Below are 115,343 nucleotides of genomic sequence, written 5' to 3'. Positions count from 1 at the left end.
CCCTCGCGGCCGGCGAAGCCGCCGACGACGCCACGCTCGCGGACCTCGAGTTCGCCTGGCGTGCCGTCCGGGCGGCCAAGTCGAACGCGATCCTGCTCGCCCACGACGGCGCCGCCGTCGGCATCGGCATGGGACAGGTCAACCGCGTGGACTCCTGCCGCCTGTCCGTCGAGCGGGCGAACACGCTCGCCGACGGCGAGTCAGGACCGGTCGAGCGGGCCCGTGGCGCCGTGGCGGCCTCCGACGCGTTCTTCCCCTTCGCCGACGGGCTGCAGGTGCTGCTCGACGCCGGGGTGCGCGCCGTCGTCCAGCCCGGCGGGTCGATCCGTGACGAGGAGGTCGTCGCGGCCGCGCAAGCAGCCGGCGTGACGATGTACCTCACCGGGACGCGCCACTTCGCGCACTGAGCTCGCTGGAGCTGATGGTCGGGCTGTCCCTGCCGCTCCGGGTCAGCCCTCGGGCAGGTCGCGCCAGCGGACGTCCGGGTCCGCCGCGCGGTCGAGGTCGACCTCGACCGCGCGGGGCCGGCCGAGCAGCCGCCGCAGGCCCCCGACGTCGCGCGGGGAGTCGGCGACCACGGCCGCCCGCAGCCCGCGCCGTGGCCCTGCGCCCGGCGCGAGGTACAGCGCGGCCCAGCCGGCCGCCAGGGGACGCACGACGACGTCCTCGTCGCCGTGCCGGACCCCGAAGAACGCGAGGTCGTGCCCGAGCTGCTGGGAGAAGACGTAGGGCGCGGCGGGCCGCGGGGCGTCGGACCGTCCCAGCATGTCCAGCACGGTGGCCTCGGGATCCGTCAGCGCGCTGCTCCAGTGCCCGCCAGGGACGGTCCCGAACACCGGGTGCGGGCGGGCGGCGCAGTCGCCGACGGCCCACACCCGCTGCCGGATCTCCTCCGGGGCGTCCGCGGCCCAACGGCCCGCGGCGTCCACCGGCACGCGACCGTCCGCCGTGAGGTCGAACGGCAGCCACGCCGTCGCGGGTCGGGCGCCGACGGCGGCCAGGACGGTGTCGGCGTCGAGGCGGCCCTCGGCCGTGGTCACCCCGGCGTCGTCCACGTCCAGCACCGGCGTCGCGAGGCGCAGGTCGACACCGGCCTCGGCGTACCACGGCACGGTCCGTGCGCCGACGTCGCCGAGCTGGCGCTCCAGCGGGGCGGCGGCCGCCTCGACGACGGTCACGTCGACTCCCTGGGCCGCGGCCACCCCCGCGACCTCGGCCCCCACCCAGCCGGCGCCGACGACGACGAGCCGGCTGCCGGGCCGCAGGCGCTCGCGCAGCCGCTCCGCGTCCGCGGCCGAGTGCAGGGTCACGGCGTCCGGCCAGGGCGAGACGGCCCGCGAGCCGACGGCGAGGACCACCGCGTCGGCGGTCACGTCCCCGCCGTCCGTGGCGACCCGCGCGCCGTCGACCCCGACGTCGAGCCCGGTCGCGCGAGCGGCGAGGCGGGCGTCGGCGAGCTGTGTCACGTCGGTGTCGATCTCGCCGGCGAGCCAGGCCGGCTCGGGACGCGAGAAGAGCTCCTTGGACAGCGGCGGGCGGTCGTACGGCGGGACACCCTCGTCACCGAGCAGGGTGACCGGTCCGTCGAACCCGTGCGCGCGCAGGGCCGCGACGGTTCGTGCACCGGCGAGGCCGGCGCCGACCACGACGACGGAACGAGGGGCGGGGGAGGCGGTGGACGGCACGGGCCCACGCTAACGCGGGCCGGCGCGGGCGCCGTGGCAGGTAGGCTCGAAGCGTGGTCCCTGATGCCGACGCCCGCGCGCAGCCGCACTGGCACGCCGTCGAAGCCGCCCCGCACGATCGGTCGCGACCGGTGCGCAGCCCGCTGCCGGCGATCCTCGTCGTCCTGGCCGGCATCGTCCTCGCCGTGGTCCTGGGGATGACGGTCGGCGCACGGCTCGGCGCGCTCACGATCGCCGCGACCCTCGCCGTGGCCGGGGCCTGGCGGGCGGTGTCGCCCTCGGGACCCGTCGGCCTGGCCATCCGCAGCCGCAGCTTCGACGTCTTCCTGTGCTGGTGCACGGCGGGCGTGACGGGCGTGCTGGCGCTGACCGCTCCCGGGGTCTGACCGGCTCGTGGGCTGAGAACTAGGCCTTCGTGGGCTGAGAACAAGGCCGGGGACGAAGCCCGGCGCACGGTCGCGTTCACGGGCGCTGGGCGCCCTGCACTTCGCGTCTGACGACCGTGCGCCGGGCTTCGTCCCCGGCCTCTCGTGTCGGTTCAGGGGCGGGTCGGGGGCTCCGGCTCGCCCTTGGTGTCATCGGTGTCGGTAGCCGTGTCGGTGTCGGTGGCCGCCTCGTCGGCGGCGGCCGGCTCCTCGATGGTGGTGTCCTCGGCGACCGGCTGCGCGTCGTCGTCCGCCACGACCTCCGTCTCCTCGACGACCTCGGTCTCCTCGACCGTGACCGGGACGGTCTCCCCGTCGGCCGGGTAGGTCGCCGTGCCCGGCTGCTCGTCCCAGCCGTCGGCCGGGGTGAGCGCGGGCAGCGGGGCGAACGCCCGGGCGAAGAGCGCGGCGATCGCCGCGCCCACCAACGGGGCGACGAGGAACAGCCACAGCTGGTCGAAGCCTCCGCTCGCCTCCCAGGCATCGGGAGACACCACCGAGGCGAGCGAGCGGGCCGGGTTGAACGAGGTGTTCGTGACAGGCCACGAGATGATGTGCAGCGCTGCGAGGGTCAGCCCGATCACCACGGGCGCGTAGGCGACCTTGGCGCGGACGTTCGTCACGGCGAGGATGACGCCCACGAACACCACGGCGATGAGGACCTCGACGATCGCGGCGGACGCGAGGTCGAACGTCGACTGTCCCTGGGTGAGCGTGAACAGCGGCGAGTGGTCGTCGAAGCCGTTGGCCGTGGCCGCCAGGACCTCGCCCTTCGACGCCGAGCCGATCAGCGCCGGGAACGAGTCGGGAATGATCAGCAGCAGGAGCGCGCCGCAGGCCGCGGCGCCGACGAGCTGCGCGACCCAGTAGGGCGCGAGGTCGACCCAGCTGGAGCGGCCCGCGAGCGTGAGCCCGAATGTCACCGCCGGGTTGAAGTGGCCGCCCGAGATGTGCCCGAGCCCGGCGATCACCGCGATGAGGGCGATGCCGCCGGCGAGAGCCACCGGGATGATCTGGCCACCGTTGAGGGCGTTGAACGTCGCCGTGCCGACGATGCCGAGCACGAGGACGAAGGTGCCGAAAGCCTCGACGCACATCCGTGTGAAGAGTCCTGGCACCGGCGTCGCCTCGACGCGGGTGTCTGTCGCGGTTGCCTGGGACATGGAGGTCCTTTGCTGGTCGTCAGTGGGGTCTCGTCGCGCCGTCGGACCGACGCGGCGGCGATGCTGGCACCGCAACCTGTGAGCCACCTGTGTCCAGGGTCACGGTCGCGGTCCCCGGGGGCACGCTACCGCCTGGGCCGATGCTCGCGCCCGCGACCGCACCGCTGGGGGTGACGGAGCGGACCGCGTGCGCCAGAGTAGGGGCCATGACGACACCTGTGAACGTGACTGTGACCGGTGCCGCCGGTCAGATCGGCTACGCCCTGCTCTTCCGGATCGCGTCGGGTGCGATGCTCGGGCCGGACGTCCCGGTCCGGCTCCGGCTCCTGGAGATCCCGCAGGCCGTGCGGGCCGCCGAGGGCACCGCGATGGAGCTCGACGACTGCGCCTTCCCGCTGCTGGCCGGCATCGACATCCACGACGACCCCGCCCAGGGGTTCGCCGGCACGAACGTCGCGCTCCTGGTGGGTGCGCGCCCGCGGGGACCGGGCATGGAGCGTGCCGACCTCCTGGAGGCCAACGGCGGCATCTTCGGGCCGCAGGGCGAGGCGATCAACGCGGGCGCCGCCGACGACGTCCGCGTCCTGGTGGTCGGCAACCCGGCGAACACCAACGCGCTCATCGCGGCGGCGCACGCCCCGGACGTCCCGGCCGAGCGGTTCACCGCGATGACGCGGCTGGACCACAACCGTGCGCTCTCCCAGGTCGCGGCCAAGGCGGGCGTGCCCGTCGCGGACGTGCGGCGGCTCACCATCTGGGGCAACCACTCCGCGACGCAGTACCCCGACCTGTTCCACGCGGACGTCGCCGGCAGCCCCGGCAGCACGCTGACGGCCGACACCGGCTGGCTGACCGACGACTTCATCCCGACGGTCGCCAAGCGCGGCGCGGCGATCATCGACGCCCGTGGCGCGTCGTCGGCGGCCTCGGCGGCCAACGCCGCGATCGAGCACACGCGCGACTGGGTCCTGGGGACGCCGGACGGCGACTGGACGAGCGCCGGCGTGGTGTCGAACGGCGAGTACGGCGTGCCCGAAGGGCTCGTCTGCTCGTTCCCCGTGACGTCGTCGGGCGGTGACTGGCAGATCGTGGAAGGGCTGGACGTCGACCCGTTCTCGCGCGAGCGGATCGACGCGAGCGTCGCGGAGCTGGTCGCGGAGCGGGACGCGGTGCGCACCCTCGGGCTGGTCTGAGCGCGGGGACCGCGCCAGGGAAAAGTGTCGAGTTCGGTCGTCGACCGTCCTAGTCTCGAGAAGTGATCGACACCGCCACCGCAGCACCGCCTACCCCGGACGTTCCGCCCCGGGGCGAGGACCCTGCGCGCCGCCTCGACTGGCGGCGGCTGCGCAGCCCGGTGTCGGCGGTGGCGGTCGTCGCGCTGACGCTGGGGGCCGTCGGCACCGCCGTCGGGACGGTGGTGGCCGGCGATCTTGCCGCCTCGCCCGAGGCGACGGGAGTCCTGCTGCTCGCCCTGTGCCTGGTGGGCGGTGCGCTGCTCGACGCCGCGGGCCAGGTCGCGTGGGCCGGCGTGGTCGACCGCGCCGAGGGCCGCCTGCGCGGCGACCTGCTGAGCGCCGCCCTGCACCAACCGATCGAGGTGCTCGGCGAGCAGGCGGTGGGCGAGATCCTCGACCGGGTCGACGACGACACGCACGCCGTCGGCGCGCTGGCCCGCCGCCAGCTGTGGAGCATGGGTCGCACCGTGGTCGGGGTGGTGCCGATCTGGGTGGTGGCCGGTGTCACCTGGTGGCCCGCCTGGTACCTCTTCCCGCTGCTCGCCGTGGGCACGTGGTGGACGGTGCGGTCGCTGCTGGGCGAGATCGCGCGTCGCAAGGTGGTCGAGGAGCGGGCCTGGACGGACAACGCCGCGGTGCTGGAGGAGGGTGTCGCGGCGCGCGACGACCTGCGCACCTCCGGCGGGCAGGCGTTCGCGCTGCGGCGCCTGGCTGAGATGTCTGCCGTCGTACACCGGGCGTTGCTGAACGTGGTGCGGGTGGAGACCCGGATGATGGCCCGGGTCGGGGTGCTGCTGCACGCGCTGCTCGCCGGCGTCGTCGTGGCCGGCGTGGCCCTCGCCGTCTCCGGCGACATGTCCGTCGAGCGGCTGGTGACCCTGTTCCTCGTCACCTCGTTGTTCGTCGGGCAGATCGATCGGCTCGCGCAGCATCTTCCCGATCTCCAGGAAGGGCTCGGCGCAGTGGTGCGCATCCGCCAGCTCTTGGACACCGAGCCCGAGCCGGTCGGCGGGCTCCCGTTGCCGGAGCGGCCGCTGGAGATCGAGGTGCGAGACCTGGACTTCACCTACGCCGAGGGGACGTTCGCGCTGGCGGGTGTGTCGCTGTCGGTGCCGGCGGGGCAGACCGTGGCGTTCGTCGGTCGGACCGGGTCGGGCAAGACGACGCTCGCCTCGCTGCTGTCCCGCGCCGTCGAACCGCCGCCCGGGACGCTGTTCCTCGGGGGCGTGGACGTCCGCGACGCCGACCTGCAGCAGCTCCGTGCCGGCGTGGGGGTCGTCACCCAGCGCACCGAGATCGTCGCCGGGACGCTGGCGCAGAACGTCGCGCTGTTCGCCGACGTGCCGCGCCGCGACATCGAGGAGGCGGTGGTCGAGCTGGGCCTGGCCGACTGGGTGGCGGGGCTGCCCGACGGACTCGACACGCTGCTCGGCCCGGGTGGGACGTCGCTCTCCGCCGGGGAGGAGCAGCTCGTGGCGTTCGCGCGGCTCCTCGTGCGGGACGTCCGCGTGGTCGTGCTCGACGAGGCGACCGCCAGGATGGACCCGCACACCGAGGCGCGGGTGGTCGCCGCGTCCGACCGGCTCCTGACGGGGCGGACCGGCGTCGTCGTCGCGCACCGGCTCGGCACCGTGCAGCGCGCCGAGCGCGTGGTGGTGCTGGACCACGGGCGCGTCGTCCAGCAGGGGCCGCGGGCGGAGCTGGCCCGTCAGGACGGCGCGTTCCGCGACCTGCTCGCGGCGAGCAGCACGGACGGGCACGACGGGCACGACGTGTGGGGTCCGTCCGACGCGGCGGCCGCGGTCGTCGCCGTGCCGGACGGGCCGGCCGGGGACGACGGCGTCGCACCGGCGGGGATCGGAGCGCGGCGGCGGACAGGCCCGCCGCCGGTCCGGGAGGACCCCGGTCACGGGCCGAGCCTGACCCGCAGCGTCCTGCGCGCCCTGGTCACCAGACCGCGGTGGGGTGCCGCTGGCGCGGGGCTGTTCCTGCTGACCAGCCTGTTCGCCGCCCAGGGCGCGCTGGCGGGGTTCCTGTGGGGTCGTGCGGTCGAGAGCCTGGCAGACGGCGGCGTGCCGCTGGCCCTGACGGCCGGTCTCGTGGCGATGCTGATCGTGGCGCCGCTGTGCCTGGCGCTCGCGGTGCGGCTGTACCCGTCGTGGTGGATCGAGCTGCTCCTGCGGGTGCGCGTGGGCGTGCTCGTGGGCCAGACGCGCCAGCAGCGGCTGCGACGGACCCCGGCGGGGGAGGTCGTGGCCCGTGCACTCGACGCCGACCGGTTCGTGCTCTACGTCGACCGGTGGGTCGACCTGCTCAACGGGTTCGTCGTCGTGCTCGTCACGTGGTTGGTGAGCGGCGAGCCGCTGGCGGGGCTGGTGCTGCTGGCGGTGATGGGGGTGACGGCGGTCAGCGCACTGGCCGGCCGGCCGGTCGCGGGCCGGACCGCCACCCGTTCCGCGGAGGCCCGGGCCGGGTTCGGGCGTGCCCTCGTCTCGGCGCTGGACGCGGCGCGCACGGTGAAGCTCGCGGCCCGGACCCCGGACGTCCACCGACACCTGCGCCAGGTGGACGCAGGCCGGGTGGGGGCCGCGATCCGGGAGCACCGGGTGCAGGCGGTGCTGGACGGCATCCCGACGGTGATGGTGCAGGTGGGCGTGGTCGCGGCCTGGGCGCTGCTGCTCGCCGGGACCTGGAACCTGGCGACGACCCTGCTGGTCACGGCCGCGGTCGGTGGGTTCGCCTACTTCGGGGTCGTGGCCGGGGCCGTGATCACCGAGGCGCCGGGCACGCGGAACTGGCTGCGTGCGACGTCGTCGTTCGCGGCGGGTGCGGACCTCACGAGGCTCCCGGCCGGGGTCGACCTCTGGACGGGGTCGGCGCCGGCTCCCGAGCCGACTCCCGTGCCGGCGCCGACCGGTCCCGCGCGGTTCGAGCGGCTCGAGCTGCAGGCCGTCGAAGCGGTGCACGACGACGGCACGATCGGGGTCACCGACGTCCGGCTCGAGGTGCGGCGCGGCGAGCTGGTGCTGCTGCTCGGCCAGGTCGGGTCGGGCAAGTCGAGCCTGCTGTCCGCGCTCGCGGGCCTCATGGCGCACCGCGGCACCATCACCTGGAACGGTGCGCCGGTGACGGATCCGGAGACCTTCCTCCGGCCGGGTCGGGTGGCGCACGTCGCCCAGGTGCCGCGGGTGCTGTCCGGGACGTTCGCCGAGAACGTCCGCCTGGACCACGACCGGAGGGTGGCGCGCCCGTTGGAGGCGGCGCGGATGAGCACCGACATCGCGGACGCGGGCGGTCCCGACTCGCGGGTGGGCCACCGCGGGGTGCGGCTCTCGGGCGGGCAGGTGCAGCGGCTGGCTCTCTCGCGGGCGCTGGCGACGGACGCGGAGGTCCTCCTCGCGGACGACGTGTCGAGCGCGCTGGACGCGGCCACGGAGATCGAGCTCTGGGAGTCGCTGCGGGAGCGGGGGACCACGGTGGTCGGGTCCACCTCGAAGCGGGCGGCGCTGGCGCGGGCCGATCGCGTCGTCGTCCTCGTCGAGGGTCGGGTGGCCGCCGTCGGGCCGTGGCGCGCCTTGGCATCGCGGTGGTCGCACCTGGCAGGGTGACAAGGCGCAAACCCACCGACCACACCTCTGCACTCTGGGAGCGGCACATGACGAGCGAGCGATATGCACCAAGCCCATGGAACCGAACTGCGGTCCCGGTCGGAGCAGCAATGTTCCTCGTGGCCGAGATCGCCGTCTACGCAGTTTTCATGGCGCCGCAGATGTCGCTGGCCCTGGTGTCCGTATGGTTCCTGGTGGCATTCGTCGTGCAGTTCTGGGGGACCCGCTCCGACCGTGTCATCGCCCTCTCGGCACTTGCGTTGATGTCCCTCGTCGTCCTGGTGCTGCCCCTCATGCACTGAGCCTTCCGCAACGGACGGGGTCCGGGATGGGCAGATCTTGGCCGTTGCTGCAAGGTTGCAGCAACGGTACAGTCACGTCAGGTCGCGATCCCGCGCGCCCGGTCGACGAAGGAGTCCTCCATGGTCCGTGCCATCCGCCCACCCCTCAGACGGCGCGGGGTCGCCGCCCTCGCGGCGCTCGCCGTGACTCTCCCCGGCCTCGCCCTGGTGCCCACCGCCGCGGCTGCCGACGAGGAGCGCACCGCGACGCTCGTCGGTGATCTCCAGACAGAGCTCGGTTGCGCCGAGGACTGGGACCCGACCTGCGAGGCGACCACCCTGGAACCCGCCGGCGACGGCACGTTCACCGCCGAGCACGACCTGCCGGCCGGCATCTACGAGTACAAGGTCGCCCTCGACGGCACCTGGGACGAGGCGTACGGGCGCGAGGGCACCGACGCGAACGCGCCGCTCGTCCTCGGCGGCGACGCCCGCGTCCGGATCACCTACGACGACGCCACCCACCGCACCGCGCTCACCCCGCTCGGGCTGGCGGGGGAGTACGACGACGCCGCGGACGCCGCGCTCGTGGTCCCGCCCGTGCGGCAGGCCGGGTCCGACGAGCGGTTCTACTTCGTCATGACCGACCGGTTCGCCAACGGCGACGCCTCCAACGACACGGGCGGTATCGAGGGCGGTGCCCTCGAGCACGGGTTCGACCCGACCGACAAGGGGTTCTACCAGGGCGGAGACCTCGCCGGTCTGCACGAGAACCTCGACTACATCGAAGGGCTGGGCACGACGGCGATCTGGCTGACGCCGTCGTTCCTCAACCGGCCCGTGCAGGGCACCGGCGACGACGTGAGCGCCGGGTACCACGGGTACTGGATCACCGACTTCACGCAGATCGACCCGCACCTGGGCACCAACGCCGAGCTCGAGGCGCTCATCGCCGACGCCCACGAGCGCGGGATCAAGGTCTACTTCGACATCATCACCAACCACACGGCCGACGTCATCGACTACGCCGAGGGCGAGTACTCCTACGTGGAGCAGGCTGACGCGCCGTACCGCGACGCCGCGGGCGACGTGTTCGACCCGGCCGACTTCGCGGGCTCCGGCGACTTCCCCGAGCTCGACCCGGCGACGTCGTTCCCGTACACCCCCGTGATCGCGCCGGAGGACGCGGACGTCAAGGTCCCGGCCTGGCTGAACGACCCGTCGCTCTACCACAACCGCGGCAACTCGACCTGGACGGGGGAGTCGGTCACCTACGGCGACTTCGACGGCCTCGACGACCTGATGACCGAGCACCCCACCGTGGTCGACGGGTTCGTCGAGGTGTATCAGGACTGGATCGACCTGGGCATCGACGGCTTCCGCATCGACACGGTCAAGCACGTGAACCCGGAGTTCTGGGAGACCTGGTCCGCCGAGGTCATGGACTACGCCCACGCGCAGGGCAACGACGAGTTCTTCATGTTCGGCGAGGTGTACGACGCCGACGCGGCCAAGACCTCCCCCTACGTCCGGGACACCGACATGAGCTCGGTGCTCGACTTCGCCTTCCAGGCGTCCGCCACCAGCTACGCGAGCGGCAACAGCGCACGAGGCCTGGCGAGCCTGTTCGCGAGCGACGACCGGTACACGACGCCGGACACGTCCGCGGCCGCGCTGCCGACGTTTCTCGGCAACCACGACATGGGACGCGTCGGGTTCATGCTGGCGAGCACCGACGACCCGCTCGCCCGTGACCAGCTCGCCCACGAGCTGATGTACCTCACCCGCGGCCAGCCGGTCGTCTACTACGGCGACGAGCAGGGCTTCGCCGGCAGCGGCGGCGACAAGGACGCCCGCCAGACGCTGTTCGCCACGCAGGTCGAGGAGTACGCGGACCAGCCGCTGGTGACGGGTGAGACCGCCGGCAGCCAGGACCGCTACGACACCGACGCTCCGCTGTACGCGCACATCGCGGACCTGGCGGCGCTGCGCGAGGCGCACCCCGCGTTGTCGCAGGGCGCGCAGATCGAGCGGCACGTGTCGGACGGCGCGGGGATCTATGCGTTCAGCCGCGTCGACCGCGAGGAGAAGGTCGAGCACCTCGTCGCGCTCAACAACACGTCCGAGGAGCGCGACGCCACCTTCACGACGCTGACCCCGGGCGCGGGCTACGAGGTGCTCCACGGCGACGGTGAAGCCGTGACGGCCGACGCCGAAGGCACCGTGACGTTGAGCGTCCCGGCGACCTCCGCCGTCGTCCTGCGGGCCGACCGGACCGTGGGCGCCGAGACGGACGGCAGCATCGCCGTGGACCTGCCCGCCCCTGGGGCCGCGGTGAGCGGCACCGCGCCGGTCGCGGCGGAGATCGACGACGCCTGGGCCGAGACCGGCTTCGCCTGGCGCGAGGTCGGCACGGACGCCTGGCAGCCGCTCGGCACGGCCGAGGACACCACACCGCGGGTCTTCCACGACGTCGCGGAGGTGCCCGAAGGCACGCTGGTCGAGTACCGCGCGGTGACTGTCGACGCCGACGGCGACCGCGCCGCCGCCTCCACGTTCGCCTCCGTGGGCGTGGACGTCTCCGGAGTCGTCGGCGACGCCGAGCCGGAGCCCGAGGTGGACATGGTCACGGTGCCGGGCAGCCACAACAGCGAGATGGGCTGCGCCGGCGACTGGACGCCCGACTGCGAGGGCGCCCGCCTCACCGAGCGTGCCGACGGCGTCTGGGAGGGCACGTTCGACCTGCCGGCCGGTGAGTACGAGTACAAGGTGGCCCTCAACGGCTCCTGGGACGTCAACTACGGCACCGGTGGCGTACATGACGGCGGCAACGCGATGTACACGCATGACGGCGGCGAGGTCACCTTCTACTGGGACCCGGTCGGCAAGGACTTCTCCTCGACCGCGCAAGGCCCGATCGTCACGCTGCCCGGCTCCTACCAGGACCAGGTCTGCCCGGACGCCTGGGACCCGGCCTGCCTCGCCACCTGGCTCAAGGACCCGGACGGCGACGGCGTGCACACCTGGTCCACCGACGAGCTCGCCGGTGGTGCCTACGAGGCGAAGGTGGCCCACGGCCTGAGCTGGGCGGAGAACTACGGCATCGGGGGAGAGCCCGACGGGGCGAACTACTCGTTCAGCGTCGGTGGCGGCGAGACGGTCGAGTTCTCCTACGACCTCGCGACCCACGAGCTGACGATCGGCGTGGATGACCCGCCGCTCGCCGGGACCGGTCAGCAGGCCGCGCACTGGGTGCGTGAGTCGCTGCTCCTCGCCCCCGGCGACCTGGGCGCGGGCGAGGAGTGGACCCTCTGGGCCTCGCCTGCCGGCGGCCTCCAGGTCGCGGACGGCGGAGTCACCGGCCCGGACGGCGACCTGCCCGACGGCGCGGCGTCCTACCCGCTCGACCCCGGCGGTGCCGTGCCGGACGACGTCGCCGCGGACTTCCCGGCGCTGGCGGGCCACGCGACGCTCGTGCCGACGTCGGACGGTGATCCCCTGGGCCGCGAGTCGATCGAGGCGCTGCTGACCGGCCAGCTGCTCGTGACCCGCTCCGACGGAGACGTGCTCACGGCCGCGACCGGCGTCCAGCTCCCCGGTGTGCTGGACGACTTGTACGCCGAGGCCGCCGAGGATCGTACGTTCGGCGCCGTCGTGCACCCGAACCGCAAGTGGGCGTCGTTCGCGGTGTGGGCGCCGACGGCCCAGGACGTCGACCTCCTCGTCTGGCCGGAGGGTCGCGAGCCGGACGCCGAGCCCGACCGGTTCGAGACGGAGCGCAGGCCGGACGGGTCGTGGACCCTGGACGGCAAGCGGGAGGACAAGAAGTACCCGTGGGTCGGCGCCCGCTACCGGTACGCGGTGACCGTCTACGTCCCCGGGACCGGTCAGGTGGAGACCAACGTGGTGACCGACCCGTACGCGGTGGCGCTCACCCGCGACTCGACGCACTCCGTCGTGGTGGGCCTCGAGGACAAGCGCTGGCAGCCGAAGGTCTGGCGCACCACCGACCAGCCCGTCGTCGAGCGGCCCGTGGACCAGATGATCTACGAGCTGCACGTGCGGGACTTCTCGATCGCGGACGACACCGTCCCCGAGGACGTCCGGGGCACCTACCTGGCGTTCGCCGAGGGGGACTCGGACGGCATGGCGCACCTGCGCGAGCTGGCGGACGCCGGGATGACCACGGTGCACCTGCTGCCCACGTTCGACATCGCCACGATCCCCGAGGACCGGGCGGACCAGAAGGCGACCGGAGACCTGTCCGCGTTCGCGCCGGACTCCGACGAGCAGCAGGCCGCGGTGGCCGAGGTCCAGGGCAGCGACGCCTTCAACTGGGGGTACGACCCCTACCACTTCACGACCCCGGAGGGCTCGTACGCCGTGGACGCCGACGGCGGCGCACGGGTCGCCGAGTTCCGCACGATGGTGGGTTCGCTGCACGCGTCCGGGCTCCAGGTGGTCCTGGACCAGGTGTTCAACCACACGGCGGCCAGCGGTCAGGACGCGAAGAGCGTGCTGGACCGCGTGGTGCCCGGCTACTACCACCGGCTCGACCCGACGACGGGCGCGGTCGAGACCAGCACGTGCTGCCAGAACGTCGCCACGGAGCACGCGATGGCCCAGAAGCTGATGGTGGACTCCGTGGTCACCTGGGCCCGCGACTACAAGGTCGACGGGTTCCGGTTCGACCTCATGGGCCACCACTCGCGCGAGAACATGCTCGCCGTGCGGGAGGCGCTGGACGAGCTGACGCCCGCCGAGGACGGCGTCGACGGGTCGGCGGTGTACCTCTACGGCGAGGGCTGGAACTTCGGCGAGGTCGCCGACGGGGCGCTGTTCGAGCAGGCCACGCAGGGCAACCTCGGTGGAACGGGCATCGGCACGTTCAGCGACCGGCTGCGCGACGCCGTGCACGGCGGCTCACCCGTGGACGGGGCATCGACGTTCACCCAGGGGTTCGGCACCGGGCTGTTCACCGACCCGAACGGCCGGGAGGCGCGCACGGGGGAGCCGGGCACGGTCAACGACGGCGGTGACGACGAGCGCGACGACCTCGGCCACCAGACCGACCTCGTGCGGCTCGGCCTCGCCGGGAACCTGCGCGACTTCACGTTCCGGACGTCCGACGGCGAGACCACCCGGGGCGCGGACCTCGACTACCGCGGCTCACCGGCCGGATACGCCGACTCCCCGGAGGAGGTGGTGACCTACGTGGACGCGCACGACAACGAGACCCTCTTCGACCTGCTGACGCTCAAGCTGCCGCAAGCGACCTCGATGGACGACCGGGTGCGCATGAACACCGTGTCCCTCGCCACGGCCGCGCTGTCCCAGACACCCTCGTTCTGGCACGCGGGCACGGATCTGCTGCGCTCGAAGTCCCTGGACCGCAACTCCTACGACTCGGGGGACTGGTTCAACGCGATCGACTGGTCTGGCCAGGACAACGGGTTCGCCCGGGGTCTGCCGATGGCCGCGGACAACGCGGAGAAGTGGCCGCTCATGGCTCCGCTGCTGGCGGACCCGGCGCTCAAGCCCGCGCCGGAGGACATCGCCGGGGCGTCCGAGCGCGCCCGCGAGCTGCTCGAGCTGCGCGGGTCCACGGACCTGTTCCGCCTCGGTACCGCGGACCTGATCGAGGACAAGGTGTCGTTCCCGGCTTCCGGTCCGGACGCCGCCCCGGGAGTGATCGCGATGTCGATCGACGACACGGCGGGCGGCGTCGACGTCGACCCGGCGCTGGACGGGGTGCTGACCGTGCTCAACGCCTCGCCGGAGCCCGCGACGGTGACGCTCGACGAGCTCGCCGGGCGCGACTACGCGCTGTCGCCGGTCCAGCGCGACGGTGGTGACGACGTCGTCCGGGAGACCGGCTGGGACGCGCCCTCCGGCACGGTCACCGTGCCGGCACGGACGGTCGCCGTGCTGGTGGAGCGGCAGAACTGAGACAGGTTCACCCGGTCCCTGCCTTGACTTCGCGAGGCGAAGTCAAGGCAGGGACCCTTAGGGGTTAATGTCCGAACTGTCGCTCTGTTGGTCGTGATCAGATCGTGATGCCCCAGCGTTGACTTCAAGTCTCGAAGACAGGAAAGTTGTGTCCGGCCTCCTTCTGGAGGCTGCGGTCCGGCCCCGACGGGGCACCGGTGGTGAAGGTCGCCGCCGGAGGACCCTCGACGACGAGAAGGAGCGCGAGGATGCGACTCGGCAAGAAGATGGGCGTGGTCGCCGCAGGTGCGGCGCTGGCGCTCACCCTGACCGCATGCGGTGGCGAGGGTGCCGGTTCCGGCACCGAAGAGGCCGCAGGCGACGGTGACGAGAACGTCAAGGTCGGCGTGGCCATGCCCACCCAGACCTACGAGCGCTGGATCCAGGACGGCGGCAACGTCGAGGCCGGGCTCGAGGAGCTCGGCTACCAGGTGGATCTGCAGTTCGCCAACGACGACATCCCGACCCAGACCCAGCAGATCGACTCGATGATCACCGAGGGCGTCGACGTCCTCATCATCGCGTCCATCGACGGGACGGCACTGACCAGCCAGCTCGAGGCCGCGGCGGCGGAGAACATCCCCGTCATCGCCTACGACCGCCTCATCCGGGACAGCGAGAACGTGGACTTCTACACCACGTTCGACAACTTCGCCGTGGGTGTCGCCCAGGCGAACGCCCTGCTGCGTGGCGTCGGCTACCTCGACGAGAACGACGAGCCGACCGGTGAGGAGGGCCCGTTCAACGTCGAGCTCTTCGCCGGTTCCCCGGACGACAACAACGCGCACTTCTTCTTCGACGGTGCGATGTCCATCCTGCAGCCGCTGCTCGACGACGGCACCGTCGTCGTCCCCTCGGGTCAGGTGAACTTCGACCAGATCAGCACCCAGCGGTGGGAGCTGGAGACCGCCCAGAGCCGGATGGAGGACCTGCTGACCTCCACGTACACCGGCAGCGACGAGGAGCTGGACGGCGTGCTGGCCCCGGCGGACGTGCTCTCGCGGGGCATCATCAACGCCCTGCAGGGTGCGGGCATGGGCCCGACCCTCGAGGAGGGCCTGCCGGTCGTCACCGGGCAGGACGCCGAGATCGCCAACGTCGCACTGATCGACCAGGGCGTGCAGTCCTCGACCATCTTCAAGGACACGCGCCTGCTCGCCGAGCAGGCCGTCGCCGCGGCGCAGTCCTTCGTCGAGGGTGAGGACCCCGAGGCGAACGACACCGAGACGTACGACAACGGCGTCAAGGTCGTGCCGTCGTACCTGCTCGAGGTCGAGACGGTCTTCGCCGAGGACATCGCGCCGATCCTCGTCGACTCCGGCTACTACACCGCCGAAGAGGTCGAGTCGGGCCAGGCCGCGGAGTGATCCGTCGGTCCTGACCGAACTCATCGCGGGCAGGCCCGCCCGTCGTGCGCTCCGGCCACGGCGGGCGGGCCGCCCCGGGTCCGCCGTCGGCTCCCGCCGCGGCCGCTACCCCCCACCGAAGGAGGGACGAGAGCGCAGATGAGCACCATTCTGGAGATGCGCTCCATCACCAAGGAGTTCCCTGGCGTCAAGGCGTTGTCCGACGTCAGCCTCACCGTCGAGCAGGGCGAGATCCATGCGATCTGCGGTGAGAACGGTGCCGGCAAGTCGACGCTGATGAAGGTGCTGTCGGGCGTGTACCCCCACGGCACCTACGACGGCGAGATCGTCTTCGACGGCGCCACGGCGGAGTTCGGGTCGATCTCGGACTCCGAGCAGCGAGGCATCGTCATCATCCACCAGGAGCTCGCGCTGGTGCCGTACCTGTCCGTCGCCGAGAACATCTTCCTCGGCAACGAGATGCGCGGCCGCTTCGGGCTCATCGACTGGAACGACGCGAACCACCGGGCGGCGACGCTCATGGAGCGGGTCGGCCTGCGCGAGAACCCCACCACGCCCATCGGCCAGCTCGGCGTGGGCAAGCAGCAGCTCATCGAGATCGCCAAGGCGCTCTCGAAGGAGGTGCGCCTGCTCATCCTGGACGAGCCGACCGCCGCGCTGAACGACACCGACTCCGAGCATCTGCTCGAGCTGCTGCGGGCGCTGCGGGACCAGGGCATCACCTGCATCATCATCTCGCACAAGCTCAACGAGATCGAGGAGATCGCCGACCGCACCACCATCATCCGGGACGGTCAGACGATCGAGACGATCGACATGACCGAGGAGAGCGCGACCCAGGACCGCATCATCCGCGGCATGGTAGGTCGCGACCTCGAGCACCGGTACCCGGAGCGCGAGAGCGTGCCCGGGGAGGAGGTGCTGCGCGTCGAGAACTGGAACGTCGACCACCCCACCCAGGCCGGACGGCAGATCATCTACGACGCGTCGTTCCACGTCCGCGCCGGCGAGGTCATCGGCATCGCGGGCCTCATGGGCGCGGGCCGCACCGAGCTGGCGATGAGCCTCTTCGGGCGCTCCTACGGCCGCAACATCCGCGGCAAGATCTACAAGGACGGCAAGGAGATCCAGGTGCGGACGGTCGCCGAGGCGATCGAGCACCACATCGCCTACGCCACCGAGGACCGCAAGCAGTACGGCCTCAACCTCATCGACGACGTCCGGCACAACATCTCCGCGGCGGGCCTGCGTCAGCTCGCTCCCGGCGGCTGGATCAACGGCAACGAGGAGCTGCGCATCGCCGAGGAGTACCGGACCTCGATGAACGTCAAGACTCCGAACGTCCTCGTCGACGTCGGCACGCTCTCGGGCGGCAACCAGCAGAAGGTCGTGCTGTCCAAGTGGCTGTACACCGACCCGGACGTGCTGATCCTCGACGAGCCCACCCGTGGCATCGACGTCGGTGCCAAGTACGAGATCTACACGATCATCAACAAGATGGTCGCGGCGGGGAAGGCGGTCGTCGTCATCTCCTCCGAGCTGCCCGAGCTGCTCGGCATCTGCGACCGCGTGTACGCCCTCGCCTTCGGTCGCATGACCGGTGAACTTCCCGTCGCCGACGCGACGCAGGAACGCCTCATGGAGCTCATGACCCTCGAGCGCGACCAGCCCCTGCCCACGAACGGAACTGCCTCATGAACGCCATCGCCTCGGTCCGGGACGCCCTGACCCGGAACATGCGCCAGAGCGGCATCCTCATCGCCTTCGTCGCGATCGTGGTGCTGTTCGCCGCGCTGCACCCCAGCTTCCTGTCGCCGACCAACCTGACGAACCTGATCCTGCAGTACTCCTACATCCTGATCCTGGCGATCGGGATGGTGATGATCATCATCGCCGGGCAGATCGACCTGTCCGTCGGCTCGGTGGTCGCCCTGACCGGAGCCGTCTCCGCCGTCGTCGTCGTCCGCGAGGGCATGCCGTGGTGGGCCGGTGTGCTCGCCGCGCTGGTCGTCGGCCTGCTCGTCGGCATCTGGCAGGGCTTCTGGGTCGCGTACGTCGGCATCCCCGGCTTCATCGTCACCCTGGCAGGCATGCTGCTCTTCCGCGGCCTGACGTTCCTCGTGCTGGACAACCGGTCGCTGTCGCCGTTCGGCGGCACCTACTACGAGGTCGCCAACGGGTTCCTCAACGGACTGCTGGGCGGCTACGGGTTCGACGTCTTCACGCTCGTGATCTTCGGGATCGCCGTCGTCGGCTACGGTGTGTCGCAGTGGCGCTCGCGCCAGGGCAAGGTCGCCTACCAGCAGTCGGTCGAGTCCCTGCCGCTGTTCGCGCTCAAGATCCTCGTGGTCGCCGCGGTGGTCATGTGGTTCGGCTACCAGCTCGCCTCCTCGCGCGGCCTGCCGGTCGTGCTGATCATCCTCGCCGTGCTGATCATCGCCTACACGCTGGTCACCCAGAAGTCCGTCTTCGGTCGGCACATCTACGCCGTCGGCGGCAACCGCCACGCGGCCGAACTGTCGGGTGTGGCGGTGCGCAAGATCAACTTCTGGATCTTCGTGAACATGGGCTTCCTGGCCTCCATCGCCGGCGTCGTCTTCTCCTCGCGGATGAACAGCGCCCAGCCCGGCGCGGGCAACATGTTCGAGCTCGACGCGATCGCCGCCTGCTTCATCGGTGGCGCCTCCACGACCGGTGGTGTGGGCCGTGTCGGCGGCGCCATGATCGGTGGTCTGATCATGGCCGTCATGTCCAACGGCATGCAGCTGATGGGTGTGCCGCAGTCGATGCAGCAGGTCATCAAGGGCCTGGTGCTTCTGCTGGCGGTCGCCTTCGACATCTGGAACAAGAAGCGCGCCTCCGTGGCCCGCTGAACCGGATGACGGCCGCGGACGGGCGGGTGGGTCCTCCCACCCGCCCGTCCGGCTTCCCCATTCGCTCCGGATCGTGAAGGGACGGCACCCGATGGCGGGATCTCAGTCGTCGCTGCGCGAGGCAAACCGCGCCCGCGTCGCGGACGCGGTGAAGAGGCACGGTGGCCTCACCCAGGTCGAGCTCGCCGGCGCGACGGGGCTCTCGGCGGCGACGGTCTCGGCGATCGTCAAGGACCTCGTGGCGGCCGAGATCGCCGAGGTCCGCAGCACCGTCCGCTCGGGGCGCAGGGCGCAGCTGGTGACCCTCGCTCACCGTGTCGGGCTGGTGGCGGGCGTCGTCGTCGGCTACCGGCACCTGCGGGTCGCCCTCGCCGACGTCTCGCACGAGGTGCTCGCCGAGCAGATCCTGCCCCTGCCGGCCGACCATCGCTCGGACACCAGCCTGGACCGCGTCGCGCTGCTCGTCGTGGACCTGGTGGAGCGGGTCGGCGCGGACCTGGGCGAGCTGCTCGGCATCGGCGTGGGGCTGCCCGCCCCGGTGAACCCCGCCACCGGCATGGTCGGCCTGCGCGGCGTGCTGCGGGGCTGGGACTCCGTCCAGATCGCCCAGGTCCTGGAGAAGCGGCTCGCGCGCCCCGTCTTCGTGGACAACGACGCCAACCTCGGGGCGCTGGCCGAGTCGACGCTCGGTGCCGGGCGTGAGCTGCGTGACCTCCTCTACGTCAACGTCTCGCAGGGCGTGGGTGCGGGCCTCGTGGTGAACGGCCGGGTCCACCGCGGTGCGGACGGCACCGCCGGAGAGATCGGTCACGTGCAGGTCGACCCTGCCGGCCGGATCTGCGCCTGCGGCAGCCGAGGCTGCCTCGAGACCGTCGTCGGCGGCCCGGCCCTGCTGGAGCCGCTGTATGCCAGCTACGGGCATCTCACGTTGCGAGACGTCGTCCGGCTGACCAAGGACGACGACCCGGGCTGCCGGGAGATCGTGGCCGACGCCGGCGCGACCGTCGGCGGTGTCGTCGCGGCGCTCGCCACCGGCCTGGGGCCGCAGCGCGTCGTCGTCGGCGGGGACCTGGCCGAGACGGGCGAGGTGTTCCTCGCCCCGCTGCGCGAGGCCCTGCGACGACGCACGGTGCTGAGCCGGTCAGGTGGTCCCGACGTGGTGCCGGCCGCGCTAGGGTTGCGTGCCGAGCTCCAGGGTGCGATCGCGCTCGCCCTGGAGAGCACCGACCTGTTCGAGCGACCCGACAGCACCGACGACGAGGGAGCGGGACGATGACGCCGCCGACCGACGGCACGCGCCGGCGCTCGCCCCTGCTCGCGCTGCGTGAGGTGAGCAAGAACTTCGGTGCCGTCGAGGCGCTCGTGGGCATCGACCTCGAGGTGTACTCCCACGAGGTCGTCGCCCTGGTCGGTGACAACGGCGCAGGCAAGTCGACGCTCGCCAAGGTCGTGGCGGGTGTGCTCACACCGGACGCGGGCCAGGTCGAGATCGAGGGGAGGCCGGTGACGATCCACTCGCCCTCTGCCGCCAACGCCCTCGGTGTGGCCAGCGTCTTCCAGGACCTCGCGGTGTGCGAGAACCTCGACGTCACGGCCAACGTATTCCTCGGACAGGAGATCCGTGGCCGGGCCGGCATGCTCCGTGACGGGCAGATGGAGGTCGACACACGCCGCCTCCTGGAGCACCTGACGGTTCGCATCCCGTCGGTGCGCACACCGTTGCGCAGCCTCTCCGCGGGGCAGCGCCAGGCAGTGGCCATCGCGCGGACGCTGATCGGCGAGCCGCGTATCGTCGTGCTCGACGAGCCGACGGCGGCGCTCTCCGTGGCGCAGACGGCCGAGGTGCTCACGCACATCGAGCGACTGCGGGAGATGGGGCTCGGGGTGATCCTCATCAGCCACAATCTCAACGACGTCCGGGCCGTCTCGGACCGCATCGAGGTGATGCGGCACGGGCGCAACAACGGGTCGTTCCCCGCCTCCGCGAGCCACGAGTCCATCCTGGCCGCGATCACCGGGGCTGCCTGACCGATCGATGTGATCAACGCACGCCGCACGGCGTGCGATCGAGACACGGAGTCCGCACGTGGTACGGCGGACTGAAACGGAGGAACGCGATGAATCGACGACTGGCAGCGGGCGCTGCCGTCGTGGGGACGGCCGCTGCGCTCGTCCTGTCGGGTTGCGGGGCCGACGAGGAGGAGGCCCCCAGCGGGGCGGGCACGATCGGTGTGGCGATGCCGACCGAGACGTCCGAGCGCTGGATCTCTGACGGCCAGACGCTCGCGGCCGGGCTCGAGGAGGCGGGCTACGACGTGGACCTGCGATACGCGGGCGACGACACCGCCGGCTTCAAGCAGGCCGACCAGGTGCAGGCGATGATCGACGGCGGTGCCGAGCTGCTGATCATCGCGGCCGTCGACGGCGCCGGTCTGGGTGACCAGCTCAAGGCTGCCGCGGCGCAGGACATCCCGGTCATCGCGTACGACCGGCTGCTTCTCGAGAGCGACGGCGTCGACCACTACGTCACGTTCGACAACTACGCCGTCGGCGTCGCCCAGGCCACGTCGCTGCTGCAGGGCATCGGCGTCGTCGACGACGACGGCGAGCCCACCGGTGACGAGGGCCCGTACAACATCGAGCTGTTCGCCGGTTCGCTCGACGACAACAACGCGCACATGTTCTGGGAAGGCGCGATGGACACGCTCGCGCCGTACCTCGAGGACGGCGTCGTCAAGGTGCCGTCGGGCCAGACCGAGATCGTCGCGGCCGAGACGTGGCGCTGGTCCAAGGACCTGGCCCAGGACCGGATGGAGAGCCTGCTCGCGCAGTTCTACGCCGACGGCACCGAGCTGGACGGGGTCCTCTCGCCGTACGACGGCGTCTCGCGGGGTGCCATCACCGCGCTCGCGCTGGACGGTCTGGGCCCGAAGATCGCCGACGGGATGCCCGTCGTGACCGGTCAGGACGCGGAGGCCGCCTCGGTCAAGCTCATCCGCGAGAAGATGCAGTACTCCACGGTGTTCAAGGACACGCGTCTGCTGGCCGATGCCGCGGTCGCGGCCGCGCTCGCCTACCTGGAGGGCGGGGAGCCCGAGGTCAACGACACCGAGACGTACGACAACGGGGTGAAGATGGTGCCGACCTACCTGCTCGGCGTCTCGACCGTCAACCGCGGTGACATCGACGAGGTCCTGGTGGACAGCGGCTACTACACCGACGACGAGATCACCGTCGGCTGACGCCCGGACCCGTCGGCGTCAGTGGAAGACGACCGTGCGGTGGCCGTCGAGCAGCACGCGGTGCTCGGCGTGCCACCGCACGGCGCGGGCGAGGGTGCGTCGCTCGACGTCCTCGCCGAGCGCGACGAGGTCGGTGACGGCCCGAGAGTGGTCGACCCGCTCGACGTCCTGCTCGATGATCGGGCCCTCGTCGAGGTCGCCCGTCACGTAGTGCGACGTGGCGCCGATCAGCTTCACGCCCCGCTCGTGCGCCTGCGCGTAGGGCCGTGCACCCTTGAACGACGGCAGGAACGAGTGGTGGATGTTGATGACCTGCCCGGACAGGTCACGGCACAGCTGGTCCGACAGGATCTGCATGTACCGGGCCAGCACCACGAGCTCGACGTCGAGCTCGTCGACGAGCTGCCGCAGCCGGTCCTCGGCCGCGGCCTTGGTGTCCTGGGTGACGGGCACGTGGTGGAACGGCTTGCCGTAGAACGCCGCGATGTCCTCCAGGTCGCGGTGGTTGCCCACCACCCCGACGACCTCGATCGGCATGCCCTGGTCCCGCTCGCGGTAGAGCAGGTCGACCAGGCAGTGGGCGGCGCGGGACACCATGACGAGCGTCCGCACGGGGCGACCCACGACGTCGAGGGTCCAGGTCATCTCGAAGCCTGCCGCGACGTCGGACATCGCGGCCTCCAGCTCCTCGCGCGAGGCGTGCGACTCGACCTGGACGCGCATGAAGAAGGTGCCGGACCCGGGGTTGCCGAATTGCTGCGACTCGGTGATGTTCCCGTCGTGCGCGGCGAGCATCCCGCTCACGGCGTGCACGATGCCGGGGCGGTCCGGGCAGGACATCGTCAGGACCCACTCGGTGGGGCGGCCCGGGCGCGAGCCGGTGGTCGTCGGAGGGGTCGGCTGTGTCGTCACGCACGCCATTGTCGCCCACGGTCTGCCACGATGGGGCCATGAGCGACACGACCGCCGTCCCGGACGGCGCCGCGGGCGGCACCGCAGCACCCGACAAGTCCACCCGGATCGCCCTGGTCGCCGACGACCAGGCCGGCGAGCTGCTGACGCTGCGGCGTGCGGCGTTCGTCTCCGAGGCGCAGCTGTACGACGACCCGCACATCCCGCCGCTGACGCAGACGCTCACGGAGCTGCGCGAGGACATGGCGCGCGAGGACATCGTGACGATCGGCGCGTGGGAGGGCCACCGGCTCGTCGGGTCGATCCGCGTCGAGGTGGAGGGCCCGAAGGCGACGCTGGGCCGGCTGGCGGTGGCCCCGGACCAGCAGGGCAAGGGCCTGGGCACCACGCTGATGTTCGCGATCCTCAACTACCTGCCCGAGCAGGTCACCGAGATCTGGGCGTTCACCGGCAAGGACTCCAAGCACAACCTCGCGCTGTACACCAAGCACGGCTACGAGGCGCAGTACGACGAGGCCGCCGGTCAGCTCACCATGACCTACCTGCGGCGGGTGCTGCACGCGGTCGACGCGCAGCAGGTGGACGAGGACGCCGCGGGTTCCTCCGCCGACCGCCCGTGACCGGCCAGGAGGCGCGCCGGGCCAGGCGTCCGTCGATGGCGGACGTCGCGGCCGTCGCCCACGTATCGCACCAGACCGTCTCGCGGGTCCTCAACGGTCACCCGAGCGTCCGCGGTGAGACGCGCGAACGGGTGCAGGCCGCGATCGAGCAGCTCGGCTACCGGCGCAACAGTGCGGCACGTGCTCTGGTGACGTCCCGCTCGGCCACGCTGGGCGTGGTGACGACGGGCTCTGCGCTCTTCGGGCCGACGAGCACGCTCATCGCCGTGGAGGAGGCGGCGCGGGACAAGGGCTACTTCGTGTCGGTCGCGACGTTGCGCGCGTACGACACGACGTCGATGCACGAGGCGCTCGAGCACTTCATGGCTCAGGGGGTGGACGGCATCGTCGTCATCGCGCCGCACGACGACGTGGCCGCGGCGGTCGAGTCGTTCCGCGCACCGGTGCCGGTGGTGGTCGTGGCGGCCCTCGAGGAGACGACGGCGGGGCGCGAGCCGGGAGGTCCGGCGTCGGCCACGATGTCGGCGGCGGTGGACCAGCGTGCGGGCGCCCGGGCGGCGACGGAGCACCTGCTCGGCCTGGGCCACGCCGACGTGGTGCACGTCGCGGGACCGCAGGACTGGTTCGACGCGCGCGAGCGTGCCGCGGGCTGGCGCGAGGCGCTGGAGGCGCACGGGGTCGAGGCGACCCGGCCGCGGACCTGCTCGTGGTCGGCCGAGGACGGCTATCGCGCGGGCCAGGCCCTGGCGGAGGCGGTCGTGGCGGGGGAGGGCCCGACGGCGGTGCTCGCGGGGAACGACCAGCTCGCCCTGGGGATCCTACGGGCGCTGTGGGAGCGCAACCTCGGCGTGCCGGACGACGTCTCGGTGGTCGGGTTCGACGACATGGCGGGCGCCGCCTACTTCGTGCCGCCGCTCACCACGGTGCGCCAGCCGTTCGCCGCGCTCGGTGCCCGGTGCGTCGCGATGGTGCTCGCGTCGCTGGCCGGCGACGAGGTGGCCGTGGAGCGGATCCAGCCGGAGCTCGTGGTGCGCTCGTCCACGGCGCCCCCTCGGTGAGCGCGCGGCCCAGGCCTGCCGCGTGCGGCTTGGAGCTCGCGCCATGTGAGCGCTAACATCATGCTGACCCGAACCAAGGAGTGAACACGGCGATGACGCTGCAGGACCAGGCGACCGTGCGGGACGCCATCACAGCCGGGCGGACGACGCTCGGGATCGAGCTCGGCTCGACGAACATCAAGGCCTGTCTCGTCGGCCCGGACCACGTGCCGGTCGCCGCCGGGAACCACGCCTGGGAGAACGAGTTCGTCGACGGCGTGTGGACGTACTCGCTCGACGCGGTGCACGCCGGGCTGCAGGGCGCCTACGCGGCGCTCGTGGCCGACGTCGAGGAACGCTACGGCGTCCGGCCCACCACCTACGCCGGGCTCGGGGTCTCCGCGATGATGCACGGCTACCTGCCGTTCGACGCCGCCGGCGACCTGCTCGTGCCGTTCCGCACCTGGCGCAACACCAGCACCGGACCTGCCGCCGCCGAGCTCTCCGAGCTGTTCGGCCACAACGTCCCGCTGCGGTGGTCGATCGCCCACCTCTACCAGGCGATCCTCGACGACGAGCCCCACGTGCCGCAGATCGCCTCGTTCACCACCCTGGCCGGCCACGTGCATCGGGCCCTGACCGGCCGGCACGTGCTCGGCGTCGGCGACGCGTCCGGCATGTTCCCCATCGACCCCGCCACGCGGGACTACGACCAGCGGATGCTGGGCCAGTTCCGGCACCTGGTCGCCGCCAAGCGCCCCGGGTTGCAGGTCGAGGGTCTCCTGCCCGCGGTGCTGCCCGCGGGAGCGGACGCCGGGCGGCTCACCCCCGAGGGCGCCGCGCTGCTCGACCCGACCGGCACCCTCGAGCCCGGGATCCTGCTCTGCCCGCCCGAGGGCGACGCCGGGACGGGCATGGTCGCCACGAACGCGGTGGCTCCGCGCACCGGCAACATCAGCGCCGGTACCTCCGTCTTCGCGATGGTCGTCCTCGAGGAGCCGCTCACGAGCGTGCACCACGAGCTCGACCTGGTCACCACCCCCGCCGGTGACCTCGTCGCGATGGTGCACTGCAACAACGGTGCCAGCGAGCTCGACGCCTGGGCCGGGATGTTCGGCGAGCTCGCCGCCGCGCTCGGGCACGACGGCGGTGCCGACGAGGTCTTCGGCGCCCTCTTCCGGGCGGCTCTCGACGGTGAGCCCGACGGCGGCGGTCTGCTCGCGTACAACTACCTCGCCGGGGAGCCGATCACGGGCCTCGACGAGGGCCGGCCACTCGTCGTCCGGACGCCCGGCAGCCGCCTCACGCTCGCGAACTTCATGCGGGCGCAGATCTACGGCGCGTTCGGCACGCTGGCGCTCGGGATGCGCGTGCTGCACGGCGAGGGCGTCGCCATCGACACGATGTTCGCCCACGGCGGCGTGTTCCGGACCGAGGGCGTGGCGCAGCGGCTGCTCGCCGCCGCCGTCGGCGCACCCGTCGCCGTCGGCCGCACGGCGGGGGAGGGCGGCGCCTGGGGCATCGCCGTCCTGGCGGCCTACGCGCGCGCGGCCACCGACGCCGGGGACGGCGCGGAGTCCCTCGCCGACTACCTCGGCACGCGGGTCTTCGCCGACGCCGAGCTGGAGGTCGCCGAGCCCGACGCCGACGACCTGGCCGGATTCGCCACCTACCTGGAGCGGTACACCGCCGGCCTCGCGGTCGAGCGTGCCGCCACCGAGGCGCTGTAGCGCCGTCCCGACCGAACGGAGAACGATCCCGATGCCGATCACCGAGGTGCCCGACCACCTGCGGGCCGCCGTCGACGCCGCCAAGGAGAAGGTCGCGGCGCTGCACGCCGAGCTGCCTCGCTGGGAGCTCGTCGTGTGGACCGCCGGCAACGTCTCCGAGCGGGTGCGCAACCCGTCCGGAGGTGCCGGGGGCGCCGACGACCTCCTCGTCATCAAGCCCTCCGGGCTGTCCTACGACGACATCACGCCGGACGCGATGGTGGTGTGCGACCTGGAGGGCGCGCTGGTCGAGGGCGAGCGTGCGCCGTCGTCGGACACCGCCGCCCACGCCTACGTCTACCAGCACATGCCCGAGGTGGGCGGCGTGGTGCACACGCACTCCACGTACGCGACGGCGTGGGCGGCGCGCGGCGAGGAGATCCCGTGCGTGCTGACGATGATGGCCGACGAGTTCGGCGGCCCCGTCCCCGTGGGCCCGTTCGCGATCATCGGTGACGACTCGATCGGCCGCGGCATCGTTGAGACGCTGCGGGGCTCCCGCTCGAAGGCCGTACTCATGCAGAACCACGGCCCGTTCACCATCGGGTCCGATGCCAAGGCGGCCGTCAAGGCCGCCGTGCTGTGCGAGGAGGTCGCCCGCGCGGTGCACGTCGCCCGCCAGCTCGGCGAGCCGCTGCCGATCGCGCAGGAGCACGTCGACTCGCTGTACGACCGCTACCAGAACGTCTACGGCCAGCGCTGACCCGATGCGGGCCGACGTCGGCCCTCGTCCGACCCTCTGAAAGGAAGCACATGAGCAAGCCCTACGGCGACCGCGAGGTCTGGTTCCTCACCGGCAGCCAGGACCTGTACGGACCCGAGACCCTGGAGCAGGTCGCGCAGCAGTCCCGCGAGGTCGCCGAGGCGCTGGACGCCTCCGGGGACGTCCCGGCGAAGATCGTCTGGAAGCCCGTCCTGAAGGACTCGGCCTCGATCCGTCGCGCCATGCTCGACGCCAACAGCGACGACGGCGTCCTCGGCGTCATCACCTGGATGCACACCTTCAGCCCTGCGAAGATGTGGATCGCCGGGCTCGACGCGCTGCGCAAGCCGCTGCTGCACCTGCACACGCAGGCGAACGTCGAGCTGCCCTGGTCCGAGATCGACATGGACTTCATGAACCTCAACCAGGCCGCGCACGGCGACCGCGAGTACGGGTACATGCTGTCCCGGCTCGGCGTCGCGCGGACCACCGTGGTGGGGCACGTCTCGAACCCGGCCGTCCAGCGTCGCGTCGGCACCTGGGTCCGCGGTGCCGCCGGATGGGCCGCCACGCACGAGCTCACGCTCGTCCGGTTCGGCGACAACATGCGCAACGTCGCCGTCACCGAGGGTGACAAGACGGAGGCCGAGCTGACGTTCGGCGTCTCGGTCAACACGTGGGGCGTCAACGAGCTCGTCTCCGCCGTCGAGGAGGTCTCGGACGAGGCTGTCGACGCGCTGGTGGCGGAGTACGCCGAGCTCTACGACGTGGCGCCGGAGCTGCGCGCGGACGGTGACCGGCACGATTCGCTGCGGTACGCGGCGCGCCAGGAGATCGCCATGGAGGCGTTCCTCGTCGAGCGCGGCGCCAAGGCCTTCACCACGAACTTCGAGGACCTCGGCGACCTGCGCCAGCTCCCCGGGATCGCGGTGCAGCGCCTCATGAGCAAGGGGTACGGCTTCGGCGCGGAGGGCGACTGGAAGACGGCCGTGCTGGTCCGCGCCGCGAAGGTCATGGGCGAGGGCCTGCCCGGTGGCGCCTCTCTCATGGAGGACTACACGTACGACCTCACGCCGGGGAACGAGCTCATCCTCGGCGCGCACATGCTCGAGATCTGCCCCTCCCTGACGACGTCGAAGCCCCGCGTGGAGATCCACCCGCTCGGCATCGGCGGCAAGGAGGACCCCGTGCGCATGGTCTTCGACGCGGACGCGACCTCGGACGCCGTCGTCGTCTCGCTGGCCGACATGCGGGACCGGTTCCGCCTCACCGCGAACGTGGTCGACGTCGTGCCGCCCACCGCGGAGCTGCCGAACCTGCCCGTGGCCCGTGCCGTGTGGAAGCCGCGTCCGGACTTCGCGACGTCGGCCGAGGCCTGGCTGACCGCCGGCGGGGCGCACCACACGGTGATGTCGACCGCGGCCGGCATCGAGGCCTTCGAGGTGTTCGCCCAGATCGCCGGCACCGAGCTGCTGGTGATCGACGAGTCGACCACGCGGCGCGGGTTCACCGACCAGGTGCGCTGGAACCAGGTGTACTACAAGCTCGCCCAGGGCCTCTGACCCCACCCCCTGAACCCCCTCGCGCTGTGGGTGCACGACACGCCGCCGAGCCCGATGGCTCGGCGGCGTGTCGTGCACCCACAGCGCGAGGGGGTGGGCCGGCGACGAGCCGTCGGACGCCGGCGGTATCCTGTGTTCGCCGCACCGCGCCGCGCGTCGGCCGTCCGGCGGAACCCGATGGAGGCCTGCATGGCGAGTCCCGGTGTCGACAAGCCGAACATCCGGCAGGTCGCGCAGCTCGCCGGCGTGTCGCACATGACCGTGTCCCGGGTCCTCAACGACCACCCGAACATCCGGGAGGCCACCCGGCGGCGCGTCGAGGAGGCCATCGAAGAGCTCGGCTACCGCCCGAGCCTGACGGCTCGTGCCCTCGCCACCCAGCGCAGCCGCCGCATCGGCGTCCTCGTGGAGAGCGCGATGACGTTCGGGCCGACCAGCACGCTGTACGCCGTCGAGTCCGCCGCCCGCGCCTCCGGCTACGAGGTCAGCTCGGTGCTCCTGCGCGCCGGCGAAGAGATCAGCCCGCAGGAGGCCGTCGACCACCTGATCGCGCTGGGCATCGAGGCGCTGTGCGTCGTCGCGCCGAGATCGTCGTCGATCGCCGCGCTGCGCCGCATCGCCGTCGGGGTGCCCGTGCTCGTGGTCAAGCCTGACAAGGACCCGACGTTCCTCACGGTGACGGTCGACCAGCAGGCCGGGACGACGCTCGCCGTCGACCATCTCGTCTCGCTCGGGCACCGCGACATCCTGCACCTGGCCGGCCCGCTCGACTGGCTCGACGCCCGGACGCGCGAACGCGCCTTCCGCGCCCGGGCGAGGTCGTGGGGCCTGCGCGAACGCCCGATCGTCGTCGGCGACTGGACGGCGGACTTCGCGTACGACTTCGCCCGGGGGATCCGTGAGCTGCCCGAGTACACGGCCGTGTTCGTCGCGAACGACGACATGGCCGTCGGGTTCGTGCACGGGCTCCACGAGCGGGGCTTCTCCGTGCCCGACGACGTCAGCGTGGTCGGCTTCGACGACATCCCGCTGGCGCGGCACGTCATCCCGCCGCTGACCACCGTGCGGCAGAACTTCGACGCGCTCGGCGTCTCCGTCGTCGACGTCCTGCGGGCCGCGATCGAGGAGCGCGAGATCCCGGACGTGACGCGGACCCCCGCCGAGATCGTCGTGCGCGCCTCGAGCGCCGCACCGAGGAAGGTCGACTGATGGCGGCCCGGGAGACGCGTCCGGAGGCGACGGCACGGCCCGTGGTCGAGATGCGCGGGATCACCGTGGAGTACTCGGGCGTGCGGGTGCTCGACGGCGCCGACCTGACGCTGCGTCCCGGCGAGGTGCACGCGCTGATGGGGGAGAACGGCGCCGGCAAGTCCACGCTCATCGGCGCGCTGACGGGCACCGTGCCGCTCCTGGCAGGCACCGTGCGGGTCGACGGCGAGGCCAGCACTCCCACGAGCGTCGCCCGGAGCCGGGCGGAGGGCATCGCGACCGTCTTCCAGGAGTCGCACCTGAGCCCGCACCTGTCCGTGGCCGAGAACATCATGATCGGCCACGAGGTGCGGGGCCGGTTCGGCATCCGCTGGGCGCGGAGCCGGGAGCGGGCCTCGGCGGCGCTCGCCGCCCTGGGGATCGACGACGTCGACCCGCGGGCACCCCTGGACTCGCTGTCACCCGCGACCAAGCAGCTCGTCGCGGTCGCCCGCGCGATCGTCCTGGAGCCGCGGGTGCTCGTGCTCGACGAGCCGACGTCGAGCCTGGACGAGGCGGAGGCCTCCCAGCTCCTCGGTGTGGTCCGGCGGCTGCGGGACCAGGGCGTCGCGGTGCTGTTCGTGTCCCACTTCCTGGAGCAGGTCCTCGAGGTCAGCGACCGGCTGACCGTGCTCCGGGGCGGTCGGGTGGTGGCGGAGTACGTCACGGCCGAGGTGGACCGGGCCGAGCTGATCTCGAAGATGCTCGGTGAGGACATCGACGCGTTGCAGGCCCTGCACTCGCAGCGGCTGGAGCACCACTACGCCCGGTCGTCGAACCAGGTGACGCTGCGGGCGGCGTCGATCGGCCGCCGGGGCACGCTCGAGCCCACCGACGTCGACCTGGCGCGGGGCGAGGTCGTCGGCTTCGCGGGGCTGCGGGGCTCGGGCCGCACCGAGCTCGCCCGCCTCATGGGTGGTGTCGAGCGGCCGGACCGGGGCGAGCTCTGGCTGGACGGCGACCGGGTGCACCTGCGGGGTCCGGCGTCCGCGCTGCGGCACCGGATCGCCGTGTCGAGCGAGAACCTGCGCCACGACGGCATCATCGCGGGCCTGACGGTGCGGGAGAACATCGTGCTGGCCCTGCAGGCGCTGCGCGGCTGGACCCGGCCGTTGTCCCGGCCCGAGCAGGACGCCGTGGTGGACGTCTACCTCGACGCGCTCAACCTGTCCCACGAGGACCTGGACCGGCCGGCCGGCGAGCTGTCCGGCGGGACGCAGCAGAAGGTGATGCTCGCGCGGCTCCTGGCCACGCGGCCGCACGTGCTGATCCTCGACGAGCCGACGCGTGGCATCGACATCGCCGCCAAGCTCGACATCCAGCGTCGGGTGGCGCGGCTGGCCGGCGAGGGGGTCGCCGTCGTCTTCATCTCCTCCCAGCTCGAGGAGGTGGTGCGCCTGAGCGACCGGATCGTGGTCCTGAAGGACCGGGAGAAGATCGGCGAGCTGAGCAACGGGCCGGGCGTCACGGTGGACACGATCGTCGAGATGATCGCGGCCGAGCTGGACGGGCAGCTCGACGGGCCGGAGCTCGACGACGAGGACTGAGCCGGTCCGTGCTGCCGGCCCGTGCCGCCGGTCCTCGCGTGCGGGTCCGTGCATGCTCGCTCGTCCGGGCGGTGACGTTACGAGATCGTGACGTCCAATTGTGGACACGTCGTTGTGACCGGTCACATCTAGCACTATGTTAGCGGTCACAAAGCAAGTGTGCCGGAGGGTCGGAGCTGACCCACGGCCGGTGGACCGGCCGTCCGGCGTCTCGAGGAGGAGAGCAGACATGGCACGGAAGATGTGGATGCGCGGCACGATCGCCGCGGTCTCGGCAGCGGCGATGCTGGCGCTCGGCGCCTGCAGCAGCGAACCGGCCTCGGAGGAGTCCGGCGGCAGCGAGAGCGCCGAGGGGTCCGGCGGCGACGAGCTGATCTCGATCGGGTTCTCCCAGGTGGGTGCCGAGTCCGGGTGGCGCGCCGCCAACACCCAGTCCATCCAGGACACCCTCACCGAGGAGAACGGGTTCGACCTCAGCTTCTCCGACGCCCAGCAGAAGCAGGAGAACCAGATCCAGGCCCTGCGCTCGTACATCCAGCAGGGCGTCGACGTGCTCGCGTTCTCGCCGGTGGTCGAGACCGGCTGGGACGCCGTGCTCGAGGAGGCCAAGACGGCCGGCATCCCCGTGATCCTCACCGACCGCGCCGTCGACAGCGAGGACGAGACCCTCTACGAGTCCTTCATCGGCTCGGACTTCGTCCTGGAGGGCGAGATGGCCGGCGAGTGGGCCGTCGAGCAGTACGACGGCGAGGGGTACAAGATGGTCGAGCTGCAGGGCACGACAGGTTCTGCGCCCGCCATCGACCGCAAGGAGGGCTTCGGCACCGCCATCGAGGGCAGCGACATCGAGGTGATCGACTCCCAGACCGGCAACTTCACCCGCACCGAGGGCAAGCAGGTCATGGAGGGCTTCCTGCAGAAGTACGACGACATCGACCTCGTGTTCGCCCACAACGACGACATGGGCCTGGGCGCCATCGAGGCCATCGAGGCGGCCGGCATGACACCCGGCGAGGACATCAAGATCATCACGATCGACGCCGTCAAGGACGGCATGCAGGCCCTCGCCGATGGCAAGATCAACTACATCGTCGAGTGCAACCCGCTGCTGGGGCCGGACCTGGCCGAGGTCGCGCAGAAGGTCGTCGCCGGCGAGGAGGTCGAGAAGCGCATCGTCGTCGAGGACCTGGCCTTCGACCAGGAGGCGGCCGTCGAGGCCCTGCCGGACCGCCAGTACTGATCGACACGCCCCGGGACGCACCCGCGTCCCGGGGCATCGACCCGCGGCAGGGGCGCCGGCCCGGCCCCCTGCCGCGACCCACGGAAGGTCAACGATGACGAGCTCTCCGAGCGCGGACCGGCCGGTCGTCGAGATGTCCGGGATCTCCATCGAGTTCCCGGGCGTCAAGGCGCTCGACCAGGTCGACTTCAGGCTCTTCCCCGGTGAGGTGCACGCCCTGATGGGTGAGAACGGCGCCGGGAAGTCCACCCTCATCAAGGCGCTCACCGGCGTCTACGGCATCGACGCCGGACGCATCGTCGTCGACGGCGCCGAGCACCGCTTCTCCGGACCGGGCGAGGCCCAGGACGCCGGGATCGCCACGGTGTACCAGGAGGTCAACCTCTGCGAGAACCTCACCGTCGCGGAGAACATCATGCTCGGGCACGAGCCCCGGCGGCTGGGCGCGATCGACTGGCGCGCCGCCCGCCGTGCCGCGGCCGAGCACCTGGCCACGATGGGCCTGGACATCGACCCCGCGTCCTCGCTCGGGTCGCACTCCATCGCGATCCAGCAGCTCGTGGCGATCAGCCGCGCCATGGTCGTCGACGCCAAGGTCCTCATCCTCGACGAGCCGACGTCGAGCCTCGACGCCGACGAGGTCGCCCAGCTCTTCGCCGTCGTGCGGCGCCTGCGGGACCAGGGCGTCGCGGTGCTGTTCGTGTCGCACTTCATCGAGCAGGTCTACGAGATCTCCGACCGCATGACGGTGCTGCGCAACGGGCAGCGGGTCGGCGAGTACCGGACCGACGAGCTCGACCGGCTCGAGCTCGTCTCCACCATGATCGGCCGGTCGATGGACGTGCTGGAGGACCTCCAGGTCTCGACCGAGCACGCCGTCGACGTCGAGCAGGGCGCCACGCCCTACCTGTCGGCGGTCGGGCTGGGCCGCAAGGGCGACGTCCGGCCGTTCGACCTCGACGTCTACGCGGGCGAGGTCGTGGGTCTGGCCGGACTGCTCGGCTCGGGGCGCACGGAGGTGGCCCGGCTGCTGTCGGGTGCCGACCGTGCCGACAGCGGGACCACCCGGATCAAGGACGTCCCCACGCGCCTGCGCAACCCGCGTGCCGCGATCTCCCAGGGCATCGCGTTCTCCTCGGAGGACCGCAAGTCCGAGGGTGTCGTCGGCGACCTGACCGTGCGGGAGAACATCGTGCTCGGGCTCCAGGCGGGCCGCGGCTGGATGCGCCGCCTGCCCCGCCGGCAGGTCGACGAGATCGTCGAGAAGTACATGGCGGCGCTCAACGTGCGGCCCGCGAACCCCGACGCGCTGCTGCGCAACCTGTCGGGCGGCAACCAGCAGAAGGTGCTGCTCGCGCGCTGGCTCGCGACGGCCCCCGAGCTGCTGATCCTCGACGAGCCGACCCGCGGCATCGACGTCGGGGCCAAGGCCGAGATCCAGAAGCTCGTCGCCGAGCTCGCCTCGCAGGGCATGGCCGTCGTCTTCATCTCCGCCGAGCTGGAGGAGGTCCTGCGCCTCAGCCACCGCATCGGCGTCATGCGGGACCGGCGCAAGGTCGCCGAGATCGTCAACTCCGAGGACGTCGGCGTCGACGACGTCGTCGAACTCATCGCGAGCGGAGGAGAGCACTGATGCCTGCCACGACGGGATCACACACCCGCCCCGCCGGCCCGACCGGGCTGCGCAACCTCACCCACCACACGCTGTTCTGGCCGGTCGTCGCGCTGGTCGCGCTGCTGGTGGCCAACACGATCTTCAGCCCGGACTTCCTGTCCGTGTCGATCCTCGACGGCCACCTGTTCGGCGCACCGATCGACATCCTGCGCAACTCCGCCCCGCTGCTGCTGGTGTCGTTGGGGATGACGCTCGTCATCGCGACCCGGGGCATCGACCTCTCGGTGGGGGCCGTCGTCGCCATCGCCGGTGCGCTGTCGCTGAGCTTCATCGCCACGGCGCCCGACCCCGGGGCCGTGTCGACCGTGATCATCGCCATCGCGATCGCCCTGGGGCTGTGCCTGGTGCTCGGCATCTGGAACGGCTTCCTCGTCTCGGTCGTCGGCATCCAGCCGATCATCGCGACGCTGATCCTCATGACCGCCGGTCGCGGCGTGGCGATGCTCATCACCGAGGGGCAGATCACCACCGTCACCAGCGCACCGTTCAAGACGCTCGGTGCGGGCTTCTGGCTCGGGCTGCCCGCCGCGGCGCTGATCGCCTACGGCGTCTACCTGATCGTCGCGCTCATCACGCGGCGCTCGGCGCTGGGCATGCTGGTCGAGGCGGTCGGGATCAACCCGTCGGCGAGCCGGCTGGCGGGGGTGCGGGCGCGCACCATCGTCTGGACGGTGTTCGCGCTGTCCGGGCTGTTCTCCGGGCTCGCGGGTCTGATCCTCGCCTCGAACGTCATGGCGGCGGACGCCAACAACGCCGGCCTGTTCATCGAGCTCGACGCGATACTCGCCGTCGTCATCGGCGGGACGTCCCTGCAGGGCGGCAAGTTCTCGTTGTCGGGCACGCTCGTGGGCGTGCTGATCATCACCACGCTGACGCTGACCGTGACGATCGTGGGGATCTCCCCGCTGGTCACCCCGCTGTTCAAGGCGCTGGTGGTGATCGCGGTGACCCTGCTGCAGTCGCCGCGGGTCCGTGACAAGCTCGCCGCGCGCGCCCGCCAGCGCGCGGCCCGGCCCGAGGAGGTGGCCGCCTGATGGCGACGACGACGCCCCAGCACACGGTGGAGGGCTCCGGGCCGGGAGCCCCGCGGCCCGGCGGCTCCGGACCGGCCCGCATCGCGCGGCGCCTGCGCATCGACCGGCGCTACCTGCCCGTGGTCGGCACGTTCGTGGTGCTCGCCCTGATCCTCGCGATCGGCGGCGTGCGGTACGACAACTTCCTCTCGGTCGGCGTGCTGGCGAACCTGTTCATCAACAACTCGTTCCTCATCGTGCTCGCCGTCGGCATGACGTTCGTGATCCTCACCGGCGGCATCGACCTGTCGGTGGGTGCGGTGCTGGCGCTGTCGGCGGTGAGCGCCGCGTACCTCATCGACGCCGGGGTGCCGGTGGCGGTGGTGCTGCCGGCCGTGGTGCTCATCGGGTCGATCATCGGTCTGCTGATCGGGCTGATGGTCCATGTGTTCGAGGTTCAACCGTTTATCGCCACGCTGGCCGGCATGTTCTTCGCGCGCGGACTGTGCTTCGTCATCGCCCCGGAGTCGATCCCGATCACGGACGAGACGTTCGTGGCGATCGCGGGCTGGGACACCTGGATCGCCGGCCAGTGGCGCATGACGACGAGCGTGATCGTCGCGCTGGTCGTCATCGGGATCGCCTTCTACCTGCTGCACTTCACCCAGTTCGGCCGCACGGTCTACGCGATCGGCGGCAGCGAGCAGTCGGCGCGGCTGATGGGTCTGCCGGTGGCCCGCACCAAGGTGCTCGTCTACGTGATCTCCGGGACGTGCGCCGGCCTCGGGGGCCTGCTGTTCGCGATGTACTCCCGCTCGGGGTACTCGCTGACGGGCGTGGCGATGGAGCTCGACGCGATCGCGGCGGTCGTCATCGGCGGCACCCTCCTGACCGGGGGGACCGGGTTCGTGCTCGGTTCAGTGCTGGGTGTGCTCGTGCTGGGCCTGATCCAGACGATCATCACCTACGAGGGCACGCTCAGCTCCTGGTGGACCAAGATCTTCATCGGCGTGCTGCTGCTGGTCTTCGTGGTGCTCCAGCGGGTGCTCAGCCTGCGCAAGACCTGACCGACGTCCCGTCCCGCCGCCCGTGCGGCGGGACGGGTGCCAGTCCGGACGACCCAGGGAGGTGCCAGACACCAAGATGTGAGCGCTAACAAAGATGTTGGCGCACGGGGCCAAGCACGTTCCAGCTTTGCTCAACGACGAGAAGGAGAAGTGACCGTGAGATCGACGACGACGTCCCGGAGGCTCGGCACGACGCTGCTCGGCGGACTGTGCGTGACCGCACTGACGGCCGGGCTCGCCACGGCCGCTGGTACGGAACCGGCGGAGGACGACCTCGGCCTGACGACGACGGACAACGGAGACGGCACGTACGGCATCCCGCTGCTGAACAGCGACGTGCCGGACGTGAGCGTGACACGCGTCCCGGCCGCCGAGAACGACGAGGGCCGCGACGTCTACTACATGGTCAGCACGACGATGCATCTGAGTCCCGGTGCACCGATCATGAAGTCCTACGACCTCGTCAACTGGGAGATCGTCAACTACGTCTACGACCGCCTGGGGGTCGACGACGTCTCGTCCCTGCGCAACGGGCAGAACGGGTACGGACACGGCCAGTGGGCGTCCTCGCTGCGCTACCACGACGGTCGGTTCTACGTCGTCTTCAACACGAACAATCTGGGTGGCGCCTACCTCTACAGCACCGACGACATCGACGACGGCAGCTGGGACCGGGTCGCCCTCGGTCGGGCACTGCACGACCCGTCGCTCTTCTTCGACGACGCCGACGGCGGGACGCCCTACATCTTCCACGGTTCCGGGGGCACCAGCGCTGTGCGGCTGTCGGACGACCTGACGCAGATCGTCGAGGAGTACCCCGACATCATCCGCGCGAGCGACCACGCCGACGAACCGTTCGCCGGAGGGCTGTTCGAGGGCGCCCAGGTCCACTACATCGACGGCGAGTACTACATCGCGATCATCACCTGGCCGCCCGGCCAGGGGCGCCAGGAGGTGATGTTCCGTTCGGAGCACCTGCTCGGACGCTACGCCACCCCCGACGGCAGCGACCCGTACGAGGCGCGCCGGGTGCTCGACTCCGACGGTTTCGCCCAGGGCGGCCTGGTCGAGGTCCCGGACGGCGACGGGGGCTACGAGTGGTGGGGCATGTTCTTCCGGGACACCTACCCGCTCGGACGCATCCCGGCACTCATCCCGGCCACCTGGCAGGACGGTTGGCCCACCTTCGGAGCCGAAGGCGTCGTGCAGGTCGGCGACGTCTTCGACAAGCCGATCACGCTGTCGCCGCAGGAGCTGCGCCGCGAGCGCCTCAAGAGCATCGTCGCCTCGGACGACTTCGCCAACGACGCCGAGCACCATGCCTTCAGCGACACGGTCTGGCAGATCCCGGACGCACCCTCGTACGACGAGGGCCTGCTCGGCATCGAGCTCGTCGAGAATCCGGGCTTCGAGGACGCCACGACGGAGCCGTGGGCGGCGCAGTACGGCGCCACGCTCACCCGCGAGACCGCGTCCCCGGCGTCGGGCAGCGCCGCGTTGGGCGTCGGTGACCGGACGCTCAACGGGTCCGGCCCGTACCAGCAGCTCGACGGCACGATCCAGGCGGGCATCACCTACGACCTCTCGGCGCGGGTCCGGTTCGACGCCGGGCCCGACAGCATGCGTTTCCACCTGGTCGGGGACTGGGGCGACGGGGTGGAGGTGCTCGTGGCCGACGACGTTCCGCGGGGGGAGTGGGCCACGGTTCAGGGCACCGCCACCATCCCGAGCGACGCCGACGTGAGCACCGTCAAGATCGCGGTCGAGACACCGTGGGGCAACCCGCAGCCGGAGACGTCGGCGGTCTCGTACCTCCTGGACGACGTCTCGGTCGTCGGCCGGCAGCCGGATCTCGAGCACGCCACGGCCGACGAGGTCTCCTACAACGGTTCGGACCTCGACCTCGCCTGGCAGTGGAACCACAACCCGGACAACCGCTACTGGACGCTCACCGACCGGGAGGGGTGGCTCCGGCTGACCAACGGTCATGTGGTCACCGGCCAGGCCGAGTACACCAAGGCTCCCGGCCGCGACCTGACGTACCTCGAGGAGGCGCGCAACGTCTTGGGCCAGCGTACGTTCGGACCGACGTCGTCGGCGGAGACCCGGATGGACGTCTCCGGGATGCATGACGGCGACGTCGCCGGACTGGCGGTCTACGGGCGCAGCTTCGCCTATGCCGCCGTCCAGCAGGTCGACGGCGAGCGCACGCTCGGACTCGTCACACGGCTCCAGCCGTTCGATGAGGAGATCGACCGCGACGAGGTCGAGTCCTTCGTCCCCGGCACGACGGTGGACCTCGGCGACAGCACCGACGTCCACCTCAAGGCGGACGCCGACTTCGCCGCCACGCCGGGCCAGCTGTGGGTGCAGTACTCCGCGAGTCTCGACGGGCAGAACTGGCAGCCGCTCGGTCCTGCGCAGGGTCCCCTGGTCATGGACTGGAGCCTGTCGCACTTCATGGGCTACCGGTTCGGTCTCTTCAACTACGCCACGGAGCGCACCGGTGGAGTCGTCGACTTCGACCACTTCCTGCTCAGCAGCACGCTGGGCTCCGAGGTCGACCGCTCGAGCCTGGACGCGCTGGTCGAGGAAGCCACCGCACTCGACGAGGAGGACTACACCCCGAAGTCGTGGGCACGGCTCTCCGACGCTCTCGACACGGCACGGTCCACCACGGCACCGTCCACGCAGAACCAGGTCGACGCGCCCGCGCGGGAGCTTGCCGTGGCCGTGGCTGCACTCGTGCCGCGGGTTGCTGAACTCTTCGAGGTGACGCCGGTGCGTCCGACCTGGGTCGATGAGTGTGGTCCGGGCAATGTCACGGGTGCGCCGTTGCCGGTCGTCGAGGGGGTGGAGTATGTCGAGACGAGGAAGAACGACGGTGGGGTGCAGGTCGTGGCCACTCCGGTGGAGGGGTACGTCCTGAGCGACAAGCCGTCGTCGACGAAGAACCCGGAGTCGTGGACGTGGACGAAGGGTGACTCGGGTGAGGAGTGCCCGCCGGAGTATCCGGTGTGGGACGCCTCGGCGGTGTACTCCGCGGGGGACCGGGTGACGTTCGACGGCGCGGTGTTCGAGGCGACGTGGTGGACGCGGGGCGACGAGCCGGGGGCGAACGTCTACGGCTCGTGGCAGGAGATCGCCGAGACCGCCGAGGGTGTCGCGGTGTGGACACCGTCGCGGATCTTCACCGCGGGTGACGTCGTCGTCCACGACGGCGAGAACTACACGGCGCGCTGGTGGACCCGGAATCAGGAGCCGGCGTGGTCCGCGTGGGGCCCGTGGGAGGCGACCACCGACTGACCTCAAGACGCCGTGCGAAGGCGATCGGCCGTTGCCTCACGAGTGGGTGGAGCTGACCTCTTCTCCACGGTGCTGCGGCGATCACGTGGACGGCATCGTCCGTGCACGGTCTCGCCGGAGCGTTGCAGAAACCAGGAACGAACTCAAGGAGGAGCAGATGGTATTGCACAGACCGAGGCGGGGACGCCTTCGCGCGACCGCGGCCGGAGTCGCGACGGCCGCGCTACTGAGTGCAGCGTTCGTCAGCACACCGTCTTTCGCTGCGGACGAGGAGCTCGTCGCCAATGGCGGGTTCGAGGACGGGACGACGGGTTGGTTCGTCAACGACGGCAACTCGACAGACTCGGCCGTGCTGGCCACGACCGCCGACGCCCACTCCGGCGCCGCCGCGGCGCTCACGACCGATCGGGCCACCACCGGTTCGGGCCCGCTGCAGGACCTGAGCGGGGTCGTGCAGGCAGGTGAGACGTACGAGCTCAGCGCGCGCATCAAGTACGACGACGCGGCGTCGCCCGCCACGAAGCAGTTCTTCGCCACCATGCACTACGGCGGGTCCACGTACGAGAACCTTGTGGACACGGTTGCGACGAACGGCGAGTGGGCCACGCTCGAGGGGTCGTTCACGATCCCCGAGACGCAGGACGTCACCACGGCCCGGCTGTTCTTCGAGACGCCATGGACGGCGGACCCGGCGGCCGACCCGGCCACCCATCTCATGGACTTCGTCCTCGACGACGTGTCCCTCGTGGGGGCCGAACCCCCTCCGCCGCCGTCGACGACGATCGAGGTGGTCGGCAAGAAGCCCGGTGAGCACAACCCGCTCATCTCGCACAAGTTCGGCGCCGACGCCTTTGGGTTCGTCGACGACGGCCGGGTCTACCTGTACCTGACGAACGACACCCAGGGCTATGCGCCCGACCCGGAGACCGGCATCTCGCCGGGAATCAACTACGGCGACATCAACCAGCTGACCGTGATCTCGTCGGAGGACCTGGTCAACTGGACCGACCACGGTGAGATCCAGGTCGCCGGTCCGGACGGCATCGCTCCGTTCACCAACAACTCCTGGGCCCCGGGCATGGCGAAGAAGGTTGTCGACGGCGAGGAGAAGTACTTCCTCTACTACGCCAACGGCGGCGGCTCCAGCAACGTCATCACGGGTGATTCGCCCCTGGGCCCCTGGACGAGCGACCGTGACAGTCTGCTCATCGGCGGGTCCACGCCCGGTGCCGAGGACGTCGCCTGGAAGTTCGACCCGGCGCCGTTCGTCGATGTCGACGGCACGCCGTACCTGTACTTCGGCGGCGGCCCGCCGCCGGCGGACATGCCAGACGCGGAGAAGTACAACAACCCGAAGAACCTCCGGGTCATCGGTCTCGGTGACGACATGGTTTCCACCGAGGGCACGGCCGAAGTCGTCGACGCTCCGGTGGCCTTCGAGGCGGCGCACGTGTTCGAGCGCGACGGGCTCTACTACCTGACGTACTCATCGCACTTCGGCGGACCGGACTTCGGAGGCTCGCAGACACCCGAGCCGGGGTACCCCGGCGGAGGTCAGATCGGCTACATGATCTCCGACGACCCGACGGTGTTCCCCAAGGAGACCTACGAGGGCGTGCTGTTCCCGAACCAGTCCGAGTTCTTCGGCGCCGGTACCGGTGGCAACAACCACCAGTCGGTCTTCGAGCTGGACGGTTCGTACTACATGACCTACCACGCGCCGACGCTGAACAAGCGGATCAACGGCAGCACGACCCAGGGGTACCGCAGCCCGCACATCCAGGAGCTGTCTTTCAACGAGGACGGGACAATCCAGCAGGTGGTGGGCGACTATGCCGGTGCGGAGCAGGTCAAGGACTTCGACCCGTATCGTGTCGTCGAGGCCGAGACCTTCGGGTGGCAGCAGGGACTGGCGACGGTGGAGATCACGGACGCCTCCGCCGAGTTCGGTGCCGGCGCGCCCAACCTGATGGTCGAGGACATCGACGACGGCGACTGGTCGGCCCTGTCGTCGGTCGACTTCGGTGAGAACGGGGCCGCGCAGATCGGGGCCCGGGTCCGACCGCTCGTCCAGGGCGCGAAGATCGAGGTCCGCCTCGACTCGCAGGACGGCCCGCTCGTCGGGACCGTCGCAGTGGACGGGACCGTGGGGGAGTGGAGCGAGGTCAGCGCCACACTCGACGGTGCTGTCGGCGTGCACGACGTCTACCTGAGCTACCACGGCCCCACCGGTGAAGACCTGTTCGAGGCCGACTGGTGGGAGTTCGCCCAGGCCGAGGACGAGCTGGTCGAGGTGACGCCGGAGCGTCCGACCTGGACGGACGAGTGTGGTCCGGGGAACGTCACGGGTGCTCCGTTGCCGGTCGTCGAGGGTGTGGAGTACGTCGAGACCCGTAAGAACGACGGTGGGGTGAAGGTGGTGGCGACTCCGCTGGAGGGTTACGTCCTGAGCGACAAGCCGTCGTCGACGAAGAACCCGGAGTCGTGGACGTGGACGAAGGGTGACTCGGGTGAGGAGTGCCCGCCGGAGTTCCCGGTGTGGGACGCGGAGTCGGTGTACACCGCGGGTGACCGGGTGTCGTTCGAGGGGTCGGTGTTCGAGGCGACGTGGTGGACCGGGGGCGACGAGCCGGGGGCGAACGTCTACGGCTCGTGGCAGGAGATCGCGGAGACCTCCGAGGGTGTCGCGGTGTGGACGCCGTCGCGGATCTTCACCGCGGGTGACGTCGTCGTCCACGACGGCGAGACCTACACGGCGAGGTGGTGGACCCGGAACCAGGAGCCGGCGTCGTCCGCGTGGGGTCCGTGGGAGGTGACCGGCTGACGGCCTGACCCTTTTCTTCATCGAGCGTGCCGGCTTTTTCCTCATCCGACCCGGATGAGGAAAAAGCCGGCACGCTCGATGCGTTGCTGGGTCAGGAGCGGCGCGTCACCCGCAGCTCACCGGTCCAGCCGGGACCTGTCCCGACCCGGTCGGCCGCGAGCCGGCCGGTCCGCGCGAACTCCGCCCAGGCGGCCCGCAGGTCGCGGCCTGCCTCGACGAGCGTCCGGGCCCCCGCCGGTCCGATGACCGGTGCTTCGGCCCACCGGTCGGGGTTCGGGAACAGCAGGCCGAGCTCGACGGCGTGCGTGGCGCCCATCGGGGCGTCGACCGGGCGGGTCGTGAGCTCGGCGGCGACGACGGCGGCACCGGCGTCGGCCATGTCCTTCGCGAAGGCCTTGCACCCCGTGCGGAACAGCGTGTCGGTGACCTTCCGGCACACGAACCACGCCAGCAGCCTGCCGACGACGGGCTTGTCGCGCAGCGCCCTGCCCCGGGGGTCGAGCTGGACGAACGTCTCGCCCTCCTGGGAGGTCCAGGTCACCATCAGCTCCAGCCCCGGTGCCCGGCGACGCCACGTCGCGAGGAACTCCTCCTCGGACGGCATTGGAGCCCGGCCGTACTCGGGGGCGAACGGCATGCCGGCCCGGTCGTTCATCCCGGCCACGGCGGCCATGGCGCGCTGCTGGGCCGCGAGCACGTCGTCGACCGTGCCCGTCGGGTCGAGCGGTCCCGCGGCCTCGACGAGACCGGCGTGGACCTCGGCGCGGCCCCCGCGGACTCCCAGCGGCGGACTCTGCAGGATCGCGCGGCTGAACAGGCCGTCCGCGCCGTCGGCGCCGAGCAGGTGTGCGATGGCGTCGGCGCCGGCCGACTGTCCGACGAGCGTCACCTGGTCGGGGTCGCCGCCGAAGGCGTGCACGTGGTCGCGCACCCAGCGCAGCGCCGCCAGCAGGTCGAGCAGCCCGAGGTTCGCCGGGCGGCCGGCCTCGACCGCCGCGGCGACGTCGTCCGAGCCGCCGTCGGAGAAGAACCCGAGCGCGCCGAGCCGATACGTCACGTTGACCACGAGGACCCCGTGCTCGCGCACGAGCACGATCGGGTCGTAGCCGGCCAGGTCGCCCGCGCCCGAGACGTAGGCGCCCCCGTGGACCCAGACGAGGACCGGCAGCGCACCGTCGGTCTCGGCCGGACGGGTGATGCTGAGCCGGAGGCAGTCCTCGGTGGGTTCGACGTCGCGCAGCTGCGGCCCGTACACCTGGTCTGCCGGGCTGGGTGGTTGGGGGCAGGCGTAGCGGACATGCTGGAGCGGTGCCGACTCCGCGGGGTCCGGCGCGACCGGTGACGGTGCCGCGAAGCGGTCGGCACGGGCGTAACGGATGTTGCGCACCCGGACGACGTCGCCGTCGCGCAGGGCGTGGAAAGTGCCGAGCGGGGTCTCGACGCGGGTGGGGTCGCCGGCCGGGCCGGCGTCGGTCTGGGTGGTGGACCGTTCGGTCATCGGCGTCCTCCTCGACGGCGTGCGGACAGCGTAGCGAACCGACCGGGCGGTTTGTCGCGCGCTCCGGGTGAACTCCGGACGCCGGCGAGGTTCCCGGGCGGACGTCCTGGTCACGATCCGCTTCCGATCACCGCGAAGCGTTGACTTCTGCGGTGAACGCCTGGTGATATGTGGCCTGATCACCATATTTCGGAGGAAGACGTGATTCAGCAGGACGTGCCGGCGACGACAGCGGGCGACGCCCCACCGAAACCCCGCTACCGCGGCCGGCACCTTCCCATGGTGGCCGTCGTCGTGGCGGCGTTCATCGCGACCGCACTGGCCTACAGCGGCATGGTGCTGTTCGGCCTCGAGGTGGCGCACATGTCGCCGCTCGAGGCGTACGCGCTGGCAGGGTTCCTCGAGGTCAGCCTCGTGGCGGTGGCCCTGATGGCGCGCAACGCCGCGCTGGAGGGACGTCCCTACGGCGTCCTCCTGACGCTGACGTGGATCCTGTCCGGGACGTCGGGCGTGTTCGCGGCGTTGCACGAGATCGCCGTGCCGACCGAGAGCACCCCGTACATGGTGGTCTTCCGGTTCGTCCCCCCGCTGGTCGCCGCCCTGATGTGGCACCTGGCGCTCGTCGGCGAGCGGCACCTGGTCACCGGCCACACGCTCGACGAGCGGCGGCGTGAGCACCGCGTGCACCAGTACGTGACCGCGCTCGAGAGCTGGCGTGACGCCCGCCTCGACAGCACGGGCAACGCGCGCGGCATGCGCAAGGTGCGCCGGGCGCACCTCAAGCAGCGGGCGGCCCGCGACGGCGCCCTGAAGCTGCTGACGGTGGAGGACTTCGAGCGGCGCATGCAGGTGTGGGTCGATCGTCTGGAGGCCGCCGAGCGACACGGGAACCGGCTGGACACGATCGGTGCAAGCTCGATCAAGCGGGGGACGAGCAAGGGGATCTCGCCCGAGGCGGTGGCTGCGGCCGCGGCCCCGGCGCGTACCGCTCCGAGCCTGGGGGCCACCGCGGCCGACGCGGCCATCGTTGCGGAGGCGGCCAGCGCGGTCCGGGGCGCCCCGGAGCGGTCGGAGTCGCCGCAGGCGCCGGCAGCACCCGCGGCGGACCGGCTGCCCGTCCGGCCCTCGCGCGGTGGCGCGTCCGGCGCCGCGGCCCCGACGACCTCCGGCACCCGCGCCCCGGCTGCTGCGGTCGAGGCGACGCAGGAGGACGCTGAGGATGAGCCCTTCGTGGACGCGTTCGGTGCCGCGCTGCTGGCCGAGCGTGCGGTCGAGGAGGCCGCGACGTCGGCCCCGGAGGCGCCGCGCCGGCCGCTCCTGGAGCCGCGGACCGAGACGGGGCACACGCGCCGGGTCGAGGTGTTCGACCTGTACCGCGGCCGTCAGCAGGCCGAGGCGGCTGCTGCGCAGGAGGCTCCGGCCTGGCACTCCGTGCCGGAGGCGCCCGAGGCGGCGGCCGTCGGCGACGTGGCCGGTAACGGCGAGCGGGAGCCCGCCGGCGCCGAGGAGACCGTCGAGGAGGACGTCGCGCGGACGCTCGCCGCGGAAGCACCCACCGTCGAGGAGGGTGCGGGCGACGCGCGCGAGGGCGACGAGACCCCTGCCGAGGCTCCGACGTCGGACCGCGACCGCCGGATCGTCGAGCTCGCGCGCGAGGGGATGACGCAGCGGGAGATTGCTGAGGAGGTCTCCGCCTCGCGCTCGACGGTGAGCCGCGTCGTGCGCCGGTACGAGGACCAGAAGCCGCGCGGCGACCGGGACGAGGACCTGGCGCTGGCCCCGGCCTGAGCCCACCTTCCGGCGTGAAGCCTGACGAGATCGACCCTCCCGGTCCGGGATCGACGCACCGTACGTCGATCCCGGACCGGGAGGGTCGATCTCGTGTTGGCGACGCCGTCAGGACCGGGCGAACGTCCCGGCGAAGGCCGTCCACGACTCCGGGGCGAGGCGCAGCGTCGTCGTCCCGGCCGCGGAGCCGATGACGGCGTCGTCGACGTCGAGCGTCGACCAGCAGGCCTGGGCCACCTTCGCGGCGTGCTCGGGACCGTGCTCGGCCGGCTCGTGGTCGGCGACCATCCGGTGCCCCTCGGTGAGCGTCAGCGCCGCCCCGACGTGCGCGAGGTCGACCTCGACGGTCCGGTCGGTGCGGTTGGTGAGGAAGAGGCCGAGCGAGCCGTCGTCGGCCACCGTCGCTGCGGCGGTCACCGTCGGGGCGTCGCCGTGCCGTGACGTCGTGTACGTCGGTGCGTCGACGCGGACGTCGAGGGCCGTGCCCCGGGCGAGGCGCGCCGTCGTCGCGAAGGGGTAGAACGTGGGCTGGCGCCAGGCCTCGCCGCCGGGCTCGGTCATGATCGGCGCGATCACGTTGACGAGCTGGGCGAGCGCGGCGACGGGGACGCGGTCGGCGTGGTTGAGCAGGGTCACGAGCAGGTCGCCGACGACGACGGCGTCGAGCGCCGAGTACACGTCCTCGATGATGCGCGGGGCGTCGCGCTGGATCGGCAGGTTCGTCTCGCCGGGGAAGCGTGTCTCGAGGTACCAGACGTTCCACTCGTCGAACGAGATGGTGATCTTCTTCTCGGAGCGCCGCTCCGCCCCGACGGCGTCGGCGGAGGCGACCACGCGGTCGATGAACCGGTCCATGGCGGTCCCGGAGGCGAGGAACGAGCCGCGGTCGCCGTCGTGCTCCTCGTAGTAGGCGTGCATGGAGACGTGGTCGACCAGGTCGTAGGTGTACGACAGGACGGTGCGCTCCCACTCGCCGAAGGTCGGCATCTGCATGGACGACGACCCGCACACGACCAGTTCGATCGAGGGGTCGACGAGCTTCATGGCCTTGCCGGCCTCGGCGGCGAGCTTGCCGTACTCGTGGGCGTCCTTGTGGCCGATCTGCCACGGTCCGTCCATCTCGTTGCCGAGGCACCAGAGCCTGACCCCGTAGGGCTCGGTCCGGCCGTTGGCGATGCGCAGGTCGGCCCAGCGGGTGCCGGCCTCGCCGTTGCAGTACTCGACGAGGGCCGCGGCGGCGTCGACGCCGCGCGTACCGAGGTTGACGGCCATCATGGGCTCGATGCCCTCACGCTCGGCCCACTGCAGGAACTCGTCGGTGCCCACGAGGTTCGGCTCGACCGTGCGCCAGGCCAGGTCGAGGAACGGCTTGCGTTCGGCGACGGGACCGACGCCGTCCTCCCAGACGTAGTTCGAGACGAAGTTGCCGCCGGGGTAGCGCACCATCGACACGCCCAGCTCACGGGTGAGGTCGGCGACGTCGCGCCGGAACCCGTGCTCGTCGGCGGCGGTGTGCCCGGGCTCGTAGATGCCGGTGTACACCGCGCGGCCGAGGTGCTCGACGAACGAGCCGAACAGGCGGCGGTCGACGGTGCCGCGGCGGAAGTCGGGGTGGAGGGTGATGCGGGCGTCAGCCATGGTTCTCGGTGTTCCTCTGCGGACGGAGCGGGATGTACCGCCATCGGTTACAACGATGTAGAGTGAACCACGACGCGCACGTCCGGCACCAGTCGGCCCGCCCGTGTCCTACGCTGTGTGCGTCGATCAGGAGGAGAGTCACGTGGCAGTGACCATGCACGATGTCGCGGTCCGTGCCGGGGTGTCGATCAAGACGGTCTCGAACGTCGTCAACGGCTACCCGCACATCCGGCCCGAGACGCGCCGTCGAGTCGAGGAAGCGATCGACACGCTCGGCTACCGCCTCAACACGACTGCGCGCAACCTGCGCACCCGTCGCACCGACATGATCACGCTCGCCGTGCCGGAGCTGTCCCTGCCCTACTTCGCCGAGCTGGCCGACCGGGTCATCCGCGCCGCGGAGGAGCAGTCGCTCACCGTGCTCATCGAGCAGACGGGCGGGTCCCGCGAGCGCGAGGTGGACGTCCTGACGGGCAAGCGGCGCCAGCTCACGGACGGTCTCATCTTCTCGCCGCTGGAGCTCTCCCAGGCGGACGTCGGACTGTTCGACGTCGACTTCCCGCTCGTGATCCTCGGTGAGCGGGTGTTCGACGCCCCGGCCGACCACGTCACCATGAACAACGTCGCGGCGGCCCGGGCGGCCACCGTGCACCTCGCCGCCCTGGGCCACCGGCGGATCGCCGTGGTCGGTGCGCACGAGGGGGAGGAGCTCGGCTCCGCGGCGCTGCGCACCGAGGGGTACAAGCAGGGGCTCGCCGAGGCGGGCCTGCCCTTCGACCCGGCCCTGGTCGGCGAGGCCGGGCTCTGGCACCGGTCGACCGGCTCGGAGACGATGGGCCGGATGCTCGACGCAGGGGTCCACGTCGACGCGGTCTTCGCGCTCAACGACGCGATGGCGCTCGGTGCCCTGCACGCCCTGCACGCGCGCGACCTCGACGTCCCACGCGACGTCGCGCTCATCGGCTTCGACGACGTCGACGACGTGCGCTACTCGGTGCCCACGATCAGCTCGGTCGACCCGGGCAGCGCGCAGATCGCCCGCACCGCCGTCGACCTGCTCGTGGAACAGATCGCCGGTCCGTCCGACCGGGCCTACCGCCGGGTGGTGCCCACCTCGCGGCTCGTCGGACGGGAGTCCACGGGCGACGTGGCCGAGGGGGCACCCGAGCGGATCGTGGCCGAGCTCGACGGCGGCGTCGAGACGATCGCGACGGACGCTCTCGGCCGCACGGCCTAGCGCCCCGGCGACCGGCTCGCGACGACCGGGGACGTCACACCGCGGGCTCGCCGGACCCGGCGCGGAACGTGTCACGCCGCAGCGCCGCCGCGGTCTCGCGCAGACCGTCGAGCGCGGCGGAGCCCGTGTGCGCCGGCCACGCGAGGACGGTCGTCACCACAGGGGCGTCGGTCACCGGAACCGCGGCGTGCTCCGGCCACTGCCACGCCCGGCTGGAGGCGGGGATGACCAGGAGCGTCCGCCCCAGCGCCACCAGCTGCGCGAGCTGTGCCTGCGACCGCACCTCCGGACCGGGCCCGTCGGGGTAGGTGCCGTCCAGCCGCGGCCACCGTGCCATCGGCAGGTCCGGGACGTCCACGACGTCGGACATGGTCACCCGGTGCCGGGCGGCGAGGGGATGGGCAACGGGCACGATCGCCACCTGACCCTCCGTCAGCAGGTCCTGAGTGTCGAGTCCCGCGAGATCGTCGACCGGGCGGTGCATCAGCGCCACGTCGGCCGCCCCCCGTCGAAGGATCCCCGCCTGCTCGCCCAGCTCGCAGAGCTCGACGCGCACCGGCACGGCGTCCCGCGAGCGCCCGTGCGCGTCGAGCAGGGCCTGCAGCAGCGCGTGGGAGGCCCCCGCCTTGGTCACGAGCGTGATCGTCGGCGCGGGGTCCGCGGCGCGCCGGGTACGCCGCGCCGCCGCCTCGACGGCGGACAGCGCCAGTCGTGCCTCCCGGTGCAGCACCTCGCCGGCCTCCGTGAGTGCGACGCCCCGCCGGTCCCGGTCGAAGAGCCGGACCCCGAGCCGCCGCTCCAGCTGCCGGACCGCCCGTGACAGCGGAGGCTGGGCGATCCCCAGCCGCTCGGCCGCCCGCCCGAAGTGCAGGAGGTCGGCGACCGCCGTGAAGTAGCGCAGCTCGCGCGTCTCGATGCCGTCCACGACCCGAGCATAGGCACTCATACCTGGCGGGTATCACCGCGGACCCGATCGGTCTTGGACGGGACCCACCGGCACCCCGCAGCATCGATCGCATGACCGAGAAGAAGACCGCGCTCGTCACGGGCGCGAACAAGGGAATCGGGTTCGCCGTCGCCGGAGGCCTCGGTGCCGAGGGATTCCGCGTCGCCGTCGGCGCGCGGGACGACGCGCGACGGGAGACCGCCGTCGCGAAGCTGCGTGCGGACGGGGCCGACGCGTTCGGCGTCGCGCTCGACGTCACCTCCGCCGAGAGCGTCGACGCCGCGGCACGGGCGATCGAGGCCGAGGCGGGACGGCTGGACGTCCTCGTCAACAACGCCGGGATCGCCGGGCGGTACGACGACGGGGCCCAGGACCCGACGACGCTCGACCTGGAGGTGCTGCGCACCGTGCTGGACACGAACGTCCTCGGTGTCGTGCGCGTGACCAACGCGATGCTGCCCCTGCTCGACAGGTCCGGTTCGCCGCGGATCGTCAACATGTCCAGCGACATGGGCTCGCTGGAGCTGCACACGGGGCCGATCCTGACGGCGTACGCGTCGTCGAAGACGATGCTCAACGCCCTGACGGTCCAGTACGCACGCCGGCTGGCCGGCACGAAGATCGTCGTCAACGCCGCCTGCCCCGGCTACGTCGCGACCGACTTCACCGGCCACGACGGCCCGCGCACGCCCGAGCAGGGCGCCAGGGTCGCGATCCGGCTGGCCACCCTGCCGGACGACGGTCCCCGCGGCGGGTTCTTCAACGAGGCCGGCCCCGTCCCCTGGTGACGCAGGGACGGGCCGTCGTCAGGCCCCGAGGTCGACGTCGAGCCGCTCCAGCCGCTCGGTAACGAGGCGGCCGGTGGCCCAGAGGGCGAAGGACGTGCCCAGCAGCACGGCGACGACCGGCAGGAACGTCCAGGCGATCCACACCACGAGCAGCACCACGAGCACGGCGGCGCTCGTGGCGGGCCCCAGCAGCGGCGCGAGCAGCAGGAAACGCCAGGTCTCCCCGAACGGCCGCTCGTAGCGCAGCACCACCCGGGGCCAGTAAGCGAGCACGACGGCGGTCCAGACCAGCACGAGCACCAGCCCGCCGAGCAGCACGGCGCGCACCGGCCCGGTCATCAGCGTGATCGCCGCCCCGTCGAACCACAGCAGGGCGGCGACCACCCACAGCGGCGCGAACAGGACGTTGGCACGCCGGAAGCCCGACCGCCACGTGCGCCAGAAGGTGCGCCACGGCGTCGGTTCGTGGGTCATCCGGCTCGTGACGGCGCTCGCGGCGTGCAGCGCCGGCCCGGCCCCGAGCAGGACACCACCCGCCAGCGTCCCGAGCAGGACCATGACGTTGACCTCGACGAGCAGCGTCACCCAGCGCAGCGCGAGCATGACGCCGCCGGCCCAGCCGGGCACCTCCGCGTCGGCGACCTGCGCACGTGCCTGCGCGCGCGCGTCGTCGACGGGGCGGTGTCCCGGGGAGGGGCGGTCCGAGGTCACGGGGTTCCTTCGTCGAGGCGGGTGCCGAGCACCACCCGGCCCGCGTCGTCGAGCGCGGTGAGGACCAGGGCGGAGCGCCGGCGGACGGCGTCCCACCCAGGATGCACGACGGCGGAGACCTGCGTGCTGTCGTCGGCCCGCCACGCGAAGCGGCCCCGGCCGAGGGCCCGGACCTCGTGGCGCTCGCCCAGCGGTCGCACGGTGCCGTGCTGGACGCCGACGGGGTCGGTGCCGGGCTCGAGCACCTCCCAGCTCCCGGCGAGCACCGCCGGGTCGGCCGGCCAGCGGGACTGGTCGTCCGTCTCGCGGCGGGCGCCCGCCCACGGCTGCGGGCTGACCAGGGGCCAGCCGTCGTGCGTCCAGACCAGGCGCCGCACCTGCAGGCGGTGCTCGCCGGGGGCGTCGGCGTCGCGGACGTGGTGGACGAACGTCTGGCGGGTGCCGCCGTCCGGCAGGGGCTCGGTGAGGACCGAGCCGTGGCCGGGCGCGAGGATGCCGGGGCCGCCCGCCAGACGGTGCCCGGCCAGCACCGGGACGCCGACGGACCACGGTGCGGCGTCCACGTCGGTCATCGCCCGGCCGGTCCGGTCGCGGAACGGGCCCTCGACGGCCGGGCCGACGGCGGCACGGACGTGGTAGCTGGAGGCGAGCGAGTCGTACGAGACCAGCAGCGCCCACCCGCCTCCGGGACGGGGCAGCACGAACGCGCCCTCGACGGCGCCGTTGTCGGCGTGTGGCGACCGGCGGGCCACGAGCGTCCCCGGCCGGTCGGTGAGCCGGCCGGGCACCGCGGATCCCGCCGCCTCCGCGGCGACCAGTCCTGTGCCGGGGTCGATCGGCAGCACGTGGATCCCGCCGAAGAACGACCCGTACACGAGCCACTGCCGCGAGCCGTCGGTGACGACGTTCGCGTCGATGGCGTTGGGGTGCCCGGTGCCCGCCGGTGGGGCGTGGTGCCGGGAGGCGACGACGATCCCGACGTCCTGCCAGGGCCCGGCGGGGTGCGGCGCGGTCGCCAGCCCGATGGCGGAGCGGCGCGAGCCGAAGGACGACGCCGAGTAGTACATGCGCCAGCCGTCCCCGGACGGCGCCCGCACCACGTCGGGTGCCCACAGCCCTTCCGCGCCCGCCCAGTCCGCGGCGGGGGCAGGGACGCCGTCGAGCGCCCAGCCGTGGAACGTCCAGTCCACGAGGTCGTCGGAGCGGCGGACCTGTACACCGGCGCGGATCGGACCGTCGTAGCGGGCGTCGGTGGAGAAGCACCAGTAGGTGCCGTCGTCGTCCCGGACGATCGTGGGGTCGTGGACGTGCTGCCCGCCCCAGGAGGCGGTGACGGCCGGGCCGTCGGCCGTGCGGAGCTCGGTCATGTCAGCCCTTGGAACCCGTCAGCGCGATCGACTCGATGATCTGGCGCTGGAACACCAGGAACACCGCGAGGATCGGCAGGAGCGCCACGAACGAGGCCGCCATGATGAGCGGGTAGTCGCGTTGCGTCGCGTACTGGACGTTCATGTTCGCGATGACGACCTGGAGGGTCTGCTTCTCCGGCGTGTTCAGGTACAGGATCGGTGCGAGGTAGTCGTTCCAGACCACCATGAACCAGAGGATGAACTGTGCGGCCACGGCCGGGCGGATGATGGGCATGATCATCCGCCAGAAGATCTGCCAGTAGGACGCCCCGTCGATCTTCGCGGCCTCGACCAACGAGTTCGGCACGCTCTCGAGGTACTGCCGCAGGAAGAAGATCATGACGATGTTCCCGAAGATCGCGGGGACGATCAGCGGCAGGAGCGTGTCGACCCAGCCGATCTTCGCGAACATGACGAACTGCGGGATCATGATCGTCGGGAACGGGATCATGATGCCGGTCAGCAGGCCGATGAAGATCGCGTTGCGGTAGGGCAGGCGCATCTTCGCCAGCGAGAACGCCGCCAGCGAGCACGTGAACGTGCCGATGATCGTCACGGTGAACGCGACGATGGCCGAGTTCTTGAACCCGGACAGCACGAGGGAGTCCTGCCACATGCGCACGTAGGTGTCCCACTGCAGGACCTCGGGGATCCACACGGGGGGCAGGGCGAAGACCTCGACCTGGGTCTTCAGGGAGGTCGTGACCATCCACAGCAGCGGGGCGATCATGAAGGCCGCGCCGGCCGCCAGGATGATCCAGACGATGACGTCGGTGATGCGGGAGCGCGCGGTGCGGCTCAGCTGGTTCTTGTCCTTCGAGGTGCTCATGTCTGCTCCTGACCTCAGTCGATGACGAAGCTGCTGCGCTTGTTCAGCCGGAACTGGATGAGCGTGATGATGAAGATGAGGATCCCCAGCACGATCGCCATGGCGGTGGCGTAGCCCATCTGCTGGTACTGGAAGGCCTGGCGCCAGATGTGGTAGACGGCCGACGCCGTCGAGTACTCGGGCCCGCCGCCCGGGGTCATGATCTGGATCTCGGTGAAGATCATGGCGCCCTGGATGATGTTGGTGACCACCAGGAAGAAGGTCACCGGCTGGACCATCGGCAGGGTGATGGTGCGGAACCGCTGCCAGGCTCCCGCGCCGTCGAGCTCGGCCGCCTCGTACAGCGACCGGGGCACGGACTGGATGGCTGCCAGGTAGAGCAGCATCGAGTACCCGAGCCCCTTCCAGACGGCCATCATGATGATCGCGGGCTTGGACCAGGTGGCGTCGGCCAGCCAGTTCGGCCCCTCGATCCCGAAGAACCCGAGGAACTGGTTCACCAGGCCGAAGTCGCCGTTGTACGCCCACTGCCACAGGATCGCGATGGCGGCGAGGGAGGAGATCACGGGGATGTAGTAGATGGTGCGGAAGGCCGTGAGCCCCACGAGCTTGCGGTTCATCGCGATGGCGAGCGCCAGGGACAGCGCCAGGCCGATCGGGATGCCGATCATGTAGAAGAACGTGTTGAACAGCGAGAGCTGGAACCGCTCGTCGCCGAGCAGGGCGACGTAGTTGTCCAGCCCGATGAACCGCATCGGACCGAGCCCGTTCCACCGGGTGAACGACGCGTAGAGCGCGAAGAGCACCGGGTAGAGGATGAAGAGCAGGTAGCCGAGCACCGGGATCGCCACGAACAGCAGCGCCCACTTCTTCTCGCTGCGGTGCAGCCGCGACGACCCGTCGCTCAACGGGGGTTTCTTGCGGTTCGCGGCCTGCTGCCGCGCGGCCGCGGGCAGACTGGTGGGGGCCGGTGTCGTGGCGGAGGTCATCGCAGACTCCTTCGTCCAGGGGTGCGGAGACGGGGGCGCGAGCGGCCGAGCGCCGCTCGCGCCCCCGGGATGGATCGGTGTCAGCCGTCGTTCTGCTCGGCCGCCATCTCGGCCTGGGCGTTCGACTCGTCGAGGAGCGCCTGCATCTGCGGCTGGACCTCGGCGAGGTACTCCGCTGCCGGCTTGTCGCCGTCGACCACGGGCTGGATGTTGACCCAGAGCTCGTCGTACCAGGCGGCGCCGTAGGTGAAGGCGGCGGGCATGGCGCGGCCGTAGTCCTCGGCGATGTCCAGGAACTCCTGGCGGTTGGCCGGGACCGCGTCCTCCTCCGCGGCCCACTCCTGGGCGGTGTCGATCCGGTTCGGGATCTGGATGTTGGCGTCGATGAGGGTCTGCTGGGCCTCCTCGTCCGTGGACAGGTAGGTCACCAGCTCGACGGCCTCTGCGGGCATGTCGGTCGTCTGGGAGACCCCGATGCCGAGGGAGCCGACCCACGCGGCGGTCTCACCGGTCTGGCCGACGGGCCAGGGCATGAGGTCGTACTCGAAGTCGAGCTCGTTGTAGACGCTCATGTCCCACGGGCCGACGGGGAAGAACCCGATCTCGCCGGCCATGAAGCGCTGGTACGTGTCGAGCGTCTGCGCCTGCTCCGGGTCCGGCGTGACGCCGTGCTCCGTGGTGAGGTCGGTGAAGAACTGCAGGGCCTCGGCGAACTCCGGCGTGTCGACCGTGACCTCGGTCTTGTCCTCGTTGGTCCAGTCACCGCCGTTGCTCCAGACGAACGACTGCAGGTTCCACTCGACGTTGAGGCCGGTGCCCCACTGGTCGGTCTCGCCGTCGCCGTCGGTGTCCTGGGTCAGCTCCTCGAGGATCGGCAGCCACTCGTCGAAGGTGAGGGGCTCGTCGACGTCCGGCAGGTCGATGCCGGCCTCCTCGAGCATCGTCTTGTTGTAGCCCATGGCGAACGGGCCGATGTCCTTCGGCAGCCCGTAGAGGCGTCCTTCCGGAGTGCCCTGGAGCGTCCCGTCGTAGCGGTAGGAGTTGACGCCGTAGTCCCAGATGTTGTCGAGGTCCACGTCGAGCTCGGCCACCTGGTCGGTGATGTCCATGAGGACCCCGGAGCTGACGTAGGACTGCAGGTTGGCCTGCTCGATGTAGAACACGTCCGGGACGGTGTTGCCGGCGATCGCCGCCTGCAGCTTGGTGGCGTACTGGTCGACGTCGGTGACGATGACCTCGACCTCGACACCGGTATTCTCGGTGAACCGGTCGATCGCGGCCTGGTACGCGGCCTTCTCGTCGTCGCCGCCTCGGAACATGAAGGTGAGGCCGTCGCTCGACTCGCCGCCGCCGGTGCTGCACGCAGCGGTGCCGGCGACGATGAGCCCGGCGACGACGCCGGCGGTCAGGCGTGACTTCTTCATCACGGGGTCCTCTCGTAGAGCCTAGACGCGGCACGGGGCTGGTCCTGTGAGTGCGGCTCCCGATCCGCTTTACATCGATGGAGAGCCACCGACGGAAGCAACATTTGCACGCGCCACGTGGGTCGGTCAAGTGGCTCCGGTCACGGATGTACAACGATGAAGAAGCAAGTGCCCGAACCCGTTGACCGGCAGGCGCCAGGCAGGGATAGTTCTGGCCTGCCACGACGTCCCGGCCGAGAGGATCCACCATGCCGAGCAACCCCCCGCGGACACGTCCACCCATGGGCTGGAACTCCTGGGACTGCTTCGGCACCACGGTCACCGAGGAGGAGGTCCTGGCGAACGCGCGGTACCTGGCGACGCACATGGCGCACGCCGGCTGGGACACCGTCGTCGTCGACATCCAATGGTACGAGCCCACGGCGCGTGCCGGCGGGTACAACGACGACGCCCCGCTGCGCTTCGACACGCGCGGGTTCCTGCAGCCCGCGACCGAACGCTTCCCGTCCGCCGTCGACGGCGCCGGGTTCCGGCCCCTCGCCGACGCCGTCCACGACCTCGGGCTGCGGTTCGGCATCCACCTGATGCGCGGGATCGCCCGCCGGGCCGTCGCCGCCGACCTGCCCGTGCCCGGCACGCCGTACACCACCCGCGACATCGCGGACACGACCAGCACCTGCCCCTGGAACGGGGACAGCTACGGGCTGGACCACACCCACCCGGGGGCCCAGGTCTGGCTCGACGCGATGATCGACCACGTCGTCGGGTGGGGCGTCGACTACCTCAAGGTCGACGACATGCTGGCGCCCTACCACGCGGACGCCGTCGAGGCCCTCGCCACCGCCGTCCGCCGCGCGGGCCGGAACCACGACCGCCACGTCACGATCTCGCTGTCGCCCGGCACCGACCTCTCGCTCGCCCACCTCGACCACCTGCGCGCGCACGCCGACGCCTGGCGGGTCTCCGACGACCTGTGGGACCGGTGGGAGGACGTCGAGGCCCAGCTCGGCCGCATGGCCCGCTGGGCGCCGCACTCGGGACCTGACGGCTGGGCCGACGCCGACATGCTCCCGCTGGGCCGCATCGGCCTGCGCGCCGAACGGGGCGAGCCCCGGGACTCGGCCCTGACCACCGACGAACGGCGCACCCTGCTCACGCTGTGGTGCCTCGCCCGCTCGCCGCTCATGGTCGGCGGCGACCTGCCGTCGACGGACCCCGGCACCGTCGCCGACCTCACGCACCTCGGGGTGCTCGAGGTGGCGGGCCGCTCGACCGGCGGCCGCGAGCTGCTGCGCGAGCAGGACACCGTCGTCTGGGGCGCCGCCACCGACGACGCCACGACCCGCTGGGCCGCCGTGTTCAACACCGCAGCCACGCCGCGCCGCATCCGGGTGCCGGCCGCAGCGGCCGCGCTGCCCGGGACGCCCACCACGCTCACCGACGTGTGGACGGGCGGACAGGTGCGCACCGAGCCCGCGACCGCCGCCACCGGGCACGACACCGTGATCGCCGTCGACGTGCCCGCCCACGGCGTCCGGCTCCTGCGGGACGACCGGTGAGGAACCCCTTGACCCGCGCCCGCACGATCGCCCTGGTCGCCGCCCTGGTTGCCGCCGTCGCCGCCGTCGCGCTGGCCGTCCTGCGGCCCTGGGAGCCCGCGCCGGAGCCGCTCGCACTGACCGGGGACCTGCGGACCCACGACCCGGCGCTGGTGGTGGGCGACGACGGCGACCCCTGGTTCGTCTACTCCACCGGCGATCCCGGACGCGGCCTCGGGGCGCCCATGGTGCACCGCTCCGACGACGGCGGGTCCACGTGGGAGCGGGTCGGCCCGGCCTGGTCGAGCGCCGACGACCCGCAGTGGGTGCGCGAGACGATCGACGGCGTCGAGCACTACTGGGCCCCCGAGCTGGTCGAGCGCGACGGCACCTGGTACCTCTACTACTCGGCCTCCACGTTCGGGTCGAACACGTCGGCGATCGGGCTGGCCACCAGCCCGACCCTCGACCCGGCCGACCCCGACTACGGCTGGACCCACGAGGGCGCCGTGTGGCGCTCGCAGGCGGGTGAGACGAGCTACAACGCGATCGACCCCGGGGTCGTCGAGGACACCGACGGCAGCCCGTGGCTCTTCTTCGGCTCGTTCTGGGGCGGGATCCAGATGGTTCCGCTGGAGTGGCCGTCCGGCATGCCGGCCGACGGTGCCGAACCGACCATGGTCGCCACCCGCTCCGGTGTGCCGGAGAACCAGATCGAGGCGCCGTACGTCGTCGAGCGCGACGGCTGGTACTACCTGTTCGTCTCCTGGGGCAAGTGCTGCTCCGGCGTCGACTCGACCTACTCGATCCACGTGGGCCGTGCGCAGGACGTCACCGGGCCGTACCTCGACGCCGAGGGCAAGGACATGGCGCTGGGCGGCGGCACCCTGGTGCTCGGTACCGAGGGCCCGATGATCGGGCCCGGCGGGCAGTCGCTCTCGCAGGGTCGGCTCGCGTACCACTTCTACGACGGCGACGACGGCGGCGCGTTCCGCCTGGCGATCCAGGACCTGGCCTGGGAGGACGGCTGGCCGGTGGCGACCACCGAGGTGCCGGAGCCCTGAGCGGTCGGCCTGAAGCCGGCCGCTGCCGGCTGCTCCCCGACAGGACGATCGGCTAGGATCGCCACGTCGCGACTGGCGTACAGGTGGATCACCACCGGGGAGCGACGCGCTGTGCTGACGACGGGTCGGTCGCCTGGGCCCGGTCGGTAACGACAACCCGTGCAACCGCCGACACAGCAGGAGACGCCGCCATGAGCGCACCCGACCCCACGTTCGACGCCCCACTGTCCGAGGTGGACCCGGAGATCGCCGCCGTCCTCGACGGCGAGCTGGCCCGCCAGCGCGACACCCTCGAGATGATCGCGTCGGAGAACTTCGTGCCGCGCGCCGTCCTCCAGGCCCAGGGCTCGGTCCTGACCAACAAGTACGCCGAGGGATACCCGGGCCGCCGCTACTACGGCGGCTGCGAGCAGGTCGACATCGCGGAGAACCTCGCGATCGCCCGCGCCAAGGAGCTGTTCGGCGCCGAGTACGCCAACGTCCAGCCGCACTCCGGTGCGCAGGCCAACGCCGCCGTGCTGCACGCGCTGATCAACCCGGGCGACAAGATCCTCGGCCTCGAGCTGGCCCACGGCGGTCACCTCACGCACGGCATGAAGATCAACTTCTCCGGCAAGCTGTACGACGTCGCCGGGTACGGCGTCGACCCGGAGTCGCACCGGATCGAGATGGACGAGGTCCGCAGGCGCGCCCTGGAGCACCGCCCGGACGTCATCATCGCCGGCTGGTCCGCCTACCCCCGCCAGCTCGACTTCCCCGCGTTCCGGGAGATCGCGGACGAGGTCGGCGCCAAGCTCTGGGTGGACATGGCGCACTTCGCCGGCCTGGTCGCCGCCGGGCTCCACCTCTCCCCGGTGCCGCACGCCGACGTCGTCTCCTCCACGGTGCACAAGACGATCGGTGGACCGCGCTCCGGCTTCATCCTGGCGAAGGAGGAGTACGCGAAGAAGCTGAACTCCGCCGTCTTCCCCGGCCAGCAGGGCGGCCCGCTCATGCACGTCATCGCGGGCAAGGCCGTGGCGTTCAAGCTGGCGGCGTCGGACGCCTTCACGGAGCGCCAGGAGCGCACCCTGCGCGGCGCCCGCATCATCGCGGACCGCCTCTCGCAGGCGGACGTCGCGGGGACCGGCGTCTCCGTGCTCACCGGTGGCACGGACGTCCACCTGGCACTGGTGGACCTGCGGCACTCGGCGATGGACGGCCAGCAGGCGGAGGACCTCCTGCACTCCGTCGGCATCACCGTCAACCGCAACGCCGTCCCGTTCGACCCGCGCCCGCCGCGCGTCACCTCCGGCCTGCGCATCGGCACCCCGGCGCTCGCCACCCGCGGCTTCGGCGACGAGGAGTTCACCGAGGTCGCGGACATCATCGCGGTCGCCCTGCGCGACGGCGAGGGTGCGGACACCGCGGCCCTGTCGGCCCGCGTCGCGCAGCTCACCGCCGACTTCCCGCTGTACCCGGAGCTGCAGCAGTGACCGCCCGGATGCTGCCGGGCGGGCCGGTCGCCGAGGCCGTGTTCGCCGACCTCGCCCCGCGGATCGAGGCGCTCGTCGCCGCCGGTCACCGGCCAGGTCTCGGCACGATCCTCGTGGGCGACGACTCCGCGAGCGCCGGCTACATCCGCATGAAGATGGACAAGGCGACCGAGCTCGGTTTCAGCTCGCCGCACATCTATCTGCCGCAGGACGCCGCGCAGGCGGACGTCCTGGCGGCGGTGCGGGAGATGAACGACGCCGACGACGTCGACTCCGTGCTGATCCAGCACCCGACGCCCCCGCAGATCGACTTCGACGCGGCGCTGCTGGCGCTCGACCCGGACAAGGACGTCGACGCGCTCCACCCCGTGAACATGGGGCGTCTCGCCCTGGGCATGCCGGGTCCCGTGCCCGCCACGCCGGCGGGGATCGAGACGCTGCTCGCCCACTACGAGATCCCGGTGGCCGGGCGCGAGGTCTGCATCCTCGGGCGCGGCACGACGCTCGGGCGGCCGCTGGCGCTGCTGCTCTCGCAGAAGCGTCCGACGGCGAACGCCGCCGTCACCGTGGTCCACACCGGGGTGCCGGACTGGCCGGAGTACACCAAGCGTGCCGACATCGTCATCGCGGCAGCCGGTGTCCCGGGCATCCTGCAGCCGGAGCACCTGACGCCGGGCGTGACGGTCGTCGGTGGCGGCGTCCGGTACGAGGGTCGCAAGCTGCTGCCGGACGTGGACGAGTCCTGCGAGGAGGTCGCCGGCGCGATCACGCCGCGGATCGGCGGCGTCGGTCCGACGACGATCGCGATGCTGTTCCGCAGCGCGGTCGAGGCTGCGGAGCGCACGGTCGGCTGACCGCCCCGGCGTCGGCCGTGCCGCACGGCCGACGCCGCCGCCCCGACCTTGCGATGATGACGGGATGACCGTGACGCGCGAGGACCGCTGGACCGCTGACCCGGGCGAGCTGCTCCGGGTCGGGCCGGGCTTCCGCCTGGCCGACGTCGACCCGGACACCACACCTGGCTACGACGGACGCAAGAAGCACGGCCGCGCCGACCTGCGCGCGGGGACCGACCAGCTGGCCGACCTGCAGGAGCGCCTCTACGCCCAGAGCAGGCAGGACCCGGCCGCTCCGTCGGTGCTGCTCGTCCTCCAGGCGATGGACTCCGCGGGCAAGGGTGGGATCGTCCGCCACGTCATCGGAGCCACCGACCCGCAGGGGATCCAGCTCAAGGCGTTCAAGAAGCCGACGCCGGAGGAGCTGGGGCACGACTTCCTGTGGCGGGTGGAGAAGGAGGTCCCCGAAGCGGGGTTCATCGGCGTGTTCGACCGCTCGCACTACGAGGACGTCCTCATCGGTGCCGTGCGCGGGCTCGCGCCGTCCGCGGAGATCGAGCGCCGCTACGGTGCGATCGACGACTTCGAGCGGCGGCTGACGGACTCGGGGACGAGGGTCGTCAAGGTCATGCTCCACATCTCCTCCGAGGAGCAGAAGGCGCGCCTCATGGAGCGGCTCGACCGGCCCGACAAGCACTGGAAGTACAACCCGGGGGACGTGGACGAGCGCCAGCTCTGGCCGCGCTACATGGAGGCGTTCCAGACGGTGTTCGACCGCACCTCGACCGAGCGCGCCCCCTGGTACGTCGTGCCGGCGAACGCGAAGTGGTACGCGAGGCTCGCCGTCCAGGCGCTGCTGCTGGGGGGCCTGGAGGACATCGACCCGCAGTGGCCCACGGCCACCTACGACGTGGCGGCGGAGAAGCGGCGGCTCGCTGCGACCTGACGGCCGATGAGTTCGCCAGGTGCGCGGCGTCGTACCTCTCAGGACCCCCGACCGGGGGAGTGGAGGGAGGCAACGACATGGTCACGGTGCGACCCCATCTGTGGTTCGCCGACAACGACGCGCACGAGGCCGCGGCGTTCTACGCCGAGCACGTCCCCGGCTCCAGGGTCGGCAACGTGCTCACGGCGTCCGAGGGGATCCCCGGCGTCGTGGCGGGCGAACCGTTCATCGTCGAGTTCACGGTCTGCGGCGTCGACGTCGTCGGCCTCAACGCCGGGCCCGACCTCCGGCTCGACGAGGCCTTCAGCCTCTACCTGCTCTGCGACGGGCAGGACGAGGTCGACCACTACTGGAACCTGTTCACGGCCGACGGCGGCAGACCGGGCCCGTGCGGGTGGTGCACCGACCGCTTCGGCGTGAGCTGGCAGGTCGTCCCGAAGCAGCTCGAGGAGCTCTGCGGCGACTACTCCACCGCGGCGAACCAGCGGGCGATGCAGGCGATGCTGACGATGTCCAAGATCGACGTCGCCGCGCTGGAGGCCGCCCACGCGGGTGAGTGACGTCCCGGACGGGTGAGCTGCGCCGCTGACGGTCGTCGGTGGCGTGTGGTGGGATTGCCCGCGTGCTGACCATCGCGACCGCCAACGTCAACGGGATCCGTGCCGCCTTCCGCCGCGGCATGCACGACTGGATCTCCCGCCGCTCGCCCGACGTCCTGCTGCTGCAGGAGGTCCGGGCCCCCGACGCGCTCGTGCGCGACTACCTCGACGGCTGGCACGTCGCCCACCTGCCGTCCGAGCTCAAGGGGCGGGCCGGCGTCGCCGTCGCGTCACGCCTCCCGATCGCCGCGGTGCGCGGCGGGCTCGCGCTGCCCGACGGCGGCACGGAGCCCGACGTCGACACCGGGCGCTGGCTGGAGGCGGACCTGACGCTACCCGGCGGCGCGCCGCTCACCGTGGTCTCGGCCTACCTGCACTCGGGGTCGACGAACCCCGGCCAGGAGCACACGATGGTCGCCAAGTACGCCCACCTGGACCGGGTATCGGCGCGGCTTGCCGATCTCGCCTCCGGCGCGGCCCCGGCCCTCGTGGCGGGCGACCTGAACATCGCCCACCGGGAGGTCGACCTCGCGAACTTCAAGGGCAACCGCAAGAGTGCCGGCTTCCTGCCCGAGGAGCGCGCCTACGTCGACCGCTGGCTCGACGGCGGCTGGACCGACCTCGGCCGCGCCCACGGCGGTGACGGGCCGGGTCCGTACACGTGGTGGACCTGGCGCGGGCAGGCGTTCACCAACGACCGCGGCTGGCGGATCGACTACCAGCTCGCGAACCGCCGGCTCGCCGACCAGGCGGTCAAGGTCGAGGTGGACAGGGCGCCGTCGTACGAGGAGCGGTGGAGCGACCACTCGGCGGTGGTGGCGAGCTACGCCCTCCCGCTGTGACAGGCACGTCCGCTGTGACCGGGACGAGATGAACCTGTGATGCACGGAACCGTGCCTGTTCATCTTCTGTTCACCTGGGGTCAGGCGTGAGGTCACTCTGGCCTGGTTCTCTCGGAGAGTGATGACGAGCAGCGGTCGCCGCCGGGGCGATCACCTCACCTCCACGGGAGACTCCATGACCGACGTCCTGCCGCAGGCGTCCGTGACCTCCGCCGCTCCGGCCGAGGTCGACCAGCGCGAGTCCCGGCTGGTCAGCCCGTTCGAGCGGCTCGGCCTGTCCGGCCGCGCGCTGCGCACCGCCAACTGGCTGGGCATCGTCGTCGGCGTCTACGTCCTCATCACTGCCGTGGAGCTGATCGGCTCCGGTTTCAAGGTGGCGACGGGCGACTCCGCCGAGTCGCTGTTCGCGTTCGCGTCGAACCCGTTCGTCGCGCTGATGGTCGGCGTCCTGTTCACCGCGGCCACGCAGTCGAGCTCGACGACCACCTCGGTGACCGTCGGCCTCGTGGCCGGCGGCCTGCCGATGAGCATCGCGATCCCGATGCTCATGGGTGCCAACATCGGCACGACCCTGACCAACACGCTGGTCAGCCTGGGCATGGTGCGCGACCGGGAGACCTTCCGCCGCGCGTTCTCCGCCGCGACAGTGCACGACTTCTTCAACCTGATCGCCGTCGCCATCTTCCTCCCGCTGGAGCTCGCGTTCGGCTTCCTCCAGAAGTCGTCCGCCTGGCTCGCGGACGCGGCCTCCGGGTCCGACGGCGGCATCGTCGCCACGCTGTTCGGCGCGCTCGGGACCGTCGTGGACGCCGTCACCGAGCCGCTCGCGGACCTGCTCGGCTGGTCCACCTCGTTCCTCCCCGGTGCCTGGCACGGCGTCGCGATGATCGTCCTCGGCATCGGCCTGATCCTTGCGGTCATCAACTGGCTCGGCAAGCTGCTCAAGGTGCTCATGGTCGGCCGCGCGGCCGAGGTGCTGCACGCCTCCGTGGGTCGCGGTCCGCTGACCGGTATCGCCAGCGGCGCCGCGATGACCGTGATGGTCCAGTCCTCCTCGACCACGACCAGCCTGATGATCCCGCTCGCCGGGTCCGGCACCTTCTCGCTCAAGCAGATCTACCCGTTCACCGTGGGCGCCAACATCGGGACCACGGTCACCGCCCTGATCGCGGCCTTCGCGTTCACCGGGGCGGAGGGCACGCTCGCCCTGCAGGCCGCGTTCGTGCACGTGCTGTTCAACGTGTTCGCGGCGCTGGTGGTCTTCGGTCTGCCGCTGCTGCGCCAGCTCCCGCTGCGCGGCGCGACGTGGCTCGGTAATGTCGCCGCCACCAACAAGGTGTGGGCCGCGGCCTGGGTGCTCGGAGTGTTCGTGGGCATCCCGCTGGCACTCATCGGCATCACCACGATGCTGTGAGCCCGCACGGACGGGCAGGTGACCCCATGACCACGGGCAGGCCGGAGGACGCGGCCGCCGTCGAGCGCGAGCTCGAGCGGATCGTCGCCGAGGCAGAGGCCAAGCTGGCCGAGGTGCGCCGCGAGCTGGCCGAGCGGCGCCGGCAGGACGCGCAGCACGCTGAGATCGACCGGCTCGAGGAGCACCTCGGCAACGCCACCGTGCGGTGGGAAGAGGTGCGCTCGTTCTTCGACGACGTGCTGGCCCAGCTCCGCCGCGGCGAGGACCGCGACGACCCGTCGGGATGATCCGCTGAGGCGCCGACGACGGCGCCGACGATCAGCGCGCGGGGTCCGACGGCGGTGCGAGCAGGAATCCGGGCGCTGCGAGCCCGGCCTCGTCGAACGCCGTCTGGACGGCCGCGGTGACGCCGTCGACGTCCGCGGCGCGGACCAGGGCGATGGCTGACCCGCCGAACCCCCCGCCGGTCATCCGCGCACCGAGCGCTCCGGCGCCGAGCGCCGCCTCGACCACCAGGTCGAGCTCGTGTGCGGAGACCTCGTAGTCGTCCCGCAGCGAGGCGTGCGAGGCGTTCATGAGCGGGCCGACCTCGGTGGCCCGTCCGGCGCGCACCAGGTTCGCGAACTCGGCGGTGCGCGCGATCTCGGTGACCACGTGCCGGACCCGGCGGCGCAGGACCTCGGCGTCCTCGGTGCCGCCGAGCTTGTCCAGGGCGACGTCGAGCTCGTCGGGCGCGATCTCGCGCAACGAGGCGACCCCAAGGATGTCCGCGGCCTGCTCGCACGCGGCCCGGCGCTGGGCGTACTGCCCGTCGACGAGCGCGTGCTCGGCCCGGGTGTCCACCACGAGCAGCGTCAGCCCGGCCGCGGCCAGGTCGAAGGGCACCCGCTCGGCGGACTCGAGCGCGGTGAGGCCGGGCCGGCAGTCCAGGAGCAGGGCGTGCCCGGCGGAGCAGCGGAGCGACGCCGCCTGGTCCATGCCGCCGGTCGGCGCGCCCGCGATCTCGTTCTCGGCCCGGACGCACGCCGTCACCAGCTCTGCCCGGCCGGCGTCGTCGGCCGCCAGACCCAGCGAGTGGACCGCGTCGAGCGCGACCGCGACCGCGCACTCCAGCGCGGCCGACGAGGACAGGCCCGCGCCGAACGGCACGCACGAGTCGACGACGGCGTCGAACCCGGAGACCTCGTGACCCGCGGCGCGCAGCGCCCAGGCGACGCCGGCCACGTACGCCCCCCAGCCGTGGGTGACCCCGGGGGTGACCTCGTCGAGCGCCGTCTCCCACCGCTCGTCGGGAGCCTGGGCCGAGGCGAGGCGCACGAGGCCGTCGGTCCGCGACCGCAGCGCCACGTAGGTGCGGTGGGGGAGCGCCACGGGCAGGGCCAGCCCGGCGTTGTAGTCGGTGTGCTCCCCGATCAGGTTCACGCGCCCCGGGGCGGACCACACGCCGTCCGGCGCGCCGTCGTCCCCGAAAGCCTCGGTGAACAGGGTGCGGACACGGGCGGCGCCGTCGTCGGCGGACCAGGAATCGAGCCACTGGGGAGACGTCATGGCCCCCAGTATCACCGATCCGGCGCTTCCTCCGGGACGGCTGCTCAGCCCTGCCCGTGGCCGGCCGAGCCGACGGGCGTCACGCCGAGCTGCCTGCCCGCCAGGCCGCGCGCCCGGCCGGAGAGGAGCCGCGCGACGTCGCGCAGCACCTGCGCGCCGGGGGAGTCGGGATCGGTGAGCACCACGGGGGTGCCGTCGTCGCCGCCCTCGCGGACGGGCACGTCCAGCGGGACCTGCCCGAGGAGCGGGACCTCCGTGCCCACGGTCTCCGTGAGGCTCCGGGCGACGCGCTCCCCGCCACCGGAACCGAAGATCTCCAGGCGGGAGCCGTCGGGCTGCGCGAGCCACGACATGTTCTCCACGACGCCCACCACGCCCTGGGACGTCTGGGTCGCGATCGACCCGGCCCGTTCGGCCACCTCGGCGGCGGCCACCTGCGGTGTGGTGACCACGAGGATCTCGCTGCCGGGCAGGAGCTGCGCCACCGAGATGGCGATGTCCCCGGTGCCGGGGGGCAGGTCGAGCAGCAGCACGTCCAGGTCGCCCCAGAACACGTCGGCGAGGAACTGCTCCAGGGCCCGGTGCAGCATCGGCCCGCGCCACACGACCGGCTGGCCGGCAGGCACGAACATGCCGATCGAGACGACCTTGACGCCGTGCGCGATCGGCGGCAGGAGCATCGAGTCGACGCGGGTGGGCTGTCGGTCGACGCCCAGCATGCGGGGGATCGAGAAGCCGTAGATGTCGGCGTCGAGCACGCCCACGCTGAGGCCGTCGGCGGCCATGGCCGCCGCCAGGTTCGCGGTCACCGACGACTTGCCGACGCCGCCCTTGCCGGACGCGACGGCGAAGACCTTCGTCAGCGAGCCCGCCTGCGCGAACGGGATGATCGGGTCGCCGGCACCGCCACGGAGCTGGGACCGCAGGGACTTGCGCTGCTCGGGCGTCATGACGCCGAGCTCGACGTCGACGGAGCCGACGCCCTCGACCCGCTCGGTCGCGGCGGTCACGTCGCGCACCAGGGTCGACTTCATGGGGCACCCGGCGATGGTGAGGTCCACGCCCACGGTGACGTGCGCGCCGTCCGGTCCGTCGCCGTCGGCCGCGGCCGGGGCGCTGACGGCGACCGAGCGGATCATGTTCAGCTCGGTGAGCGGGCGGCGGATCTCGGGATCGACGACGGCGGACAGCGCGTCACGGACGCGAGCCTCGAGGTCGGCGGTGGGTGAAGCCATGCTCCGATCCTACGGGCGCCGCGACTCGTGTAGCCGTCCCGCCGTCGTGTGCGGGATACTGGCCGGATGAGCATGAGCCGTCAGTCCGTCGTGCCCCGCGTGCCGACCCTGCCCAAGGGGGAGGAGATCGCCGCCTACGACTCCTACCTGGAGGCGCAGAAGGCGGTCGACTACCTGTCGGACGAGAAGTTCGCCGTCCAGCACGTGACGATCGTGGGCACCGACCTGCGCATGGTCGAGCGCGTCACCGGGCGGCTCACCTACGGGCGGGTGGCGCTCGCCGGCGCGCTGTCCGGTGCATGGTTCGGGTTCTTCGTGGGCCTGCTGCTCACCCTGTTCGCCGGCGGCGCGACCAGCGTGCTCTTCGTGGCCCTGGGCCTCGGTGCCGGGTTCGGGCTGATGTTCTCCGTGCTCTCCTACGCGTTCACCGGAGGCCGGCGAGACTTCACGTCGCAGTCGCAGATCGTCGCCTCGACCTATGCCATCCTCTGCGCGCCCGAGCAGGCCGGCGAGGCGCGGCGGATGCTCGCCGACTCGCCCAGCGGCCTCGGCAAGCAGCGCACGCCGGAGCGTCCCGCAGCACCGGCCACGCCCTCCGCGCCCGACCCCCGGTGGACCATGCCCGACGGCGCCCCGCGCTACGGGGCGATGCGACCGGGCGGGTCGCAGGGTGGTGCGGGAGGTGCTGGCGGCGAGGGGCCTTCGCACCCGCAGCCGCCCGCCACGGGGCCGGAGCTGCCCGAGGACCCGTCACGCACGGGCCCGACGCCGCCGTCCGGGTCTGCCACGGCCGCTCCGGAGTCCACGGTGGACCCGGACGACCCGTACGCCCCCCCGCGCGACCGCTGACCAGCACAGCACTGCGTCTTCTCTGCCTGCCCCCTCACTTCCTGCCGAAGGGATTCGGCCGCACGGGTGTCAGCCGCGCAGGCGCGCCATCCAGGCCTCGACGTCCTCCGGGCGGCGGGGGAGCGCCGCGGACAGGTTCTCGTTGCCGTCAGCGGTGACGAGCACGTCGTCCTCGATGCGCACCCCGATCCCGCGGTACTCCTCAGGGACGGCGAGGTCGTCGGCCTTGAAGTAGAGGCCCGGTTCGATGGTGAAGACCATGCCCGGCTCGAGCACACCGTTGAGGTACATCTCGCGGCGGGCCTGCGCGCAGTCGTGCACGTCCAGGCCGAGGTGGTGCGACGTGCCGTGCACCATCCAGCGGCGGTGCTGCTGGCCCTCCGGGGTCAACGCCTCCTCGGCCGGGACGGGCAGCAGTCCCCACTCCTCGAGCCGCGCCGCGATGACCTCCATGGCGGCCGCGTGCACGTCACGGAACTTCGCCCCCGGCTTGGCGACGGCGAACGCGGCGTCCGCGGCGTCGAGGACGGCGGTGTAGATGCGCCGCTGGACCTCGGTGAACTCGCCGTCGACCGGCAGGGTGCGGGTCACGTCGGCCGTGTAGAGCTCGTCGACCTCGACCCCGCCGTCGAGCAGGACCATGTCCCCGGACCGGACCACGCCGTCGTTGGTGATCCAGTGCAGCGTGGTGGCGTGCTCGCCGGCGGCCGCGATGGTCTCGTAGCCCACGGTGTTGCCCTCGAGGCGAGCGTGGGCGTCGAACGTGGTCTCGATGACCCGCTCCCCACGGCGGTGCTCGACGGCGCGCGGCAGCGCGAGCACCACGGCCTCGAAGCCTTCGACGGTGTGGCCGACGGCGGCTCGCATGAGCTCGATCTCGAGCTCGTCCTTGACGAGGCGCAGCTCGGAGGCGGCCTCGGCGAGCGTCTCGTCCGACGCGTCCTCCTCGGTGCCCGCCTCGGTGCGGATCGCCTCGATCAGTGCCGCGATCTCCTCGTCGGCCTCGGTGATCACGAGGACCTGCACACCGTCCGCGCCGACGTCCTTGGCGAGCGCCTCGCGCAGCTCGTCCACGTGCCGCGCCTCGATGCCCGTCAGCGTGGTGACGTCGTCGAGGCTCGGCCGGGCGCCGACCCAGAACTCGCCGTAGCGGGCGTCGGCGTAGAACTCCTCGGTGTTGCGCGGGGCCAGCGGACGCACGTACAGCACCGCGTGGTGGTTCGACCCGTCGCCGTCCGCGCCCGGGTCGCCCTCGCCCTGCGCCACCGGGTGCAGCACCAGCACGGCGTCGGGCTCCTGGTCGGTGCCCAGCCCGGTGAGGTGGGCGAACGCCGAGTGGGGCCGGAACCGGTAGTCGGTGTCGTTGGAGCGCTGCTTGAGAGGACCGGCGGGGAGCACGAGGCGGGTGCCGGGGAAGCGCGCGGACAGCTTCGCGCGCCGTTCGGCGGTGAAGGGCACCGCGCGGCCCGGCGTCACGCCGAGGTCCGGTCGCGGACCCCACTGCGAGGTGATGAAGTCCTTGAACGCGCGGGAGTCGGGACGGTGGGAACGGTTGCTCCCGCGGCCCTCGACGGCGTCGTCGCTGGTCTGGTCGACCGGGGTGGTGTCGCTCATGCGGTCCAGTCTCCCACCTGCCGCACGGCGGGTCGACGGCGCACCGCAGGTCGAGGCGCGGTCACCGGCGGGCGAACTCGTCGAGCGCCCGGGAGAGGGTGTGGTTGAACGCCGCGGGTGCCTCGGTGTTGACGTCGTGCCCGGCGTCGGGCACCACGACGAGCGCGCCGCGGGCGGCGGCGGCCAGGTGTCGGGACTCCTCGAGACGCATGCGGTCACGGGCGCCGTTGACGAGCCAGACGGGCGCCCGGATCGCGCGCAGGTTCGCCACGGAGGACCGGCCGGCGAGCCCTGTGAGCGCGTCCGTCACGACGTCCCAGCCGGGCCGGTACGCCTCGTCCACCACGCCGCCCGGCGCTCCGGTGTGGACGGCGGGCACGTCCGTGCCGCCGGGGCGGCTGCGGACCCACCCGAGCGGAGCGCGCCAGGTGCGAAGAGCAGCCCGCCGGGCCGCCGTCGTCCCCGAGACGGCGAGCCGGGCGGCGTCGCGGAAGAGGGCCACCGGCTTGCCCCGGGGATCGGCCGTGCAGGCCGCGGCGACGACCCCGGCGAGGGGTGGAGCGTCGCCGTCGGGCGCGGCACGGGTGCGGCGCGCGGCCCACGCGAGCGACGTGTAGCCGCCGAGGGACAGGCCGACGACGACGACGGGGGTGCCGGGGCGGAACGAGCTCGCCGCGCCGTCGATCACCTCGAACGCCCGCCCCATGGAGAAGCGTTCGGCGCGGCGCGCGCCGTGGGCGGGCAGGTCGACGGCCACCGCCTCGTGGCCGGCGCGCCGCACATGGTCCACCTGGGAGCTCCAGATCGCCGACGACGTCCGCATCCCGTGGACGAACACGACGCCCGGGCGCGCAGCCGTGGACCGCCCGTCCTGGGGGCGGGCGTCGTGCCGTGCCGGATCGGTGTGCTGGTCCATCCTTCCGATGGTCGCGCGTGGTCGAGGACCGCTGGCGGACGGCCGCGTCAGGCCCCGTGGAGACGTTGTGAGCATCGCCGTCCGTACACTTGCCGGGTGATCGACCTCCACACACACTCGCGCGCGTCAGACGGCACGGACACGCCGCGTCAGGTCCTGGAGGCCGCCGCCGCTGCCGGCCTGGCGGTCGTGGCGCTCACCGACCACGACACCACCAGCGGCTGGGCCGAGGCGGCCGCGGCGGTGGCGAGCACGGGCGTCGCCCTGGTGCGCGGCACGGAGATCTCCACGCGGAGCGCGACGCCCGACGGCGGCATCAGCGTCCACCTGCTCGCCTACCTGCACGACCCCGCGCACCCGGCCCTCGTGACCGAGCTGACCCGCACCCGCGACGACCGGCTGATGCGGGCGCGTCGGATGACCGACCGGCTGGCCGAGGACTTCCCGGTGACCTGGCAGGACGTCGTCGCCCAGACGCACGACGGCGCCACGGTGGGGCGTCCGCACCTCGCGGACGCGCTCGTGGCGGCGGGTGTCGTGGCCGACCGCGACGAGGCGTTCGCGACCATGCTGCACCCGGGCGCCCCGTACTACGTGCCCCACTACGCCCCGGACACCGCGGACGCCGTCCGGGCGGTCCTCGCCGCGGGCGGGGTGCCGGTCATGGCCCATCCGCGGGCCGGGAAGCGGGGCCGCGTGGTGGACGAGGAGACGCTGGCGGCGCTCGCGGACGCAGGCCTCGCCGGGCTGGAGGTGGACCACCGCGACCACGACGAGGCGGACCGCGCCCGCCTGCGGGAGATCGCCGCCGAGCTGGGCCTGCTGACCACCGGGTCCAGCGACTACCACGGTGGTGGCAAGCTCAACCGGATCGGCGAGAACACGACGGATCCCGCGGTGCTGGCGGAGATCGAGCGACGGGGCGGGCTGGAGGTGCTGCGGCCGTGAGCCAGGTGATCGACCTGACGCTGTTCACGCAGGCGTTCGTGACGCTCTGGGTGATCATGGACCCGCCCGGCACCATCCCGGTCTTCCTGGCGCTCACCTCGACGATGGGCGCCAAGCAGCGCAGCCGCGCGGCGCTGCAGGCCGTCGCCGTGGCGTTCGGCGTCATCGTGGTCTTCGCGCTGTTCGGCCAGCAGCTCCTGCAGTACATGGGGATCTCGCTGGCGGCGCTGCAGGCCTCCGGGGGTCTGCTGCTCCTCATCGTCGCGATGCAGCTCCTGACCGGGAAGTTCGACTCCGGCGACGCGACGGCCGCGACGCCGGGCGCGAACGTGGCGCTGGTGCCGCTCGGCACGCCGCTCCTGGCCGGCCCCGGCGCCATCGTGGCGACCATGGTGTTCGTCCAGCAGGCGCGCACGGAGGACGAGGGCGTGCCGGCGATCGTGGCGCTCTCGGTGGCCATCGTGCTGGTGCACGTCAGCCTCTACCTGGCGATGCGCTTCGCCGACGTGCTGCACCGCGTCCTGCGGGACTCCGGGGTCACGCTCATCACGCGGATCGCCGGCATCCTGCTCGCGGCGATCGCCGTGCAGCAGATCGCCGACGCGGTCTTCGCGTTCGTGCGCACGGGGTAGGCGGGGCGGACCGGGTTGGCGAGGCGCTCAGACGTCGCGCGGTTCGAGGGTGACGTGGACCGGGGCGTCCGGCTCCAGGCCCTCGGCCCGGCGGACGGCCTGCTTCATGGGCAGCACGTAGCCGTTCTCCTCCGAGGAGGGGAACACCGACGTGCTCCAGGTGGTGCCGCCCACCGTGACGCGCACCCGGATCGAGCCGAACCCCCGGGGTGGGAGCGGCAGGTCGGCCAGGGCGTCCGACTCGTCGGGCGGCACGGTGACGAACCACCATGCGTCGTCCTGCCGGGCCTTCCACTGCCACAGGGGCGCGGTGAAGGTGAGCTGCATGCTCGCAGGCTAGGGGACGGCACCGACAGCACACAGGTGGGGCCCGCGATCTTGCGAGATCGCCGGCCCCACCTGTCGTGCCGGTTCAGTCCTGCTGGCCCTCGCCCGAGCCGCCGCTGGGGTTGCGACGACGACGCCGACGACGGCGCTGGCCCTCGCCGGAGCCCTCGCCGGCAGGCTTGTCGTCGGGCCGCGTGCCGCCGTCGGACCCCCGGTTCTCGGACCGTTGACCGCCCGAGCGCCGGTTCTCGCCGGTGCGAGGGCCGCGGCCCTGGCCGCCACGGCCGCCGTCGCGCCCGCCGTCGCGCCCGCCGTCGCGCCCGCCACGCCCGCCACGACCGCCACGACCGCCACGACCGCCGTCGCGGTCTCCGGCGGTGCGCTTGCCGGTCTCGCCGAGGTCCTCGAGCTCCTCCGCGTCGAGGCCGCCGAGCCTCTGGGCGCCCTTCGGCAGACGGCCCTTGGTGCCCTCAGGGATGCCGAGTTCGCTGAACAGGTGCGGCGAGGACGAGTAGGTCTCCACCGGCTCGGGGTGACCGAGGTCGAGCGTGCGGTCGATCATCTGCCAGCGGGGGACGTCGTCCCAGTCGACGAACGTGATCGCGGTGCCCTTGTTGCCCGCGCGGCCGGTGCGTCCGATGCGGTGCAGGTAGGTGCGCTCGTCCTCGGGGCACTGGTAGTTGACGACGTGCGTCACGTCGGTGACGTCGATGCCGCGGGCCGCGACGTCGGTCGCCACCAGCACGTCGATGTTGCCGTGCCGCAGCGCGCGCAGGGCCTGCTCGCGGGCGCCCTGGCCGAGGTCGCCGTGGATGGCGCCGGCGGCGAAACCGCGGGTGCGCAGCTCGTCGGAGACCTTCGCGGCGGTGCGCTTGGTGCGGGCGAACACGATCGTGCGGCCGCGGCCCTCCGCCTGCAGGATGCGGGCCAGGACCTCGACCTTGTCCAGGGCGTGGGCGCGGTAGACCACCTGGCGGGTGTTCTTGACGGTGGCGCCCTCGTCGTCCGGGTCGGCCGCGCGGATGTGCGTCGGCTGCGACATGTAGCGACGGGCCATGGACACGACCGGGCCGGGCATGGTGGCCGAGAAGAGCATCGTGTGGCGCACGGCGGGGGTGCGGGACAGGATCTTCTCGACGTCGGGCAGGAACCCGAGGTCGAGCATCTCGTCCGCCTCGTCGAGCACGACGGTCGCGGCGCGGGTCAGGTTCAGGTGGCCCTGGTTGAGCAGGTCGACCATGCGGCCCGGCGTGCCGACGACGACCTCGACACCTGTGCTGAGGGTCTCGATCTGGGGCTCGTACGCACGGCCGCCGTAGATCTGCACGATCCGGACCGTGCGGTGCTTGGACGCGGTCTCGAGGTCGCGCGCCACCTGCGAGGCGAGCTCGCGGGTCGGAGCGACGACGAGCGCCTGCGGCTTGCCGGGTGCGGGCAGCTCGTCGTAGCCGGTCTCGCCGGGCGCGATGACGCGGTGCAGCAGCGGCACGCCGAACCCGAGGGTCTTGCCGGTACCGGTCTTGGCCTGGCCGATGATGTCGTGGCCCTGCAGGGCGACCGGGAGGGTCATCGCCTGGATCGGGAAGGGGTGGGTGATGCCGGAGTCGCCGAGCGCGCGGACGATCTCCTCGCGAACGCCGAAGTCGGCGAAGCTGACGTCCTGGGCCTGGATGGCCGAGGCGGACGAGTAGTCGGGCTCGTCGGTCGACGGGTCGGCTCCGGCCGTGGCGTCTGCGGCGCCGTCCGGAGTGATGTCTGTGGTGGTCACGTGGTGCCTTCGCATGTCGTCGGCGCGACGGACCGCGAGGGCTGCCCAGAGGGCTTGCCGCGGGTCGCACGCAGCGCCGAGGTGGTCGGCAGCCGATCGCGGAAGTACATCGCGCGGTGAGCGCGGCGGGTCAGCATCGAGACGACCGGGCAACCGAAGTACCACACCATCGTATCCGAACGCACACCGACCGGCGGGAGGCGTCGGTCACGCCGCCGCCTATCCTGGTCCGGTGATGAGCCCCCGCACCGCCGCCGGCGTCGACCCCACCGTCCCCGCACCGGTCGTCGAGCTCGTGGGCCTCGCGGCCTACACCGAGCTCGCGGAGTTCGGCCTGCTGGCCGCACGTTCGGTCGACGCGCCGGATCTCGCGACCCGGCAGGCGCTGGCCGACGGCGCCGACCGGGCGCTGGCCCGGCAGCGCGCGCTCTTCGCGCTGGTGAGCGCCGACGACGGCGTCGTGCCCGGCGTGGTGGGAGCGGCGGTCATGGAGCCCTTCGACGACGTGCTCGCCGACTTCGACGCCCGTACCCGCACGGACGCCTGGGCCGAGGGCCTGCTCAAGGGCGTCGTGGGCCACGGCGTCGCGCAGGACTTCTGCCGGATCGTGGCGGGTGGCCTCGACGGGTCGCGCGGCCGGGCGGTGCGCAAGGTCCTCGAGCGGCCCGCCCCGGGACCGGAGGCCGGGGCCGACGCCGGGGCCGACGCCGAGGCGATCTGGCTGCTGGCCCGTATGGCGGCGGCCGACGAGGTGCTCGCCTCCCGGCTCGCGCTGTGGGGTCGGCGGGTGGTCGGCGAGGCGCTCGGCATGGTCACCGTCCTGCTCGGCCGGCGTCCGGAGCTGGTCGTGCTCGGTGCCGAGGCGGCCGCCCGGCTGGGCGCGGACCTGCCCGCGGGCCGGGAGGCCGAGGGCGCCGTCCGGTCCTGGCTGGTGGCGCGGCTGACGGGGGAGCACACGCGCCGCATGGACCGGATGCGGCTCGCGGCCTAGCGACGGCCCGAGACGGCCGTCGGCCGCTGCTCAGGACGGCCGACGGCCCGGCGATCTCGATCGCCGGGCCGTCGCCGCGTCGTGCGCTCGTGCTGCCGAGGCTCAGCTGCTGTCGGGCTCAGAGGCTCCCGAAGCCGACCGGGCGCTGCTCGCCGCTGCCGATCTCGACGTACCCGATGGTCGCGGACGGCACGATGATCAGGCGGCCCTTGGCGTCCTTGAGCTCGAGCGCGGAAGCTCCGTCGAGTGCCTTGCGGACCGCCTTGGCGACGTCGTCGGCGCTCTGGTCGGTCTCGACGACCAGCTCGCGGCTCAGGTTCTGCACACCGATCGTGATCTCCACGTTGACTCCTTCGCGCGTGGCGCCGCAGCCTGCGGCGCCGGGTGGACGGGCTGCCACGATCCTATGCACGGCGGTGGCTCCTGGCGGCATCGTCCGCGCAGGGTGAACGGACGGGCGGCCGAGCCTGTCGGTGGCGCGTGATCGAATCTCACCCGTGACAGCCACCGCCACCGTCCGCCTCGCGCCGCCGGCCCCCGCGCAGACCGCCGGGGCCGCCGTCGTGCTGGACGAGTCGCAGCAGACGGCGGTGGCGACGGCGCTCCGCGGCCCGGCCACGCTGGTGGTGGGGGCGCCAGGTTCCGGCAAGACGACGGTGGCGCGGGAGGTGGCGGTGCGGGCGATCGCGTCGGGGACCGAGCCGTCCCGGGTTCTCGTGCTCGCTGCGACCCGGCGCTCGGCGGCGCGCCTGCGGGACGAGGTGGCCGCCGCCGCCGGGCGGACGATCGGTGCCCCGATGGTGCGCACGGCCGCCTCGGCGGCGTTCTCGGTGCTGCGCACACGTGCGGCCGCCCTCGGCGAGCCGCCGCCCACCCTGGTCTCGGGGCCGGAGCAGGACCTGGTGCTCGCGGAGCTCCTGGCGGGGCACCTGGCCGGGGAGGGGGCGCCCCTGCCGCTGCCGGACGGGCTGCCCGAGGAGTCGCTCGGACTGCGCGGTCTGCGCCAGGAGCTGCGGGACCTCCTGATGCGTGCCGCCGAGCGCGGGCTGGCACCCGTGGACCTGGACGAGCTGGGGCGCCGCCACGAGCGCCCCGAGTGGCGCCTGGTCGCCCGCCTCTACGAGGAGTACCTGGACGTCACGGCCCTGCGGCTCGGCACGCCCGACGCGGGTGCGCGCTACGACCCGGCCGTCGTGGTCGACGAGGCCGCCCACACGCTGGCCACGTGGGACGTGCCCGGCACGGCCGCACCCACCTGGGATCTCGTGGTGGTGGACGACCACCAGGAGTCGACCGTCGCGACCGCGCGCCTGCTCGGTGCCCTGCACGACGCCGGGGCGCGGCTCGTGCTGCTCGCCGACCCTGATGCGGCCGTACAGGGTTTCCGCGGTGCGGCGCCGGCGTTGGTCGGGCGGGCCGCCGCCCGGCCCGGCGAGACGGGTGCCTTCGACGCCCGCACCGTCGTCCTGAGCACGGCGTGGCGCCAGCCGGACCGGCTCCGCGAGGTGACGCGCGCGATCACGTCGCGCGTCGCCACGGTGTCGGGCGCCCTGCACCGCGGTGCGGCACCGCGGCCGGACCCGACGCAGGGCGCGGAGCACGACGGCGACGCCCCGGTCGGTGACGACCTGCACGACGGGCCGGTCCCGACGCCCCGTGCGGCGCGGGCCGACGTCGCCGTCCTCGCGGGCACCGCCCAGGAGGCGGCCCACATCGCCCGCGAGCTGCGTGCCGAGCACCTGCTGCACGGCACGCCGTGGGAGCGGATGGCGGTCCTCGCGCGCAGCGGCGACCGGCTCGCCGCGCTGCGCCGTGACCTCGTCGCGGCCTCGGTGCCGGTGGCGCTGCTCGGCTCGGACGTGCCGCTGCGTGACGAGCCCGCCGTCGTCCCCCTGCTCGCCGCTCTACGCGTGTGCACGGGGCCGGGCGGGCTGGACCGGATGCTCGCCGAGCTGCGGCCGACCTCCGCACACCACGGCGACGCCGCGGCCGGAGGTACCTCGTCCGAGGCGTCCGACCTCGAGGTGCCGGACGCCGAGATGATCGACGACGTGCCGCCGTCGGCCGCGGCGCACCTTGTGCCCGGTCTCGACGCCGAGACCGCGGCGCTGCTGCTCACGTCCCCGATCGGCGGGCTCGACGCGGTGTCCCTGCGTCGGCTGCGCCGTGCGCTGCGCTCCGAGGAGCTGTCGGGCGGGGGCGGGCGGTCGTCCGACGCGCTGCTCGTGGAGGTCCTGGGTGATCCGGCTCGGGCGGCGACGCTGCCGTCCACGGTCCGTCGCGGCCCGGTCGCGGTCGCGCGGGTGCTGGCTGCGGGGCGCGAGGCCGCGGCGGTCGACGGCGCGACGGCGCAGACGGTGCTGTGGGCCGTGTGGGCGGCGACCGGCCTGGCGGAACGGTGGCGCGACATGGCGCTCGCGGGCGGGCCGGCCGGCGTGCGCGCGGACCGCGACCTCGACGCGGTGCTCGCGTTGTTCCGTGCAGCCGAGACGTACGTCGAGCGCATGCCGGGCGCGTCGGTGGGAGCCTTCGTCGACTACCTCGCCTCGCAGGACCTGCCCGCCGACTCCCTCGCCGCCGCGGCCACCGGTGCCCGTGCCGTCGAGGCGTTGACCCCGGCCGGGGCCGCCGGGCGCGAGTGGGACGTCGTGGTGGTGGCCGGCGTGCAGGACGGGGTCTGGCCGGACCTGCGGCTGCGCGACTCGCTGCTCGGGTCCCAGGCGCTCGTCGAGCTGCTCGCGGGACGCGCGCAGGATGCGCACGGCGTCGGCAAGGAGGCCCGCGGTCAGGTGCTCGCGGACGAGCTGCGGGCGTTCGCCGTCGCCGTCTCCCGGCCGAGCCGCCGGCTGCTCGTCACGGCCGTCGAGGATGCCGAGGACAGCCCTTCCGTCTTCTGCGACCTGGTGTCGCCCCGTGACGCGGACGCCGTCGACGGCCCCGACCCGCGACGTGCCGCGGTGGGGCCGCCGCTGGACCTGCGGGGCGTCGTGGCCGCCGCGCGGGCCGAGCTCGTGCGGTCCGCGACCGCGCGTCCGGACACGGCCGACGGCGGCACGGACCCGCGCGCCGAGACCGCGGCCGCGCTGCTGGCGCGGCTTGCCGACGCCGGTGTGCCGGAGGCCGACCCGCGCACCTGGTACGGCGTGGCGCACGTCTCCAGCGACGCGGCGCTGTGGGGGCCGGAGGACGAGGTCGTGGTCTCGCCGTCCAAGGTCGACACGGTCACCACCTGCGCGCTGCGGTGGGCCTTCGAGTCGGCGGGCGGGACGGCGCCCGACGCGACCCACCAGACCCTCGGCACGCTCGTGCACAGCATCGCGGAGGAGCACCCGAAGGCCTCGTTGAGCGTGCTGCGTGCCGAGCTCGACCGGCGGTGGCCCGAGCTCGCCCTGCCGGAGGGCTGGCCCAGCCGCCAGCTGCGCCGTCGGGCCGACGAGATGGTGGCGCGCCTGGCCGAGTACTACCAGGACTCCGGGGAGCCGGTGCTGGTCGAGCCGGCCTTCGACCTGACGCTGGGCCGGGCGCGCCTGCGCGGGAAGATCGACCGGGTCGAGGCCGACGGCGAGGACGCCGTGACCGTCGCCGACCTCAAGACGGGGCGCAGCGCGCCGTCGAAGGACAAGGCGGCGGAGAACCCGCAGCTCGGCGCCTATCAGCTCGCCGTCACCGACGGTGCCCTGGACCTGCCGGAGGGGACGCGCAGCGCCGGCGCGCGGCTGGTCTTCGTCGGCACCCCGACCAAGGGGCCCACGGTGCGCGGGCAGGGTGCGCTGGAGCCCGGTGCGGACGGGTCGAGCTGGGCGCGCTCGCTCGTCGAACAGGCCGCGGACACGATGGCGGCTTCGGCGTTCACCGCCCGGGAGAACGACCTGTGCGGCATGTGCCCGGTGCGGCGCAGCTGCCCCGTGCAGACCGAGGGACGGAGCGTGATCTCGTGACCACCCCGCACGTCCCGGAGCCGGCGCGCGGTGCCGAGCGGCGGGACGGCGCCGAGCACGGCGCCGAGCAAGGCGCCGATCAGCTCGGCGGTCTCGACTGGTCGGCGCTCGGCACCGAGCCGCGCAGCGTCCAGCTCGGGTTCCCGGAGCTGGACGAGCCCGGCCCGCCCGGGCCGTCGAGCGGTGCCGTCGAGGAGCCTGCGCGGCCCCGGCTCTCGGCGCGGGACATCGCCGGTCTGCTCGGCCGGCCTGCCCCGACGGACGAGCAGGTCGCCGTCATCGAGGCGCCGCTCGAGCCGGTGCTCGTCGTCGCCGGCGCCGGGTCGGGCAAGACGGAGACGATGGCGGCACGGGTCGTCTGGCTCATCGCGAACGAGCTCGTGGAGCCGGAGGAGGTCCTCGGGCTGACGTTCACCCGCAAGGCCGCGGGGGAGCTCTCCTCCCGCGTGCAGTCACGGCTCGGGCAGCTCGCGCGCGCCCAGGGCCGGTCTGCGGCCGACCTGGACCTGCTGGCCCGCCCCACGATCGCCACCTACAACGCCTATGCCGCCTCGTTGGTCGCGGACCACGGCCTGCGCCTCGGCGTCGAGCCCGGGTCCCGGCTGCTCGGGGAGGCCAATCAGTGGCAGCTGGCGGCCGAGGTTGTGGAGTCCTGGGACGGCGACCTCGGCACCGACAAGGCGGTGAGCACCGTCGTCGGTGCGGTGCTGTCCCTGTCGGGTGCCCTCGGGGAACACCTGCTCGACGTGGACGAGGCGCGCGAGGCGCTGGACGACGTCGTGGTCCGGCTCGACTCCCTTCCGCCCGGGCCGAGGCAGCGTGCCCGCACCAAGGATGTCGACCAGCTCATCGGGTCCGTGGCCGAACGGTCGCGGCTGCTGGGACTGGTCGCCGAGTACCGGCGGCGCAAGCGGCACAGCGACTCCCTGGACTTCGGCGACCAGGTGTCGCTCGCCGCCGAGCTGGCCCGTACCGTCCCTGCGGTCGGTGCCGCTGAGCGTGCCAGGTACCGGGTGGTGCTGCTCGACGAGTACCAGGACACGTCGTTCGCCCAGGTGGAGCTGCTTGCCGGACTGTTCTGCGCGGGGCACGCCGTGACCGCCGTCGGAGACCCGCACCAGTCGATCTACGGCTGGCGCGGCGCCTCGGCGTCGGGCCTGGCGCGGTTTCCGCAGCGGTTCGCCCACGCCGACGGAGGCGCCGCCGCGGTGCGCTACCTCAGCACGTCGTGGCGCAACGACGCCGCGGTGCTGGCCGCCGCCAACGTCGCCTCGGCCCCGCTCCGCGATGAGGCGGGGCCGACGACGGCGGTCCGGGTGCCGCCGCTCGACCTGCGGCCCGGCGCAGGCACCGGAGCGGTGACGGCCCACGTGGCCGCCACCCTGGAGGAGGAGGCGGAGTCCGTCGCGGACTTCGTGGCTGCCCGGTGGCGGCGCGCCACCCGACCCGACGGCTCCGACCGGGTCACCGCGGCCGTGCTGTGCCGCGCCCGCTCGCAGTTCGCCGCCCTGGAGACGGCGCTGCGCCGGCGCGGGCTGCCGGTGGAGGTCGTGGGGCTCGGCGGCCTGCTCACCACGCCGGAGGTGGTGGACGTCGTCGCGCTGCTCGAGGCCGTGCACGACCCGTCCCGCGGCGACTCGCTGCTCCGCCTGCTCACCGGCCCCCGGGTCAACCTCGGTGCCGCCGACCTGCACGCCCTCGGCTCGTGGGCAGCCGACCTCGCGCGGCGTGATGCGCCTCGCCGACGGGCCTCGGCCGACGCCGAGGCGGTCCCGTCGGAACCGGGGCTCCACGACGAGCACGCACAGGTCGTCGAGGGTGACGTCGTCGACCACCGGTCCATCGTCGACGCGCTCGACGACCTGCCCGAGCCGGGCCGGCCCGCTCGCGACGGCCGGGTCCTCACGCCCGACGGCCACACCCGGCTGACTGCGCTCGCCCGCCTGCTGCGCGAGCTGCGCTCGCTGACCTACCTGTCGCTGCCCGAGCTCGTCGTGGCCGCGGAGCGCGCGCTGGGCCTCGACGTCGAGGTGGCCACCGCCGAGATGCTCGCGAGCGCCGTCAGCGCCGGGCCGGGCGGTGCGCCCGCCGCCGAGGGGATCAGCCGCCGGGGCCGCGAGCACCTCGACGCCTTCCGGGACGTCGCGGCGAGCTTCGCCCAGTCGGCCGACGTCGCGACCCTCGGCGCGTTCCTCGCCTGGCTGGGTGTGGCCGGTGACCAGGAGCGCGGGCTCGACATGCCCGTCCGCGAGCCCGACCCGGACGCGGTCCAGGTGATCACCGCGCACGCCGCCAAGGGCCTGGAGTGGGACGTGGTCGCGGTGCCGGGCCTCGTGGACGGCATCTTCCCCACCCAGGCGGAGACGTCGAAGGGGCGCACGAGCAGCGGCTGGCTCACGGGGCTCGGCGAGCTGCCGTACCACCTGCGCGGGGACGCTCACGACCTGCCGGTCTTCCGGTTCGAGGCGGCCACCGACACCAAGGACCTGGTGGCTCGGCGCGACGAGTTCCGGCTCGACTGCGGGGCTCACCAGCTCGCGGAGGAGCGTCGTCTCGCCTATGTCGCCTTCACCCGCGCCCGGCGTGAGCTGTTCTGCACCGCGCACTGGTGGGGTACGGGCTCCCGCCCGCGGCGCGTGTCACCGTTCCTGGCCGAGCTCGCCGAGGCCGGGCTCGTCGACGCCACGGGCTGGGTACCGGCGCCCGACGCGGAGATCTCCAACCCCCGCGACGACGTCGAGCGGACGGACGTCTGGCCGGCGCGGGAGTCGGCGCCCGACGTGCCTGACGACGGCACCCCGGACTCCAGCACCGTGTCGGCCGGCGCGGACCAGGGACGAGGAGGGGCCCCGCGCGAGGTGCTGCGCGAGACCGCGGAGCAGGTGGCCGCCGCCGCCCGTTCGGGGGCGGCCCCCGCGGACGGTGTGCTGCTCGACGGTGCCGGGCACGACCTGGTCGAGCTCGCCCGCATCCTGCTGGCCGAGCGCGGCGAGCGTGACGAGCCGTCGGTGGAGATGCCCGCGCACGTCTCGGCGTCGGGGCTGGTGCGCCTGGCCCGAGACCGGGACGAGTTCGCCCGGCAGCTCCGCCGCCCTGTGCCGAACGAACCGACGGTGCACGCCCGGCGCGGCACCCTGTTCCACGCCTGGGTCGAGCAGTTCTACTCCTCGGCCTCGCTCATGGACGTCGAGGACATGCCGGGTGCGGACGAGCTCGACGTCGCGACCGACCTGGCGCTGGCGGACCTGCGCACCCGGTTCGAGCAGACGCCATGGGCCGCGCTCACCCCGGTCGCGATCGAGCAGGACGTCGAGACGCCGATCGCCGGGGTGATGGTGCGTTCACGTATGGACGCCGTGTTCGTCGACCCCGACGCTCCGCCACCGGCGCCGGGCGAGCCGCCCGCCGTCGTCGTCGTGGACTGGAAGACGGGCCGCGAACCACGGGAGCCGGCCGACCGCGCCCAGCGCGAGGTGCAGCTCGCCGCCTACCGGCTGGCCTGGGCCCGCTGGTCCGGCCTGCCCGTGGAGAAGGTGAGCGCGGCCTTCGTGTACGTGGCCTCCGGTACGACGGTGCGGCCGGTCGAGCTGCTGGACGAGGCGGGCCTGGAGGCCCTGGTCAGCGGCTCGTAGGCAGCACATGTTATTCACGCCTGACATCTCTGCTAGTGTTAATCAGCGGTGACATTGGCAAGAATGTCATCGCTGGTTGACATTTTATGGAGGTGGCGATCGTGCTCGTCTCGACGGCAGAGGATCTGGGGCGATTGCTGCGTGAGGCCAGAAAGCGGGCCGGCATGACGCAGGCGGAGCTCGCCGGCCGCATCGCTACGTCGCGCCAGTGGGTCATCTCGGCCGAGGCCGGGTCCCCGACCTCTCGACTGGATCTGATGCTCGACGCGCTGCGGACGGTCGACCTTCTCGTGGACGTCAGCCCCGACGAGGGCGAGCCCGACCTGGATCTGGTCCTGGCCGCCACGCATGGCTGATCACCTCGCTGTCTGGCTGAACGGGCTGCGTGCCGGCGCGCTCGAGCGCCGCCGTGACGGCAGTATCGAGTTCCGCTACACGTCCGAGTACCGGCACCGACGGGCGGCTCCCGCGCTGAGCGTGTCGATGCCTCGCACGCAGGAGTACCACGGCAGCGATGCCGCCGGCCCGTGGTTCGACAACCTCCTTCCCGACAACGACGACGTCCGGCAGCGCTGGGCCGCCGACCTGGAGCTGCGGCGCCCGACCGTCTTCGGGCTGCTGGAGCGCATGGGAGCCGACTGCGCCGGAGCGGTCCAGGTGCTGCCTGAGGGTGAGGATCCCACCGCGGAGGGCGCGGTCGTGGCGCTGAACGAGGGAGACATCGCCCGACACCTGCGCACCCTGCACGCAGACGACAGCGCCTGGACGTTCGACGAGCACGGCGGGCGCTTCTCCCTCGGTGGACAGCAGGGCAAGTTCGCACTGACGCGCGTCGACGGGTCCTGGCACCAGCCGACGGGGCGCATGCCGAGTACGCACATCGTCAAGGTGGGTATCGCCGGACTCGAGGGCAGCGACCTGGCTGAACACGTGACGATGCGTGCCGCGCAGCAGCTCGGTCTGCGTGTCGCCGAGACCCACCTCGAGACCTTTGAGGAGCAGGCGGCGGTCATCGTGCGTCGATTCGACCGCATCGTGCGAGACGACGGCACCATCAGCCGCCTGCACCAGGAGGACATGTGTCAGGCGCGAGGCCTGTGGCGCGCAAGCAAGTACGAGGCTGACGGTGGTCCCTCGGTCCGTGAGCTGGCCGACACGCTCGACACCGCGGTCGACCGACGCCGACTGGCCGATGCGCGCGAACAGTTCGCGTCCGCCGTCGCCTTCAACTGGGTGGCGGCGGGCACGGACGCTCACGCGAAGAACTTCGCACTGCTGCATGCCGGGTCCTCGACAGCATTCGCGCCGCTGTACGACGTGATCAGCGCCGCGCTCCTGCTGGATCCGCACGAGGTGCGGTTCAAGAGCAGGCTGGCGATGAAGCTGGGAGGCGAGTACCGGCTCCGGGCGATCGGAGCGAGGCACCTCGTGCGAGCGGCCGCGGACCTGGGTGTCGAGGCGGATTGGTTCATCGAACGGGTCCGCGCGTTGGCCCAAGGTCTGCCGGATGCCGTGCACGACGCCGTCGGCGGTGCGCGAAGGGTGGTCGGAGCATCCGCTGGTGACGGGTTCGTCGACCGCGCTGCGACCCGAAGCGCTGACGTGCTCCGGGACCTGCGCACTCTGGTGCCCGAGGACCGGAAGCAAGACGATCCGGACGGGAGGACGTGGGTCGAGGGACACCACCGCGGGGACCGGTACGTTCCGGGCTTCTGGAGGTCTCGCCCAGGGCGCTGATGAGGCAGCGCCTCAGGCGGTGCTCTCTCGCCTGAGGCTGCGGTTCCGCTGCGCGCGAGTGCCTCGTGCGAGGAGTCAGGCGGGGGTGTCCTCGCGGGTCGCCTCGTCCAGGTCCGCCAGCATCGACTCGGCGTCGGCGACGACGTCGGGGAGCCGGCGGCGCACGCCGTGCATGAGCCATCGCGCCAGCGCCAGCTCGCTGACCAGCAGCGCGCGGTCCACGAGGCGCGGGTCGGTGAGCTCGGTACGCCGGAGCTGGTAGGCCTCCATGATCGCGTCCACGCACTCCGGCGGGGCGGCGGCGAGCAGCCAGGCGAGGTCGTCCGCAGGGTCCGCGACGCGGGCGTCGGACCAGCCGCTGATGCTCGTCACCCGGTTGCCCGAGACGAGCACCTGGTCCGGGGCGAGGTCACCGTGCACCACCACCGGCTGGAAGCGCCACAGGCTCACGTCCTCCAGCGCCGTCTCCCACCGACGCAGCAGGGCGCTCGGGACCCGCCGCGTGGCGGCGGCCTCGTCGAGCTCCACGAGCCGGCGCTCGCGGTACTCGGCCGACGTGTAGGACGGGAGCCCGCACGCCTCGACGACGGCGGCGGGCAGCTCGTGGACCGCGGCGAGCGTCCGTCCGAGGTCGGCTGCCAGGCCGGGCCCGGGACGCAGCGCAGCGATGTCCAGCGGCGAGCCGCCCAGCCGCTCGTGGACGACGGCGCGGCCACCCTCGGGCAGCAGCGCCGAGCCGGCGAACCGCGGCACCGCGAAGGGCAGCACCCCGGCGTCGACGTAGAGGTGGAGCGACTCGAGCAGCTCGATCTCGGCCTCGAGGGCGGCTCCGGCCAGTGCCGTGGTCGGCGCTCGCACCATCCACTCCTCGCCGGAACCGGTCGTCACGATCGCGACGTCGTAGTCCCCGGGCACGTCGTCGCGCCGCACGGTCCGGGCGTCGAGGCCGGGGACGGCGGCCGTCGACAACGCGGCGAGGGCGAGCTGGCTGCGGGGCACAGGCCCACCGTAGTGCGGCTGCGGGCCCCTGCGTCGCTGCGTCGCCGGGCGTGTCCGGCCGGCCGACGGGCGCCGCGCGTCAGACCTGCTGGCTCCAGCCAGCCACGAAAGGCACCGTGATCAGGCAGATCGCCACGGCCGCCGGCCAAGCCCACCAGGCGGTCGGGCGACGACGAGTGGCGGAAGTCGACCGTGACGATGCCGGCCGAGCGGCCCGCGAGGAGAAGCACGCTGGCATGCGGTCGAGACGAGGTGACGTAGCGTCGTGCCGTGAACCCTCTCGACCTGCCCTTCTCCCGCACGGCGCACGATCGCGCCGCCCACCGCCGTGCGGAACCGGGGCTCGTGGAGCGGCTGCGCGCCGACCCGACCACCGGGGTGCTGGTGGTCCATCGCGGGCGGCTCGCCGCCGTCGGGCGCGACATTCCCCGAGCCGCGCTGCTCCCGGCGCCGGGACAACCGGACGGCCTGTGGCTCTTCCTGGGGGAGTCGGACGGCGCGGCCCACCTCGCGCTCGTCCTGCCGGAGGACGGCGACCCCCCGCCCCCGCGCGGCGCGGCGGGCTGGTCCGGGCTGCGGGAGATCGCGCAGGCCCAGGTCGACGCGCTCGCCGCCGGTGAACCAGGGGCGGGGCTGGTCCACGGGTTGTCGGTGGAGGCGGTCGCGCTGGCGGGCTGGCATGCGACGCACCGGAGATGCGGACGCTGCGGCGGGCCGACCGCCGTCGTCCAGGCCGGTTGGGCGCGCCACTGCCCGGTCGAGGCGCGGGACACCTACCCGCGCACCGACCCTGCCGTCATCATGGCGGTCGTCGACGACGACGACCGCCTGCTGCTGGGCCATGCCGCGACCTGGCCGGCGGGGCGCTTCTCGACGCTGGCGGGCTTCGTGGAGGCGGGCGAGGCGATGGAGGACACGGTGCGCCGGGAGGTCGCGGAGGAGACGGGTGTGGTCGTCGGCACGTCGCTCGAGGACGTGGTCTACCGCGGCAGCCAGGCGTGGCCGTTCCCCGCGTCGCTCATGCTCGGGTTCCGGGCGCGGGCCGTGGCGACGGCGGTGCGGACCGACGACGAGGAGGTCACCGACGCGCGGTGGTTCACCCGGCCGGAGCTGTCGGCGGCCGCGTCCGTGGGCGAGGTCGGTCTGCCGGGCCGGCACTCCATCGCGCGGGCGCTCATCGAGGAGTGGTTCGGCGCGAGGCTGCCCGGCTCCTGGTGACGGGCCCGGTGGCTGGCCCGCGTCAGCCGGCCAGGGCGGCCTTGACGTCCGCGAGGGACGGGTTGGTCGCGGCCGAGCCGTCCGGGAAGACGACGGTGGGCACCGTCCGGTTGCCACCGTTGACCTGCTCGACGTACTCCGCCGTCTCCGGCTGCTCCTCGATGTCGATCACGGTGTACCCGATGCCCGCGGAGTCCAGCTGCGTGCGCAACGTCCGGCAGTAGCCGCACCAGGTGGTCGAGTACATGGTGACGGTGCCGAGGTCGGGCAGGGCGGGACGGGCGGTCATGCGGGCCTCCTGTGGATAGCGCGGTGTGCGTGTCGGCGACGCCTGCGACAATCGCAGACGATGCCAGTACTGACCAACTCCCCGGACGCCCCGCTTCATCCCGACGCGATCCTCGACGCGCTGGACCCCGAGCAGCGCGAGGTCGCGCTGGCCCTGGCCGGTCCGGTGTGCGTGCTCGCGGGCGCGGGGACCGGCAAGACGCGGGCGATCACGCACCGCATCGCCTACGGCGTGCGCACGGGTGCCTACCCGCCGACGTCGGTCCTGGCCGTGACGTTCACCGCGCGGGCGGCGGGGGAGATGCGCACCCGCCTGCGTGAGCTCGGCGTGGTCGGCGTGCAGGCCCGCACCTTCCACGCGGCGGCGCTGCGCCAGCTGGGCTACTTCTGGCCGCGGGTGGTCGGCGGTGCGCCGCCGCAGATCCTCGAGCACAAGGCCCCCGCGGTGGCGGAGGCGGCCCGTCGCATCGGCGCGAGCGTCGACCGGGTCGCCGTGCGTGACCTCTCGAGCGAGGTCGAGTGGGCGAAGGTTTCCCTCGTGACGGCGGAGGACTACGTCAAGGCCGCCGCCACGGACGACCGGCCGGCACCGTCGGGGTTCGACCACCAGACGGTCGCGCGCCTCATCGCCGCGTACGAGGACGTCAAGACCGAGCGCGGCGTCATCGACTTCGAGGACGTCCTGCTCATGCTGGCCGACATGCTCGGCTCGCACCCGCACATCGGTGACCAGGTGCGCTCGCAGTACCGGCACTTCGTGGTCGACGAGTTCCAGGACGTCTCGCCGCTGCAGCACTTCCTCCTCGACCAGTGGCTCGGCGGGCGCAAGGAGCTCTGCGTCGTGGGAGACCCGTCGCAGACCATCTACTCGTTCACCGGGGCGACGCCGCACTACCTGCTGGACTTCACGCGCACCTACCGCGACGCCCAGGTCGTGCGCCTGGTCCGGGACTACCGCTCCACGCCGCAGGTGGTGCACCTCGCCAACGACGTCCTGCGGCGCGGCCGCGTCACGGGTGCGCTCGAGCTCCTCGCCCAGCGCCCGGCCGGCCCGCCGGTGTCCTTCACGACCTACGACGACGACGAGGCGGAGGCGGCGGGGATCGCCGCGCGCGCGGCGCGGCTCGTCGCCGACGGGGTACGGTCCAGCGAGATCGCGGTGCTGTACCGCACCAACGCGCAGTCGGCGGCGTTCGAGTCCGCGCTGTCGGACGCCGGCGTGAGTTATCAGGTGCGCGGCGGCGCCCGCTTCTTCCAGCGCAAGGACGTGCGCGACGCGGTCGTGCTGCTGCGTGGCGCCGCGAGGTCCTCCGACCCGGAGCAGCCGATGCCCGAGCAGGTCCGCGACGTCCTGCTCTCCGCGGGCTGGGCCGAGAAGCCGCCGGCGGCCCGCGGCGCCACGCGCGAGCGCTGGGAGGCGATGCAGGCGCTCGTGGGGCTCGCCGACGACGTCGCCGCGGCCGCACCCGAGGACGCTCCCGCCACCCTGCAGGGTCTGGTCGACGAGCTCGCCGAGCGGGCCTCCGCCCAGCATGCTCCGACGGTCGACGGCGTCACGCTGGCGTCGTTGCACGCGGCGAAGGGCCTCGAGTGGGACGCGGTGTTCCTCGCGGGGATGAACGAGGGGCTGATGCCGATCTCCCTCGCCGAGACGGACGAGGGCGTCGCCGAGGAACGTCGGCTGCTCTACGTCGGCATCACCCGCGCGCGCGAGCACCTGGAGCTCTCCTACGCGCGTTCGCGCAACCCTGGCGGCCGGGCGACGCGCAAGCGGACCCGGTTCCTCGACGGCATCTGGCCCGACGACGGCCGTGGCGGCAGGCGTTCCGGATCGAGCCGCACGCAGCGCGGGCAGGCGCGTGCCCAGCTGACGGGACCGGCCGACGTCGAGCTCTTCGACGCGCTGCGCGAGTGGCGGTTGTCGGTGGCCCGGGAGACGGACAAGCCGGCGTACACGGTGCTCGGCGACGCGACGCTCGCGGCGATCGCCGAGCTGCGGCCGACGTCGACGGCTCAGCTCGCGCGGATCAACGGCATCGGGCCGGCCAAGATCGACCGCTACGGGCCGACGCTGATCGCTCTCGTGGAGAGTGCTCCGCGGGGGTCCTGAGAGGTCCGGACGAAGTCGTCCAAAAAAAGTTCGAAAAAAGATGTGGCGAGTGCGGCCCAGCCGTCTATGCTCGTCATGACCGAGTTGGAGCGGCACCTGCCGAGAGGCAGTGGCCCGAGATGACGGAGGAGGTGAGCACGACGATGGACATCATCATGACGCAGCTGCAGGGCGGCAAGAAGATTGCGACAGGGGAGAACTCTGTCCCGATCACGATCGTGCCGTCCTTCCGCGCTCGCACGCGTCGCGACGCTGGGGCAGCCCTCGTCGATCTCGCACCCGACTCCGCTCCCTGGAGACATCCGGTCCACTGACCGGTCCAGGCCGCGGAGTCCACCGGGACCCGCGGCCTTCGTCATTCCTGACCGGGAAATCGGCCTTCATCGGCCGGACGATCCGTCTCTCTGACACCAGAGGGTCATCCGTAGGTCCTGAACACCGACGTTCACACCACACCCAGGACCTGACGGAGGAACATCGTGCGTCTCGCACAGCTGTTGGACGAGCGGCTGATCGACGCTGCCCCCGCCGGTGGCACCAGTCGCTGGACCCCCCATCAACCGGTGGCGCAGACCGCCGAGGAGGCCGCCGAGCTCGAACGACGGTTCGCGGCTCTGCTGCCCTGCCGCACCAACGACCCCGAGCTCTGGTTCGCCGAGCACACCGACGAGGTGGAACGGGCCAAGACGCTCTGCCGCGCCTGCCCGCTGCAGTCCGGCTGCCTGGCCGGTGCCCTCGAGCGGTCGGAGCCGTGGGGCGTCTGGGGCGGCGAGGTCTTCGTCGACGGAGTCGTCGTCGCTCGCAAGCGGGGGCGCGGCCGTCCCCGCAAGACCGACCAGGCCGCGGCCTGACCCATCGATCGATGCCCCGCGAGGTACTACCTCGTGGGGCGTCGTGCTACCTGGGCGGGGTGGTACTACCTCGGCGGGGGCGGGGTGGTGGGACGGTGCAGGTGCAGGCCGGATGCACCTCGACCGGCCGGACCCGGGGGACGGCCTCGGGCAGGGCCACCTCCAGCACGGCGCCGACGGCCGCCGGCCGGGCGCCATCGAGGTGCGCCAGCACCTGGCCGGCTGCCAGGGCGGCCGCCGTCGTGGACAGCACGGTCTCCTGACCGGGCCCCGCCGGGAGCTCCGCGAGCTGGTCGACGAGGTCCGGCCAGCGCTCGTCGACATCGGTGGCGTGCCGGTGCCGGCAGGCCGTGCACGCGGTGGTCCCGGGCAGCACGAAGGGCCCCAGCGTCACGTCCGCCTCCCCGACGACCAGCGGCAGGTGCGGGATGCCGGCGCTCATCAGGAGCGAGAAGGACTCGGGACGGATGGCACGGTCGCACACGGCGACGACCACGTCGGGCATCGTGTCGGCGTGCCACGCGTGCGCCCACGACGTGCGGGGGTACCGGGCGCCGAGCGCCTCCCGGAGCCGCACCGCACGCCGCCGGCCGACGTCGGTCTGCTGGTACGTCCCTGTGCCGAGATCGGTGACCTGGACGGGCGAGTCGTCGTCGAGCACGAGCGTCCCCACGCCCGCGGTGGCCAGGTGGGCCGCGAGCAGCGCCCCGATCCGGCCGAGGCCGCTGACGCCCACCCGTCGCACCGCTCGCCGGGCGAGCGTGACCATCCCTCCGCCGTCGGGCAGCAGCGCACCCAGCACCGGTGCGTCCGCCGCGCCTCCGGCCGTCGCGAGCACGTCGGGGGTGCGGCGTGGTGCGGGCACGAGGAATCCGCAGTCGGCGAGGAGCGCTCCGATGGCCCGGCGGCGTTCGTCGTCCACCCGGTAGCGCGCCGCGGTCCGGTCGAGGGAGGCGTGCTGCGTCGTGGCCGCGGCCGTGAGCCACCGGGTCTCGGCCTCGGCGAGGCCCGACAGGACGAGCGACCAGCGGTCGTCGGTGCCGAGCTGGACCTCGCCCGCCCCGCGGCCGAGGACGGGTGCGCCGGGGCGCAGCCGGAGGGCGGGCGGGTCGCAGGACGTGCTCGTGGACGTCATGGCGGCACGATGGCACGGTCGGACGCGGCTGTGCCGACGTTCTCCACAGGCCTGTGGAAAGCCTCCCGGGCAGGGCCGTCGGAGTGCCCGTCACACGATCTTGACGCAATCCCGGTATGGTCATGGTGTGGCCCACGACACCATGCCGACCGTCGAGGTCCGGCGGAGCCGTCGTCGGACCGCGACGGTCAGTGCGTACCGGGACGGCGACCGCACCGTCGTGGCCATCCCGGCGCGCTTCTCGCGGGCCCAGGAACGCGAGTGGGTCGAGAAGATGGTCGCGCGTCTCGAGGACAAGGAACGTCGTCGCCGCCCGTCGGACGAGGAGCTCGTCGAGCGGGCGCGCGAGCTGTCGGTGAAGTACCTCGACGGCCGAGCGCACGCCACGAGCGTCCGGTGGGTCAGCAACCAGGAGCGCCGGTGGGGCTCGTGCACCCTGGTGGACGGCTCGATCCGGCTCTCCACCCGGCTGCAGGGCATGCCCGAGTGGGTCATCGACTACGTGCTGCTGCACGAGCTCGCGCACCTGCTGCACGCCGGGCACGGGCCGGACTTCTGGCGGCTGCTCGAGGCCTACCCGCGCACCGACCGCGCCCGCGGGTTCCTCGAGGGCGTGGCGTTCACCACCGACGGGTCGCGCGACGACGACGCCGACTCCGGCTCGTCGGCCACCTGACTACGCCTGGTCGTCCGGGGTCTCCTCGCTGCGGGCGTGGTCCGCGACGTCCGGCGCATCGGCGTCCGAGAAGATCTGCGCGAGCGCGGCGTCCACGTCCGAGTGCTCGTCCGCCTGGGCCGCCCGGCGCCCGGCGTAACCCGACGGGTCGTCCAGGTCCTCCGTGCCCGGCAGCAGGTCGGGGTGGTCCCAGACCGCGTCGCGCGCCTCCGGGCCGCCCGTGGCGAGCAGGTGCGCGAACAGTGCCGCGGCGTCGCGCGAGCGACGGGGCCGCAGCTCGAGCCCGACGAGCGACCTGAAGGTGTGCTCGGCGGGGCCGCCGGCTGCCCGCCGACGGCGGATCATCTCGCGCAGCGGCACGGAGTGCGGCAGGTGCGGGAGGGACGCGGCGGCCGCGACCTCGGACACCCAGCCCTCGACGAGCGCGAGGGCCGTCTCCAGGCGCAGCAGGGTCGCCTGCTGCTCCGGGGTGTTGTGCAGGCCGAAGACGTCGCCCGACAGCGCGCCGCGCAGCGACTCGGGGTCGGACATGTCGATGTCCCGGACCTGCGACTCGAGGGCGTCGAGGTCGATGGTGATGCCGCGGGCGTACTGCTCGACGAGGGCGTGCAGGTGCGCACGCAGCCACGGCACGTGCACGAACAGCCGGGCGTGGGCGGCCTCGCGCACCGCCATGTAGAGCTGGACCTCCTCGAACGGCGAGTCGAGGCCGTCGGCGAAGGCGCGCACGTTCGTGGGGACGAGCACGGTGGCCGGCTCGGCGAGCAGCGGCAGCCCGACGTCCGTCGAGCCGAAGACCTCGCGGGACAGCGTGCCCGCCGCCTGGCCGACCTGCATGCCGTAGACCGCCGACCCGAGGCTGCGCATCATGGTCGCCGGATCGAGGTCGCCCAGGCTCCCGCCGGGGAAGACGGGCATGCCGGGCAGCTCGAGACCTGTCATGTCGTCGCCGAGCTGGTCGCCGAGGACGGTGGCGAGCGCGTCGGCCGCCGACGCCGCCACCGGGGAGACGAGCTGCTGCCAGGCGGGAAGGGTCGCCTCGACCCACTCGCTGCGGCTCCAGGCGCGTGCCGGCCCGCCCGACGGCGGCAGGTCGGTCGCGGCGTCGAGCCACAGCTCCGCGACGCTGAGGGCCTCCTGGGCCGACCGTGCCTGGGCGCCGGTCAACGAGGGGTCGCCCTCGGCCACCGCCACCTGACGGGCCAGGTCGTGCGCGACCTCGGTGTTCACCGGGCCCCCGCCCGAGGTGAAGAGGCGCTGCAGCTGGTTCATCAGGTGCTGCATGGTCGCCGGGTCGGGCGCGGCGCCACCCATCAGGGCGGCCGGGTCCAGGCCCTGCGAGCGCATCTGGCCGAGCACCTCGTCGGTCCGGTCGCCGAAGATGCCTTGCAGGGCGTCGCGCAGCGCGCGCTCGCGCTCGTCGGGGTCGTCGGGCAGGTCGCTCATCGCAGTCCTCGGCTCCTTCCGGTGCGGCATCCACCGCACGCTCACGGTATCCATGACCGACGACCGTGCGGGGTGCCGGGTTCCGTCGTTCGCTCACGGCGCACCGTCCGCCGCCGATCGGCGATGATGGGCCGGTGAGCTTTGATCGCAGCCAGCACCCGGCCGACCTGGACGGGCACGCGCAGGAGCATCCGGTGCCCGACGACCGTGGTACGGCCGGTGGTGCCGGCACGGACCCCGCCGACAGCAGGATCGGCCGTCGCCCGGCCGGGCGCCCGGTGACGCTGGTCGCGTCGCTGATGGTGACCGCCGTCGTCGCCGCGGTGCTCCTCGTGCTGCCCACCCCGTACGCGGTCCGCACGCCGGGCCCGACGGCGGACACCCTGGGCGTGCAGGACCAGAGCCCGGGGCAGAGCGCGACGGAGAAGCCGCTGATCGAGATCTCCGGCGCTGAGACCTACCCGGCCTCCGGCGAGCTGCGGCTCACGACGGTCTCGGTCTACGGGGGGCCTGGCGGTGACGTCCTGATGGGCGACGTGCTGTGGGGATGGTCGTCGACCGAACGGTCGGTGCAGCCGGTGGAGCTCGTCTTCCCCGAGCCGGTCACCCAGGAGGAGCAGCAGGAGCAGGGCGAGGCGCAGATGGTCAGCTCGCAGGAGTCGGCGACCGTCGCGGCCCTGACCGAGCTCGGCTACGAGGTGCCGACCACGATGACGGTGGTCGCCGCCGCGGAGGGCACGGGGGCGGAGGGCGTCGTCGAGCCCGAGGACGTCATCGTCTCGATCGACGGCGAGCCGTTGGAGAGCTATCCGGAGCTGCTCACCGTGCTCGACGACGTCACCCCGGGCGACGACGTCGTCCTCGGCGTGGAGCGGGCGGGCGAGCCGGCCGACCTGACGATCACGACGGGGGAGGGCGACGGCCGTGCGCTCCTCGGCGTGCTCATCGACGCCGTGTACGACTTCCCGGTGGACGTCACGATCCAGATCGAGGACATCGGCGGGCCCAGCGCGGGCACGATGTTCGCCCTGGGCATCATCGACCTCATGACGCCGGAGGACGAGCTCGACGGGGCGGTCGTCGCCGGGACGGGCACCATGGACGTCGACGGGCGCGTCGGCCCTATCGGGGGGATCGGCCAGAAGATGTACGGCGCGCAGCGTGACGGTGCGGAGTGGTTCCTCGCCCCCGCGGGCAACTGCACCGAGGTGGCCGGCCACGAGCCGGAGGGCCTCGAGGTGGTGTCGGTGAGCACCCTCGCCGAGGCGCGGGCAGCCGTGGAGGCGATCGGCGCCGGAGCGGGCGAGGACCTGCCGCGCTGCTCCTGAGCGTGATCGTGACCGGTTCGTGAGGGCACGGGCGCCCCCGTGTGTCGGAATCGTGGGAACCTGGGCAGACGTCGGTACGTTGTCCTGACGTCCCTGCGTGCCTGCACGTGTCCCGTCCCGAGCACGAATGAGGTGCCCGCACCGTGTCCTTCGCCCCACCCCGACGACCGGACGGACCGCCAGCAGCGAGGCGTCGGAGCCCGCTGCTGATCACGGTCGTGATCCTGGCGGTCCTCGTCGCCGCCCTCATCTTCCTCGCGACCTTCTGGACCGAGGTCCTGTGGTTCACCGAGGTCGGCTACGCCAATGTGATCTGGACGCAGTGGATCGCCCGGGCGGTGCTGTTCGTCGTCGCCTTCCTGCTCATGGGCGCCGCCGTCTTCAGCTCGTTCACGATCGGTTACCGGTCGCGACCCGTCTACGCGCCGTCGACGCCGGAGCAGGCCACGCTCGACCAGTACCGCGAGGCCGTCGAGCCGCTGCGCAAGCTCGTCACCTATGCCGCACCGGTCGTGATCGGCTTCTTCGCGGGAGTCGCCGCGTCCTCGCAGTGGCGCACCGTGATGCTCGCCCTGAACGGTCAGTCGTTCGGTGAGTCGGACCCGGAGTTCGGCATCGACATCGGCTTCTACGTCTTCACACTGCCCGTGGTGCGGTTCGCCGTCAGCTTCCTGATGGCGGTCGTGGTGATCTCGGCCATCGCCGCCGTGGTCACCCACTACCTCTACGGTGGGCTGCGCATCGGATCGCTGCCGGCCGGGACGCCGCGCACGACGACGGCGGCCCGGGTCCACCTCGCCGTGCTCGGTGCCGTGCTCATGGTCCTCATCGGTGCGAACTACTGGCTCGACCGGTACAGCATCCTGACGAACTCCAACGAGCGCTACGACGGCGCCTCGTACACCGACGTGCACGCCGTGATCCCCTCCAAGGAGATCCTGATGGGGGTGGCGCTGCTGGTCGCCGCGCTCTTCGTGGTCGCGGCGTTCCGCGACACGTGGCGGCTGCCCGCGATCGGCGTCGGCCTGATGGTCGTCTCGGCGATCGCCATCGGCGGCATCTACCCGTCGATCGTCCAGCGCTTCCAGGTGGACCCGAACGCCCAGTCGCTCGAGGCGCCGTACATCCAGCGCAACATCGACGCGACGCGCGACGCGTTCAGCATCGACGACGTCGAGTCGGAGCCCTACGAGGCCACCACGGAGGTCACCGAGGGCCAGCTGCGCGACGACGCCGAGACGACCGCCTCGGTGCGGTTGCTCGACCCGCAGGTCGTGAGCCCGTCGTTCCGTCAGCTCCAGCAGAACAAGCAGTTCTACAACTTCACGGACAACCTCGCCGTGGACCGGTACAGCATCGACGGCGAGTCGCGCGACACCGTCATCGCGGTGCGTGAGCTGAACCTGGACGGTCTGGCGGACCGCAACTGGACCAACGACCACACCGTGTACACGCACGGGTTCGGCGTCGTCGCGGCCTACGGCAACCAGCCCGGTCCGGACGGCCAGCCCGCGTTCTTCGAGGGCGGCATCCCGACCCAGGGTGCGCTGACCGACATGTTCGACGGCGGCTACGAGCCGCGGATCTACTTCAGCCCGGAGGCCCCGGAGTACTCGATCGTGGGTGCGCCGGAAGATTCTGAGAGCTGGGAGCTGGACTACCAGGCGGACGACGAGGGCGGCCGGCAGGTGCTCTACAAGTTCCCGACCGAAGAGACCTCGGCGGGCCCGGAGATCGGCACGTTCCTGGAGAAGATGCTCTTCGCGCTGAAGTTCGGTGACGAGCAGATCTTCTTCTCCGACCGTGTGACGGAGGAGTCGCAGATCCTCTACGAGCGTGACCCGCAGGAGCGCGTGGCGAAGGTCGCGCCGTGGCTCACCCTGGACAACAAGGTGTACCCCGCCGTCGTGGACGGTCGCGTCAAGTGGATCGTCGACGCCTACACGACCACCGACGCCTACCCCTACTCGACGTCCGCGCCGATGCAGGAGGCGACGACCGACTCCCTGACGCTGGCGGCCCAGGGCGTCCCGGTCGACCTGCCGCCCGAGGTCAACTACATCCGCAACTCGGTCAAGGCGACGGTCGATGCGTACGACGGCACGGTCACGCTGTACGCCTGGGACGCCGAGGACCCGCTGCTGCAGGCCTGGAGCCAGGTCTTCCCGGCGTCGCTGCAGCCGATGGAGAAGATCTCCGGCGACCTCATGGCGCACGTGCGCTACCCGGAGGACATGTTCAAGGTGCAGCGCACCCTGCTCGAGCGCTACCACGTCACGGACGCGATCGCGCTGTTCTCGGGCTCGGACGAGTGGGTCACCCCGGACGACCCGGTGGCGTCGTCCGAGACCGCTGCCTCCAAGCAGCCCCCGTACTACCTGACCCTCCAGATGCCCGGGCAGGAGGACTCGTCGTTCTCGCTCACGAGCACGTTCATCCCGGGCGGGAACACCGACCGAGAGATCTTGACGGGCTATCTGGCGGCCGACGCGGACGCGGGGTCGACGACGGGCGAGGTCGCCGAGGGGTATGGCACCCTGCGCCTCCTCGAGCTGCCACGTGACTCGACGGTCCCCGGGCCGGGTCAGGTGCAGAACAACTTCAACTCGAACCCGACCATCTCGGAACAGCTCAACATCCTGGGTCGCGGCGACTCCGTGGTGGTGCGCGGCAACCAGCTGACGCTGCCGGTCGGCGGCGGCCTGCTGTACGTCCAGCCGGTCTACATCCAGTCGGCGGAGGGGACGCAGTTCCCACTGCTGCGGCGCGTGCTGGTGGCCTTCGGCGACCAGACCGGTTATGCCGAGACGTTGGACGACGCGCTGGACCAGGTGTTCGGTGGTGACTCCGGTGCCCAGGCAGGCGACGCCGACGAGGCGGAGACGGAAGTGCCCACCGACGTCCCGACGGACGAGGTCGAGGATCCTGCGGCGGAGCCCACGGCCGAGCCGGAGCCGACCGAGACCACGGAGCCGTCCGAGCCGAGCGACGAGCCGGCTGCGCCGACGGGTGACGCGCAGGCTCGCCTGAACGCTGCTCTGGCTGACGCCAACGAGGCGCTCACGGCCGGCCAGGAAGCCCTGGAGGCCGGGGACTGGGCGGCCTACGGCGAGGCCCAGGAGCGACTCCAGACGGCGCTCGAGCAGGCGCTCGCGGCCGAGGAGGAGCTGGAGGGCTGACGGTGCTGCCGGACGGATGGGACGCGGTTGTGACCTGCGTCCCATCCGCCCGGATCGGTTGGACTTCGACCGAATCGATGCCGTACCGTTGAACACATCGACGCGGGGTGGAGCAGCTCGGTAGCTCGCTGGGCTCATAACCCAGAGGTCGCAGGTTCAAATCCTGCCCCCGCTACCACGGAGGACCGCACAGGCAGTCCTCATCGAAAGGCCCTCGGGAATCCCGGGGGCCTTTCGCCGTACCCGGGCTGGTCGTGGCCGCTCCGCGTGCCCGGATCGTTGTGTCCGAGGTCTCCGCGGCCGAGTTGGCGCCGGGTGCGAGGCATGCCGTAGTGTTCAGGACGTCGACGCGGGGTGGAGCAGCTCGGTAGCTCGCTGGGCTCATAACCCAGAGGTCGCAGGTTCAAATCCTGCCCCCGCTACCACGGAGGACCGCACAGGCGGTCCTCGTCGAAGGGCCCTCGGGATCTCCCGGGGGCCCTTCGACGTCTGCAGATCGTGGCGTGACCTCGGAGACAGGGTGTGCCGCTCCCGGGAGCGCCCCGGCGTTGTCCGGTGCGTCCTCACGCACGAGGATGACGACATGCCGCTGAACCACATGACGTCTCGGACCTTCGTCGTCACCGGAGCGCAGGTCTGGCAGGGCTCGAGTGCGCCGACGGCCGGTGACCTGTACGTCGTCGGTGGCCGCCTGGCGCCGGGCCCGGCGGACGCCGGTGTCGAGGTGGTCCGTGCCGAGGGGGCACACGCCGTCCCGCTGCTCGTGGACAGCGCCGTGGCGCAGCTGCCGCCCGCCCGCCGGGACGCGTACGACCTGCGTCCCGGCAACGCGGCTACCTTCGCGGTGCTGCGGCGCCCGGTCCGGGCCGGCGAGGTCCGCACCATGCTGGTCGTCGACCCGGCCGACCTGCTCGCCGTGTGGGTCGTGGGCCGGCTCGAGGTGTGGGACGGCCGACCGACCCGGCCGGTGGGGCAGGACGTCGCCGCACCGGAGGCCCGCGCAGCATGGGTGGCGACCTGGGACGACCCTCGCCGGGACATGCAGCAGCATCTGCGGCCGGACGGGCGCTACACCGAGACCCGTGAGAGCCGCACCGACGCGTACACCGGGAGCTACTGGGTCCACGCCGACCGGATCACGTACCTGGACGACTCGGGCTTCTGGGCGTTCGGTCAGCTGGTGGACGGGGTGCTCCACCACGCCGGGTTCGTCCTGACGCGGCCCGCCGGTCGGGATGCGACCACCGCGGTGCCGGGGTGACGATGGCGGCGAGACGGCCGTCGTCGGGCGGCCGGCCACCGATGCGAAGGGAGCAGCCCCCATGCCGCAGCGAGACCCCGGCCCCAGCGTGAAGGACGACGAGCTGTACGAGAAGCTCCGCGACGAGGGCAACAGCAAGGAGAAGGCGGCCCGGATCGCGAACGCGTCGGCGAACAAGGGCCGCAGCACGGTGGGCTCCCAGGGCGGGAAGTCTGGGTCCTATGAGGACTGGACGGTGGACGACCTACGGGAACGTGCCGCCGAGATCGGCATCGAAGGCCGGTCGAGCATGAAGAAGGACGAGCTGATCGACGCCCTGCGCTCGCACTGAGATGGGACCCGTCCTGCCGGCACGTCAGCCTGCCGCCGCCCGCCGCAGGCTGCGGATGTCGTCGACCACCCGGCTGGGCAGGACCTCGCGCGCCCGCAACGCACCTGACAGGTCCGCCACGGCGTCCCGCACGCCGCGCCGCTCCGGCGCGCCGGAGCGGACGTCGGCGAGGGTCCGGTCGGCGACGTCGGGCCAGGGGAGCCGCATCACGGAGGTCAGCGCGCGCGAGCGGGCGACAGCCCGCCGCCGCGCTTCCGGGGCGTGACGCAGCGGGGAGGGGTGGTGATGGACCGCCGCGCCCGGGAGGTGCACGAGGTCGTGCCCGTGCGCGGTCAGGTCCCAGGCGAGGCGCTCCTCCTCGCCGGGGAACCGCACGACGTCGTCGAACCCGCCGGCGTCGAGGAAGGCGCTCCGGCGCACCATGGCCGCGCACGCCATGAAGCCGAGCACGCGCGGACCGACCGGTGCCGGAGCGCGCGACGGCAGCGGGGAGGCAGCCAGGACGTCGGTGAAGGCGTCGCGGCGCTCGTCGGCGCCGACCAGGGTCTCGACGGCGACGAGGCCCACCTGCGGAGCCGTGGCCAGGACCTCCGCAGCGGCGTGCAGCGAACCGGCCGCCCACCAGGAGTCGTCGTCGGCGAAGGCGACGTACGGGGTGCGGGCACGGCGGACGCCCTCGGTCCGCGCGGCAGCACCGGCGTTGCGCCCCAGCTCCACCACCTCGACGCCCGGGTGCGCCCGCCGGACAGCCTCGGGGGTGCCGTCGGTCGATCCGTTGTCGAGCAGGATCACGGGCGCGCGGTGGCGGCCGAGGCCGGCCACCAGCTCCTCGCGCCGGTTGCGGCTCGCGACGACGACGGTCACGCGCGGGTCCTCGATCGGGCGATCGGCTGCGGCGTCCATCTCTCCGTCCTACCGCGGACCCGTCGTGCCGGCACGCGAGCGAACGACGCCGGGAGCACCATGGGAGGACGACAGCGTCGACTCGAGGGTGAGAGACGGAGGGGAGCATCATGAGGGCCTCGGTAGGGGACAGGATCGTGACAGCCGCCGGCGTGGTGGGCGGCGCGGTGCGCGACGGAGTCGTGGTGGACTGTCCGCACGGCGACGGCAGCCCGCCGTACCGGGTGCGCTGGTCGGACACCGGCGAGGAGACCTTGCTCTTCCCCGGGCCGGACTCGCTGGTGAAGGAGCAGGGCGACGACGCAGGTCTGCAGCAGGAGGCCGGGTCGCGGCCCGCACGGTCGGTGACGTGGCAGGTGCAGGTGGCGCTGGTGGAGTCCGCCGGCAGCACGACGGCGGAGGCGGTCCTGGTGGCCGGGCCTGCCGAGCACGCCGACGTCGGCGCGCTGCGAGCCGTGGGGCACGCGCGCAAGGACCCCGGTGACGAGGAGGTCCCGGTAATCGGGGACGAGGTGGCAGCCGGCCGGGCGCTGCGCCGGCTCGCCGACTCGCTGCTCGGGCAGGCGGAGTCGGACATCGCGGCGGCGACCGGCCAGGAGGGCCACGTGCACGCCTGAGCCGTTTACCGGGATCGGTCCAGCGCGTCCCGGCGCCGCCGGAGGTGCGCGCGCTCGGCCGAGTTCTCGCAGAGGGTGCAGGCAGCGTCGTAGGCGACGCGCGCCTCGTCCGCCCGGCCGAGCCGGGCCAGCAGCTCGGCGCGGACGGCGGGGAGACGGTGACCGCGGAGGACGACGTCCGCCAGCGCGTCCAGACCGTCGCGCGGACCGTGCACCTCGCTGACCGCGACGGCCCGGTTGAGCCGGACGACGGGGCTGTCCGTCAGCTCGAGGAGCTCGTCGTAGCGGGCCAGGATCCGGTCCCAGGCCGTCGCGCTCGGCCGCGGGGCGACGGCGTGCTCGGCGGCGATCAGCGCCTGCAGCAGATAGGGCGTGGCGGGGGCCGTCGCGAGCGGTTCCAGAAGACTCAGCGCCTCGGTGATCTCGGCGTCGTGCCACCGGCCGCGGTCCTGGTCGGCCAGGAGCACCGGCAGTCCCCCTGCGCTGCGGGCGTCGCGGCGGGAGTGCTGCAGCAGCATGACCGCCAGCAGTGCGTCGAGCTCGCGACGGTCCGCCGTGGGCGGCAGGACGTCACGCAGCACGCGGACCAGCCGGATCGCCTCGCCCGCCATCTCGACCCTGACGACGGCGTCGCCGGAGGAGGGGGTGTAGCCCGCGGTGAATGCCAGGTAGGCGACGTCGGCGACGACACCGGTGCGAGCGGTGAGTCCGTCACCCCGGGGGATCTCGAATCGCTCACCGGCGATCTTCTTGCGGGCTCGGGTCAGCCGGGCGGCCATCGTGGGCGTGGACTGCAGGAAGAGCCGGGCGATGTCCGGGGTGGGGACGCCGAGCACGAGCCGGAGGGTGAGGGCTGCGGCCGCCTCGCGGGAGAGCCGTGGGTGTGCGCAGAGCAGCACGAGCCGGAGCCGTTCGTCGACCACCGCCTCACCGGCGTCTGCCATGACCCGGGAAGCGTGGGCGGTCAGGTCGGCCTCGACGGCGAGGCGCGGCATGGAGCGGGCGAGGGTGTGCTCGGAGCGCAGCCGGTCGACGGCGCGGCGGCGCGCGGTGGTCAGCAGCCAGGCCGCGGGGTTGGTGGGCGGTCCGTCGTGCGGCCAGGTGCGGGTGGCAGCCTCGAAGGCGTCGCCGAGGGCGTCCTCGGCCAGGTCGAGGCGACGGTACTGCGCGACGAGCAGGGCCAGCAGACGGCCCCACTCGTCGCGCAGCGCGTCCGCCAGCCGCGCGGCGACGTCGTCGGTGGACGTCACGCCCCGGCGTCACCCGGGTGGTCGACGACCTGGCGGACCTCGACGACGTCCTGCGTGCCCGGGATGGTGGTCCCGGCGAGGACGCCGCAGACCTGCAGCAGGTCGTCGAGGTCGTCGGACTCGACGGTGTAGAAGCCGGCCACGTGCTCGGCGGCCTCGGCGTACGGGCCGTCGGTGACGGCGATGTTCCCGGCGGAGTCCTGGCGGATCGACTTCGCCGTGCGCGCGGGCATGAGCTCCTCACCGCCGGTGATCTTGTGGCCGCGTTCGGCCATGAGCCGCACGAACTTCTCGTGGAGGCCGACGACGGTGGCCTTCTGCTCGGCGGTGGCGTTCTCCCAGGACTCGTCGCTGCCGGGAAGCAGCACGGTGTAGGTGGTCATGGTGACTATCGTCCTTCCTGCGGGGTGCACTGACATCTTGATGACGGATGTGGTCCGCCCGGATCGACATCTCGGGCGCACTGTGACGAGCCGCACGGCCGGGAGGGATGTCAGTGGCGTCGTGACGTGTTGTGATGCTGCAGGTGGTGCGATCCCCGTGCCGCTCTGCGACCTGGAGGATCCTCCCGTGCGAACCCGTCCCGTCCTCGCGGCAGCACTCGCTCCCGCGCTCGTGCTCGGCCTGGCCGCGTGCGGCTCCGACGACGCTCCCTCCGACGCCGCGACGACGGCCCCCGCCGAGGCGGCCGGGTGCGACGCCGCAGACCTGCCGACCCTGACCGAAGGCACCCTCACCGTCGGCGCCTCCGAGCCGTTCGAGCCCTGGTACGTGGGCGAGCCGTCGAGCGGCGAGGGCTTCGAGGCAGCGCTGGTCTACGAGGTCGCCGACCGCCTCGGCTACGCCGCCGACGACGTCGAGTGGACCTCGGTCACCTTCGAGCAGATCGTGTCCCCGGCGATCAAGACGTTCGACGTCGCCGCCTACCAGACGACGATCACCGACGAACGTGCCGAGGCCGTCGACTTCTCCAGCCCTTACCTCACCAGCCGGCAGGGCGTGATCGTGGCCGACGACGGCGAGTTCGCGGACGCTGCGAGCCTGGCGGACCTGGCCGGGGCCACCGTGGGCGTGACCGCCTCCCAGACGTCCCTCGACGCCGCGGAGCAGGCCTGGGGCGACGACGTCGAGGTGGTGCCGTTCAGCGCCGCCGGCGACGGGATGACGGCACTCACGTCGGGCACCGTCGACGCGATGGTCATGGACGTCGACCAGGGGGTCGCCGCCTCGACGGTGTACTTCCCGGACGCGACGGTCATCGGCACGCTGCCGGACGCCGGCGAGCCCGAGCAGCTAGGTCTCGTCCTCGACAAGGACTCGGAGCTGACGGACTGCGTCTCGGCGGCCGTCGACGAGCTGGAGGCCGACGGCACCCTCGACGAGCTGCGCACCACCTGGCTCGACTCCGACGACATCGAGCAGCTCTCCTGAGCGCATGACCGACTGGCAGCCGTCCGCGCGGGCGCGGGAGCGGGTCGCCTTCCGGCGTGCCCAGCGCCGCCGGGCGCTCGCCGTCGCGACCGTGGCGACCGCCGTCGTCGTCGGCGCCGTCGCGTACGTCGTCGCGACCGCCCCCGGCTGGGCGCGGGCCCGCTCGGCGTTCTTCTCGCCGGAGCGCGCGATCGAGGTGCTGCCCGACGTCGCCGAGGGGCTGTGGCTCAACCTGCGGGTCTGGGTCGTGGCCTCGGTGGTGGGCCTGGTCGTCGGCCTGCTCCTGGCCGTGGTGCGCACGTCACGGCTGCCGGCGCTCTTCCCCCTGCGGCTGCTGACCGTGGTGTACGTCGACGTCTTCCGCGGGGTGCCGGTGCTGTTGGTGCTGCTCCTCGCCGGGTTCGGGCTGCCGGCCCTGCGCCTCGAGTGGCTGCCGGTGAGCGCGGCGTTCCTCGGCGGCCTCGCCATCGTGCTGACGTACACCGCGTACCTCGCGGAGATCTTCCGCGCGGGCATCGAGTCGGTCCACCCGTCGCAGGTGGCGGCGGCGCGGTCCCTCGGGCTCACCCGGGGGCAGACGGTGCGCCGGGTGGTGCTGCCGCAGGCGGTCCGCAACGTCACGGCGCCGACGGCCAGCATGCTCGTCTCGCTGCAGAAGGACTCCGGGCTGATCTCGATCCTGGGTGCCGTGGACGCGATCCGCGCCGCCCAGATCGCCACGACGGGCGACTACAACTTCACGCCCTACGTGGTCGCGGGCGTGCTGTTCCTGCTGCTGTCCATCCCGCTGACCCGTCTGGTGGACGCCTGGTCGGCCCGGCAGGGGTGGCGCGGACGTCTGCGCGGCGTGAGCGGCGCGGGGGTGATCCGGTGACCGGCGCGCTGCTGTCCTTGCGGGGCGTGCGCAAGAGCTATCCCGGCACCGGACGGCGGGGTCCGCGCAAGGTCGTGCTCGACGGCATCGACCTGGACGTCACCGAGCACGAGTGCGTGGTGGTCGTCGGGTCCTCCGGCTCCGGCAAGTCGACGCTGCTGCGGGTGATCGACCTGCTCGAGGACGTCGACGACGGCCAGGTGCTGCTCGACGGCGTCGACGTCGCGGACCCGTGGGTGGACGCCGACGCCGCCCGCGCCCGGATGTCGATGGTGTTCCAGCAGTACAACCTGTTCCCGCACCTGCGGGTGCTGGACAACGTCACGCTCGCGCTGCGGCTGGTGCACGGTCGCCGCCGGGCCGAGGCCGAGGCCGCGGGCGCGGGCATGCTCGAGAAGGTCGGGCTGTCCCACAAGGCGCGGTCCTACCCCGACGAGCTGTCCGGCGGGGAGCAGCAGCGGGCGGCGATCGCACGGGCGCTGGTCAGCGGCCCGGAGCTGCTGCTCCTGGACGAGGTCACGTCCGCGCTCGACCCGGAGCTGGTGGGCGAGGTGCTCGACCTGCTCGTCGCGCTGCGGGACGAGGGCACCACGATGGTGGTCGCCACGCACGAGATGAGCTTCGCCCGCGACGTCGCCGACGAGGTCGTGTTCCTGCACGAGGGCCGGGTGCACGAGCGGGGCACGCCGGGGCAGGTCCTCGACGACCCGCAGCGCGGACGGACTCAGGAGTTCTTGCGCCGGCTGCGCTGAGCCCTCAGGCGCCGTAGGCGTCCTTGACCACGAGGACGGGCACGGGGGAGTCCAGCAGGACGCGCTGCGTGGTGGTGCCCATCAGGAAGGTGCCCTGGCTGGAGCGCTTGCGGGAGCCGACGACGACGAGTGTCGCCCCGGTCTCCTCGGCCGCGTCGAGGATGGCGTCGGCCGGCTCGGTCCGCTCGTCCCGGTACACGACGGTCGGGTTCGTCGCTGACCCGTCGAGCACCGCCGCCAGCCCTGCCGGGGCGGGCGCGTCGGCAGCCTGCGGGTCGAGCACGAGCACGTGCAGCGGGAGGTCGCGGCGCCGGGCCTCCTCCAGCGCCGTGCGGACTGCCGCCTCGCCGTGCGGGGAGACGTTGTAGGCCACGAGCACCGTCATGGCACCAACTCTGTCACACCTGGCGACGGCCGCGCCGCAGCCCGAGCTCGTAGGCCGCGAGCGCCACGAGCCACACGGCGGTGACCGGCAGGACGAACCCGAGCATCGCGGTGCTGAAGGGCTGCAGCGCGGCGTGCTCGGACGCCGCCAGCAGGACGAACGCGACGTAGGCGAGGTAGAGCACGACGAAGAGCGTGCCCTCCCAGCGCCGGATGAGCTGGCCGGTGAACGCGACGGGCAGCAGGGCCAGGGCGACGGCGACCATGAGGGGCAGGTCGAAGTGCACGGCCGCGGGGTCCACGCCGATCCCGCCGGGCGCCACGACGGCCGTGAGGCCGAGGACGGCGCCGATGTTGAAGATGTTGCTGCCGACGATGTTGCCGACCGCCAGGTCGCCCTCGCCGCGGCGGACCGCGATGACGCTGGTGGCCAGCTCGGGCAGCGAGGTGCCGACGGCGACGACGGTCAGGCCGATCACCAGGTCGCTGACGCCGAAGCTCGTGGCGATCTGCGTCGCACCGCGAACCAGGAGCTGCGCCCCGAGCACCAGGAGGCCCACGCCGACGGCGACGAGCACCACGTCGAGCAGGATCGAGCGCGTGCGGGTCGCGCGGAAGCGGCGCGGTGCGGAGGCCGCCTTCGTGGGTGCACCGGCTGCCCCGGCGGCGGCTGCCGGCGGCGCGTCGTCCCGTCCGCGCCGGGAGCGGATGATCGTGACCACGAGGTAGGCGGCCAGGAGGGCGAGCAGCAGGACGCCGTCGGCCGTGCTGATCGTCCCGTCGAGCGCGAGGACCAGGGCGAGGACTGACAGTCCGATCATCACCGGGATGTCCGTGCGCACGACGCGGGACGTCACCATCAGCGGGACCACCAGCGCCGAGATGCCGAGGACGAGCAAGATGTTGGCGATGTTGCTGCCGACGACGTTGCCCACGGCCAGCCCGGGGGACCCTGACAGGGCGGCGCCGGCGCTCACGGCGAGCTCGGGGCTGGACGTCGCGAAGGAGACCACGGTGAGGCCGACGACGAGGGAGGACATGCCCATCGTCCGCGCGAGCGAGGCAGCCCCGCGGACCAGTGCCTCCCCGCCGCCGACGAGCAGGACGAAGCCGGCCAGGAGGAGCAGGACGCTCGAGAGGCTCACCCGCCCAGGCTACGGGCGAGTGAGCCTCTCGGGTGAGCGGGAGGTCAGGCCGCGGCGAGCTGCTCCACGACCTGCCGCTTGGCGCGGGTCAGCATCCCGGCCATGCCGTTCAGGCGCAGCGCGCTGACCGCGCGGGTCAGCCCGAGCTGCAGGGGGAACTCCTCGGGCACGTCCAGCACCTGCTGGGCGGTCAGTCCCGACAGCCCTTGGGCGAGGATCGAGGCGAACCCGCGCGTGGTGGGTGCTTCCTGCGGTGCCGAGGCGTAGAAGTGCACCACGCCGTCGTCCAGCTCGGCGAAGGCGCGGACGGGCGACTGGCACTCCTCGACCTTCTCCAGCAGCCCGGGTGCGAGCGCGTAGCGCTCGGGGAGCTCGGGCAGCTCGCGGGAGAACTCGAGCAGGAGCTGGAGCCGGTCGGGCTCGGTCAGCGCCAGGAAGTCCTCACGGATCTCGGCGAGCTGCGCGGGCAGCTCGGGCGTGGTGGACGCGTCGTCGGTCATGGTTCCAGTGTCCCAGGCGGTCCGGCTGCTCAGGCGGCCCGTCGCGGTGCCTCGCCCGGCTGGTCGCCCGCGACGATCGGCACCCGGACCGCGTTGCCCCACTCGGTCCACGAGCCGTCGTAGTTGCGCACGTCGGGCAGACCCAGCAGGAAGTGCAGGGCGAACCACGTGTGGCTGGAGCGCTCGCCGATGCGGCAGTAGGTGATGACCTTGTCGTCCGCCTGGATGCCCAGGCCGCCGTCGAGGTAGATCTTCTCGAGCTCGGCGCGCGGCTTGTAGGTGCCGTCCTCGGCCACGGCGGTGGCCCACGGGACGTTGTGCGCGGTGGGGATGTGGCCGCCCCGCAGCACACCCTCCTCCGGGTAGTCGGGGATGTGGAGGCGCTCGCCGCTGAACTCCTGCGGGGAGCGGATGTCCACGAGCGGGCCGTTGCCGAGGTGGGCGAGCACGTCCTCCTTGAAGGCACGGAACGTCGAGTCGTCGCGGTCGACGGCGGGGTACTCGGCCGGCTCCGAGGCCGGGACGTCGGTGGTCAGCTCGCGGCCCTCGGCCACCCAGAGGTTGCGGCCGCCGTCGAGCAGGCGGACGTCCTCGTGGCCGAACAGCGTGAACACCCAGGCGGTGTACGCGGCCCACCAGTTGTTCTTGTCGCCGTAGAGCACGATCGTGGTGTCCCGGGCGATGCCCTTGGAGCCGAGCAGGTCGGCGAAGCCGGGGCCGTCGAGGTAGTCGCGCTCGACGGGCAGCAGCAGGTCGGTGTGCCAGTCGACCTTCACCGCACCGGGGATGTGGCCCGTCTCGTAGAGCAGCACGTCCTCGTCGGACTCGACGACCACGAGGCCGGGGTCGTCGAGGTGCTGGGCGAGCCACTCGGTGGTGACGAGCCGCTCGGGGTGGGCGTACTCCTGCAGGCGGGGGTCCGGGTCGAGCTGAGCGGGCATGGTGTCCTCCGGTGGGTGGGTGAACGGGCGGGGCCGCGGGGGTCTGCCCACACCCTAGGCACGCGGCGACCTGGGAGGACACCCGGCGTCCAACATTTGGGACCACGATGTGAGACGACGGCTCTGCCAGGGCCTCCGGCCGAGCCCTAGACTGAGGCCACCACCGCACGACGACGTCGGAGGCGCCATGTTCGACCGTGCTGCCGCGCAGGACCTCGCCGGTTCCGCCCGTGCCCCCGGAGGCACGCCCGCGCCCCGCGGCACCGTCCGTCGCGACCGTCGCTCCGTGCGGACCGCCTACGACACCTTCCTCGGTACCGGCTGCCTCCCGCCCGGGCTGGACCCCCTCGTCGGCGAGTCCTGGCGCCGCAGCCGGAGCTCCGGCGTCGACCCCGACTCGCTGCACGCCGCGACCGGCCTCGCCGACCGTGACCTGGACGACTACCGCACGACGCACCCCCTCGCGCCGCTCATGCCGCTCGTGCGCGAGCTCGTCGTGGACGCGGCCCGCGACGACGGCCTCGTCGTCGCCGTCTGCGACGACGCCGGTCGGCTCCTGTGGGTCGAGGGCGACGCCCGAACCCGCACGACGGCGGAGCGCGTCGGGTTCGTCGCCGGCGCCGTCTGGCGCGAGGAGAGCGTCGGCACCAACGCCCCCGGCACGGCGCTCGCGACCCGCCGCGCCGTGCAGGTGCTGGGCGCCGAGCACTTCTCCCGACCCGTCCAGTCGCTCAACTGCGCCGCCGCACCGATCCGTGGCGCCGACGGCCGGGTGCTCGGCGTCCTGGACGTGACCGGCGGACGTGCCGCCGCCTCGCACGTCGCGCTCTCCCTGGTCCGCGCGACCGTGGCGAGCCTCGAGCGAGAGCTCGCGGCGCGCGAACGCGTGGAGCCAGGGTGGCCCGGGGACGGCGTCGACGCTGGCCGGCCCCTCGTGCAGCTCCTCGGCACACCCGTGCTCCACGGCCCGGGCGGCGACCACCGCCTCTCGCCGCGGCACGCCGAGATCATCGCCCTCCTCGGTGAGCACCCCCGCGGGCTCACCGCCGAGGAGCTCGCCGTGCTGCTGCACCCGGGCGACCTGTCCGAGGTCGCGGTCCGCGTCGAGATCTCCCGGCTGCGGCGCGTCGCCGGCTCCCTGGTCAGCGGGTCACGCCCCTACCGGTTGGCGCCCGGCGTGCGCAGCGACGTCGACGTCGTGCGCGAGCACCTCGCGGCAGGGGACCCGACAGCGGCGCTCGCGGCCAGCGCCGGGCCGCTGCTCCCGCGCTCGCTGGCCCCCGGCGTCGAGCGGGCCCGCGCCGAGCTCACCGCCGAGCTCCGCTCCGCCGTCCTGAGCAGCCCCGGCGCCGCAGCGCTCGACGCGTGGACCCGGACCGACGACGGCGCGGACGACGTCGAGGCGTGGAGCCTCCTCGTGCAGCGGGCCGAGCACGGCAGCCCCCTGTGGAGCCGGGCGCGGGCACACCTTTCCGTCGTCGACGCGGTGCTGCGCTGAGGTCGTCCGGCCGGTTCCCCGCCCGTTGCAACGGTGCTGCAACCCCGCCCGCCTAACGTGACCGTCACGGCGCGTCGAGGCGCCGCCGTCGGGCACCGCGCCGCAGGCCGCGCACCCGACGAGGTGTGTACTGCGAGGAGGCAGCCAGCATGACCGTCTACACGCCCCCGGGGCAGCCCGGGGCGATCGTCGAGTACCGCAGCCGTTACGACCACTGGATCGGCGGCGAGTACGTGCCGCCGTCGAGCGGGGAGTACTTCGAGAACCCCAGCCCCGTCACCGGGCAGACCTTCTGCGAGGTGGCACGCGGCAACGCCGACGACATCGAGCGGGCGCTCGACGCGGCCCACGGAGCGGCACCCGCCTGGGGACGCACCTCCGTCACCGAGCGGGCCAACGTGCTGAACCGGATCGCCGACCGCATCGAGGCCAACCTCGAGAAGATCGCCGTGGCCGAGAGCTGGGAGAACGGCAAGCCCGTGCGCGAGACGCTCGGCGCCGACATCCCGCTCGCCGTCGACCACTTCCGCTACTTCGCCGGGGCGATCCGGGCCCAGGAGGGCTCGATCTCCGAGATCGACGGCGACACCATCGCGTACCACTTCCACGAGCCGCTGGGCGTCGTCGGCCAGATCATCCCGTGGAACTTCCCGATCCTCATGGCGACCTGGAAGCTGGCGCCGGCGCTCGCGGCAGGCAACGCCGTCGTCCTCAAGCCGGCAGAGCAGACCCCGGCCTCGATCCTCTACCTGATGGAGATCATCGGCGACCTGCTGCCGCCGGGCGTGCTCAACGTGGTCAACGGGTTCGGCGCGGAGGCGGGCAAGCCGCTCGCGTCCTCGTCACGGATCCGCAAGATCGCCTTCACCGGCGAGACGACGACCGGCCGCCTGATCATGCAGTACGCGTCGCAGAACATCATCCCCGTGACCCTCGAGCTCGGGGGCAAGTCGCCGAACGTGTTCTTCTCCGACGTCGCGGCCGAGCGGGACGACTTCTACGACAAGGCGCTCGAGGGCTTCACCATGTTCGCCTTCAACCAGGGCGAGGTGTGCACGTGTCCGTCCCGCGCGCTCATCCAGTCCGACATCTACGACCAGTTCCTCGGCGACGCGCTCGAACGGACCAAGGCCGCGGTGCAGGGCAACCCCCTCGACACCGAGACGATGATCGGGGCCCAGGCGAGCAACGACCAGCTCGAGAAGATCCTGTCTTACATCGACATCGGCAAGGCCGAGGGTGCTCGGGTGCTCACCGGTGGCGAGCGGGCCGACCTCGGCGGTGACCTCTCCGGCGGCTACTACGTGACGCCCACGATCTTCGAGGGCAAGAACTCCATGCGGATCTTCCAGGAGGAGATCTTCGGCCCCGTGGTGTCCGTGACCGACTTCGCGGACTTCGACGACGCGATCAAGACCGCCAACGACACCCTCTACGGGCTGGGTGCCGGGGTCTGGACCCGCAACGGCACGACGGCGTTCCGCGCGGGCCGCGCCATCGAGGCCGGCCGGGTGTGGACCAACTGCTACCACGCCTACCCGGCCGCGGCCGCGTTCGGCGGGTACAAGGGGTCCGGCGTCGGGCGCGAGAACCACAAGATGATGCTGGACCACTACCAGCAGACGAAGAACCTGCTCGTCAGCTACTCCGGCGTGCGGGACGGGTTCTTCTAGGCCGACTGTTCGCACGAGGAGGCGAGATGACGGACGACGGCGGGGCGGTCGCTGCGCGGCAGCGGCCCGCCCGCGTCGCGGTCACCGACGCCGCGGCCGAGCTGCTCGCTCGGCTGCGGCGCCGGCACGGCGACCTGATGTTCCACCAGTCCGGCGGGTGCTGCGACGGGTCCAGCCCGATGTGCTTCCCGGCCGGGGAGTTCCTCACCGGCGACGCGGACGTCCACCTCGGGGACCTGACCGTGCCGGACGCGCCGGGGGCCGACGGCGGCGCTGACGGCGGCGCTGACGGCGGCGCGACGTTCAACGTGCCGGTCTGGATGAGCCGGGCCCAGTTCGAGTACTGGAGCCACACGCACCTGACCATCGACGTGGTGCCGGGTCGCGGTGCCGGGTTCAGCGTGGAGGCGCCGGAGGGAGTGCGGTTCCTCATCCGTTCGCGGCTCTTCACCGACGCCGAGGCGGAGGCGCTGCGCGACTGAACGCCCTCGCGAGCTCGCGCCGATCGTCCTAGCGTCGGACGATGGCAGCCACGAAGCCCGAGCACGACGACGAGCGGTGGTCGCAGGACGTCACCGAGCACTCCGACGCGCTCGACCTGGAGGACGACGTCTTCACCTGGGACGACCCGGCCCGGATCGCCGCGTCCCTCAAACGGTCAGCCGAGGCGAGCGAGCGGCGCAAGGGCACGCCCTACCAGTCCGCGACGTCGATGCTGACCTTCTACCTCAACCGGGCCGGGGACAATCTGCCGGAGTCCCGCCGTCGGACCCTGGAACAGGCGAAGGACGAGCTGCGCGCCGCGTTCGGCCGCTGAGCGGGGCGCGTCCCCGGGGTACCGCTCCGGGGGCCCGACCGGCTATGTTGCACTCCGTGAGCACCGAAGCCGAGGCCTTCCCGTCCGTGTCGTCGCTGCCGGCATGGCTCGTGCCGTCCGTGTACCTGAACTGGTCCACCGACTGGCTGAACGAGTCCATCGCGATCGCGACCCGTTCCCACGAGCACTCGCTGCCCGGCGGTCCGGACGGCCCCAAGCGGGGCGATGTCGTCGTGACCGTCCTCGGTGACGCGGGCGTCGTGGCGTCGGTGGAGCTCATGGGTTCCTCCGACGGCGACTCCTGGGTGACGGACGAGCTGTTCGGCCCCGACCGGCCCATCGTGTGGGCCGACCTCTTCGACGGCGCGGACACCTACATCGGCTCCTCCGGCTGGCTGCCCGCCGAGCACGCCCGCGCCGTGCTGGACGGTGTCGCCAACCAGTTCCACGACGGCCCGGTGCACACCATCGACCCGGGCGACTGCGCCGAGGGCACCGCGGCCCCCGACGTGCACGTGCTGCGCGTCCTCGGACACCGCGCGGTGTCCGGCTGGGCCATGCGTCGCGAGGAGCGCTGCGCCACCTGCGAGCGGTTCGTCGACGTCCACGAGCTCCAGGCGCACGACGACGGCGCGGTGCGGCTGGGCACGACGACCGCCGGCGGGCGCACCCTCGAGCAGGTCATCCGCGACGTGCACCTCATGTGCACGCACTGCCACGACCTCATGCACGCCCACTCCGTCTCCGCGCAGCGCGCCCGGATGCGGCCGCAGTGCCCCGGGTGCGGCGCCCGCGGCAAGACCAAGCGCATCGTGTGGGGCATGACCTTCAGCGACGACGTCGTCAGCTCCGAGCCCGACGTCGTCTACGGCGGCTTCGAGGTGCCCGTGCCGGCGCCGGACTGGTACTGCACCGACTGCCACGCGAACTTCGGCAGCACCGTCGTGGCCTCTCGCGTGCTCGACTCCGAGGGGCCGGCCGTGCCGCAGCCCGTCACCGGGACGATCGCGCGTGTCGGCGAGGCGGAGCTGGCCGGCGCCGAGCCGAACGCCGGCGCCGACACCGAGCAGGACGCGGCCGAGCGCCGCTGGGAGCCGATCGACGGCGTCTGACGCCGCTCGCCGCTCAGGCGGCCACGGGTCTGGCTCGACGATGGCGTCGTACCAGCCCGTGGTCGAACGGCGGGACGTACGGAGCCAGCCGGAGCGGCATCGCCGCCTCGAGCGGAGTGCGGTCCGCCTTGCGGTGGTTGCACGGACGGCAGGCGGCGACGAGGTTGAGCCACGAGCTGTCGCCGCCCCGCGACCGGGGAACAACGTGGTCGACCGTCTGTGCCGGGCCGCCGCAGTAGGCGCACGCGCCGTCCCGTCGCTTGATGCCGTCCTTGGTGACCGCGGGGCGACCGCCACCGCGGTAGAGCCAGCGCATGGTCACGTAGCGCACGAGCCGCAGGACCCGGGGGAGCGGGTAGGGGCCGAACGAGGCACCCTCGACGAACTCCTCGACGACCGCGACCTCGCGGACCAGCATCGTGATGGCGTGCTTGACCGACACCCGGTGCAGCGGCTCGTAGCCGGCGTTGAGGACCAGTACGTCGGTCACGGTCCTGCTCCCTCCTGCGGTGCGCGGGCCGGTCAGGCCGACGCGGTCTCGGCGGCTCCCTCGATGGGTCGGTGTCTCGGGCGGCGACGGTCCGGGCAGGACCGCCGGACGGGCGTGCTGTGGCGTCCGTCACGGAAAATGTAAGGGGCCAGGGCGCGCAGGTCCAGGGCTTAGGTGGGCAGTTCTCGGTCCGGGCGCCCACCGCGGGCGCCGAATGTCGAGGTTCGGGCCGGTTTGGGTGACCCGCCGGTGCGGTGCGGGGCCGTCGTGGTGGGCCGCCGGCGGGGTTGTCCACAGGCTGGGATGTGCGGTTCCGCGGGTGTGCGGGGGTCGCTAGGGTCGGTGGCTGGTCCTGGCCGCTGGCCTGTCTATGCCCTGGAGACGCGATGACGCGCACGACCCGGCACGATTCCTCTGTCCCTGTCCCTGCCCCTGGGTCACCCGCTGTGAGGGCCTCGGGCTCTGGCTCGAGGCGCGCTGCCGCGGCGGTCCTTGCGGGAGTGCTGCTGCTGGCGGGGTGCACCGGTGGGGAGCCCGAGCCGGAGGAGTCGGAGCTGCCGTTGCCGGCCTCGGTGACGGCGTCCGCGTCACCGTCCGCGTCGGTGTCGCCGGAACCGTCGGAAGAGGCCGAGGCGGAGGGGCCGGAGCGTCCGGCCGCGATGGACAAGAAGGACGCGGACGGGGCAGCCGCGGCGGCGGAGTACTTCTTGTCGTTGTACGACTACATGCTCACCACTGGCGACAGCTCGCGGTTCGAATCCATGTCCCACCGGGCTTGCGGTTTCTGCACCGCGACGCTCGATCGGCTCGATTGGCTGGAAGAGAACGACGCGACGTTCACTGGTGGCGCGATGACGACCACGATCGAGGAGTCGTACGAGATTGATGCAGCCACGGGCATCTTCCCGCTTGACGTGGTGATCGAGCAAGAATCGATAGAGATCCTCGACGCCGATGGAACGTCGATCGATGAGGTCGATCACAGCACTCGCGAAGCACGCATCGAAATGGCCCTCCGTGACAAGAAGTGGGTCGTCGTGACTGTCACCCACCGGCCCGAGTGATGAGGGCGATTGCGCCAGCCCTGCCGGTCATGCTTCTCGCCGCGCTCCTGAATCTCATGGTGACGGCTCCGGCTACAGCAGATTCAGATTCATCGTGGAACGTCGATGGAGACATGAGCAAGGACTCTGTGGACATGCTCGGCAGTCTTGAAGAGCAGCAGGCAGCGATCGATGGGTCTGGTGGTGGAGACTCGGACGTGACCTACTTCCGGGCCACGGTGCATCAGTGCTGGCTGCGGGACCTGGACGCGACCCTGCTGGCCGAGGCGTGCGAAGAGGGCACCGAGATCGCCTACGACGGGCTGGACTGTGACGAGGACTCCTACGAGCTCGCCGGGCTGTGGGCCGTCACCGACCAGCCAGGCGGCGCCCAGAGGCCCGCCGAGCTGATCGACGAGGGCGCCTGCGTCACCCCGGCCGACCTGCTGGACGCCGCCACCCGCGAGTTCAAGGCCATGCCCATCGAGCCCGCCCAGATCGCCCTGCACGCCGAACGCGACTGGGCCATCGTCAACTTCGGGGTCCACCCCCGCACGGACGACACCCCCCAGATGCTGGACACCACCCTGCTCGG

94 protein-coding genes, 2 tRNA genes, 1 pseudogene and 1 riboswitch (1 of these 98 running past the window's edge) are annotated in these 115,343 nt (G+C 72.4%); of the genes and pseudogenes, 67 read left to right on the top strand and 30 right to left on the bottom strand.

Annotation, left to right across the window (positions count from 1 at the left end; all coding sequences use genetic code 11):
- Nucleotides 1-407 carry the final stretch of a bifunctional phosphoribosylaminoimidazolecarboxamide formyltransferase/IMP cyclohydrolase gene (gene purH, locus ACWAT2_RS06275; protein ID WP_402372296.1) on the top strand. It extends 1,237 nt beyond the left edge of the window, so the window shows 407 of its 1,644 coding nt (coding positions 1,238-1,644); its start codon lies off the left edge, out of view; its stop codon occupies nt 405-407.
- A gap of 42 nt (nt 408-449) precedes the next feature.
- Here purH and ACWAT2_RS06270 read toward each other — a convergent pair whose 3' ends face one another.
- Complete coding sequence (locus ACWAT2_RS06270; protein ID WP_402372294.1) at nt 450-1,685, bottom strand: NAD(P)/FAD-dependent oxidoreductase; 1,236 nt, start codon at nt 1,683-1,685, stop codon at nt 450-452.
- Between the two features lie 53 nt (nt 1,686-1,738).
- On the opposite strand from ACWAT2_RS06270, the gene ACWAT2_RS06265 reads away from it, so the two are divergent.
- Nucleotides 1,739-2,071, top strand: coding sequence for a DUF3017 domain-containing protein (locus ACWAT2_RS06265; protein WP_402372292.1), 333 nt, complete (start codon nt 1,739-1,741; stop codon nt 2,069-2,071).
- Between the two features lie 152 nt (nt 2,072-2,223).
- Here ACWAT2_RS06265 and ACWAT2_RS06260 read toward each other — a convergent pair whose 3' ends face one another.
- Nucleotides 2,224-3,273, bottom strand: a complete 1,050-nt coding sequence (locus ACWAT2_RS06260; RefSeq protein WP_402372290.1) for an aquaporin — start codon at nt 3,271-3,273, stop codon at nt 2,224-2,226.
- 206 nt (nt 3,274-3,479) lie between these two features.
- Between ACWAT2_RS06260 and ACWAT2_RS06255 the strand changes: the two genes are divergently transcribed.
- The 10 genes from ACWAT2_RS06255 (at nt 3,480) to ACWAT2_RS06210 (ending at nt 21,867) form a co-directional block, all read left to right on the top strand.
- A complete protein-coding gene (locus ACWAT2_RS06255) occupies nt 3,480-4,466 on the top strand; it encodes a malate dehydrogenase (RefSeq protein WP_402372289.1) in 987 nt (328 codons plus the stop codon).
- Between the two features lie 62 nt (nt 4,467-4,528).
- Nucleotides 4,529-8,116 (top strand): ATP-binding cassette domain-containing protein, encoded by a 3,588-nt coding sequence (locus ACWAT2_RS06250; RefSeq protein WP_402372288.1) that lies wholly within the window; start codon nt 4,529-4,531, stop codon nt 8,114-8,116.
- Nucleotides 8,117-8,226: 110 nt separating this feature from the next.
- Nucleotides 8,227-8,418: a hypothetical protein gene (locus ACWAT2_RS06245; RefSeq protein WP_402372286.1), complete on the top strand. Its 192-nt coding sequence runs from the start codon at nt 8,227-8,229 to the stop codon at nt 8,416-8,418.
- A 120-nt stretch (nt 8,419-8,538) separates the two neighbouring features.
- Nucleotides 8,539-14,346: a pullulanase-type alpha-1,6-glucosidase gene (gene pulA, locus ACWAT2_RS06240; RefSeq protein WP_402372285.1), complete on the top strand. Its 5,808-nt coding sequence runs from the start codon at nt 8,539-8,541 to the stop codon at nt 14,344-14,346.
- 248 nt (nt 14,347-14,594) lie between these two features.
- A complete protein-coding gene (gene chvE, locus ACWAT2_RS06235; protein ID WP_402372283.1) occupies nt 14,595-15,752 on the top strand; it encodes a multiple monosaccharide ABC transporter substrate-binding protein in 1,158 nt (385 codons plus the stop codon).
- Between the two features lie 138 nt (nt 15,753-15,890).
- Nucleotides 15,891-17,450 carry a multiple monosaccharide ABC transporter ATP-binding protein gene (mmsA, locus tag ACWAT2_RS06230; RefSeq protein WP_402372282.1) on the top strand — a complete coding sequence of 520 codons (1,560 nt, stop codon included), beginning with the start codon at nt 15,891-15,893 and terminating at the stop codon, nt 17,448-17,450.
- Nucleotides 17,447-18,625, top strand: coding sequence for a multiple monosaccharide ABC transporter permease (mmsB, locus tag ACWAT2_RS06225; protein WP_402372280.1), 1,179 nt, complete (start codon nt 17,447-17,449; stop codon nt 18,623-18,625). The genes mmsA and mmsB overlap by 4 nt, the downstream gene beginning before the upstream one ends.
- A 91-nt stretch (nt 18,626-18,716) precedes the next feature.
- Entirely contained in the window at nt 18,717-19,901 is a 1,185-nt protein-coding gene (locus tag ACWAT2_RS06220; RefSeq protein WP_402372278.1) for an ROK family transcriptional regulator, read from the top strand.
- Nucleotides 19,898-20,653, top strand: a complete 756-nt coding sequence (locus tag ACWAT2_RS06215) for an ATP-binding cassette domain-containing protein (RefSeq protein ID WP_402372276.1) — start codon at nt 19,898-19,900, stop codon at nt 20,651-20,653. The genes ACWAT2_RS06220 and ACWAT2_RS06215 overlap by 4 nt, the downstream gene beginning before the upstream one ends.
- A gap of 89 nt (nt 20,654-20,742) precedes the next feature.
- Nucleotides 20,743-21,867 (top strand): substrate-binding domain-containing protein, encoded by a 1,125-nt coding sequence (locus ACWAT2_RS06210; protein ID WP_402372274.1) that lies wholly within the window; start codon nt 20,743-20,745, stop codon nt 21,865-21,867.
- An 18-nt stretch (nt 21,868-21,885) separates the two neighbouring features.
- On the opposite strand, the gene purU is transcribed toward ACWAT2_RS06210, so the two are convergent.
- Entirely contained in the window at nt 21,886-22,788 is a 903-nt protein-coding gene (gene purU, locus ACWAT2_RS06205) for a formyltetrahydrofolate deformylase (RefSeq protein WP_402372272.1), read from the bottom strand.
- Between the two features lie 29 nt (nt 22,789-22,817).
- On the opposite strand from purU, the gene ACWAT2_RS06200 reads away from it, so the two are divergent.
- The 13 genes from ACWAT2_RS06200 to ACWAT2_RS06140 all read left to right on the top strand — a co-directional run bounded on the left by ACWAT2_RS06200 (nt 22,818) and on the right by ACWAT2_RS06140 (nt 42,390).
- Nucleotides 22,818-23,399, top strand: a complete 582-nt coding sequence (locus ACWAT2_RS06200; protein ID WP_402372270.1) for a GNAT family N-acetyltransferase — start codon at nt 22,818-22,820, stop codon at nt 23,397-23,399.
- Between the two features lie 35 nt (nt 23,400-23,434).
- On the top strand, nt 23,435-24,457 hold the full coding sequence (locus ACWAT2_RS06195; protein ID WP_402372918.1) for a LacI family DNA-binding transcriptional regulator: 1,023 nt from the start codon (nt 23,435-23,437) through the stop codon (nt 24,455-24,457).
- A gap of 92 nt (nt 24,458-24,549) precedes the next feature.
- Entirely contained in the window at nt 24,550-26,166 is a 1,617-nt protein-coding gene (locus ACWAT2_RS06190; RefSeq protein ID WP_402372269.1) for a xylulokinase, read from the top strand.
- Between the two features lie 31 nt (nt 26,167-26,197).
- Nucleotides 26,198-26,908: an L-ribulose-5-phosphate 4-epimerase gene (locus tag ACWAT2_RS06185; protein ID WP_402372268.1), complete on the top strand. Its 711-nt coding sequence runs from the start codon at nt 26,198-26,200 to the stop codon at nt 26,906-26,908.
- Nucleotides 26,909-26,958: 50 nt separating this feature from the next.
- On the top strand, nt 26,959-28,470 hold the full coding sequence (gene araA, locus ACWAT2_RS06180) for an L-arabinose isomerase (protein WP_402372266.1): 1,512 nt from the start codon (nt 26,959-26,961) through the stop codon (nt 28,468-28,470).
- A gap of 189 nt (nt 28,471-28,659) precedes the next feature.
- On the top strand, nt 28,660-29,679 hold the full coding sequence (locus ACWAT2_RS06175; protein WP_402372264.1) for a LacI family DNA-binding transcriptional regulator: 1,020 nt from the start codon (nt 28,660-28,662) through the stop codon (nt 29,677-29,679).
- Nucleotides 29,679-31,265, top strand: a complete 1,587-nt coding sequence (locus ACWAT2_RS06170; RefSeq protein WP_402372262.1) for a sugar ABC transporter ATP-binding protein — start codon at nt 29,679-29,681, stop codon at nt 31,263-31,265. The genes ACWAT2_RS06175 and ACWAT2_RS06170 overlap by 1 nt, the downstream gene beginning before the upstream one ends.
- Nucleotides 31,266-31,494: 229 nt before the next feature.
- On the top strand, nt 31,495-32,505 hold the full coding sequence (locus ACWAT2_RS06165) for an ABC transporter substrate-binding protein (RefSeq protein WP_402372260.1): 1,011 nt from the start codon (nt 31,495-31,497) through the stop codon (nt 32,503-32,505).
- Between the two features lie 94 nt (nt 32,506-32,599).
- On the top strand, nt 32,600-34,138 hold the full coding sequence (locus ACWAT2_RS06160; RefSeq protein ID WP_402372258.1) for a sugar ABC transporter ATP-binding protein: 1,539 nt from the start codon (nt 32,600-32,602) through the stop codon (nt 34,136-34,138).
- On the top strand, nt 34,138-35,214 hold the full coding sequence (locus ACWAT2_RS06155) for an ABC transporter permease (RefSeq protein ID WP_402372256.1): 1,077 nt from the start codon (nt 34,138-34,140) through the stop codon (nt 35,212-35,214). The genes ACWAT2_RS06160 and ACWAT2_RS06155 overlap by 1 nt, the downstream gene beginning before the upstream one ends.
- The gene (gene yjfF, locus ACWAT2_RS06150) at nt 35,214-36,260 is read left to right on the top strand and encodes a galactofuranose ABC transporter, permease protein YjfF (protein WP_172152629.1); all 1,047 of its coding nucleotides are present in this window, start codon (nt 35,214-35,216) and stop codon (nt 36,258-36,260) included. The genes ACWAT2_RS06155 and yjfF overlap by 1 nt, the downstream gene beginning before the upstream one ends.
- 156 nt (nt 36,261-36,416) lie before the next feature.
- A complete protein-coding gene (locus ACWAT2_RS06145; protein WP_402372254.1) occupies nt 36,417-39,566 on the top strand; it encodes a beta-xylosidase family glycoside hydrolase in 3,150 nt (1,049 codons plus the stop codon).
- Nucleotides 39,567-39,723: 157 nt separating this feature from the next.
- The gene (locus tag ACWAT2_RS06140; protein ID WP_402372252.1) at nt 39,724-42,390 is read left to right on the top strand and encodes a family 43 glycosylhydrolase; all 2,667 of its coding nucleotides are present in this window, start codon (nt 39,724-39,726) and stop codon (nt 42,388-42,390) included.
- 91 nt (nt 42,391-42,481) lie between these two features.
- On the opposite strand, the gene ACWAT2_RS06135 is transcribed toward ACWAT2_RS06140, so the two are convergent.
- Nucleotides 42,482-43,888, bottom strand: coding sequence for a carboxylesterase family protein (locus ACWAT2_RS06135; protein WP_402372250.1), 1,407 nt, complete (start codon nt 43,886-43,888; stop codon nt 42,482-42,484).
- A 282-nt stretch (nt 43,889-44,170) separates the two neighbouring features.
- Between ACWAT2_RS06135 and ACWAT2_RS06130 the strand changes: the two genes are divergently transcribed.
- A complete protein-coding gene (locus ACWAT2_RS06130) occupies nt 44,171-45,676 on the top strand; it encodes a helix-turn-helix transcriptional regulator (protein ID WP_480048638.1) in 1,506 nt (501 codons plus the stop codon).
- A 108-nt stretch (nt 45,677-45,784) separates the two neighbouring features.
- Here the strand turns inward: ACWAT2_RS06130 and arfA are convergent, their stop codons facing one another.
- Nucleotides 45,785-47,314, bottom strand: coding sequence for an arabinosylfuranosidase ArfA (gene arfA / locus ACWAT2_RS06125; RefSeq protein WP_402372246.1), 1,530 nt, complete (start codon nt 47,312-47,314; stop codon nt 45,785-45,787).
- A 142-nt stretch (nt 47,315-47,456) separates the two neighbouring features.
- Between arfA and ACWAT2_RS06120 the strand changes: the two genes are divergently transcribed.
- Entirely contained in the window at nt 47,457-48,551 is a 1,095-nt protein-coding gene (locus ACWAT2_RS06120) for a LacI family DNA-binding transcriptional regulator (RefSeq protein ID WP_402372245.1), read from the top strand.
- Nucleotides 48,552-48,585: 34 nt separating this feature from the next.
- On the opposite strand, the gene ACWAT2_RS06115 is transcribed toward ACWAT2_RS06120, so the two are convergent.
- Nucleotides 48,586-49,476: a LysR family transcriptional regulator gene (locus tag ACWAT2_RS06115; RefSeq protein ID WP_480048636.1), complete on the bottom strand. Its 891-nt coding sequence runs from the start codon at nt 49,474-49,476 to the stop codon at nt 48,586-48,588.
- 92 nt (nt 49,477-49,568) lie between these two features.
- Here ACWAT2_RS06115 and ACWAT2_RS06110 point away from each other — a divergent pair, with 92 nt between their 5' ends.
- On the top strand, nt 49,569-50,285 hold the full coding sequence (locus ACWAT2_RS06110; protein WP_402372242.1) for an SDR family oxidoreductase: 717 nt from the start codon (nt 49,569-49,571) through the stop codon (nt 50,283-50,285).
- Between the two features lie 18 nt (nt 50,286-50,303).
- On the opposite strand, the gene ACWAT2_RS06105 is transcribed toward ACWAT2_RS06110, so the two are convergent.
- The 5 genes from ACWAT2_RS06105 to ACWAT2_RS06085 form a co-directional block, all read right to left on the bottom strand.
- Nucleotides 50,304-50,996, bottom strand: a complete 693-nt coding sequence (locus tag ACWAT2_RS06105; RefSeq protein ID WP_402372240.1) for a YesL family protein — start codon at nt 50,994-50,996, stop codon at nt 50,304-50,306.
- Nucleotides 50,993-52,363 (bottom strand): arabinan endo-1,5-alpha-L-arabinosidase, encoded by a 1,371-nt coding sequence (locus tag ACWAT2_RS06100; protein ID WP_402372239.1) that lies wholly within the window; start codon nt 52,361-52,363, stop codon nt 50,993-50,995. The genes ACWAT2_RS06105 and ACWAT2_RS06100 overlap by 4 nt, the downstream gene beginning before the upstream one ends.
- Nucleotide 52,364: 1 nt before the next feature.
- Nucleotides 52,365-53,234, bottom strand: coding sequence for a carbohydrate ABC transporter permease (locus ACWAT2_RS06095; RefSeq protein WP_402372238.1), 870 nt, complete (start codon nt 53,232-53,234; stop codon nt 52,365-52,367).
- A 14-nt stretch (nt 53,235-53,248) separates the two neighbouring features.
- Nucleotides 53,249-54,223 carry a carbohydrate ABC transporter permease gene (locus ACWAT2_RS06090; RefSeq protein ID WP_402372236.1) on the bottom strand — a complete coding sequence of 325 codons (975 nt, stop codon included), beginning with the start codon at nt 54,221-54,223 and terminating at the stop codon, nt 53,249-53,251.
- Between the two features lie 80 nt (nt 54,224-54,303).
- On the bottom strand, nt 54,304-55,647 hold the full coding sequence (locus ACWAT2_RS06085; RefSeq protein ID WP_402372234.1) for an ABC transporter substrate-binding protein: 1,344 nt from the start codon (nt 55,645-55,647) through the stop codon (nt 54,304-54,306).
- A gap of 248 nt (nt 55,648-55,895) precedes the next feature.
- Here ACWAT2_RS06085 and ACWAT2_RS06080 point away from each other — a divergent pair, with 248 nt between their 5' ends.
- From ACWAT2_RS06080 to ACWAT2_RS06040, 9 genes are all read left to right on the top strand, one after another.
- Nucleotides 55,896-57,206, top strand: a complete 1,311-nt coding sequence (locus ACWAT2_RS06080; RefSeq protein ID WP_402372233.1) for a glycoside hydrolase family 27 protein — start codon at nt 55,896-55,898, stop codon at nt 57,204-57,206.
- The gene (locus tag ACWAT2_RS06075) at nt 57,203-58,249 is read left to right on the top strand and encodes an arabinan endo-1,5-alpha-L-arabinosidase (protein ID WP_402372231.1); all 1,047 of its coding nucleotides are present in this window, start codon (nt 57,203-57,205) and stop codon (nt 58,247-58,249) included. The genes ACWAT2_RS06080 and ACWAT2_RS06075 overlap by 4 nt, the downstream gene beginning before the upstream one ends.
- 58 nt (nt 58,250-58,307) lie before the next feature.
- A riboswitch (ZMP/ZTP riboswitch) is annotated at nt 58,308-58,395 on the top strand.
- Between the two features lie 45 nt (nt 58,396-58,440).
- Nucleotides 58,441-59,724, top strand: a complete 1,284-nt coding sequence (glyA, locus tag ACWAT2_RS06070; RefSeq protein WP_402372230.1) for a serine hydroxymethyltransferase — start codon at nt 58,441-58,443, stop codon at nt 59,722-59,724.
- Complete coding sequence (locus tag ACWAT2_RS06065) at nt 59,721-60,578, top strand: bifunctional 5,10-methylenetetrahydrofolate dehydrogenase/5,10-methenyltetrahydrofolate cyclohydrolase (protein WP_402372228.1); 858 nt, start codon at nt 59,721-59,723, stop codon at nt 60,576-60,578. The genes glyA and ACWAT2_RS06065 overlap by 4 nt, the downstream gene beginning before the upstream one ends.
- Nucleotides 60,579-60,642: 64 nt before the next feature.
- Entirely contained in the window at nt 60,643-61,506 is an 864-nt protein-coding gene (locus ACWAT2_RS06060; protein WP_402372227.1) for a polyphosphate kinase 2 family protein, read from the top strand.
- 77 nt (nt 61,507-61,583) lie between these two features.
- Nucleotides 61,584-62,066, top strand: a complete 483-nt coding sequence (locus ACWAT2_RS06055; RefSeq protein WP_402372225.1) for a VOC family protein — start codon at nt 61,584-61,586, stop codon at nt 62,064-62,066.
- 62 nt (nt 62,067-62,128) lie between these two features.
- Nucleotides 62,129-62,947: an exodeoxyribonuclease III gene (locus ACWAT2_RS06050; protein ID WP_402372223.1), complete on the top strand. Its 819-nt coding sequence runs from the start codon at nt 62,129-62,131 to the stop codon at nt 62,945-62,947.
- A gap of 175 nt (nt 62,948-63,122) precedes the next feature.
- Nucleotides 63,123-64,361, top strand: a complete 1,239-nt coding sequence (locus tag ACWAT2_RS06045) for a Na/Pi symporter (RefSeq protein WP_402372221.1) — start codon at nt 63,123-63,125, stop codon at nt 64,359-64,361.
- Between the two features lie 26 nt (nt 64,362-64,387).
- Nucleotides 64,388-64,648, top strand: a complete 261-nt coding sequence (locus ACWAT2_RS06040) for a hypothetical protein (RefSeq protein ID WP_402372219.1) — start codon at nt 64,388-64,390, stop codon at nt 64,646-64,648.
- Between the two features lie 31 nt (nt 64,649-64,679).
- Here ACWAT2_RS06040 and galK read toward each other — a convergent pair whose 3' ends face one another.
- Entirely contained in the window at nt 64,680-65,909 is a 1,230-nt protein-coding gene (gene galK, locus ACWAT2_RS06035) for a galactokinase (RefSeq protein ID WP_402372217.1), read from the bottom strand.
- 44 nt (nt 65,910-65,953) lie between these two features.
- Nucleotides 65,954-67,144, bottom strand: coding sequence for a P-loop NTPase (locus tag ACWAT2_RS06030; protein ID WP_402372216.1), 1,191 nt, complete (start codon nt 67,142-67,144; stop codon nt 65,954-65,956).
- A 66-nt stretch (nt 67,145-67,210) separates the two neighbouring features.
- On the opposite strand from ACWAT2_RS06030, the gene ACWAT2_RS06025 reads away from it, so the two are divergent.
- Nucleotides 67,211-67,993: a YflT domain-containing protein gene (locus ACWAT2_RS06025; protein WP_402372214.1), complete on the top strand. Its 783-nt coding sequence runs from the start codon at nt 67,211-67,213 to the stop codon at nt 67,991-67,993.
- A gap of 69 nt (nt 67,994-68,062) precedes the next feature.
- Here ACWAT2_RS06025 and ACWAT2_RS06020 read toward each other — a convergent pair whose 3' ends face one another.
- Both ACWAT2_RS06020 and ACWAT2_RS06015 read right to left on the bottom strand, forming a co-directional pair.
- Nucleotides 68,063-69,607 carry an aminopeptidase P family protein gene (locus tag ACWAT2_RS06020; RefSeq protein WP_402372212.1) on the bottom strand — a complete coding sequence of 515 codons (1,545 nt, stop codon included), beginning with the start codon at nt 69,605-69,607 and terminating at the stop codon, nt 68,063-68,065.
- Between the two features lie 61 nt (nt 69,608-69,668).
- Nucleotides 69,669-70,523, bottom strand: a complete 855-nt coding sequence (locus tag ACWAT2_RS06015; protein WP_402372211.1) for an alpha/beta fold hydrolase — start codon at nt 70,521-70,523, stop codon at nt 69,669-69,671.
- Nucleotides 70,524-70,619: 96 nt separating this feature from the next.
- Here ACWAT2_RS06015 and ACWAT2_RS06010 point away from each other — a divergent pair, with 96 nt between their 5' ends.
- Together ACWAT2_RS06010 and ACWAT2_RS06005 are read left to right on the top strand one after the other, a co-directional pair.
- Nucleotides 70,620-71,471 (top strand): PHP domain-containing protein, encoded by an 852-nt coding sequence (locus ACWAT2_RS06010; RefSeq protein ID WP_402372209.1) that lies wholly within the window; start codon nt 70,620-70,622, stop codon nt 71,469-71,471.
- Nucleotides 71,468-72,103 (top strand): MarC family protein, encoded by a 636-nt coding sequence (locus ACWAT2_RS06005; protein WP_402372208.1) that lies wholly within the window; start codon nt 71,468-71,470, stop codon nt 72,101-72,103. Before ACWAT2_RS06010 ends, ACWAT2_RS06005 begins: the two co-directional genes overlap by 4 nt.
- 27 nt (nt 72,104-72,130) lie before the next feature.
- Here the strand turns inward: ACWAT2_RS06005 and ACWAT2_RS06000 are convergent, their stop codons facing one another.
- Together ACWAT2_RS06000 and ACWAT2_RS05995 are read right to left on the bottom strand one after the other, a co-directional pair.
- Entirely contained in the window at nt 72,131-72,430 is a 300-nt protein-coding gene (locus ACWAT2_RS06000) for a DUF1905 domain-containing protein (RefSeq protein WP_402372206.1), read from the bottom strand.
- 85 nt (nt 72,431-72,515) lie between these two features.
- Nucleotides 72,516-74,213, bottom strand: a complete 1,698-nt coding sequence (locus tag ACWAT2_RS05995) for a DEAD/DEAH box helicase (RefSeq protein ID WP_449768912.1) — start codon at nt 74,211-74,213, stop codon at nt 72,516-72,518.
- Between the two features lie 220 nt (nt 74,214-74,433).
- Here ACWAT2_RS05995 and ACWAT2_RS05990 point away from each other — a divergent pair, with 220 nt between their 5' ends.
- Nucleotides 74,434-75,189 carry a ferritin-like fold-containing protein gene (locus ACWAT2_RS05990; protein ID WP_402372202.1) on the top strand — a complete coding sequence of 252 codons (756 nt, stop codon included), beginning with the start codon at nt 74,434-74,436 and terminating at the stop codon, nt 75,187-75,189.
- Nucleotides 75,190-75,307: 118 nt separating this feature from the next.
- Here the strand turns inward: ACWAT2_RS05990 and ACWAT2_RS05985 are convergent, their stop codons facing one another.
- Nucleotides 75,308-75,532, bottom strand: coding sequence for a DUF3107 domain-containing protein (locus ACWAT2_RS05985; RefSeq protein ID WP_402372200.1), 225 nt, complete (start codon nt 75,530-75,532; stop codon nt 75,308-75,310).
- A 154-nt stretch (nt 75,533-75,686) separates the two neighbouring features.
- On the opposite strand from ACWAT2_RS05985, the gene ACWAT2_RS05980 reads away from it, so the two are divergent.
- The 4 genes from ACWAT2_RS05980 (at nt 75,687) to ACWAT2_RS05965 (ending at nt 84,496) form a co-directional block, all read left to right on the top strand.
- The gene (locus tag ACWAT2_RS05980) at nt 75,687-79,127 is read left to right on the top strand and encodes an ATP-dependent helicase (protein WP_402372198.1); all 3,441 of its coding nucleotides are present in this window, start codon (nt 75,687-75,689) and stop codon (nt 79,125-79,127) included.
- Between the two features lie 149 nt (nt 79,128-79,276).
- A complete protein-coding gene (locus tag ACWAT2_RS05975; protein ID WP_480048733.1) occupies nt 79,277-82,759 on the top strand; it encodes a UvrD-helicase domain-containing protein in 3,483 nt (1,160 codons plus the stop codon).
- 92 nt (nt 82,760-82,851) lie between these two features.
- A complete protein-coding gene (locus tag ACWAT2_RS05970) occupies nt 82,852-83,115 on the top strand; it encodes a helix-turn-helix transcriptional regulator (protein ID WP_402372197.1) in 264 nt (87 codons plus the stop codon).
- On the top strand, nt 83,108-84,496 hold the full coding sequence (locus tag ACWAT2_RS05965; protein WP_402372195.1) for a type II toxin-antitoxin system HipA family toxin: 1,389 nt from the start codon (nt 83,108-83,110) through the stop codon (nt 84,494-84,496). The genes ACWAT2_RS05970 and ACWAT2_RS05965 overlap by 8 nt, the downstream gene beginning before the upstream one ends.
- Before the next feature lie 75 nt (nt 84,497-84,571).
- Here ACWAT2_RS05965 and ACWAT2_RS05960 read toward each other — a convergent pair whose 3' ends face one another.
- Nucleotides 84,572-85,495 (bottom strand): phosphotransferase, encoded by a 924-nt coding sequence (locus ACWAT2_RS05960; protein WP_402372193.1) that lies wholly within the window; start codon nt 85,493-85,495, stop codon nt 84,572-84,574.
- 270 nt (nt 85,496-85,765) lie between these two features.
- Between ACWAT2_RS05960 and nudC the strand changes: the two genes are divergently transcribed.
- A complete protein-coding gene (nudC, locus tag ACWAT2_RS05955) occupies nt 85,766-86,713 on the top strand; it encodes an NAD(+) diphosphatase (RefSeq protein ID WP_402372191.1) in 948 nt (315 codons plus the stop codon).
- A 22-nt stretch (nt 86,714-86,735) separates the two neighbouring features.
- Here the strand turns inward: nudC and ACWAT2_RS05950 are convergent, their stop codons facing one another.
- A complete protein-coding gene (locus ACWAT2_RS05950; RefSeq protein WP_402372190.1) occupies nt 86,736-87,002 on the bottom strand; it encodes a mycoredoxin in 267 nt (88 codons plus the stop codon).
- Between the two features lie 60 nt (nt 87,003-87,062).
- On the opposite strand from ACWAT2_RS05950, the gene ACWAT2_RS05945 reads away from it, so the two are divergent.
- The 3 genes from ACWAT2_RS05945 (at nt 87,063) to ACWAT2_RS05935 (ending at nt 89,962) form a co-directional block, all read left to right on the top strand.
- Nucleotides 87,063-89,111: an ATP-dependent DNA helicase UvrD2 gene (locus ACWAT2_RS05945; RefSeq protein ID WP_402372188.1), complete on the top strand. Its 2,049-nt coding sequence runs from the start codon at nt 87,063-87,065 to the stop codon at nt 89,109-89,111.
- Nucleotides 89,112-89,242: 131 nt separating this feature from the next.
- A complete protein-coding gene (locus ACWAT2_RS05940; protein WP_480048626.1) occupies nt 89,243-89,425 on the top strand; it encodes a hypothetical protein in 183 nt (60 codons plus the stop codon).
- Nucleotides 89,426-89,590: 165 nt separating this feature from the next.
- Nucleotides 89,591-89,962 (top strand): WhiB family transcriptional regulator, encoded by a 372-nt coding sequence (locus ACWAT2_RS05935; protein ID WP_402372185.1) that lies wholly within the window; start codon nt 89,591-89,593, stop codon nt 89,960-89,962.
- A gap of 46 nt (nt 89,963-90,008) precedes the next feature.
- On the opposite strand, the gene ACWAT2_RS05930 is transcribed toward ACWAT2_RS05935, so the two are convergent.
- On the bottom strand, nt 90,009-91,097 hold the full coding sequence (locus tag ACWAT2_RS05930) for a ThiF family adenylyltransferase (RefSeq protein ID WP_402372183.1): 1,089 nt from the start codon (nt 91,095-91,097) through the stop codon (nt 90,009-90,011).
- Between the two features lie 142 nt (nt 91,098-91,239).
- On the opposite strand from ACWAT2_RS05930, the gene ACWAT2_RS05925 reads away from it, so the two are divergent.
- Complete coding sequence (locus tag ACWAT2_RS05925; protein ID WP_402372913.1) at nt 91,240-91,773, top strand: M48 metallopeptidase family protein; 534 nt, start codon at nt 91,240-91,242, stop codon at nt 91,771-91,773.
- On the opposite strand, the gene ACWAT2_RS05920 is transcribed toward ACWAT2_RS05925, so the two are convergent.
- A complete protein-coding gene (locus tag ACWAT2_RS05920; RefSeq protein WP_402372181.1) occupies nt 91,774-93,219 on the bottom strand; it encodes a zinc-dependent metalloprotease in 1,446 nt (481 codons plus the stop codon).
- Between the two features lie 134 nt (nt 93,220-93,353).
- Here ACWAT2_RS05920 and ACWAT2_RS05915 point away from each other — a divergent pair, with 134 nt between their 5' ends.
- The 6 genes from ACWAT2_RS05915 (at nt 93,354) to ACWAT2_RS05890 (ending at nt 99,318) form a co-directional block, all read left to right on the top strand.
- Complete coding sequence (locus ACWAT2_RS05915; protein WP_402372179.1) at nt 93,354-94,547, top strand: YlbL family protein; 1,194 nt, start codon at nt 93,354-93,356, stop codon at nt 94,545-94,547.
- Nucleotides 94,548-94,690: 143 nt separating this feature from the next.
- On the top strand, nt 94,691-97,726 hold the full coding sequence (locus tag ACWAT2_RS05910) for a UPF0182 family membrane protein (protein WP_402372178.1): 3,036 nt from the start codon (nt 94,691-94,693) through the stop codon (nt 97,724-97,726).
- 101 nt (nt 97,727-97,827) lie between these two features.
- Nucleotides 97,828-97,904 (top strand) — tRNA-Met (locus tag ACWAT2_RS05905).
- Nucleotides 97,905-98,074: 170 nt separating this feature from the next.
- A tRNA-Met gene (locus ACWAT2_RS05900) sits at nt 98,075-98,151 on the top strand.
- Nucleotides 98,152-98,309: 158 nt separating this feature from the next.
- The gene (locus tag ACWAT2_RS05895; protein WP_402372176.1) at nt 98,310-98,987 is read left to right on the top strand and encodes an Atu4866 domain-containing protein; all 678 of its coding nucleotides are present in this window, start codon (nt 98,310-98,312) and stop codon (nt 98,985-98,987) included.
- Nucleotides 98,988-99,048: 61 nt separating this feature from the next.
- Nucleotides 99,049-99,318 carry a DUF7218 family protein gene (locus ACWAT2_RS05890; protein ID WP_402372175.1) on the top strand — a complete coding sequence of 90 codons (270 nt, stop codon included), beginning with the start codon at nt 99,049-99,051 and terminating at the stop codon, nt 99,316-99,318.
- 24 nt (nt 99,319-99,342) lie between these two features.
- Here the strand turns inward: ACWAT2_RS05890 and ACWAT2_RS05885 are convergent, their stop codons facing one another.
- Nucleotides 99,343-100,221 (bottom strand): glycosyltransferase family 2 protein, encoded by an 879-nt coding sequence (locus ACWAT2_RS05885; protein WP_402372173.1) that lies wholly within the window; start codon nt 100,219-100,221, stop codon nt 99,343-99,345.
- A gap of 110 nt (nt 100,222-100,331) precedes the next feature.
- Between ACWAT2_RS05885 and ACWAT2_RS05880 the strand changes: the two genes are divergently transcribed.
- Nucleotides 100,332-100,838, top strand: coding sequence for a dsRBD fold-containing protein (locus tag ACWAT2_RS05880; protein ID WP_402372171.1), 507 nt, complete (start codon nt 100,332-100,334; stop codon nt 100,836-100,838).
- Nucleotides 100,839-100,843: 5 nt separating this feature from the next.
- Here ACWAT2_RS05880 and ACWAT2_RS05875 read toward each other — a convergent pair whose 3' ends face one another.
- On the bottom strand, nt 100,844-102,088 hold the full coding sequence (locus ACWAT2_RS05875) for an RNA polymerase sigma factor (protein WP_402372169.1): 1,245 nt from the start codon (nt 102,086-102,088) through the stop codon (nt 100,844-100,846).
- On the bottom strand, nt 102,085-102,471 hold the full coding sequence (locus ACWAT2_RS05870) for a YciI family protein (protein ID WP_402372167.1): 387 nt from the start codon (nt 102,469-102,471) through the stop codon (nt 102,085-102,087). The genes ACWAT2_RS05875 and ACWAT2_RS05870 overlap by 4 nt, the downstream gene beginning before the upstream one ends.
- Before the next feature lie 187 nt (nt 102,472-102,658).
- On the opposite strand from ACWAT2_RS05870, the gene ACWAT2_RS05865 reads away from it, so the two are divergent.
- The 3 genes from ACWAT2_RS05865 to ACWAT2_RS05855 are packed head-to-tail and all read left to right on the top strand — an operon-like array spanning nt 102,659 to nt 105,145.
- Entirely contained in the window at nt 102,659-103,519 is an 861-nt protein-coding gene (locus ACWAT2_RS05865) for an ABC transporter substrate-binding protein (protein ID WP_402372165.1), read from the top strand.
- A 4-nt stretch (nt 103,520-103,523) separates the two neighbouring features.
- Nucleotides 103,524-104,393, top strand: a complete 870-nt coding sequence (locus ACWAT2_RS05860; protein ID WP_402372163.1) for an ABC transporter permease subunit — start codon at nt 103,524-103,526, stop codon at nt 104,391-104,393.
- Nucleotides 104,390-105,145, top strand: coding sequence for an amino acid ABC transporter ATP-binding protein (locus ACWAT2_RS05855; RefSeq protein WP_402372161.1), 756 nt, complete (start codon nt 104,390-104,392; stop codon nt 105,143-105,145). The genes ACWAT2_RS05860 and ACWAT2_RS05855 overlap by 4 nt, the downstream gene beginning before the upstream one ends.
- A 4-nt stretch (nt 105,146-105,149) precedes the next feature.
- Here the strand turns inward: ACWAT2_RS05855 and ACWAT2_RS05850 are convergent, their stop codons facing one another.
- The 4 genes from ACWAT2_RS05850 to ACWAT2_RS05835 are packed head-to-tail and all read right to left on the bottom strand — an operon-like array spanning nt 105,150 to nt 108,115.
- Nucleotides 105,150-105,530 (bottom strand): universal stress protein, encoded by a 381-nt coding sequence (locus ACWAT2_RS05850; RefSeq protein WP_402372160.1) that lies wholly within the window; start codon nt 105,528-105,530, stop codon nt 105,150-105,152.
- 13 nt (nt 105,531-105,543) lie between these two features.
- The gene (locus tag ACWAT2_RS05845; protein WP_402372158.1) at nt 105,544-106,674 is read right to left on the bottom strand and encodes a calcium/sodium antiporter; all 1,131 of its coding nucleotides are present in this window, start codon (nt 106,672-106,674) and stop codon (nt 105,544-105,546) included.
- 44 nt (nt 106,675-106,718) lie between these two features.
- Nucleotides 106,719-107,174 (bottom strand): SufE family protein, encoded by a 456-nt coding sequence (locus ACWAT2_RS05840; RefSeq protein ID WP_402372156.1) that lies wholly within the window; start codon nt 107,172-107,174, stop codon nt 106,719-106,721.
- 29 nt (nt 107,175-107,203) lie between these two features.
- The gene (locus ACWAT2_RS05835; RefSeq protein ID WP_402372155.1) at nt 107,204-108,115 is read right to left on the bottom strand and encodes a sulfurtransferase; all 912 of its coding nucleotides are present in this window, start codon (nt 108,113-108,115) and stop codon (nt 107,204-107,206) included.
- Nucleotides 108,116-108,302: 187 nt separating this feature from the next.
- On the opposite strand from ACWAT2_RS05835, the gene ACWAT2_RS05830 reads away from it, so the two are divergent.
- From ACWAT2_RS05830 to ACWAT2_RS05810, 5 genes are all read left to right on the top strand, one after another.
- Nucleotides 108,303-109,613 carry a GAF domain-containing protein gene (locus tag ACWAT2_RS05830; protein WP_402372153.1) on the top strand — a complete coding sequence of 437 codons (1,311 nt, stop codon included), beginning with the start codon at nt 108,303-108,305 and terminating at the stop codon, nt 109,611-109,613.
- 149 nt (nt 109,614-109,762) lie between these two features.
- Nucleotides 109,763-111,286, top strand: coding sequence for an acetaldehyde dehydrogenase ExaC (gene exaC, locus ACWAT2_RS05825; protein WP_402372151.1), 1,524 nt, complete (start codon nt 109,763-109,765; stop codon nt 111,284-111,286).
- 26 nt (nt 111,287-111,312) lie between these two features.
- Nucleotides 111,313-111,768, top strand: coding sequence for a DUF779 domain-containing protein (locus ACWAT2_RS05820; protein WP_402372150.1), 456 nt, complete (start codon nt 111,313-111,315; stop codon nt 111,766-111,768).
- Between the two features lie 41 nt (nt 111,769-111,809).
- Nucleotides 111,810-112,103, top strand: a complete 294-nt coding sequence (locus ACWAT2_RS05815; RefSeq protein WP_402372148.1) for a DUF3175 domain-containing protein — start codon at nt 111,810-111,812, stop codon at nt 112,101-112,103.
- 56 nt (nt 112,104-112,159) lie between these two features.
- Complete coding sequence (locus ACWAT2_RS05810; RefSeq protein ID WP_402372147.1) at nt 112,160-113,215, top strand: hypothetical protein; 1,056 nt, start codon at nt 112,160-112,162, stop codon at nt 113,213-113,215.
- Nucleotides 113,216-113,228: 13 nt separating this feature from the next.
- On the opposite strand, the gene ACWAT2_RS05805 is transcribed toward ACWAT2_RS05810, so the two are convergent.
- Nucleotides 113,229-113,705, bottom strand: coding sequence for an HNH endonuclease (locus tag ACWAT2_RS05805; RefSeq protein ID WP_402372146.1), 477 nt, complete (start codon nt 113,703-113,705; stop codon nt 113,229-113,231).
- A 500-nt stretch (nt 113,706-114,205) separates the two neighbouring features.
- Here ACWAT2_RS05805 and ACWAT2_RS05800 point away from each other — a divergent pair, with 500 nt between their 5' ends.
- Nucleotides 114,206-114,769 (top strand): DUF6318 family protein, encoded by a 564-nt coding sequence (locus tag ACWAT2_RS05800; RefSeq protein WP_402372145.1) that lies wholly within the window; start codon nt 114,206-114,208, stop codon nt 114,767-114,769.
- 113 nt (nt 114,770-114,882) lie between these two features.
- Nucleotides 114,883-115,343 (top strand): annotated as a pseudogene (locus ACWAT2_RS05795) (hypothetical protein); the annotation flags it as partial.

The sequence above is a fragment of the Isoptericola sp. GX10416 genome, assembly GCF_056590155.1.
The sequence above is the reverse complement of the archived record's forward strand: the minus strand, read 5'-3'. Positions and strand labels throughout refer to the sequence as shown.

Bases quoted from the DNA above. Each gene is read 5' to 3' on its own strand.
- ACWAT2_RS06260 (WP_402372290.1), bottom strand. From the start codon at position 3,273: ATGTCCCAGGCAACCGCGACAGACACCCGCGTCGAGGCGACGCCGGTG.
- ACWAT2_RS06255 (WP_402372289.1), top strand. From the start codon at position 3,480: ATGACGACACCTGTGAACGTGACTGTGACCGGTGCCGCCGGTCAGATC.
- ACWAT2_RS06245 (WP_402372286.1), top strand. From the start codon at position 8,227: ATGTTCCTCGTGGCCGAGATCGCCGTCTACGCAGTTTTCATGGCGCCG.
- pulA (WP_402372285.1), top strand. From the start codon at position 8,539: ATGGTCCGTGCCATCCGCCCACCCCTCAGACGGCGCGGGGTCGCCGCC.
- chvE (WP_402372283.1), top strand. From the start codon at position 14,595: ATGCGACTCGGCAAGAAGATGGGCGTGGTCGCCGCAGGTGCGGCGCTG.
- mmsA (WP_402372282.1), top strand. From the start codon at position 15,891: ATGAGCACCATTCTGGAGATGCGCTCCATCACCAAGGAGTTCCCTGGC.
- mmsB (WP_402372280.1), top strand. From the start codon at position 17,447: ATGAACGCCATCGCCTCGGTCCGGGACGCCCTGACCCGGAACATGCGC.
- ACWAT2_RS06220 (WP_402372278.1), top strand. From the start codon at position 18,717: ATGGCGGGATCTCAGTCGTCGCTGCGCGAGGCAAACCGCGCCCGCGTC.
- ACWAT2_RS06215 (WP_402372276.1), top strand. From the start codon at position 19,898: ATGACGCCGCCGACCGACGGCACGCGCCGGCGCTCGCCCCTGCTCGCG.
- ACWAT2_RS06210 (WP_402372274.1), top strand. From the start codon at position 20,743: ATGAATCGACGACTGGCAGCGGGCGCTGCCGTCGTGGGGACGGCCGCT.
- purU (WP_402372272.1), bottom strand. From the start codon at position 22,788: ATGGCGTGCGTGACGACACAGCCGACCCCTCCGACGACCACCGGCTCG.
- ACWAT2_RS06200 (WP_402372270.1), top strand. From the start codon at position 22,818: ATGAGCGACACGACCGCCGTCCCGGACGGCGCCGCGGGCGGCACCGCA.
- ACWAT2_RS06195 (WP_402372918.1), top strand. From the start codon at position 23,435: ATGGCGGACGTCGCGGCCGTCGCCCACGTATCGCACCAGACCGTCTCG.
- ACWAT2_RS06190 (WP_402372269.1), top strand. From the start codon at position 24,550: ATGACGCTGCAGGACCAGGCGACCGTGCGGGACGCCATCACAGCCGGG.
- ACWAT2_RS06185 (WP_402372268.1), top strand. From the start codon at position 26,198: ATGCCGATCACCGAGGTGCCCGACCACCTGCGGGCCGCCGTCGACGCC.
- araA (WP_402372266.1), top strand. From the start codon at position 26,959: ATGAGCAAGCCCTACGGCGACCGCGAGGTCTGGTTCCTCACCGGCAGC.
- ACWAT2_RS06175 (WP_402372264.1), top strand. From the start codon at position 28,660: ATGGCGAGTCCCGGTGTCGACAAGCCGAACATCCGGCAGGTCGCGCAG.
- ACWAT2_RS06170 (WP_402372262.1), top strand. From the start codon at position 29,679: ATGGCGGCCCGGGAGACGCGTCCGGAGGCGACGGCACGGCCCGTGGTC.
- ACWAT2_RS06165 (WP_402372260.1), top strand. From the start codon at position 31,495: ATGGCACGGAAGATGTGGATGCGCGGCACGATCGCCGCGGTCTCGGCA.
- ACWAT2_RS06160 (WP_402372258.1), top strand. From the start codon at position 32,600: ATGACGAGCTCTCCGAGCGCGGACCGGCCGGTCGTCGAGATGTCCGGG.
- ACWAT2_RS06155 (WP_402372256.1), top strand. From the start codon at position 34,138: ATGCCTGCCACGACGGGATCACACACCCGCCCCGCCGGCCCGACCGGG.
- yjfF (WP_172152629.1), top strand. From the start codon at position 35,214: ATGGCGACGACGACGCCCCAGCACACGGTGGAGGGCTCCGGGCCGGGA.
- ACWAT2_RS06140 (WP_402372252.1), top strand. From the start codon at position 39,724: ATGGTATTGCACAGACCGAGGCGGGGACGCCTTCGCGCGACCGCGGCC.
- ACWAT2_RS06135 (WP_402372250.1), bottom strand. From the start codon at position 43,888: ATGACCGAACGGTCCACCACCCAGACCGACGCCGGCCCGGCCGGCGAC.
- arfA (WP_402372246.1), bottom strand. From the start codon at position 47,314: ATGGCTGACGCCCGCATCACCCTCCACCCCGACTTCCGCCGCGGCACC.
- ACWAT2_RS06110 (WP_402372242.1), top strand. From the start codon at position 49,569: ATGACCGAGAAGAAGACCGCGCTCGTCACGGGCGCGAACAAGGGAATC.
- ACWAT2_RS06100 (WP_402372239.1), bottom strand. From the start codon at position 52,363: ATGACCGAGCTCCGCACGGCCGACGGCCCGGCCGTCACCGCCTCCTGG.
- ACWAT2_RS06095 (WP_402372238.1), bottom strand. From the start codon at position 53,234: ATGAGCACCTCGAAGGACAAGAACCAGCTGAGCCGCACCGCGCGCTCC.
- ACWAT2_RS06090 (WP_402372236.1), bottom strand. From the start codon at position 54,223: ATGACCTCCGCCACGACACCGGCCCCCACCAGTCTGCCCGCGGCCGCG.
- ACWAT2_RS06085 (WP_402372234.1), bottom strand. From the start codon at position 55,647: ATGAAGAAGTCACGCCTGACCGCCGGCGTCGTCGCCGGGCTCATCGTC.
- ACWAT2_RS06080 (WP_402372233.1), top strand. From the start codon at position 55,896: ATGCCGAGCAACCCCCCGCGGACACGTCCACCCATGGGCTGGAACTCC.
- glyA (WP_402372230.1), top strand. From the start codon at position 58,441: ATGAGCGCACCCGACCCCACGTTCGACGCCCCACTGTCCGAGGTGGAC.
- ACWAT2_RS06060 (WP_402372227.1), top strand. From the start codon at position 60,643: ATGACCGTGACGCGCGAGGACCGCTGGACCGCTGACCCGGGCGAGCTG.
- ACWAT2_RS06055 (WP_402372225.1), top strand. From the start codon at position 61,584: ATGGTCACGGTGCGACCCCATCTGTGGTTCGCCGACAACGACGCGCAC.
- ACWAT2_RS06045 (WP_402372221.1), top strand. From the start codon at position 63,123: ATGACCGACGTCCTGCCGCAGGCGTCCGTGACCTCCGCCGCTCCGGCC.
- ACWAT2_RS06040 (WP_402372219.1), top strand. From the start codon at position 64,388: ATGACCACGGGCAGGCCGGAGGACGCGGCCGCCGTCGAGCGCGAGCTC.
- galK (WP_402372217.1), bottom strand. From the start codon at position 65,909: ATGACGTCTCCCCAGTGGCTCGATTCCTGGTCCGCCGACGACGGCGCC.
- ACWAT2_RS06030 (WP_402372216.1), bottom strand. From the start codon at position 67,144: ATGGCTTCACCCACCGCCGACCTCGAGGCTCGCGTCCGTGACGCGCTG.
- ACWAT2_RS06025 (WP_402372214.1), top strand. From the start codon at position 67,211: ATGAGCATGAGCCGTCAGTCCGTCGTGCCCCGCGTGCCGACCCTGCCC.
- ACWAT2_RS06020 (WP_402372212.1), bottom strand. From the start codon at position 69,607: ATGAGCGACACCACCCCGGTCGACCAGACCAGCGACGACGCCGTCGAG.
- ACWAT2_RS06015 (WP_402372211.1), bottom strand. From the start codon at position 70,523: ATGGACCAGCACACCGATCCGGCACGGCACGACGCCCGCCCCCAGGAC.
- ACWAT2_RS06000 (WP_402372206.1), bottom strand. From the start codon at position 72,430: ATGCAGCTCACCTTCACCGCGCCCCTGTGGCAGTGGAAGGCCCGGCAG.
- ACWAT2_RS05995 (WP_449768912.1), bottom strand. From the start codon at position 74,213: ATGCGAAGGCACCACGTGACCACCACAGACATCACTCCGGACGGCGCC.
- ACWAT2_RS05990 (WP_402372202.1), top strand. From the start codon at position 74,434: ATGAGCCCCCGCACCGCCGCCGGCGTCGACCCCACCGTCCCCGCACCG.
- ACWAT2_RS05965 (WP_402372195.1), top strand. From the start codon at position 83,108: ATGGCTGATCACCTCGCTGTCTGGCTGAACGGGCTGCGTGCCGGCGCG.
- ACWAT2_RS05950 (WP_402372190.1), bottom strand. From the start codon at position 87,002: ATGACCGCCCGTCCCGCCCTGCCCGACCTCGGCACCGTCACCATGTAC.
- ACWAT2_RS05945 (WP_402372188.1), top strand. From the start codon at position 87,063: ATGCCAGTACTGACCAACTCCCCGGACGCCCCGCTTCATCCCGACGCG.
- ACWAT2_RS05930 (WP_402372183.1), bottom strand. From the start codon at position 91,097: ATGACGTCCACGAGCACGTCCTGCGACCCGCCCGCCCTCCGGCTGCGC.
- ACWAT2_RS05925 (WP_402372913.1), top strand. From the start codon at position 91,240: ATGCCGACCGTCGAGGTCCGGCGGAGCCGTCGTCGGACCGCGACGGTC.
- ACWAT2_RS05920 (WP_402372181.1), bottom strand. From the start codon at position 93,219: ATGAGCGACCTGCCCGACGACCCCGACGAGCGCGAGCGCGCGCTGCGC.
- ACWAT2_RS05895 (WP_402372176.1), top strand. From the start codon at position 98,310: ATGCCGCTGAACCACATGACGTCTCGGACCTTCGTCGTCACCGGAGCG.
- ACWAT2_RS05890 (WP_402372175.1), top strand. From the start codon at position 99,049: ATGCCGCAGCGAGACCCCGGCCCCAGCGTGAAGGACGACGAGCTGTAC.
- ACWAT2_RS05885 (WP_402372173.1), bottom strand. From the start codon at position 100,221: ATGGACGCCGCAGCCGATCGCCCGATCGAGGACCCGCGCGTGACCGTC.
- ACWAT2_RS05880 (WP_402372171.1), top strand. From the start codon at position 100,332: ATGAGGGCCTCGGTAGGGGACAGGATCGTGACAGCCGCCGGCGTGGTG.
- ACWAT2_RS05870 (WP_402372167.1), bottom strand. From the start codon at position 102,471: ATGACCACCTACACCGTGCTGCTTCCCGGCAGCGACGAGTCCTGGGAG.
- ACWAT2_RS05860 (WP_402372163.1), top strand. From the start codon at position 103,524: ATGACCGACTGGCAGCCGTCCGCGCGGGCGCGGGAGCGGGTCGCCTTC.
- ACWAT2_RS05850 (WP_402372160.1), bottom strand. From the start codon at position 105,530: ATGACGGTGCTCGTGGCCTACAACGTCTCCCCGCACGGCGAGGCGGCA.
- ACWAT2_RS05840 (WP_402372156.1), bottom strand. From the start codon at position 107,174: ATGACCGACGACGCGTCCACCACGCCCGAGCTGCCCGCGCAGCTCGCC.
- ACWAT2_RS05835 (WP_402372155.1), bottom strand. From the start codon at position 108,115: ATGCCCGCTCAGCTCGACCCGGACCCCCGCCTGCAGGAGTACGCCCAC.
- ACWAT2_RS05830 (WP_402372153.1), top strand. From the start codon at position 108,303: ATGTTCGACCGTGCTGCCGCGCAGGACCTCGCCGGTTCCGCCCGTGCC.
- exaC (WP_402372151.1), top strand. From the start codon at position 109,763: ATGACCGTCTACACGCCCCCGGGGCAGCCCGGGGCGATCGTCGAGTAC.
- ACWAT2_RS05820 (WP_402372150.1), top strand. From the start codon at position 111,313: ATGACGGACGACGGCGGGGCGGTCGCTGCGCGGCAGCGGCCCGCCCGC.
- ACWAT2_RS05815 (WP_402372148.1), top strand. From the start codon at position 111,810: ATGGCAGCCACGAAGCCCGAGCACGACGACGAGCGGTGGTCGCAGGAC.